The sequence below is a fragment of the Streptococcus infantarius subsp. infantarius ATCC BAA-102 genome (genome assembly GCF_000154985.1).
Taxonomy (GTDB): domain Bacteria; phylum Bacillota; class Bacilli; order Lactobacillales; family Streptococcaceae; genus Streptococcus; species Streptococcus infantarius.
Genome location: NZ_DS572693.1, coordinates 57,672 through 173,014, shown reverse-complemented (window position 1 = coordinate 173,014; position 115,343 = coordinate 57,672). Strand labels below are relative to the sequence as shown.

Annotated in this window: 121 protein-coding genes, 4 pseudogenes and 1 riboswitch (2 of these 126 cut by a window edge); of the genes and pseudogenes, 15 read left to right on the top strand and 110 right to left on the bottom strand. The window is 37.9% G+C overall.

Translation table 11 applies throughout. From position 1 onward, the window contains the following. From STRINF_RS07335 to STRINF_RS07260, 16 genes and pseudogenes are all read right to left on the bottom strand, one after another. Window positions 1-64: pseudogene (locus STRINF_RS07335) on the bottom strand (hypothetical protein); its annotated part reaches 125 nt to the left of the window's first position; the annotation flags it as partial. A gap of 289 nt (window positions 65-353) precedes the next feature. Then, window positions 354-2,231, bottom strand: coding sequence for an ABC transporter ATP-binding protein (locus tag STRINF_RS07330; RefSeq protein ID WP_006532448.1), 1,878 nt, complete (start codon window positions 2,229-2,231; stop codon window positions 354-356). Next, window positions 2,231-3,982, bottom strand: a complete 1,752-nt coding sequence (locus tag STRINF_RS07325) for an ABC transporter ATP-binding protein (RefSeq protein ID WP_006532447.1) — start codon at window positions 3,980-3,982, stop codon at window positions 2,231-2,233. Before STRINF_RS07325 ends, STRINF_RS07330 begins: the two co-directional genes overlap by 1 nt. Then, the gene (locus STRINF_RS07320; RefSeq protein WP_006532446.1) at window positions 3,975-4,421 is read right to left on the bottom strand and encodes a MarR family winged helix-turn-helix transcriptional regulator; all 447 of its coding nucleotides are present in this window, start codon (window positions 4,419-4,421) and stop codon (window positions 3,975-3,977) included. The genes STRINF_RS07325 and STRINF_RS07320 overlap by 8 nt, the downstream gene beginning before the upstream one ends. Window positions 4,422-4,622: 201 nt before the next feature. Beyond that, a complete protein-coding gene (locus STRINF_RS07315) occupies window positions 4,623-6,542 on the bottom strand; it encodes an ABC-F family ATP-binding cassette domain-containing protein (protein ID WP_006532445.1) in 1,920 nt (639 codons plus the stop codon). A 77-nt stretch (window positions 6,543-6,619) separates the two neighbouring features. Then, window positions 6,620-7,333: a matrixin family metalloprotease gene (locus STRINF_RS07310; protein WP_006532444.1), complete on the bottom strand. Its 714-nt coding sequence runs from the start codon at window positions 7,331-7,333 to the stop codon at window positions 6,620-6,622. 147 nt (window positions 7,334-7,480) lie between these two features. Next, window positions 7,481-9,142 (bottom strand): ribonuclease J, encoded by a 1,662-nt coding sequence (locus tag STRINF_RS07305; RefSeq protein ID WP_006532443.1) that lies wholly within the window; start codon window positions 9,140-9,142, stop codon window positions 7,481-7,483. A 199-nt stretch (window positions 9,143-9,341) separates the two neighbouring features. Continuing rightward, window positions 9,342-10,100 (bottom strand): ABC transporter ATP-binding protein, encoded by a 759-nt coding sequence (locus tag STRINF_RS07300; protein WP_006532442.1) that lies wholly within the window; start codon window positions 10,098-10,100, stop codon window positions 9,342-9,344. Further along, a complete protein-coding gene (locus tag STRINF_RS07295; RefSeq protein WP_006532441.1) occupies window positions 10,097-10,966 on the bottom strand; it encodes an ABC transporter permease in 870 nt (289 codons plus the stop codon). The genes STRINF_RS07300 and STRINF_RS07295 overlap by 4 nt, the downstream gene beginning before the upstream one ends. Before the next feature lie 21 nt (window positions 10,967-10,987). After that, window positions 10,988-11,989 (bottom strand): tryptophan ABC transporter substrate-binding protein, encoded by a 1,002-nt coding sequence (gene trpX / locus STRINF_RS07290; protein WP_014334537.1) that lies wholly within the window; start codon window positions 11,987-11,989, stop codon window positions 10,988-10,990. Between the two features lie 348 nt (window positions 11,990-12,337). Beyond that, the gene (locus STRINF_RS07285; RefSeq protein ID WP_006532439.1) at window positions 12,338-13,960 is read right to left on the bottom strand and encodes a zinc-binding metallopeptidase family protein; all 1,623 of its coding nucleotides are present in this window, start codon (window positions 13,958-13,960) and stop codon (window positions 12,338-12,340) included. Continuing rightward, window positions 13,950-14,915, bottom strand: a complete 966-nt coding sequence (locus STRINF_RS07280) for an NAD(P)-dependent oxidoreductase (protein ID WP_006532438.1) — start codon at window positions 14,913-14,915, stop codon at window positions 13,950-13,952. The genes STRINF_RS07285 and STRINF_RS07280 overlap by 11 nt, the downstream gene beginning before the upstream one ends. Continuing rightward, window positions 14,893-15,978, bottom strand: a complete 1,086-nt coding sequence (gene hisC, locus STRINF_RS07275; protein ID WP_006532437.1) for a histidinol-phosphate transaminase — start codon at window positions 15,976-15,978, stop codon at window positions 14,893-14,895. The genes STRINF_RS07280 and hisC overlap by 23 nt, the downstream gene beginning before the upstream one ends. Window positions 15,979-16,041: 63 nt before the next feature. Further along, the gene (locus tag STRINF_RS07270) at window positions 16,042-16,878 is read right to left on the bottom strand and encodes a dimethylarginine dimethylaminohydrolase family protein (RefSeq protein ID WP_006532436.1); all 837 of its coding nucleotides are present in this window, start codon (window positions 16,876-16,878) and stop codon (window positions 16,042-16,044) included. Window positions 16,879-16,890: 12 nt separating this feature from the next. Continuing rightward, window positions 16,891-18,444: an ABC transporter permease subunit gene (locus tag STRINF_RS07265; protein WP_006532435.1), complete on the bottom strand. Its 1,554-nt coding sequence runs from the start codon at window positions 18,442-18,444 to the stop codon at window positions 16,891-16,893. A gap of 20 nt (window positions 18,445-18,464) precedes the next feature. Further along, window positions 18,465-19,187 carry an amino acid ABC transporter ATP-binding protein gene (locus tag STRINF_RS07260; RefSeq protein WP_043878421.1) on the bottom strand — a complete coding sequence of 241 codons (723 nt, stop codon included), beginning with the start codon at window positions 19,185-19,187 and terminating at the stop codon, window positions 18,465-18,467. Between the two features lie 232 nt (window positions 19,188-19,419). On the opposite strand from STRINF_RS07260, the gene STRINF_RS07255 reads away from it, so the two are divergent. Together STRINF_RS07255 and STRINF_RS07250 are read left to right on the top strand one after the other, a co-directional pair. Further along, on the top strand, window positions 19,420-20,280 hold the full coding sequence (locus tag STRINF_RS07255) for a LysR family transcriptional regulator (protein ID WP_043878420.1): 861 nt from the start codon (window positions 19,420-19,422) through the stop codon (window positions 20,278-20,280). Between the two features lie 141 nt (window positions 20,281-20,421). Then, complete coding sequence (locus tag STRINF_RS07250) at window positions 20,422-22,083, top strand: Rqc2 family fibronectin-binding protein (protein WP_006532432.1); 1,662 nt, start codon at window positions 20,422-20,424, stop codon at window positions 22,081-22,083. A 51-nt stretch (window positions 22,084-22,134) separates the two neighbouring features. On the opposite strand, the gene STRINF_RS07245 is transcribed toward STRINF_RS07250, so the two are convergent. The 47 genes and pseudogenes from STRINF_RS07245 to STRINF_RS07035 all read right to left on the bottom strand — a co-directional run bounded on the left by STRINF_RS07245 (window position 22,135) and on the right by STRINF_RS07035 (window position 58,424). After that, on the bottom strand, window positions 22,135-23,538 hold the full coding sequence (locus STRINF_RS07245; RefSeq protein ID WP_006532431.1) for an APC family permease: 1,404 nt from the start codon (window positions 23,536-23,538) through the stop codon (window positions 22,135-22,137). 216 nt (window positions 23,539-23,754) lie between these two features. Continuing rightward, entirely contained in the window at window positions 23,755-24,474 is a 720-nt protein-coding gene (gene budA, locus STRINF_RS07240) for an acetolactate decarboxylase (protein WP_014334531.1), read from the bottom strand. Window positions 24,475-24,547: 73 nt separating this feature from the next. Continuing rightward, on the bottom strand, window positions 24,548-26,221 hold the full coding sequence (gene alsS, locus STRINF_RS07235) for an acetolactate synthase AlsS (protein ID WP_006532429.1): 1,674 nt from the start codon (window positions 26,219-26,221) through the stop codon (window positions 24,548-24,550). Between the two features lie 270 nt (window positions 26,222-26,491). Continuing rightward, the gene (locus STRINF_RS07230) at window positions 26,492-26,668 is read right to left on the bottom strand and encodes a hypothetical protein (RefSeq protein WP_006532428.1); all 177 of its coding nucleotides are present in this window, start codon (window positions 26,666-26,668) and stop codon (window positions 26,492-26,494) included. Then, complete coding sequence (locus STRINF_RS07225) at window positions 26,652-27,887, bottom strand: tetratricopeptide repeat protein (RefSeq protein ID WP_006532427.1); 1,236 nt, start codon at window positions 27,885-27,887, stop codon at window positions 26,652-26,654. The genes STRINF_RS07230 and STRINF_RS07225 overlap by 17 nt, the downstream gene beginning before the upstream one ends. Continuing rightward, a pseudogene (locus tag STRINF_RS07220) lies at window positions 27,877-29,063 on the bottom strand (AI-2E family transporter). Before STRINF_RS07220 ends, STRINF_RS07225 begins: the two are co-directional and overlap by 11 nt. A gap of 34 nt (window positions 29,064-29,097) precedes the next feature. Then, a complete protein-coding gene (locus STRINF_RS07215; protein ID WP_043878401.1) occupies window positions 29,098-29,583 on the bottom strand; it encodes an NUDIX hydrolase in 486 nt (161 codons plus the stop codon). 675 nt (window positions 29,584-30,258) lie between these two features. Then, a complete protein-coding gene (locus tag STRINF_RS10630) occupies window positions 30,259-30,681 on the bottom strand; it encodes a hypothetical protein (protein ID WP_006532422.1) in 423 nt (140 codons plus the stop codon). Continuing rightward, window positions 30,678-31,151, bottom strand: a complete 474-nt coding sequence (locus STRINF_RS07205; RefSeq protein WP_006532421.1) for a Panacea domain-containing protein — start codon at window positions 31,149-31,151, stop codon at window positions 30,678-30,680. The genes STRINF_RS10630 and STRINF_RS07205 overlap by 4 nt, the downstream gene beginning before the upstream one ends. Window positions 31,152-31,397: 246 nt before the next feature. Further along, entirely contained in the window at window positions 31,398-32,243 is an 846-nt protein-coding gene (locus STRINF_RS07200) for a lytic exoenzyme target recognition domain-containing protein (protein ID WP_006532420.1), read from the bottom strand. Next, the gene (locus STRINF_RS07195) at window positions 32,240-32,566 is read right to left on the bottom strand and encodes a phage holin (protein WP_006532419.1); all 327 of its coding nucleotides are present in this window, start codon (window positions 32,564-32,566) and stop codon (window positions 32,240-32,242) included. The genes STRINF_RS07200 and STRINF_RS07195 overlap by 4 nt, the downstream gene beginning before the upstream one ends. Before the next feature lie 35 nt (window positions 32,567-32,601). Next, on the bottom strand, window positions 32,602-32,934 hold the full coding sequence (locus tag STRINF_RS07190) for a hypothetical protein (protein WP_006532418.1): 333 nt from the start codon (window positions 32,932-32,934) through the stop codon (window positions 32,602-32,604). A 15-nt stretch (window positions 32,935-32,949) separates the two neighbouring features. Beyond that, window positions 32,950-33,285, bottom strand: a complete 336-nt coding sequence (locus tag STRINF_RS07185; RefSeq protein WP_006532417.1) for a hypothetical protein — start codon at window positions 33,283-33,285, stop codon at window positions 32,950-32,952. Window positions 33,286-33,314: 29 nt separating this feature from the next. Next, window positions 33,315-38,012: a phage head spike fiber domain-containing protein gene (locus STRINF_RS10360; protein ID WP_006532416.1), complete on the bottom strand. Its 4,698-nt coding sequence runs from the start codon at window positions 38,010-38,012 to the stop codon at window positions 33,315-33,317. Continuing rightward, complete coding sequence (locus STRINF_RS10230; RefSeq protein WP_006532415.1) at window positions 38,012-39,505, bottom strand: distal tail protein Dit; 1,494 nt, start codon at window positions 39,503-39,505, stop codon at window positions 38,012-38,014. Before STRINF_RS10230 ends, STRINF_RS10360 begins: the two co-directional genes overlap by 1 nt. A gap of 3 nt (window positions 39,506-39,508) precedes the next feature. Further along, window positions 39,509-41,872, bottom strand: a complete 2,364-nt coding sequence (locus STRINF_RS10225) for a phage tail protein (protein WP_006532414.1) — start codon at window positions 41,870-41,872, stop codon at window positions 39,509-39,511. Beyond that, a complete protein-coding gene (locus STRINF_RS07165; RefSeq protein WP_006532413.1) occupies window positions 41,862-42,242 on the bottom strand; it encodes a DUF5361 domain-containing protein in 381 nt (126 codons plus the stop codon). The genes STRINF_RS10225 and STRINF_RS07165 overlap by 11 nt, the downstream gene beginning before the upstream one ends. A gap of 11 nt (window positions 42,243-42,253) precedes the next feature. After that, window positions 42,254-42,511: a hypothetical protein gene (locus STRINF_RS07160; RefSeq protein ID WP_006532412.1), complete on the bottom strand. Its 258-nt coding sequence runs from the start codon at window positions 42,509-42,511 to the stop codon at window positions 42,254-42,256. A 3-nt stretch (window positions 42,512-42,514) separates the two neighbouring features. Then, window positions 42,515-43,087, bottom strand: a complete 573-nt coding sequence (locus tag STRINF_RS07155) for a phage tail tube protein (protein WP_006532411.1) — start codon at window positions 43,085-43,087, stop codon at window positions 42,515-42,517. Window positions 43,088-43,101: 14 nt separating this feature from the next. Beyond that, on the bottom strand, window positions 43,102-43,437 hold the full coding sequence (locus STRINF_RS07150) for a hypothetical protein (protein ID WP_006532410.1): 336 nt from the start codon (window positions 43,435-43,437) through the stop codon (window positions 43,102-43,104). Next, window positions 43,434-43,673, bottom strand: coding sequence for a hypothetical protein (locus STRINF_RS07145; protein WP_006532409.1), 240 nt, complete (start codon window positions 43,671-43,673; stop codon window positions 43,434-43,436). The genes STRINF_RS07150 and STRINF_RS07145 overlap by 4 nt, the downstream gene beginning before the upstream one ends. After that, entirely contained in the window at window positions 43,666-44,004 is a 339-nt protein-coding gene (locus tag STRINF_RS07140; protein ID WP_006532408.1) for a hypothetical protein, read from the bottom strand. The genes STRINF_RS07145 and STRINF_RS07140 overlap by 8 nt, the downstream gene beginning before the upstream one ends. After that, window positions 43,997-44,386 carry a phage Gp19/Gp15/Gp42 family protein gene (locus tag STRINF_RS07135; RefSeq protein ID WP_006532407.1) on the bottom strand — a complete coding sequence of 130 codons (390 nt, stop codon included), beginning with the start codon at window positions 44,384-44,386 and terminating at the stop codon, window positions 43,997-43,999. The genes STRINF_RS07140 and STRINF_RS07135 overlap by 8 nt, the downstream gene beginning before the upstream one ends. Before the next feature lie 21 nt (window positions 44,387-44,407). Further along, entirely contained in the window at window positions 44,408-44,530 is a 123-nt protein-coding gene (locus tag STRINF_RS10765; RefSeq protein WP_006532406.1) for a hypothetical protein, read from the bottom strand. Between the two features lie 11 nt (window positions 44,531-44,541). Next, the gene (locus tag STRINF_RS07130; protein ID WP_006532405.1) at window positions 44,542-45,441 is read right to left on the bottom strand and encodes a phage major capsid family protein; all 900 of its coding nucleotides are present in this window, start codon (window positions 45,439-45,441) and stop codon (window positions 44,542-44,544) included. Window positions 45,442-45,446: 5 nt separating this feature from the next. Continuing rightward, a complete protein-coding gene (locus STRINF_RS07125) occupies window positions 45,447-45,902 on the bottom strand; it encodes a capsid assembly scaffolding protein Gp46 family protein (protein ID WP_043878400.1) in 456 nt (151 codons plus the stop codon). A gap of 75 nt (window positions 45,903-45,977) precedes the next feature. Further along, window positions 45,978-47,390 carry a hypothetical protein gene (locus tag STRINF_RS07120; RefSeq protein WP_006532403.1) on the bottom strand — a complete coding sequence of 471 codons (1,413 nt, stop codon included), beginning with the start codon at window positions 47,388-47,390 and terminating at the stop codon, window positions 45,978-45,980. Window positions 47,391-47,513: 123 nt separating this feature from the next. After that, window positions 47,514-47,717, bottom strand: a complete 204-nt coding sequence (locus STRINF_RS07115) for a CPCC family cysteine-rich protein (protein WP_006532402.1) — start codon at window positions 47,715-47,717, stop codon at window positions 47,514-47,516. Continuing rightward, window positions 47,686-48,885, bottom strand: a complete 1,200-nt coding sequence (locus STRINF_RS10625; RefSeq protein WP_006532401.1) for a hypothetical protein — start codon at window positions 48,883-48,885, stop codon at window positions 47,686-47,688. The genes STRINF_RS07115 and STRINF_RS10625 overlap by 32 nt, the downstream gene beginning before the upstream one ends. After that, window positions 48,878-50,140: a phage portal protein gene (locus tag STRINF_RS07105; RefSeq protein ID WP_043878399.1), complete on the bottom strand. Its 1,263-nt coding sequence runs from the start codon at window positions 50,138-50,140 to the stop codon at window positions 48,878-48,880. Before STRINF_RS07105 ends, STRINF_RS10625 begins: the two co-directional genes overlap by 8 nt. Window positions 50,141-50,260: 120 nt before the next feature. Next, complete coding sequence (locus STRINF_RS07100) at window positions 50,261-50,611, bottom strand: HNH endonuclease (protein ID WP_006532399.1); 351 nt, start codon at window positions 50,609-50,611, stop codon at window positions 50,261-50,263. A 109-nt stretch (window positions 50,612-50,720) separates the two neighbouring features. Further along, on the bottom strand, window positions 50,721-51,146 hold the full coding sequence (locus tag STRINF_RS07095) for a DUF1492 domain-containing protein (protein ID WP_006532398.1): 426 nt from the start codon (window positions 51,144-51,146) through the stop codon (window positions 50,721-50,723). Window positions 51,147-51,514: 368 nt separating this feature from the next. Beyond that, complete coding sequence (locus STRINF_RS07090; protein ID WP_223903560.1) at window positions 51,515-51,718, bottom strand: hypothetical protein; 204 nt, start codon at window positions 51,716-51,718, stop codon at window positions 51,515-51,517. 14 nt (window positions 51,719-51,732) lie between these two features. Beyond that, a complete protein-coding gene (locus tag STRINF_RS10220; RefSeq protein ID WP_006532396.1) occupies window positions 51,733-51,909 on the bottom strand; it encodes a hypothetical protein in 177 nt (58 codons plus the stop codon). Continuing rightward, entirely contained in the window at window positions 51,906-52,289 is a 384-nt protein-coding gene (locus tag STRINF_RS07085; protein ID WP_006532395.1) for a RusA family crossover junction endodeoxyribonuclease, read from the bottom strand. The genes STRINF_RS10220 and STRINF_RS07085 overlap by 4 nt, the downstream gene beginning before the upstream one ends. A 214-nt stretch (window positions 52,290-52,503) precedes the next feature. Then, complete coding sequence (locus STRINF_RS07080) at window positions 52,504-52,830, bottom strand: hypothetical protein (RefSeq protein WP_006532394.1); 327 nt, start codon at window positions 52,828-52,830, stop codon at window positions 52,504-52,506. Window positions 52,831-52,833: 3 nt separating this feature from the next. Next, complete coding sequence (locus STRINF_RS07075) at window positions 52,834-53,664, bottom strand: PD-(D/E)XK nuclease-like domain-containing protein (protein ID WP_006532393.1); 831 nt, start codon at window positions 53,662-53,664, stop codon at window positions 52,834-52,836. Next, window positions 53,657-54,595: a recombinase RecT gene (locus tag STRINF_RS07070; protein ID WP_043878398.1), complete on the bottom strand. Its 939-nt coding sequence runs from the start codon at window positions 54,593-54,595 to the stop codon at window positions 53,657-53,659. The genes STRINF_RS07075 and STRINF_RS07070 overlap by 8 nt, the downstream gene beginning before the upstream one ends. Window positions 54,596-54,606: 11 nt before the next feature. After that, window positions 54,607-54,741 carry a hypothetical protein gene (locus STRINF_RS10760; protein ID WP_006532391.1) on the bottom strand — a complete coding sequence of 45 codons (135 nt, stop codon included), beginning with the start codon at window positions 54,739-54,741 and terminating at the stop codon, window positions 54,607-54,609. Further along, window positions 54,741-54,962, bottom strand: a complete 222-nt coding sequence (locus tag STRINF_RS07065; protein WP_006532390.1) for a hypothetical protein — start codon at window positions 54,960-54,962, stop codon at window positions 54,741-54,743. Before STRINF_RS07065 ends, STRINF_RS10760 begins: the two co-directional genes overlap by 1 nt. Next, window positions 54,962-55,216 (bottom strand): hypothetical protein, encoded by a 255-nt coding sequence (locus tag STRINF_RS07060; RefSeq protein ID WP_006532388.1) that lies wholly within the window; start codon window positions 55,214-55,216, stop codon window positions 54,962-54,964. The genes STRINF_RS07065 and STRINF_RS07060 overlap by 1 nt, the downstream gene beginning before the upstream one ends. A gap of 2 nt (window positions 55,217-55,218) precedes the next feature. After that, the gene (locus tag STRINF_RS07055; protein ID WP_006532387.1) at window positions 55,219-56,103 is read right to left on the bottom strand and encodes a phage replisome organizer N-terminal domain-containing protein; all 885 of its coding nucleotides are present in this window, start codon (window positions 56,101-56,103) and stop codon (window positions 55,219-55,221) included. 112 nt (window positions 56,104-56,215) lie between these two features. Then, window positions 56,216-56,392 (bottom strand): hypothetical protein, encoded by a 177-nt coding sequence (locus STRINF_RS10355; RefSeq protein WP_006532386.1) that lies wholly within the window; start codon window positions 56,390-56,392, stop codon window positions 56,216-56,218. 1 nt (window position 56,393) lies between these two features. Next, window positions 56,394-56,699 carry a hypothetical protein gene (locus tag STRINF_RS07050; protein ID WP_006532385.1) on the bottom strand — a complete coding sequence of 102 codons (306 nt, stop codon included), beginning with the start codon at window positions 56,697-56,699 and terminating at the stop codon, window positions 56,394-56,396. 266 nt (window positions 56,700-56,965) lie between these two features. Next, window positions 56,966-57,682, bottom strand: coding sequence for a phage antirepressor KilAC domain-containing protein (locus tag STRINF_RS07045; protein ID WP_006532384.1), 717 nt, complete (start codon window positions 57,680-57,682; stop codon window positions 56,966-56,968). Continuing rightward, a complete protein-coding gene (locus STRINF_RS07040; RefSeq protein WP_006532383.1) occupies window positions 57,679-58,239 on the bottom strand; it encodes an endonuclease NucS domain-containing protein in 561 nt (186 codons plus the stop codon). Before STRINF_RS07040 ends, STRINF_RS07045 begins: the two co-directional genes overlap by 4 nt. After that, window positions 58,236-58,424: a helix-turn-helix domain-containing protein gene (locus STRINF_RS07035; RefSeq protein ID WP_006532382.1), complete on the bottom strand. Its 189-nt coding sequence runs from the start codon at window positions 58,422-58,424 to the stop codon at window positions 58,236-58,238. The genes STRINF_RS07040 and STRINF_RS07035 overlap by 4 nt, the downstream gene beginning before the upstream one ends. 165 nt (window positions 58,425-58,589) lie before the next feature. Here STRINF_RS07035 and STRINF_RS07030 point away from each other — a divergent pair, with 165 nt between their 5' ends. Further along, a complete protein-coding gene (locus tag STRINF_RS07030; RefSeq protein ID WP_043878397.1) occupies window positions 58,590-58,808 on the top strand; it encodes a hypothetical protein in 219 nt (72 codons plus the stop codon). Here the strand turns inward: STRINF_RS07030 and STRINF_RS10755 are convergent. Continuing rightward, on the bottom strand, window positions 58,794-58,925 hold the full coding sequence (locus STRINF_RS10755; protein ID WP_006532380.1) for a hypothetical protein: 132 nt from the start codon (window positions 58,923-58,925) through the stop codon (window positions 58,794-58,796). The two genes, STRINF_RS07030 and STRINF_RS10755, sit on opposite strands and share 15 nt — an antisense overlap. 22 nt (window positions 58,926-58,947) lie before the next feature. After that, entirely contained in the window at window positions 58,948-59,154 is a 207-nt protein-coding gene (locus STRINF_RS07025) for a helix-turn-helix transcriptional regulator (protein WP_006532379.1), read from the bottom strand. Window positions 59,155-59,211: 57 nt separating this feature from the next. On the opposite strand from STRINF_RS07025, the gene STRINF_RS07020 reads away from it, so the two are divergent. Then, the gene (locus STRINF_RS07020) at window positions 59,212-59,916 is read left to right on the top strand and encodes a DUF4145 domain-containing protein (RefSeq protein ID WP_115283795.1); all 705 of its coding nucleotides are present in this window, start codon (window positions 59,212-59,214) and stop codon (window positions 59,914-59,916) included. Here STRINF_RS07020 and STRINF_RS10215 read toward each other — a convergent pair. Both STRINF_RS10215 and STRINF_RS10350 read right to left on the bottom strand, forming a co-directional pair. Beyond that, window positions 59,913-60,068, bottom strand: a complete 156-nt coding sequence (locus STRINF_RS10215; RefSeq protein ID WP_006532377.1) for a hypothetical protein — start codon at window positions 60,066-60,068, stop codon at window positions 59,913-59,915. The two genes, STRINF_RS07020 and STRINF_RS10215, sit on opposite strands and share 4 nt — an antisense overlap. Window positions 60,069-60,074: 6 nt before the next feature. Next, a complete protein-coding gene (locus STRINF_RS10350) occupies window positions 60,075-60,233 on the bottom strand; it encodes a hypothetical protein (protein ID WP_006532376.1) in 159 nt (52 codons plus the stop codon). A gap of 400 nt (window positions 60,234-60,633) precedes the next feature. On the opposite strand from STRINF_RS10350, the gene STRINF_RS07015 reads away from it, so the two are divergent. From STRINF_RS07015 to STRINF_RS06985, 6 genes are all read left to right on the top strand, one after another. Beyond that, window positions 60,634-61,416, top strand: a complete 783-nt coding sequence (locus tag STRINF_RS07015; RefSeq protein ID WP_006532375.1) for a S24 family peptidase — start codon at window positions 60,634-60,636, stop codon at window positions 61,414-61,416. 2 nt (window positions 61,417-61,418) lie between these two features. Continuing rightward, entirely contained in the window at window positions 61,419-61,619 is a 201-nt protein-coding gene (locus STRINF_RS07010; protein ID WP_006532374.1) for a hypothetical protein, read from the top strand. Window positions 61,620-61,902: 283 nt separating this feature from the next. Continuing rightward, entirely contained in the window at window positions 61,903-62,697 is a 795-nt protein-coding gene (locus STRINF_RS07000; protein ID WP_006532372.1) for an FxLYD domain-containing protein, read from the top strand. A 57-nt stretch (window positions 62,698-62,754) separates the two neighbouring features. After that, window positions 62,755-62,874: a hypothetical protein gene (locus tag STRINF_RS06995; RefSeq protein WP_006532371.1), complete on the top strand. Its 120-nt coding sequence runs from the start codon at window positions 62,755-62,757 to the stop codon at window positions 62,872-62,874. A 63-nt stretch (window positions 62,875-62,937) separates the two neighbouring features. Further along, window positions 62,938-63,927, top strand: coding sequence for a DUF3644 domain-containing protein (locus STRINF_RS06990; RefSeq protein ID WP_006532370.1), 990 nt, complete (start codon window positions 62,938-62,940; stop codon window positions 63,925-63,927). A 247-nt stretch (window positions 63,928-64,174) separates the two neighbouring features. Then, on the top strand, window positions 64,175-65,314 hold the full coding sequence (locus tag STRINF_RS06985; RefSeq protein ID WP_006532369.1) for a tyrosine-type recombinase/integrase: 1,140 nt from the start codon (window positions 64,175-64,177) through the stop codon (window positions 65,312-65,314). Between the two features lie 82 nt (window positions 65,315-65,396). On the opposite strand, the gene rfbB is transcribed toward STRINF_RS06985, so the two are convergent. From rfbB to miaA, 16 genes and pseudogenes are all read right to left on the bottom strand, one after another. Further along, window positions 65,397-66,446, bottom strand: a complete 1,050-nt coding sequence (gene rfbB / locus STRINF_RS06980; RefSeq protein ID WP_006532368.1) for a dTDP-glucose 4,6-dehydratase — start codon at window positions 66,444-66,446, stop codon at window positions 65,397-65,399. Between the two features lie 177 nt (window positions 66,447-66,623). Further along, complete coding sequence (locus tag STRINF_RS06975) at window positions 66,624-67,220, bottom strand: dTDP-4-dehydrorhamnose 3,5-epimerase family protein (protein WP_006532367.1); 597 nt, start codon at window positions 67,218-67,220, stop codon at window positions 66,624-66,626. Continuing rightward, a complete protein-coding gene (gene rfbA / locus STRINF_RS06970) occupies window positions 67,220-68,089 on the bottom strand; it encodes a glucose-1-phosphate thymidylyltransferase RfbA (protein ID WP_006532366.1) in 870 nt (289 codons plus the stop codon). Before rfbA ends, STRINF_RS06975 begins: the two co-directional genes overlap by 1 nt. A 132-nt stretch (window positions 68,090-68,221) precedes the next feature. Next, a pseudogene (locus tag STRINF_RS06965) lies at window positions 68,222-69,011 on the bottom strand (Nif3-like dinuclear metal center hexameric protein). Further along, complete coding sequence (locus tag STRINF_RS06960; protein WP_006532363.1) at window positions 68,998-69,684, bottom strand: tRNA (adenine(22)-N(1))-methyltransferase; 687 nt, start codon at window positions 69,682-69,684, stop codon at window positions 68,998-69,000. Before STRINF_RS06960 ends, STRINF_RS06965 begins: the two are co-directional and overlap by 14 nt. Window positions 69,685-69,775: 91 nt before the next feature. Further along, entirely contained in the window at window positions 69,776-70,426 is a 651-nt protein-coding gene (nth, locus tag STRINF_RS06955; protein ID WP_006532362.1) for an endonuclease III, read from the bottom strand. Then, window positions 70,426-71,100, bottom strand: a complete 675-nt coding sequence (locus STRINF_RS06950) for a DnaD domain-containing protein (RefSeq protein WP_006532361.1) — start codon at window positions 71,098-71,100, stop codon at window positions 70,426-70,428. Before STRINF_RS06950 ends, nth begins: the two co-directional genes overlap by 1 nt. Window positions 71,101-71,178: 78 nt before the next feature. Beyond that, window positions 71,179-72,123 carry a homoserine O-acetyltransferase MetA gene (gene metA, locus STRINF_RS06945; protein WP_006532360.1) on the bottom strand — a complete coding sequence of 315 codons (945 nt, stop codon included), beginning with the start codon at window positions 72,121-72,123 and terminating at the stop codon, window positions 71,179-71,181. Between the two features lie 107 nt (window positions 72,124-72,230). Next, on the bottom strand, window positions 72,231-72,749 hold the full coding sequence (locus tag STRINF_RS06940; protein ID WP_004231134.1) for an adenine phosphoribosyltransferase: 519 nt from the start codon (window positions 72,747-72,749) through the stop codon (window positions 72,231-72,233). Window positions 72,750-72,851: 102 nt separating this feature from the next. After that, window positions 72,852-73,829: a choloylglycine hydrolase gene (gene bsh, locus STRINF_RS06935; protein WP_014334522.1), complete on the bottom strand. Its 978-nt coding sequence runs from the start codon at window positions 73,827-73,829 to the stop codon at window positions 72,852-72,854. 171 nt (window positions 73,830-74,000) lie between these two features. Beyond that, window positions 74,001-76,205 (bottom strand): single-stranded-DNA-specific exonuclease RecJ, encoded by a 2,205-nt coding sequence (gene recJ / locus STRINF_RS06930; RefSeq protein WP_006532358.1) that lies wholly within the window; start codon window positions 76,203-76,205, stop codon window positions 74,001-74,003. A 35-nt stretch (window positions 76,206-76,240) separates the two neighbouring features. Continuing rightward, window positions 76,241-76,999: an SDR family NAD(P)-dependent oxidoreductase gene (locus STRINF_RS06925; RefSeq protein ID WP_006532357.1), complete on the bottom strand. Its 759-nt coding sequence runs from the start codon at window positions 76,997-76,999 to the stop codon at window positions 76,241-76,243. Continuing rightward, complete coding sequence (gene rnz / locus STRINF_RS06920; protein WP_006532356.1) at window positions 76,996-77,925, bottom strand: ribonuclease Z; 930 nt, start codon at window positions 77,923-77,925, stop codon at window positions 76,996-76,998. Before rnz ends, STRINF_RS06925 begins: the two co-directional genes overlap by 4 nt. Window positions 77,926-77,965: 40 nt before the next feature. After that, window positions 77,966-78,604, bottom strand: a complete 639-nt coding sequence (locus tag STRINF_RS06915; RefSeq protein ID WP_006532355.1) for a cystathionine beta-lyase — start codon at window positions 78,602-78,604, stop codon at window positions 77,966-77,968. Continuing rightward, a complete protein-coding gene (gene hflX, locus STRINF_RS06910; protein WP_006532354.1) occupies window positions 78,597-79,835 on the bottom strand; it encodes a GTPase HflX in 1,239 nt (412 codons plus the stop codon). The genes STRINF_RS06915 and hflX overlap by 8 nt, the downstream gene beginning before the upstream one ends. A gap of 85 nt (window positions 79,836-79,920) precedes the next feature. Beyond that, window positions 79,921-80,820, bottom strand: coding sequence for a tRNA (adenosine(37)-N6)-dimethylallyltransferase MiaA (gene miaA, locus STRINF_RS06905; protein WP_006532353.1), 900 nt, complete (start codon window positions 80,818-80,820; stop codon window positions 79,921-79,923). 186 nt (window positions 80,821-81,006) lie between these two features. On the opposite strand from miaA, the gene STRINF_RS10000 reads away from it, so the two are divergent. Then, a complete protein-coding gene (locus tag STRINF_RS10000) occupies window positions 81,007-81,183 on the top strand; it encodes a DUF3042 family protein (protein ID WP_006532352.1) in 177 nt (58 codons plus the stop codon). 49 nt (window positions 81,184-81,232) lie between these two features. Here STRINF_RS10000 and STRINF_RS06900 read toward each other — a convergent pair whose 3' ends face one another. Together STRINF_RS06900 and STRINF_RS06895 are read right to left on the bottom strand one after the other, a co-directional pair. After that, window positions 81,233-81,967 carry a PHP domain-containing protein gene (locus STRINF_RS06900; RefSeq protein WP_006532351.1) on the bottom strand — a complete coding sequence of 245 codons (735 nt, stop codon included), beginning with the start codon at window positions 81,965-81,967 and terminating at the stop codon, window positions 81,233-81,235. Window positions 81,968-81,986: 19 nt separating this feature from the next. Further along, a pseudogene (locus tag STRINF_RS06895) lies at window positions 81,987-82,430 on the bottom strand (cytidine deaminase family protein). Between the two features lie 183 nt (window positions 82,431-82,613). Between STRINF_RS06895 and STRINF_RS06890 the strand changes: the two are divergent. Beyond that, complete coding sequence (locus tag STRINF_RS06890; protein WP_006532348.1) at window positions 82,614-83,759, top strand: cobalamin-independent methionine synthase II family protein; 1,146 nt, start codon at window positions 82,614-82,616, stop codon at window positions 83,757-83,759. A gap of 102 nt (window positions 83,760-83,861) precedes the next feature. On the opposite strand, the gene addA is transcribed toward STRINF_RS06890, so the two are convergent. Both addA and rexB read right to left on the bottom strand, forming a co-directional pair. Next, a complete protein-coding gene (addA, locus tag STRINF_RS06885; RefSeq protein WP_006532347.1) occupies window positions 83,862-87,488 on the bottom strand; it encodes a helicase-exonuclease AddAB subunit AddA in 3,627 nt (1,208 codons plus the stop codon). Next, complete coding sequence (gene rexB / locus STRINF_RS06880; RefSeq protein ID WP_006532346.1) at window positions 87,478-90,720, bottom strand: ATP-dependent nuclease subunit B; 3,243 nt, start codon at window positions 90,718-90,720, stop codon at window positions 87,478-87,480. The genes addA and rexB overlap by 11 nt, the downstream gene beginning before the upstream one ends. Window positions 90,721-90,872: 152 nt before the next feature. On the opposite strand from rexB, the gene STRINF_RS06875 reads away from it, so the two are divergent. Further along, window positions 90,873-91,550 (top strand): helix-turn-helix domain-containing protein, encoded by a 678-nt coding sequence (locus STRINF_RS06875; protein WP_006531556.1) that lies wholly within the window; start codon window positions 90,873-90,875, stop codon window positions 91,548-91,550. Next, complete coding sequence (locus tag STRINF_RS06870) at window positions 91,547-92,512, top strand: IS3 family transposase (RefSeq protein WP_006531555.1); 966 nt, start codon at window positions 91,547-91,549, stop codon at window positions 92,510-92,512. Before STRINF_RS06875 ends, STRINF_RS06870 begins: the two co-directional genes overlap by 4 nt. 151 nt (window positions 92,513-92,663) lie before the next feature. Here the strand turns inward: STRINF_RS06870 and pheT are convergent, their stop codons facing one another. From pheT to STRINF_RS06780, 18 genes are all read right to left on the bottom strand, one after another. Then, window positions 92,664-95,069: a phenylalanine--tRNA ligase subunit beta gene (pheT, locus tag STRINF_RS06865; RefSeq protein ID WP_043878417.1), complete on the bottom strand. Its 2,406-nt coding sequence runs from the start codon at window positions 95,067-95,069 to the stop codon at window positions 92,664-92,666. Between the two features lie 69 nt (window positions 95,070-95,138). Further along, the gene (locus STRINF_RS06860; RefSeq protein ID WP_006532344.1) at window positions 95,139-95,663 is read right to left on the bottom strand and encodes a GNAT family N-acetyltransferase; all 525 of its coding nucleotides are present in this window, start codon (window positions 95,661-95,663) and stop codon (window positions 95,139-95,141) included. 32 nt (window positions 95,664-95,695) lie between these two features. Next, a complete protein-coding gene (pheS, locus tag STRINF_RS06855; protein WP_043878396.1) occupies window positions 95,696-96,739 on the bottom strand; it encodes a phenylalanine--tRNA ligase subunit alpha in 1,044 nt (347 codons plus the stop codon). A gap of 291 nt (window positions 96,740-97,030) precedes the next feature. After that, the gene (locus STRINF_RS06850; protein ID WP_006532342.1) at window positions 97,031-97,897 is read right to left on the bottom strand and encodes a DNA/RNA non-specific endonuclease; all 867 of its coding nucleotides are present in this window, start codon (window positions 97,895-97,897) and stop codon (window positions 97,031-97,033) included. 104 nt (window positions 97,898-98,001) lie between these two features. Then, entirely contained in the window at window positions 98,002-98,190 is a 189-nt protein-coding gene (locus STRINF_RS06845) for a DNA-directed RNA polymerase subunit beta (protein WP_006532341.1), read from the bottom strand. A gap of 3 nt (window positions 98,191-98,193) precedes the next feature. Next, window positions 98,194-99,468 (bottom strand): UDP-N-acetylglucosamine 1-carboxyvinyltransferase, encoded by a 1,275-nt coding sequence (murA, locus tag STRINF_RS06840; RefSeq protein ID WP_043878395.1) that lies wholly within the window; start codon window positions 99,466-99,468, stop codon window positions 98,194-98,196. 61 nt (window positions 99,469-99,529) lie between these two features. After that, the gene (locus STRINF_RS06835) at window positions 99,530-99,766 is read right to left on the bottom strand and encodes a DUF1146 family protein (protein ID WP_006532339.1); all 237 of its coding nucleotides are present in this window, start codon (window positions 99,764-99,766) and stop codon (window positions 99,530-99,532) included. Between the two features lie 144 nt (window positions 99,767-99,910). Continuing rightward, the gene (locus STRINF_RS06830; protein ID WP_006532338.1) at window positions 99,911-100,327 is read right to left on the bottom strand and encodes a F0F1 ATP synthase subunit epsilon; all 417 of its coding nucleotides are present in this window, start codon (window positions 100,325-100,327) and stop codon (window positions 99,911-99,913) included. A 12-nt stretch (window positions 100,328-100,339) separates the two neighbouring features. Then, window positions 100,340-101,746, bottom strand: a complete 1,407-nt coding sequence (gene atpD, locus STRINF_RS06825) for a F0F1 ATP synthase subunit beta (protein ID WP_006532337.1) — start codon at window positions 101,744-101,746, stop codon at window positions 100,340-100,342. Between the two features lie 64 nt (window positions 101,747-101,810). Beyond that, window positions 101,811-102,689: a F0F1 ATP synthase subunit gamma gene (locus STRINF_RS06820; RefSeq protein WP_006532336.1), complete on the bottom strand. Its 879-nt coding sequence runs from the start codon at window positions 102,687-102,689 to the stop codon at window positions 101,811-101,813. A gap of 14 nt (window positions 102,690-102,703) precedes the next feature. Next, on the bottom strand, window positions 102,704-104,209 hold the full coding sequence (atpA, locus tag STRINF_RS06815; protein ID WP_006532335.1) for a F0F1 ATP synthase subunit alpha: 1,506 nt from the start codon (window positions 104,207-104,209) through the stop codon (window positions 102,704-102,706). Window positions 104,210-104,224: 15 nt separating this feature from the next. Further along, a complete protein-coding gene (locus tag STRINF_RS06810) occupies window positions 104,225-104,761 on the bottom strand; it encodes a F0F1 ATP synthase subunit delta (protein WP_006532334.1) in 537 nt (178 codons plus the stop codon). Continuing rightward, window positions 104,761-105,258 (bottom strand): F0F1 ATP synthase subunit B, encoded by a 498-nt coding sequence (gene atpF, locus STRINF_RS06805; RefSeq protein ID WP_006532333.1) that lies wholly within the window; start codon window positions 105,256-105,258, stop codon window positions 104,761-104,763. Before atpF ends, STRINF_RS06810 begins: the two co-directional genes overlap by 1 nt. 14 nt (window positions 105,259-105,272) lie before the next feature. Then, the gene (atpB, locus tag STRINF_RS06800) at window positions 105,273-105,992 is read right to left on the bottom strand and encodes a F0F1 ATP synthase subunit A (protein WP_006532332.1); all 720 of its coding nucleotides are present in this window, start codon (window positions 105,990-105,992) and stop codon (window positions 105,273-105,275) included. Window positions 105,993-106,030: 38 nt separating this feature from the next. Further along, a complete protein-coding gene (locus STRINF_RS06795) occupies window positions 106,031-106,234 on the bottom strand; it encodes a F0F1 ATP synthase subunit C (RefSeq protein WP_006532331.1) in 204 nt (67 codons plus the stop codon). A 318-nt stretch (window positions 106,235-106,552) separates the two neighbouring features. Then, window positions 106,553-107,578, bottom strand: coding sequence for a diacylglycerol kinase family lipid kinase (locus STRINF_RS06790; RefSeq protein WP_006532330.1), 1,026 nt, complete (start codon window positions 107,576-107,578; stop codon window positions 106,553-106,555). A gap of 20 nt (window positions 107,579-107,598) precedes the next feature. Further along, complete coding sequence (gene ligA / locus STRINF_RS06785) at window positions 107,599-109,557, bottom strand: NAD-dependent DNA ligase LigA (RefSeq protein ID WP_006532329.1); 1,959 nt, start codon at window positions 109,555-109,557, stop codon at window positions 107,599-107,601. Between the two features lie 109 nt (window positions 109,558-109,666). Continuing rightward, window positions 109,667-110,176 carry a QueT transporter family protein gene (locus STRINF_RS06780; RefSeq protein ID WP_006532328.1) on the bottom strand — a complete coding sequence of 170 codons (510 nt, stop codon included), beginning with the start codon at window positions 110,174-110,176 and terminating at the stop codon, window positions 109,667-109,669. After that, window positions 110,174-110,286, bottom strand: a riboswitch (PreQ1 riboswitch). It overlaps the preceding gene by 3 nt. A 28-nt stretch (window positions 110,287-110,314) precedes the next feature. On the opposite strand from STRINF_RS06780, the gene STRINF_RS06775 reads away from it, so the two are divergent. Beyond that, a complete protein-coding gene (locus tag STRINF_RS06775) occupies window positions 110,315-110,740 on the top strand; it encodes a GtrA family protein (protein WP_006532327.1) in 426 nt (141 codons plus the stop codon). 13 nt (window positions 110,741-110,753) lie between these two features. Here the strand turns inward: STRINF_RS06775 and STRINF_RS06770 are convergent, their stop codons facing one another. The 5 genes from STRINF_RS06770 to STRINF_RS06750 all read right to left on the bottom strand — a co-directional run. Next, a complete protein-coding gene (locus STRINF_RS06770) occupies window positions 110,754-111,674 on the bottom strand; it encodes a YihY/virulence factor BrkB family protein (RefSeq protein WP_006532326.1) in 921 nt (306 codons plus the stop codon). A 1-nt stretch (window position 111,675) separates the two neighbouring features. Further along, window positions 111,676-112,536: a methionyl aminopeptidase gene (locus tag STRINF_RS06765; RefSeq protein ID WP_006532325.1), complete on the bottom strand. Its 861-nt coding sequence runs from the start codon at window positions 112,534-112,536 to the stop codon at window positions 111,676-111,678. Window positions 112,537-112,648: 112 nt separating this feature from the next. After that, window positions 112,649-113,932, bottom strand: a complete 1,284-nt coding sequence (gene spxR, locus STRINF_RS06760; RefSeq protein ID WP_006532324.1) for a CBS-HotDog domain-containing transcription factor SpxR — start codon at window positions 113,930-113,932, stop codon at window positions 112,649-112,651. Beyond that, on the bottom strand, window positions 113,925-114,479 hold the full coding sequence (locus STRINF_RS06755; RefSeq protein ID WP_006532323.1) for a GNAT family N-acetyltransferase: 555 nt from the start codon (window positions 114,477-114,479) through the stop codon (window positions 113,925-113,927). The genes spxR and STRINF_RS06755 overlap by 8 nt, the downstream gene beginning before the upstream one ends. A gap of 75 nt (window positions 114,480-114,554) precedes the next feature. Beyond that, window positions 114,555-115,343: the 3' portion of a UDP-N-acetylglucosamine 1-carboxyvinyltransferase gene (locus tag STRINF_RS06750; protein ID WP_006532322.1), read on the bottom strand. 471 nt of this gene lie beyond the right edge of the window; the window shows 789 of its 1,260 coding nt (coding positions 472-1,260); the start codon falls outside the window, past its right edge; it ends in the stop codon at window positions 114,555-114,557.

The following is a 115,343-nucleotide window of genomic DNA, read 5'->3' as shown; positions in this document are numbered from 1 at the left end:
CAAAAACCATCATTCCACACATCAAACACGTAAATACCATTGCTTCTTTAAAATTACGAGGCATTTTATTCTCCATTCATCTCATTTTTTATCAACCCTCAACCTAGGTCGGCGTACAACAATATGTCCTCCGCTAGGATAGTGCCTGAATGGATTTTTTACTCCAACACTTCTCCAATCAACTCCAGTTTACAGTCAACAGGATTCAGTCTACCTTAAAAAATTTTCTTCGTAAGTGATTTTTGCCATAAAATAAAATTAAACGTTTTACCTGAAAAATCAATCTAAAAAAACTAACAAAAACACCTCCTGCAAAAGGGCTGAGCCATCTTACAAAAAAGTGTTTTAATATGTTATTCACTAATAGCGTTACCTGTGTAGAGTTGGTAGTAACGTCCTTTTTGGGCAATTAATTCGTCGTGATTACCACGTTCGATGATGTGTCCTTGTTCAAGTACCATGATACAATCCGCATTGCGAACCGTTGATAAGCGGTGGGCAATGACAAAGGTTGTACGACCTTTCATAAGAGCATCCATACCTTCTTGAACGTGAACTTCGGTACGTGTATCGATTGATGAAGTTGCTTCGTCAAGAATCAAAGCTGGTGGATTAGCCACAGCCGCACGCGCAATCGCAAGCAATTGACGTTGTCCTTGAGAAAGATTACTTCCGTCACCTGTCAAAACAGTATCGTAACCTTCAGGCAAGCGTTTAATGAAATCATGCGCATTTGCCAATTTTGCGGCATCGATACATTCGTCATCAGTCGCATTTAAACGTCCGTAACGGATGTTATCCATAACTGTACCAGTGAAAAGGTGGGTATCTTGCAATACAATCCCTAAACTACGACGAAGATCTGCTTTTTTAATTTTACGGATATTGATTCCATCGTAATGAATCTTACCTTCTTGGATATCGTAGAAACGGTTAATCAAGTTCGTAATGGTTGTTTTACCAGCACCAGTTGAACCGACAAAGGCAATCTTTTGGCCAGGTTCTGCAAAAAGATTGATGTCATGAAGCACCATCTTATCATCATTGTATCCAAAGGTAACGTCTGTGAAAGTCACGCGACCTTCTTGCTTGTGATAAGTCACTGTACCATCTTCATGTGGATGTTTCCATGCCCATGTACCAGTTGCTTCTTCAACTTCTTGAAGATTTCCATCAGCATCTTCTTTAGCATTAACCAATTCAACATAACCTTCATCAACCTCTATTTCAGCATCAAGCAGTTTAAAGACACGATTGGCACCAGCCATCGCCATAACTACTGAGTTAATTTGTTGGCTGATTTGCGTGATTGGGTTAGTAAATCCACGGTTCAATGCAAGAAAAGAAACCAAAGTTCCCAAAGTCAAACCAGCATAACCATGAAGTGCCAAAGCTGCACCAAGCATAGCACAAAGAACATATGAAATGTGTCCAATGTTAGCAGATACTGGCATCAAGATATTGGCAAAAATATTGGCATTCGTAGCCGAATGACGGAGTTCTTGGTTGAGTTTGCGGAAATCTTCTTTAGCACGTTCTTCGTGGTTAAAGACTTTAACGACTTTTTGACCATCCATCATTTCTTCGATGAAACCATTAACGCGACCGAGGTCATTTTGTTGGTCATGGAAATATTTTGATGATTGCGCAGCGATTTTACGAGCTACATAAAGTAAAACAATAACCATGAAAACTGACAAGGCTGATAATGGCACATTTAGAACTAACATGCTGACAAAAGTTGTCAAAATCGAAAAGCTTGAGTTGACCACTTGCGGTATACTTTGTCCAATCAATTGACGAAGAGTATCAACGTCATTGGTATAAATTGACATGATGTCCCCGTGAGCATGCGTATCAAAGTACTTGATTGGTAAGCTTTCCATGTGCGTAAAGAGGTCAATACGAATACGACGCATTGTTCCTTGTCCCACATAAACCATCAAACGGTTATAAGTGTAAGTACTTGCTACCCCAATAATCCCAATAATGATTAGTTGGAAAATAGCATGCGCTAAACCAGAAAAGTCAGGATTTTTAGCAGCCAAAAGAGGTGTGACATAACTATCAATCAAGGTTTGCATGAACAAACTAAAACGAACCATACAAAGCGCAGCAATCAAAATCAAGACGAAAACAGCCATGAAACGCCATTTATAATTCTTAATCACATAAGCCAAAACACGTTTTAGTGTGGCTTGTTTGTTCACTTCTTTTTTAGGTTGAGACATTAGTTATTACCTCCTTCCTCATCAAAATCACCCCTACCTTGTTGTTGAACCTCATTGATTTCACGGTAGATAGCGTTTGTTTGTAATAATTCATCGTGGCTAGCAAAGCCTGAGATTTTACCATCATCAAGCACCAAAATCTTATCAGCATGTTGCACACTTGAAATACGTTGTGCAATGATAATTTTTGTTGTTCCTGGAATTGTTTCTTCAAATGAACGACGGATATTGGCATCTGTGGCAGTATCCACGGCACTTGTTGAATCATCCAAAATCAAAACTTTTGGTTTTTTAAGCAATGCGCGAGCGATACAAAGACGTTGCTTTTGACCACCAGAGACGTTGCTTCCGCCTTGTTCAATCCATGTATTGTATTTGTCAGGGAAACGTTCGATAAATTCGTCTGCACAAGCTTGGCGACAAGCTTCCATACATTCTTCGTCAGTCGCATTTTCATTTCCCCAACGAAGGTTATCAAGAATAGTTCCTGAGAAAAGGACATTTTTTTGAAGCACTACGGCAACTTGGTCACGAAGAACTTCCAAATCGTATTCGCGAACATCGTGTCCGCCAACTTTAACTGACCCTGCATCCACATCATAAAGACGAGAAATCAAGTTAGCAAATGATGTCTTACCAGAACCAGTACCACCAATAACACCGATGATTTCACCAGATTTGACACTAAGGTCAATGTCAGATAACACTTCTTCTCCACCACCGTGTTTGTATGAAAAATGCACGTGGTTAAATTCAATGTTTCCATTTGGAACTTCCATCAATGGATTTTCAGGATTCACGATATCAGCTTTTTCATTAAGCACTTCTGCAATACGTTCGGCACTGGCTGTACTCATTGAAACCATAACCATAATCATTGACAACATCATAAGAGACATCATCATGGCAAAGATGTAAGACATCAGGGATGTCAATTCACCCGTTGTCAGTGTACCACCAACGATGAATTGTGCTCCAAACCATGATAAACAGATGATACAACCAAAGATGATAAACATCATAACTGGCACGTTGAAAATGATGATTTTTTCTGCTTTAACAAATAAACGGTAAATATTTTCAGCAGCCTTCGTAAATTTTTTATTTTCATATTTTTCACGTACAAATGCTTTAACCACACGAATGGCAGAAATATTTTCCTGAACGCTGGAATTCAAATCATCGTATTTACGGAAAACGTAATTGAAACTTGTCATAGCCTTACGCATGATAAATAGAAGCGATGCTCCTAAAATCAAGACAGCCGCAAGGAAAATCAAACTCAAACGTTGGTCCACCACAAAACACATAATCATACTAACAACGATTGTCAGCGGTGCACGCACAACAATACGAATAATCATTTGATAAGCATTTTGCACATTTGTAACGTCTGTTGTCATACGAGTGACAAGACCAGCTGTACTGTATTTATCAATATTTGAAAAGGCAAAGGTTTGAATATTATCATACATTCCTTCACGCAAATTAGCGGCAAATCCTGCTGAGGCTTGCGCAGCGAATTTACCAGCCAAGAAACCAGTTATTAAACCACATGTGGCAAGAACCAACATCAAGATTCCATACTTCATGGCAACAGCCAAGTTCCCAGCTTGTACCCCTTGGTCAATTAACTTAGCAATGACAAAAGGGATTGACATATCGAAGAAAACCTCTAAAGCTGCACACAAAGGAGCAAGTAAAGATGGTGTCTTATACTCCTTGACTTGAGCTAAAAGAGTTTTAATCATTCTCGTCACCTCTTTCTACAACATTATAATATGCTCGTTCGAGCAAAGAATGAAATGTTTCTTGTTCTTTATCAAAAAAGCCTCTGATAATATCGTCTTCTGATTCCTGCAAATGATCACACACAAGAATAATCAAGTCAAGTCCCTTATCAGAAATGCGCACTTTCTTGATACGCTTGTCCTTGTCATTCTGACCTGTAATAACTAATTCCTTTTGTTCCAAACGCGAGATAATCCCAGCCATGGTTGGTTGCGACACTTCAAATTCTCTCTCTAATTCCTTATAAGTACAACAATCCTTATCATCTTTTAAATACAACAACACCCAAGATTGCATAATGGTGATATTATAAGGCTTTAAGAAATTATTCATGTTTTGTTCCAAACGATGCGCAATTCGCTTAACAAGCCAACCATATGGAGCATTTTTAGGATTCATAGTTACCTCCGACAATAAAAAAGCAAGTCCCTAAAAAACATCCGTCAGAATTTGTAGACTATTTTTTAAAGTTTGCTAAACATTCCATTTTATTCCATTAATTATTATAAAACTTTGAGTCAAAAAGTCAATAGCCTGCTATTGTAATTTTTTTAAAAATCAATAAAAGCCTGTTTTGATTCAAAACAGACTATCTTACATTTACCCCTCAACTTTTTCGCTGAGTTCTTCCCATTCTAACATGAGGGTTTCTTGTTGTTCAGTTAGTTCATCGAGTTCTTTTTGCAAATCAATTAGCTCGCTCGCTTCATTTGTAGCAAGCATGACTTGGTTGATTTCCTCTTCACGCGCTTCAATCTCTTCTAATTGATTTTCAATTTCAGTGATGCGACGTGTGAGTTTGCGAAGTTCTTTTTGATTGGCTTTTTGCGCTTGATAATCATTAGCTGGCACTTTTTCATCGACTACAGTTGTTCTTTCTTGCGCTTCTTCTTCCTTCATGCGAGCCAATTCTTCCAGCTCTGCTTTTTTCTCAAGGTAATAATCATAATCGCCAAGATAAAGGGTTGAGCCTTCTTCGGAGATTTCAAGCACTTTTGTCGCTACACGGTTAATGAAATAACGGTCGTGGCTGACAAATAAAAGCGTGCCGTCAAAATCAATCAAGGCATCTTCCAGAACTTCCTTACTGTCAATATCCAAGTGGTTGGTTGGTTCATCAAGGATAAGGAAATTGTTGTTTTGCATTGACAATTTTGCTAACAAAAGACGAGCTCGTTCGCCACCTGAAAGCATGCTGACTGATTTTTTAACGTCATCACCTGAGAAAAGGAAGGCTCCTAGACGATTTCTGATTTCTACTTCAGGTGTAGTTGAGAAATCATTCCACAACTCATCAAGAACGGTATTGGTACGTGTCAAATTTGATTGCGTTTGGTCATAGTAACCAACCTCGACATTAGCACCGTAAGTTGATGTTCCTTTAATAAATGGAATCTGACCCACAATTGATTTAATCAAAGTTGATTTTCCAATACCATTTGGTCCAACGATGGCAATGGCATCAAATTTCTTGACATCAATGTTGATTGGCTCTGACAAGATTTGATCATCGTAACCAATCGCCGCATCAGTTACTGTTAAAACAACATTTCCTGACACTTTATCAGCATGGAAAGTCATGTTAGCTGATTTTTGTCCAGCTAATGGCTTGTCCAAGCGTTCCATTTTTTCTAATTGTTTGCGGCGGGCTTGAGCACGTTTTGTCGTTGAAGCACGAACAAGGTTACGTTGCACAAAGTCTTCCAACTTAGCAATTTCTTTCGCTTGTTTTTCATAATTTTTGGCTTCGAGCGCTAATTTCTCAGCCTTCAAATCCATAAATTTAGAATAGTTACCAACGTATCGATCAAGCGAATGTTTTGTCAAATCAAGCGTCACTGTTGCAACTTTATCAAGGAAGTAACGGTCGTGACTGACAATAATCAAAGCGCCTTGATAGTTGACTAAGTAATTTTCAAGCCAAGCAATGGTTTCAATGTCCAAGTGGTTGGTTGGTTCGTCAAGTACAAGAAGTTCAGGCTTTTCAAGCAACATTTTAGCAAGAGCCAAGCGCGTATTTTGCCCACCAGACAACTCAGAAATCTTCATTTGCCACATCGATTCATCAAATTTGAACCCATTCAAAATGGCTTTAATTTCTGCCTCGTAAGTGAATCCACCTTTAACACGAAATTCTTCTGATAAACGGTCGTAATCCGACATCAATTTATCAAAAGCATCACCTGTTAGCTCTGCCATTTGCATTTCCATCTTACGAAGACGAGATTCCATGCTACGCACATCATCAAAAACGTGCAACATTTCATCAAAAATGGTATTTTCTGACTCAAAACGGCTATCTTGCGCCAAATATGACAAACTTAAGTCACGTTTTGTATTGATTTCACCTGATGTTGGCGCTTCTTCACCGACTAAAATTTTAAGCAAAGTTGATTTACCAGCACCATTTCGCCCAACAAGCGCAATGCGGTCTTTTTCATCAACTTGAATATTAATATTGTCAAATAAGACATCGCCCGAAAATGAGCGTTCAATTTTGTTTCCTTGTAAAATAATCATATGTCTATTTTAACAAATCCTCACTCGTTAAACTAGGATAATATCAAAAAATCTGCTCAAATGAGCAGATTTCATTACTATTGATTATAAATCGATTGTACTTTTTGGATATCGACATCTTGAATGCCATAGTATGAACCTGACGATTGCATGACTGATTCTTCATTATCGTCGTGGTCAAGCCCAATCGCGTGTCCCAATTCGTGCTCTGCTGTGTAGACAATACGATTATGCGTGTAGCCATAATCATTATCAAGCAAGTAATAGGTATTTAACTTAACGTCCACATGCGTAATCTGATTAGTCAACGCATTAGTCTCTGTTTCAGCTAAACCAGCTGCTTTTGAACTTGCATCTGAATATTCAGTTGCAACAATATCTGCTGAACTCTCATCACTAACAAGTGTAAAGGTAAATGCCCCAGTGGCATTCCAAGCATTAATTGCTTCTTCATAAGCGTTAACTAGCGTCTTATTAGTTGTTTTAATATAAACATTAGCCGAATTGCTAGACCAACGAGCACCAGAATAATGAGTAAAATCATCTGTTGACAAGTCTTTTAAATTATTAGCAATATCATCTTTATTAGCATCAAAGTACGTAACGACACTATTAGCAATATTTGAAATGGAATTTGCTAACTGAGAACTGCTGTTATTGGCGTAATAAAGAAGGCCAAAACATAAAATGGCAATCAGAACAATTGTCTTAATAATTGCCCAGAAAAAATTCCAGATAATATTGATTATAAGGCTGGGAATAAAAAAGATAATCTTAAATAGTGTTCTCATACGTACCCTTTCTTTCTAGAATTCTAAGCATTAACAAATTACCTCGGGCTTTAGTATAACAAGCCCAGCTTAAAAAAACAAGAAAAAATAAACATTTCGGTACACAACAAAAAAGAAGCTAGTAAAAAAACTAGCTTCAAATTATTTTTATCTCACTTCCATAACGACTGGTAAAATCGCTGGGCGGCGTTTGGTTTGGTCAAAGAGGAATTTGGCCACTTCATCGCGGACAGCTCCTTTTAGTTCACCCCAGTCAAAACTATCTTGTTTCAAGTAGTTTTCAACGGTTTGGTTAACCAATTCAGCCGATTCACGAAGAATATCACGGCTCTTCTTAACGTAAACAAATCCGCGTGTGTGAATTTTTGCTTTAGAAATAATTTTCTTCTCGCGTTTATTAACAGTCAAGGCAACGATGAAGATACCATCTTCTGACAAGACTTTACGGTCACGAAGAACGATGTTTCCAACATCACCGATAGCATTACCATCAATCATGACATCGCCTGCTGGTACGCTACCTTCATGGTTAAAACCATTTTTACCAAGAACCATAACATCACCACGTTTAACGATGTAGATGTTTTCAGGGTACATTCCCACTTCTTGTGCCAATTCAGCGTGAGCTGCCAAATTACGGTACTCACCTTGAACTGGGAAAAGGTATTTCGGTTGAAGAAGGTTAAGCATCAACTGCAAATCACGTCCATTGGCATGACCTGAGACATTAAGTGTCTTCGTAATAAGGTTAACCGTACCACCAGCTTTGTAAATAAGGTTTTCAACACGCGCAACCGCTGCTTCTTTTGAAAGACTTGGTGTTGTAACGATGTAAACCAAATCACCATCTTTAATTTGAATATAACGGTGACGTCCAAGTGCCATTTTATGTAGACCATTGATTGGCTCACCCATGCGACCAGCTTCAAGAATAATTAATTCATGGTCTTCGTATTTGTGCATGTCTTTTGGTTTGATGATTAATTTTTCATCAACCAAACGAAGACGCTTCATACGAATCGCTGTGCGAACAATGTTTTCAGCGTCAAAACCAGTCAAGACCACACGACGACCGTATTCAGCAGCTGAGTCAAAGACTTGTTGGATACGCACTAGGTTTGAGGCTACCGCAGCAATGATAACGCGACCTTCAGCGTCAGCAATAGCGCTATCCATTTCAGCAGCAACTTCTGCTTCGCTTGCTGTCATGACCTGGCTTGTAGCATTTGCAGAATCAGAAAGAAGGGCAAGCACTCCTTCACGTCCAATTTCAGTCAAACGTCCCAAGTCAGTGCGGTAATATTTACGCGCAGCTTGGTCAAACTTAAAGTCACCAGTATAGACAATATTTCCTTCATCGGTACCAACTACAATCCCTAAACTTTCAGGAACTGAGTGAGTTGTTTTGAAGAATGAAATCGTCGCATCCGCAAATTCGATTTCAGTTTCAGCGTCGATAACGTGGAAATTATTGAATTTCTTAACGTTGTTATTTTTCTTCACAAAGAGCTTCGCTAACTCAATAGTAAGTGGTGAACCAAAGACTGGCGCTTTAAATTCTTGCAAAATATAAGGCAAAGCTCCGATAGCATCGGCGTGCCCGTGTGTCAAGAAAATCCCTTGCACACGTTTTTTGTTTTCAATTAGGTAATCAAGGTTTGGAATGACTTCATCCACACCAAGTTGCTCATTTTCAGGATACTTCAGTCCAGCATCCAAAACGAAAATTGAGTCATTAACTTCTACCACATAGAGGTTTTTCGCATTTTCACGAACCCCACCTAGGGCAATAATTTTAATATCGCTCATGACGATGTTTTCTCCTCATTTTATTTTTTTATACGTGCAAACCATGTTTGCTTATTTCTTTACTAACGGTCCTTGCCTCCAAAAAGGTTAGCAAGTCGAATTACAGCAATTTAATTGTAACATATTTTCAGAAGATTTTCTTCTTTATGATTTGGAAAAGTCACTCAAGGCACAAAAAAACGCCCGATGGCGTTTCATTTTATTCAAATAATTGATAGTAATCAGCGATTGCCAGTTGGGCTTTTTCATCTTGGTTGAGGTCTTTGATGATTTTCCCATCTTTCATAACAATCAAACGGTTGCCATATTTCAGAGCATCTTCCATGTGGTGTGTAATCATGAGTGCTGTCAAGTGGTCACCCGTTACAAATTCATCTGTTAAATTCATCAAGAATACACTCGTTTTAGGGTCAAGTGCTGCTGTGTGTTCATCGAGTAATAACAACTCTGGACGTTTCAGCGTAGCCATCAAAAGGCTGAGCGCTTGACGTTGACCACCTGACAAAAGACCCGTCGGCGTATCCAAATGTTTTTCAAGACCATTACCAGTTCGTGCAACCAACGCTTGAAATTCATCGGTAAACGCATGAATTTTTCGTGGCAAAAGTCCACGTTTTTCACCACGATATTTGGCAATAAGAAGATTTTCAGCCACTGTCATACGAGGTGCTGTACCCATTTTAGGGTCTTGAAAGACACGCGCAAGGTAATTAGCACGTTTTTCAGCAGGCAGATGCGTCACATCTTTTCCAAGGATTGAAATGCTTCCGCTAGTTAACATCAAAGTCCCAGCAATCACGTTAAAGAGGGTTGATTTACCGGCACCATTACCACCTAAAATCGTCAAAAAATCATGCTCATAAATGGTCAAGCTCACATCATCAAGGATTGTTTTGACCTCATCAAGACCATTATTAACTTGAACTGTTGCATTTTTTAATTCTACAATTTTTTTCATCGTGATAAGGTCACTCCTTTAAAGAATTTATTTTTAAGAACAGGAACCATAAGACAAATAGCTAAGACAATGGCACTGAATAATTTGAGGTAGTTGGTATTGAAACCAAGGGCAATCACACCTGTGATTAAGAATTGGTACAAAATTGACCCAACCACGATAGCAATCAAACGTTCAAGTAGTGTCAAACCAGTTGAGTAAAGCACCTCACCGATAATGATACTTGCAAGACCGATTACAATAACACCAATCCCTTTTGACACATCAGCGTAGCCGTCTTGTTGACTGACAAGAGCCCCTGACAAAGCAATCAAACCATTTGAAATGGTAAGTCCCATAACTTCCATACGGTCAGTATTGATTCCAAAACTCTTTGCCATATCAAGGTTATCACCAGTTGCGATGTAAGCTTGACCAAGTCGTGTATAAAGGAAAAAGATAAGCGCTGAAATCACGATAATCACTGCTAAAAGACCAATGACCAAAAGATTTGTACTATCAGAAAATGGAAGCAAGGCTTGCAAAGGTTTGATGTTAAACAAACCTAGGTTGGCACGTTTCATAACCATAAGCATAACGGAGTTACATGACGTCATTACCAAAATCCCTGCTAAAAGCGTTGGAATTTTTCCTTTAGTATAAAGAAGACCAGTAACAAGACCAGCTAAACAACCCGCAAGCATACCTGCCAAAGTAGCTAACAAAGGGTGTGTCCCGTGATTCATCAAAGTAACAGCCACTGCTCCACCAAGAGGGAAAGACCCTTCAGTCGTCATATCTGGAAAATTAAGAATTCGGAAAGTCAGGTAAATTCCTAAACCAAGAATTCCCCACAAAAGTCCTTGTGAAACTGACGAAATAATCATATGATGTTTTCTCCTTCTCTCCTAATTTTCATCTGCTTTAACAGCTACTGTTGCTTTTGACAACATGCTATCTGGAATTGTAATGCCAAGTTCTTGAGCTTCTTTTAAGTTAAGGGTTGGGGTACCAGTATTAACGATGTTAACTGGGACGTCTGATACTTTTTTACCAGCAAGTAATTTAACAGCAATTTTTGCTGTTTCAACCCCTAAATCATATTGGCTTTGAGCGACTGAAGCGATGCTTCCTTGTTCAACCATGGTGTCCACACATGAATAAACTGGAATCTTAGCAGCGTTTGCTGAGTTAACAACAGTTGAAAAAGCTGAGGCAATGGTATTATCTTGTGGGACAAAAACAGCATCGACTTTACCAGTCATGACAGACATGGTTGTTTTAATTTCATTGGTTGATGGAACAGCGTATTCAATTACATTGATACCAGCTGCTTTAGCGTATTTTTTAAATTCAGCCACTTGAGATACGGAATTATCTTCGCTACTAGCATACAAAACTCCGATTGTTTTAGTGTTTGGTGTAATTTCTTGAATCATCTCAACCGTTTGTTTAATCGGCACTTGGTTAGAAACGCCTGTAACGTTTCCTTCCGGTTTTTTCAAATTCTTAACCAATTTTGCTCCGACTGGGTCTGAAATAGCTCCCATCACAACTGGAATGTCTTTGGTTGCTGAAGCTAGTCCTTGAGCAGCTGGTGTTGCAATCCCAATAACCACGTCATTTTTAGCATGAACCAATTGTTTACTCATGGTTTGGATTTTACTTTGGTCACCTTCGGCATTTAAAACGGTAATCTTAGCATTTGCTTTGTCGTAGCCAGCATCAGCTAAGCCATCTTCAATCCCTCTTTCAATTTCATCAAGAGCATCGTGGGTAACATATTGTAAAATACCGATTTTAATATCTCCATTTTTTGCTGACTCATTTTTAGTCTGGTCATAAATCATTGAACCAGCTACTAAAATGACAAGGGCAATAAGTGTTCCAATAAGTGCCTTATTTTTCATATTTTTCTCCGTTGAACAATCTAATTTATTTAATACCTTATTTTCAATTTGATGAGTCAACTAAAAAGAAAAGCGTCTAGTAATTGCTTACTACACGCTTTTTTATCTTTTAACTAAGATTAGCGCATAGATACTTTTTAGAAGTACTCCAAAAGTCGTATCTATGCAACAACATAAACACAACTTTTACATACGCCAACTTTGCCAACTTGTAAGAGTTTGTGTCATGCTCATATCTTAGCTTCCCCCTGTGTTTTTTAATAATTATAACCTAAATTCTGAAAATTTCAAGTTCTTTTCGAAATTTTCTTATTTTTATTCAAAACACTTATTTGCTATGCTCAAACTTTAGCTTAAATGCTTGATAAAACTTCTAATAACCTTTGGAAGAGTGTGATAAGAATAAGATTTGTAGAGTCTTTCTTTCCAAGTATGAGCTCCAATACCGTAAACGCCCAAGTCGAGAGCTGGAATGTCAAGCTTTCTGATGGTATCAACTGGCAATGGATAAATTGCATCCATCAGAGGAAAATTCGCTTTTAGTTTTTCAATGTCTTCTGGACTTTCTCGCATCGCAAGATAGCTAGAATCACTTAAAAATGGGAAAAATCGTCGTTTCACAAAATGTTCTTCAGGAAATTCTGCCATCATTTTTTCAAGCGCTTGGTCAACATCGCTGTCTTTATCAGTATAATTGTGGGGACAAAACGGCGGTGCTAAAAAGACAATCACTTTTGCTTCATCAGACTGTGTTTTTGCCTCAAGGTAGTCAATTAAATCAAAACCAACTTCTCGTTTGTCAAAATCTCCGATAGTTTCAAAGAACTCCCTAATTAAGGCCTGGCTATCAAAACCTTTTTTCTCCAAAACATCTAGATACTGCGAAAAAGTCATCACAGTAATATCATGCGAAATCTGGCTACGAATATGACTTCTTTCCGAATAAATCTTAAATCGTTCTTTATAATGTCTTGAAACCTCATGGACAGCCTCACGACTAGCTTCCATTAAGGTGTGCAAAATGGTATCTGCACTTTTTTCATATAAGAAAGTATTGAAGTAAAGATTGGCACGCTTGTTTGTTTGGACATTATAAAAATCCTTGCAATCTCGTTGTAAAAGCACAGAACTTGGCAATATATCTTCATTGTCAATTTTTTCAACTAAATCAAGGTTGGTATTGATTTTAAGATTAATCGCACTAGAAATCATTGTGGCATCAATACCCATCAAACAACTGCCAACATGCGTTTCTCTCCTTTTGATGTAAAAACATGTCAGCATTTTCCCAGCAGCGCCCGTGTAAATATATTTCTTCTCATCACCGTCATATGAAGGAGAAATAAAATCCGTATTAACCGCTGCTTGAAACTCATAACCTGCTTGACGAAGACGTAACAGTTCACTTGAGGCCTGGATAGCACCAGTATGGTCATTTTCCTCAACACAATTGGTCATCAAAAGTAAATTGCAAGGAAGTTCATCTGGATGTTCCATGTAATAGAAAAGTGTCGCAATATTGACTGCATCTCCTGATTTCATATCAAGCATTCCGCGGCCAAACAACCAGTCACCAGATTTAGCATGTTCTTGAATAAGTGGGTCTTCGTCATAGTTTTTAAAGAACGCTTGAAGCGCATCTGAATCATTGGCGATGCCTTTTATAGGACCATAATCTTCAACCCCAACAGTATCCATATGAGAATGCAGGATTACTGTCTTTGATACCCCAGCTTTCTTTAGCAGTGCAAAATTATTCTTACGTTTTAAAGAATCATCTTCTAAAACTTGTTGCCAAACACACTCAGGGTGAGCTGTAAAATACGGCGCTGATTGCACCAATTCATAAATGGCATCAGCCAAATTGACTTCTCCTGCTGTACCATTTACTGAAAGAATGGACACCAAATATTTAGCAATGGATTCTATACGTTCTGGCGTGCTCAATTCTTCAATGGTTTCAAATTTCATGATGATACTCCTTCAAAATAGCAACTGCATTTTTAACCGTTTGAACTTGCAAGGTATTCAGACTGTCTTGACTATAAAAGGCAGAATGAGGGGTCAAGATAACATTATCTCGTTTAAGAAATGGATTATCTGAAAGGTCTGGATTTTCACTCTCTAAAACATCCAATCCCGCACCGATTACTTTTCCTTCATCTAACGCTTCAATCAGTGCTACTTCATCCACAAGACTACCACGCGCCACATTGATAAAAATCACTGGTTTTTTCAACTTCTTAAAGAAGTCCCGATTAAAGAAATGCTCATTAGCCGAATTAGCAAACAAATGCAAACTGATGACATCTGCCTCAGCTTGAATGGTTTCAATTGAAACCAATTTGACACCAAGTTGGTCTGCCACTTCCTCAGGAATAAAAGGGTCATAAGCTATCACAGACATTCCAAAACTTTTTGCACGTTTAGCAACTGCCTGTCCGATTCGACCAAGACCGAAAATAGCCAAGGTTTGCGAGGAAAGCCGCTTCACTTCGCCAGCCTTTTGATAACTCCAAAATCCTGCTACTATGAATTTGCGATGTATAAAGAGTTTTTGATTTAAAGCAAGCAGGAGAGCTATCGTATGATTGGCAACATCTTCTGTTGAATAAGCTCTTAAATTGCTAACAGCAACACCCAACTTTTCAGCATAGTCAGTATCAATAGTATTAGTCCCTGTTGCATTAACTGCAATCCCCTTTAAGTCAGGAAATTTTCCCAAAATATCTTCCTTAAGTGGCAGAAAAGCTGTCAAAAGCACGTCCACACCAGACATTCTTTCAATAAACTCATCTTCATTGACATAAGGATAAACAGTAATCTCACTATCGGCAGGTAAAAGTTCCTTTAAAAGGTTAACTTCGATACTCAAATCACGTTCCGCCAAAACATTTGGATAATCAGAAATTAACACTTTTAACATGGTCTTTCTCCTTTAAAATAGTATCTACCTCACTAACTAAATGGTGCATTTCTTGTTTTGTACCAATGGTGATACGAACAAAGTCTTTGACTTCTTCTGTCTCGTAGTGACGAACCAAGATATGGCGTTCACGTAATTTTTCATATAATTCCTCCCCTAAAATCAAACGTGAAGACGCATAGACAAAGTTCGTTTTACTGTTTAAAACTTTAAAACCTAAAATACGAAGAGCAGATGTCAAGTAATCACGATTTTCGATAATTTCCTTGACATGTCTTTCAAAATGAAATTCATCTTCTAAGCTTGCTATCGCCACTTCTTCTTGTAACAAACTCACATTGAATGGATTAACCGCCATTTTTAAATCTTCCATATCTTTGATGAGTTCTTTACAAGCAACCGCGTAACCAATCCGACCGCCAGCTAATTGACGCGATTTTGAAAAAGTACGAACAACAATAACATTTGAAAATTCTTCAACCAACTTAATAGCTGTTTGTGATGCTCCGCCAAAATCAATATAAGCCTCATCAACAATAACCAGTCGCTCTGGATGCGAAGCAACCAATTTCTTGATGGCTGATAAAGGTTTTAAAAATCCTGTTGGTGCATCCGGATTAACAACTAAAACGGCATGTGGAAGATCTTCATAATCTGATAAATCAACGCGTAAATCTTTTGTTAAAGGCACTTCTAATGCTTCATATTCATACGTATCCGCATATCCTTTGTAAAACGGATAAGTCACTTTCGGAAAAGCAAGTTTATCGCCTCGTTCAAAAAATGTTCTAAAGATTAAATCTAAAACATCATCTGCTCCTGTTCCAACAATGATGTTTGTTTTATCCAAAGAATGCAAATTAGCCAATTTTTGACGTAATTTGTGCTGACAAGGATCGTTGTAATAATTTAAATTCTGAACATTTTTCAAAACCTCTAAAACACGAGGGCTAGGCTCTTGTGAACTTTCATTGGCATTTAATTTAAGATAATCATCTCCAAGTTGTTCACCAGGTTTGTAAGCGACAATAGTTTCAAATGATTTAGCTAAAAATGTTGACATAACAAACTTTCTAAATTGTTTTTTACGTGGCAATCCACATCTACAAATGATAATTAAAAGTGATTAATAACGTTCAAGCGGGAAAGTCATGCAATGCACACCACCACCTGCTTTCAATAACTCCGTCATATCGACCTCTATGACTTCCATACCTTCACTGCGAAGTGCTTCGTTAATAAAGGTATTTTGTTTTAAACTCATCACACGATTATCTCCTAAAGCTTCAACGTTATAACCATGCTTAAAAATCATGTCTTGCGTTCCAGAAATAATCTTAATGCCTTTTTCCTTGACCAAGGTAACAAAATCTTCTGGCAATCCAGCTTCATAAGCAATAGCAAGTTTCGGTGCCACTAAGTTAAAGCACATATCCAGATGAAGATAGTCTGGATTTGCCTTAACAGCATAGACCTTGTAACCATATGGTTCTAATTGCTTACGAATTTCATCAACACCTGTGAGATTGGTGCGATCAATCACCCCAATCGCTAATGTCTTCTCATCAATAAATGCAAAATCACCCCCTTCAAAGTAACCTTCAGTAACTTCAGCAATTTTTGGAATGCCAAGCCCCGACATAATGTCTTCGTAATGACGACGTTCCTCAAAACGAATAGGTTTTTTAAAACGCCCTAAGATATATCCTTCCTTAACATCACCTCCAAAATCTCTAGCAAAAACTGCATTTGGCATTTTTTTACCAGAAGTGACCTGGACCACTTCCACGCCATTATCCTGGTAAGCTTTGACCACAGCGCCGTACTCTTGCATCATTTTGTCGTAGTCCAAAGGTTTAGTGTACTGCTCTGAAATCACATTAATCGGCGCCGCACTTACCAGAAAATCTGGTCGGCACATTAACACTTTTCGTAAACGACTGGTTCCATCAATTACTGCCATAAGAATCTCCTCCTACTCATTTTCTCCCGTATTTTTTTGTGCTAAAGCACTATAGGTTTTCATCCATTTATCAAAGCTACCATCTTTTTTATCTTGCTCAATCAATTTATCCACGTAAGCCTTGAGCGATTGATTGCCTTTAGTTAATGCCATAGCTGTCTCAGTTGTCCCTGGTAAATCAATGTCAGCATAAGTCAATTCACTGTTACTTGCGATATATTGGTCAGCTACCGTATCATCTGCAACCACAGCATCCACTTTACCTTGTGCTAAATTCAAAAACGCATCTGGCAAACTTGATAAGGCAACTATCTGCTTAGGTTTGATGTCCTCTTTGACTACATCTTCTTGCGTAGTTGATTTTTGTACTGCAATTGAACTTTGTGCTAAATCAGCAATCGCAGTGTACTGAGGAGCTGAATCTTTACGAACAACAACTTTATTGATTTGCTTAACGTAGTTTTGTGTGAAATCGACCGACTTTTCACGTTCTTTTGTTTTTGTCATCCCGGCAATGGCGATATCAGCATTTCCTGACGTGATAGTTCCTAGAATCGAATCAAAATTCATATTTTTAACCACTAATTTCACCTGCAATTTATTTGCTAATTGCTTGGCAAAAGCTAAGTCAACTCCAACAGCTTTCTTGTGACCTGATGACAAATCGTAAAACTCATAAGGAGCGTAGCCAATGTTAGTTGCAACACCAAGCTGTCCAGAATTCTGAATCTTCTCGATGCTTCCAGCAGCCGTGTTTGTTTCCCTATGATTAAAAGCAAAAGTACCAATTATCATTACTATAAAAGCTGCTGTCACTAGCAAACTCTTCCAGCTAGCTTTAATAGTTTGCACCAGTTCATCCCATTTATCACGCAAAGTTAATTCTTCTGCACTGCGATTCATCTTTCTTTCATAATGTGCAACGATACGTGTGGTTGAAAAAGTAAAAACCAAATAAACAAAACCAACAGCAATCACCGCTTGAAAAGGTTTATAAGAAATCCCCTGAATAGTGCTTGCTGTAAACATCAAATCAGCAACCCCAATTACCGATGCTTGCGAACTTGACTTAATGTTATTCGAAAATTCATTTCCCAAAGTTGGCAAAATATTTTTAAACGCCTGCGGGATAATCACATACCGATAAGCTTGAAATTTATTAAAGCCAATACTTCTAGCTCCTTCAAATTGTCCTGAATCTACCGCTTGAATCCCAGACCGATAAATCTCAGCAACAAAGACCGATTCCCCAACCGTTAAACCCGTTAAGGCTGCAATCAAACGGTCTAAATCAACACCAAAAAGCGTACTTTTAGGAATATTTAGCCCCAGCATGGGCAAACCATAAAAGAAGAGTGACAAAATGACTAGCATCGGCAAACCACGAATCACTTCAATGTAAAGTTTTGTCAATCCACTAATCAAAAGATTGTCACTCATCCTAGCTGCGGTGACAACACCCCCTAAAATCAGGGCTAAAACCATGGAAACCACCGACAAAAAGACTGTCATCAGGGCACCATCTAAAATAAATCCACCATAACTTTCCAGAAACCCACTAAACATAACTCTCTCCTAGACCTAACTTATAAAATTTGCTTCAAAAAACTTGCCACACGTTGATTTGGATAAGAACGATTCACCTCTTCAGGTAGCATGTCTGCGATTAACTCACCATTTTCAAGAAATACAATACGATCTGCCACTTCTTTTGCAAAACCAATCTCGTGTGTCACAATAATCATTGTCGTACCACTTTTAGCAATAGCTTTCATCACCTGCAAAACCTCACCAACCATCTCAGGATCAAGCGCTGAAGTCGGCTCATCAAATAAAATAATGTCAGGTTGCATTGCCAAAGCTCTTGCTATAGCAACACGTTGTTTCTGACCGCCAGACAGATTTTCAGGATAAGCATCTTTCTTATCAAGCAAGCCAACTGCCATCAGCAAGCGAAAAACAATTTCATCCACCTCTTCGCTGCTTTTCCGGTGTAATTTTTCTGGACCAATACCAATATTTTTAGCAATGGTCATGTTATTAAAAAGGTTAAAGTGTTGAAAGACCATATTGACATGTTCTCGTAGCAAATTGTCATTCATATTCATGTCATAAATGTTTTTCCCCATAACCGCAATTTCACCACCGTCAACCTTTTCCAATTTATTAATCGTTCGAATCAAGGTTGATTTTCCACTTCCAGATGGTCCAATCAAAACCACAACCTCACCTTTTTTAACAGACAGATTGATGTTTTTTAGAACTTCTTGCTTACCATAACTTTTTCGAATACCCTTCATTTCGATCATATACTTCGCTGTAAAATCGAAAGTCGCCAACTCCTCTTCCAAAGCAACCATACCGCAGACCTCTTTCTTAATTGATGTCAATATTTTATAATTTTCAGAATTTTATTTCAATAGTTTATGTGAGGTTTTGTGACATATGTATGGATTTTTTCTATTTTTTATGATTTTGGTGATTATGTTCTTTATTTTCGAATCCTTGTTTATAACTTTTATTTATGATAAAATCAGAAATATGAAATCTAGTTATAAATTATCCATTTTTGACTTCAAATTAATCAAAGACATTTATGAAACACAGAGTTTCTCTGAAGCTGCTAAGCTTAATAATATCAGTCAACCAGCTGTTTCTAAGCGTGTAAAAGAAATCAACAGCAATTTATGTGAGGTTTTCTTACGTAAAAATAAAAAAATCTCCCTGACACCTAAGGGAAAAGACATTTATCAATTTGCTAATCAGACATTACTTGCTTTTAACAGCCTACTTGATAATCTGAACTCTACCTTTGAGCAAAGTATCATTCTTGGTTCTGACACTTCTTATCTCAAGACTTATTTGTCAGCCATTCAAAAATATTTGCCAGAAAACCGTAAACTCAATGTCCAAACTTACAGCAATTCCCATCAGATTTTTCAAGCACTTTTGGATGACCAAATTGATCTTGGAATTATGTCAGGTAGCTACACCCAAAAAGGTGTGCTCAAACTTCCACTTCGCTCTGATAAATTGATGATTGTCGGGCAAAGAGAGCTCATCGAAAAATTTGACAAGGGTGAAGAATCACTTTTCTTACTCTATCACATGACCAGCAGCTACCATAATTTCTTAAAAGAATTTATCAAGATTAATCAGCTGCCAACCCAACACCATATTTCGATCGATAACCTCTCACTTATCGAACACGAAGTGCTTAAAGGTACTGGCATTACCATTGTCAGTCAAGACATCGCTGAACGTCTGCTTGAAAATCCAAATATCATTTCAAGCTCTAAAAAACTAAAAGACATTTTCATCAAGACCTATGCCATCGTCAAAATGGAAAATAAACATTACCAAGACCTTCTAACGATTATTCAAAAACTAAAAAAATCGTAAGGGGCAAACTTTCCCATATCGCAGAGTCCAGATTTTGCAAGGGTTATGGTATAATAGAAGAATTGAAAACATGAGATTAGAAAGGAGACGTCGTAAGCTTCTTATCGCTCTCGGTTAGCTAGCATTACGGCAACTTTAATCATGTCATTTGATGGTTTTTTCCTACACCATTTAACCAAAGAATTACAAGACGAGCTTCTCTACGGACGCATTCAAAAAGTTAATCAGCCTTTTGAACACGAGCTTGTTTTAACCATTCGTAATAACCGTAAAAATTATAAAATGTTGCTTTCTGCCCACCCTGTTTTCGGGCGCCTGCAAATTACTAAAACAGACTTTCAAAACCCTCAAACACCTAATACTTTTACCATGATTATGCGTAAATACCTTCAAGGTGCTGTTATTGAAAACATCACACAAATTGAGAATGACCGTGTTTTAGAAATTGCCTTTTCAAATAAGAATGAAATTGGTGACAACATCAAGGTTACCTTGGTTGTTGAAATCATGGGCAAACACAGTAACATCATCTTGATTGATAAGGCTGAAAGTAAGATTATCGAATCTATCAAACATATCGGTTTCTCACAAAACAGCTACCGAACAATCTTGCCTGGTTCAACTTACATTGCACCGCCAAAAACAGATGCTAAAAATCCTTTTACTGTTTCAGATGAAAAATTATTTGAAATCTTACAAACCGAGGATTTGGCACCACGTCATCTTCAAAAACTCTTCCAAGGTTTGGGACGTGATACCGCTGAAAATTTGGCAGCTCAGCTTAGTGATGATAAACTCAAACAGTTCCGTGCTTTCTTTGCTCGACCTGTCCAGCCAAATATGACTGACAAATCATTTGCAGCGGTGCCATTTGATAAGAGTGGTCAAACTTTTGATAGCCTTTCAGAGTTGCTAGATGTTTTCTATCAAGATAAAGCTGAACGCGATCGCGTCAACCAACAATCAAGTGACTTGATTCACCGTGTTCAGACTGAACTCGATAAAAACATCAAAAAACTAGCAAAACAAGAAAAAGAATTGGCAGCTACTGAGAACGCCGAAGAATTCCGCCAAAAAGGCGAACTCTTAACCACTTATCTCTCAATGGTGCCAAACAACCAAGACCAAGTGGAACTTGATAACTACTACACTAATGAAAAAATCACTATTGCTCTTGATAAAAGTTTGACCCCTAACCAAAATGCTCAGCGCTATTTCAAAAAATATCAAAAACTAAAAGAAGCTGTCAAACACTTAACAGGACTCATCGAAGAAACAAAACACACAATCACTTATCTTGAAAGTGTCGAGACAGCTCTAAGCCACGCTTCTATCTCTGATATCGAAGACATTCGTGAAGAATTGGTGGAAACTGGTTTTGTCAAACGCCGCACGCGCGATAAACGTCACAAGCGTAAAAAACCAGAGCAATACCTTGCTTCAGATGGTAAGACAATCATCATGGTCGGACGCAACAACCTACAAAATGATGAAATGACCTTCAAAATGGCTAAAAAAGGAGAACTCTGGTTCCACGCCAAGGACATTCCAGGTAGTCACGTACTCATCAAGGACAATCTTAACCCAAGCGACGAGGTCAAAACTGACGCCGCTGAATTGGCAGCCTATTACTCAAAAGCTCGCCTATCAAATCTTATCCAAGTTGATATGATTGAAGCTAAAAAACTCAACAAACCTACTGGTGCCAAACCTGGTTTTGTCACATACACTGGTCAAAAAACACTTCGCGTTACACCAACCGAAGAAAAAATCAATAGCATGCGCATCGAAAATAAGAAATAAGTTGCTGTTAAGATTGCAAAAAAGCATTGGCTAAAAGCCAATGCTTTTTGTTTATTCTTCAGTTTTATCGATTAATTTTGAGTGACGGTAACCATAAGCAAAGTAAATGATTGTTCCAATCACAAAGGCAATGATAAAGCCAAACCATGTCTCAAGCTTACATTGTGTCATCAAAGCAAAGCAAACCACAATTGATAAAATTGGTAAGAATGGCACCCAAGGTGTTCTGAATTCACCTTCTTTTGGCTCACCAAAATCTTTACGAAGTTTGATAACACCAAAAGCAAGCAAAATAAGATAAGCCAAAGTCACAATATTTACCAATAAAGCTAGGATTTCCAAAGGAAAGACCCCTGAGAAGAACATTGTGACAATCCCGACAAAAATAGTCGCTTTCTTAGGAACTTTACTCTTCGGTGTTAATTCTTGGAATTGCTCAGGCAAAAGCCCATCACAACTGACATTGTAAATCACACGTGACAAGGCAAACATCATAGAAATACATACCGTTACCAGTGTCAAAATCACCACTACAGAGACAATATTACCAACCAGAGGGAAACCAATGCTACGTAGTACAAATGGAACCACTTCAGCCGTGTTCAATTTTGTATAATGAACAGTTCCTGTCAAAACCAAAGTAACCAAGACATACAACAAAGTTGTCAATCCAATTGAAAAGAAGATACCTTGTGGAATTTTCTTTTGAGGTTCTTTGGTTTCATCAGCCGCCATCGAAATAGATTCAAATCCAAGGAAAGCAAAGAACATCAATGATGCACCAGCCATGATACCAACTTTACCACCATAAATTTGACCAAATCCGAACGGTGCAAAATCACTCCAGTTTTGCGTATTGATTGCTGTCAAACCAAGAGCGATAAAGATAATCAAAACGGCTAATTTAAAAATAACCAAAACCGAATTAAATCTTAATACCGTTTGAACCCCTAACACAACAAGGGCAGTCACACAAAGCAATAAGAGAACCGGAACAATATCAATATAAGTTCCTTTAGCAGGATTGAAAGGACCACTCAAGGCAGTCGGCAAACTAATACCGAAAGTTTTCAAGAAAGCCTTTAAATACTCTCCCCAACCAGAGGCTGCCGTTGAAATCGCTCCAGCAAATTCAATCATCATAAACCAACCTGCAATCCAAGCTGGGTACTCTCCAAAAACAGTATACAAATAGCGATACACACCACCTGAATGTGGCAAGCGTGAAGAAAATTCTGCAAAGAATAAAGCTGACATGGTTACACAGATAGCAGCAATAATAATTGAAATAGTAATCGCAGGTCCTGCGTATTGAGAAGCACCTACTCCTGTTATCGTGAAAATCCCAGTCCCAACAATCGAACCTACCCCTAAAAAGATAAGTTCAGCAAGCCCCAGGTGTCTTTGTAGATGACTTGTCTTTTGCGCCATCGGGGTTTTTCGAAAAATATCCATACATTCTCCTGTTATCTATTTGAAATCGTCATACAATTCTTATAATTCTATCAATTCTTGATACAAGATTCACATGCACAACGTCTTTTATTTTAGGATAAATATAAGTAAAAATCAACTCTATATCTCATTTTTATCCGTAAAAAAACACATTACTAAAACAAGATAAACTCGTTTTTAGAAATGTGCCTTTTTCATATGCGGTAACTAGACGATTTATTCGCTCTTTTTGATGTCTTCTTTCAATTCGTCTATGTTAAATTTTGCAAAAAGGTATTTGCGGTCTTGAACTGGGAAACGTTGATCAAGTTGGTCAACAGGTCCTACTTCAACCACACCTTCTGAAATCACAAAATCCATCACATGACCACCAAAGGTTAAATCATCTGAAATAAAGTGTAAATGATAACCAGCAACACTCACACCATGGAACATCTTAGGTGTCCAGATACCCACAATAGTCCCCGTGACATTTTCACGTGAATATTCAGGTTGGCGTGTTGCGACTTCTGCAAATTTTGTATTTGGCGCAGATTTTGGAATCATGCGAACATGCATGTTAGAAAAAGTCCCTTTAATTTTAATCGAACGGAACAAGTTTACCCCATCATAATATGACTCGATACGCTTTTTCAACTCAGCATCTGTCATTTCAAAACGTTGTTTAAAAATCACTTCTGCTTGATGAGGAACAACTGCAGCGTAAGGAACTTTGACATCATCAGAAACCTCAACAATTTCAGGTTTTCCGTTTGAACCGATAGCTTGATAGGCTTTACCGTCTAGAATAATCAACTCCCCATCAATAGAATCGAGTGTCCCGATTCCTAAATCACCATGCTCTAGTAGCTCACCGATGGTTAATGTTCCACCATAAAGACCAGCCATCAAGGCACTTAAGGTATTATATTGAAAAAGTTTAATTGCTTCTGACATACTCTCCTTCACTTTCGTCATTTAAAATTAATTGTCATTAATATTTTATTGCCAAATTCGATAAATTGCAAGCTTAATAAAACTCGTCTGGTAAGATTGTTTCACCAAGTTTAATGTTATCTTTGTAATCGATTGGAATATCGATAAGTACTGGTCCGTTTTCTGCTTCACCAAGGGCTTTTTTGAAGGTTGCTTCAAAACCTTCTTTGCTATCAACACGGTAACCTTTAGCACCGAAGCTTTCTGCGTATTTGACAAAATCAACAGGACCAAAATCAACACCTGAAGAACGACCGTATTTCATCTCTTCTTGGAATTCAACCATGTTGTATTTACCATCATTCCAGATAATGTGAACAATTGGCAAGTTAAGACGAACTGCAGTTTCTAATTCTTGCGCTGAGAAGAGGAAACCACCATCACCAGATACAGAGATAACGGTTGTATTTGGACGAACAAGGGCTGCTGAAATTGCCCAAGGAAGTGCTACACCGAGTGTTTGCATACCATTTGAGAAGAGCAGGTGACGTGCTTCGTATGATTTGAAGTAACGTGCCATCCAGATGTAGTGACTACCAACGTCAACAGTTACAGTCATATCATCTGTGATATTTTCTTGCATAACATCAATCACATCAAGTGGGTGAACCACACCAGGATTTGAGTCACGGTCAAATTTCACATCTCCAACCACATTTTTCTTAAGGTTTTGAAGATAATCTACAGATGTTTTTGGTAGTGTATAGCCATTGACAGCAGGCAATAGCAAATCAATAGTGTCGGCAATATCTCCAATCAATTCGCGTTCAGGTTGGAAATAAGTATCAATTTCAGCTTGAGCGACGTCAATAACAATGATACGTGCTGAGATTTCAGCATTCCAGTTGCGTGCTTCGTATTCAATTGGGTCATAACCAATTGCAATGACAAGGTCAGCTTTTTTAAGCAACATGTCCCCTGGTTGGTTACGGAAAAGTCCTACACGACCAAAGAAAGTGTCTTCTTCAAGTTCACGTGATACGATACCTGCCCCTTGGAAAGTTTCAACAACTGGCAATTTAACAGCTTCAAGCAATTTACGAATTGATTTTGTGACCGCACGTGTTGAAGCACCATTTCCCAAAAGTAAAACTGGCAACTCAGCATTGCGAATCGCTTGAGCAAGATAGTTCACGTCATCAACAGATGCTGAACCAAGTTTAGGGTCAGTCAATGGCTTAATAGCTTTTACAGATACTAAACTATCCGTAACGTCTTGCGGAATTGAGATAAAGCTTGCACCGCGTCGACCTGATTTAGCTACACGGTGGGCATTGGCGATGATTTCAGAAAGTGTATTTGGGTCATGCACTTCAACAGCTGACTTCGTTACTGGTTCCATCATCGCAACGTTTTTCATTGATTGGTGTGAACGTTTCAACAAGTCACAACGTTTTACTTGTCCTGAGATGGCAAGAACTGGGTCACCTTCATCAGTCGCCGTTACAAGCCCAGTTGCTAAGTTTGACACACCAGGACCACTTGTTGTAATTACAACACCTGGATTACCTGTGATACGTCCGATACCTTGCGCCATAAAGGCTGCATTTTGCTCATGACGTGCAACAATCAATTTTGGACCTTTGTCTTCAAGTGTATCGAAAACACGGTCAATTTTTGCGCCCGGAATACCAAAAACGTATTCGACGTCATGGTTAATAAGACTATCTACAACAAGATCAGCCCCATATTGCTTTTGTTCAGTCATTTTATCTCCTATATGTCTTTAGATGACTAATTAAGAACATATTTTAAAGTTCCAATACATCACAATTTCAAGAAAATCTGGCGATAAAATTAGTCAAATCTAAATCACAAATTTTTATTTTTTCACAAATATGAATCAATTATACCATAGTTTTACGAAAAGTTTGTGAAATTTCGCTTGTGAAATTTTTATTTATCTTTCTAAAGTAAGATTGAAAACATTCTTGAAAATTACAAGAAAAAACACGACGAAATTGTCGCGCTTTTTACTCTATTTTTTTCGTCTTGTTCTGACAAAATCATAGATGGTCATCAAGATAAAACCACCAAATACCACAAGAATATTGCGAAGTGGTTCACCACTTTGATCAAAGAATGATAGCAAAACAAAAATGATAATAACCGTTATCAGGTTACTAGCCAAAAGACTCTTAAAATTCATCTTCATTTAAAAATTCCACCATATTGACATCATCTGGAACCATGGTTAAGTAACGTTTAGCCACATCTTTGGCACGATCTGTATAACCAAATTCGCGCAAAATATAAGCATAGTCTTGCAAGAATTCTGGATTATCTGCCAAATTCGTTGCCAAATCATCATAAATCTTGAGGGCTTTTTTATCAGCTTCAAGCGCTTGATAGGCTTTGGCAATGTTCCATTTAGTAAGGACATTATCAATGTTGTCACGATTAAGGGCAACAACATCGTTATAGCGTTCTTCTTCTAAGTACAAGTTAGTCAAACGCATCAAAACATCTTCATCATCAACTGCTACGTCTTTAGCTTTCAAAAGATAGCTTTCGGCTTGTTTTGAATCATGCAACTCATATGAAAATTGAGAAGCTGCTAGCAATAGATTCGTATCAAATTCATTCTTAGCTAAACCTTTTTGAACCAAACGAAGTGCTTCTTCAGTTTTGTTTTCTTCATGAAGAGATTGTGCGTAAACATACTCATACCCTTCAAAGTCAGGATTCATTGTCTCCAATTGTTTGAAGTAAATATTTGCTTTTTGGTATTCAACTTGATCATACAAAATTGTCGCTAATTCAAAGATTGTATTGTCATCGTATTCAATCTCAATAGCTTTTTCAAGAAACTCGATAGCTGCTTCAAATTTTCCGAGACTGGCATAAGCACGACCGATACGTTGATAAGTTGACACACCAGTTAATTCAAGAATATCTCGATTATCTAGTTTAGCGTATTCTTTGATAGCTTGATTGTAATTACCAAGTTCCATTTCGATTTCAGCCAAACCAAAAATAACCAAAGGTTCATCACTAATCTGATTCGCTTGGAGAAGTTTTTCACGCGCAACGTCAGCTAGCCCTTCCATTTCATAGATATCTGCCATAACAAGCAAAGCAGACAAATAAGCATCGCTCTCAGGCGAAATCGCATCAAGATATAAGAAAGCACCTTCGATGTCACCATCTTCTATCGCAATCTGAGCTAGGTTAATATTAACCTCAGGATAATCTTCACGTTCTTGCAAATAAATTTCTTTTGCTTGTGGCAAGAAACCAATGCTCTCAAGATACTCTGCTAATTCCAAAAGAGTCTCAGCATCGTCTTCTTTCAAAGCTCGTTTAAAATATTTATTGGCATGCTCTAAATCTTGACTCTGAATTGAGGCAACCATTTTTTCACTATTTAACATCTTTTGATTCTTCTTCTCCTTCTTCTACAATTAACTCTTCTTCATATAAACCACTGACAGCTTTGTACCAGTCAAAAATTTCTTTAACAACCACCTTGATAGAGGCATAAACCGGAATTCCAAGGAACACTCCCCAAATACCAAACATTGAGCCAGACGTTAGCAAAATAAACATAATGGTAATCGGATGGATGCTTAGCTTGCTTCCCAAAACCAAAGGTGCTACAAAACGCCCTTCAATCGTTTGTTCAACCACGAGGTCACAAGAATCTTAATCAGCATAATTGGTCCTTGAACAATCCCCATAATCACAACTGGAACCATAGCTAAGAAACTACCAAGATATGGAATCATATTAAGGAAGCCTGCAATAATACCAAAAGTTGCCGCATAACGCAAACCAATCATATTAAAGAAGATTGTGAACATGATTCCAACAACAATTGCAACGGTTACTTGACCTTGAACATAACCAGCAAGCTGCTTGTTGATATCTCCAAGAATACGTGACGTTGGACGACGCATTCTAGTCGGAAGTGCCTTAATTAACCCCTCTTTCATCTTATGACTATCTCTTAAGAAATAAAAGAGAATGAACGGTGACATAATGATAGCTAAGGTCACGCGAGCAATGGCGCTAGCAAAGCTTGATGCCCAGTCAATAGCATTCTTAGAAAAGCTTTCCGCATAATCAACAGCTTTATCACTGATATTAGCCAACATATCTTGCAATTCTGACTGATAATTAGCCAACCAAGGACTCTTCAAAAGTTTAGAACTTTCAACGTTGACACTTTTAACATAAGCAGGTAAATTCTCAACAAATGAGGTCAATTGCCCTTCAATCATAGGAATAAAACTTGCTACCGCCCAAATAAGCAGAGCCACAATAATAGCATAAACAATGAAAATTGAAGCCGTTCGGTTAACACCACGTCGTTCAATCAAGCCAACCAAAGGCTTAATCAGGTAGTAAAGAATTGCCGAAATTACCAAAGGAAGCATGATAATGGCTAAAAAAGACAAAACAGGTTTAAATAGAAATGAAATCTTAGTGAACAAATAAAGGATCAAAAAGACAAGAAAAGTGACCATAACTACCACAGTAGCTTGACTGTTTAAAACCCATTTAAAAAACCAAGACTCCGTAAATTTCTTTTCTTGATGACGCTCCATAAAAACTCCTCTCTCCAGACAACTTCAATAAGGACTACTTATCGCCATAAAAAGTAACACTCTTATCTACTAAGCGTTGCTTGTCATCATAAGTAAACTTAGCTGAGAAGAATGGCACATCATCTAAAATCCACTTAAAGATTTCATAGTCACCCTCCCAAGTTGGTTTTGATAACACCTTATCATAAGGAACCCACTCAAGAGTACCCTCACGTGATTCTTCGTCAGAGATTAATTGACCTTCAAAATCTGTCACCTTAAAGACGTAGGTATACCAATCGTGACCAGGCGTAAATTCAGGGAAAGTAATCACACCTTTAAAATCCATTTCCTTAACCTTAAAATGCGTTTCTTCAAAAATTTCACGTTTAGCACATTCATCAGGCGTTTCACCTGCTTCAAGTTTACCACCAACCGAAATCCATTTTCCCTCATGAACATCATTAGGCTTTTTATTACGATGCAAAAGCAAAAGTGCCTCACCGTTATCAATATAACAAATTGTCGCTAACTTCGTCATCTTTCTCTTCTTTCTCATTTTCTTCTATTGTACCAGAAAACCAAACACAATTCTTGAATCAAAGCATAACTTGTAAAATAATTCTAGGTTTTTATAGATATTTTTCAATTAACCCTATCTTAGCTTTACTTTTTTCTCAAAAGATAAAAAAAGCCCCGCAGCAAGCGTGGCTTGATACGATAGGCTTTTTAAATTATTTATCAAGAACTTTTTGTGTTTTAGATGATGATATTTCATTGATATAAAATAGTAGAAAACACTGTAAAATAAGCATTTATAAGATAGAAACTATATTGCTTTTTGAAGGTAAAAACACAAAAGTTTCAAACTTATGCCCCAAATTTGCCCCAAAATTTAAATATTTAAGGCACTGCTGTTATAACCACAATTTAGTGATAGGTCCGTTTTAACGACAACAAAAAAGGACTAGCTCACGCTAGTCCTGAAAAGAAGTCCTGCTGTGTTTAGTTTAACGTGCGCTCGCCTATTCCCCGCCTTAAGCTTTTATGGACAAGGCTTTTTTTATTGCACTAAAAACACCCGAAAAAATCGGGTGCATTTTATAAGATAAAGAAAGTACCTCAAATGAGGTACTTATATTATAACATAAACGTGCATGACTGCCAATTTTGTTGACGTCAACAAAATTAAAACACCCTAGCTTGCGCTAGGGTATTAATGTTTATACAAATCAAATGTTGTATCAATAGCCAATATATAAAATGTCTTATCTATCATCTTTCCAATTACTCTGCCTTGATTTTTTAAGCGAAACACAAAAAATTTATCAGTGCAATAGTCATCTCGTCTCTCCTTGAATTCAAGGGGTATGGTTAATTTTTTTAATGCATGGGAGCTAAGTGTCTCAATTCCTTGCTCCTTCCTAAGAGCCAACACTTGAACCCAGTCCATAGAAGATAAATAATAAATTTTTTCTAGTAAAAGCGTATGGATTAAATTATTATTTTCTAAATTATATTTCTCGTGTTTAGTAATAAATGAAAAATTAAATTGAACATATTCTGGTTTAAAATCTTCAAGTTTATTAGACTTTATTTTTGGTCTTGCTTTTACTTTTTTACTTTTAATTTTTGTCATTCAACTATTTCTTTAACAAAAAAATCTTTGATTAGATTAACATCGATTTCCTGACTTTGAGTTGTTTCTAACCACGGAGCTTCTCCATGCGTTTGATTCATTAACTCTATCGCAGACATATCGCCATATGCATCAACGACTGCATTCAAAATAAGAGCCGCTTCTTGATCGGAGTTTACCTCTTGATAATCTCCTATTTCAGTATCGCTCATCCCGTTACTTGTAGAATCAACTATCTCTCTTGACCCTTTGTATACATCATACACTTCTTGAACAGCTGGCCCATATTTCCAAGCTAGAATTTTTTCCGGGAACAATAATTTATCATATAAGGCTAACGATACACCTTGAGCATAGTACAATAATTTCATTACTTTTAATTGAGTCAAAGCTTCAACATTATCATTAGTTTTCATGTCTGAATAATTTCGAACTTTGAACCAATTGACAATTTTTAATACATCAATCATCGCATTACTCCATAACTAAATATTTAGAAAGGTCTTGAGTTATAGCAACTACATTATGCCATAGTTTCAACCTTATTTCAACTTATAAATACTTATTTTTGTTTCTAAAAACGCAAATTTTCTTTACAAAAACGTAAACTTTTAGTGTTTTTACGTTTTTATTTATATTTATACTGTAAAAAAATACAAAAACGCCCCCAGCAAAAGCCGAGAGCGTGTTAAAGTGTTTACTATTTGATTATAGCATTAATTGTAATAATTGACTAAATCGTCCTTATCTCGACAAGAAAGCCAGACTGTACCGAATTGACCGAACTCGAACTTACGCCAGTACCAACCGCCATAGTATCCACCTTCACCTAAGTCACGAATATGAGCTTCATCGATCTCGAAGCTGAAGTACATACCAGCTTTGAAGTCTTTATCGGCTCCATCTCTAACATTGTTGCCATTTTCATCGACCCAGTTTACCAATGCTACAGGAATACCGTTGTCAGTCCAATCAAACCCAACAGGCGCTAAGTAGTCGCATTTGATTTGATAGATACCGTTAACAAACGCTACGTCATTAGCTAGATAGTAAGCTTTGCTGTCTGGTTTACGACCTCCTGAAACAACCGTGTTAGGCTGTGTAGCTGTTGACCCACTAAAACGCCAAGCTTCAATATAGGCTGGTTTTTCGATTGCATAATATTGGTCCCAATTATGACTTGATACCGCTGTTCCTGCTTGTCCGCCAGTCCAGTAGTCAACGGAAATAAATGTGTTAGCGTCCTCTAGTACTCCGACATGTCCACCAGCTCCGCCAGATTGCGACATATCAGCGCCCCATGACATGAGAATAATGTCACCTCGTTGACCGTTCCAATCTTCGTTTTTAGACACTCGATAAAAGCCGTTATTTGCCAATTGTGAGCCTAGAGTGACCGTTGACGGTAAACCAATGATATTTACTCCTGCTTCTTTAAGAGCCTGAGAAATTGAACCTGAACAGTCCGCTGTGCCGTCTGAGCCGTTTCGACTGCCATACATTGAATAAGTGAGCTTTCCTCGACGACTTTCAAACCAATTGATTAAAACATCTGTATTCATTTATTTTCTCCTTTCCAGTTATCATTCATTTCTTTCACTGCTGCTTCAATAAACATTTCAAGCTGACTGTCAGACAAATAGATATTGTACTGTTCTAGCCCTTTCTTAACTTTCGTTTTAGCAGCATTTAATTTTTGTTCGCCTTTAGCGTCCTCATTTGCAATCTGCTCCACTGCGTTAACAGCATTCTTTGCCACGATTTCAACGATACGCAAAGCTTTTTCACCGCCTTCTTTAAAAAGGTAATCTTTTACGGTTTTAACGATAAATCCAGCTAAACCTGTCAAAATAAGCATAGCTGCTTGTATAATCACATCATTCATGTTCTTCTCCTCTTCTGCGTTTTACTGCGCATAGTTTAAAACATCTGCGTCTTCCTGACCACATCTTCTAGACCATCAACTTTATCTTGCAAGACTGATATATCTTTGCGTGTCTCCAGCGACAAGCTATTAACCGCTTCGGTTAGTCTCGCCATTTGTTGCTGATTTTCGGTAGCAATCCGATTGTTGGAAGCTAACAGCTCCTTGTTGGTTTCTTGAAAGCCCGTTACTAGCTTCTTGATAACCCAAGTCATAGCTGAAACTAACAATAAGATGACAAGGATAATAGCTGTCGCTAAAATCCCGCCAACCTTATCAATCGTCCAAGTTGCCCTCATGGCTTCATGGATAACATCTTGTCCCACCATAAGCTCCTCTGCTTCCTATGCTTCACTAGCATTTGTTTCTGTTGGCTCGCTCCAGATTGGATTACCATCTTCGTCAAATTGCATAATATAGCATTTTGCATCAAGTAAATCTGAAACAGGAATGCTAGTGATTGAACCGCCATATTGTGAAATACCATAGATTTTTTCAAACTCTTTAAGTTGACGTTTGCCATCAACCACAACTGGTTTTTGTTCTTTTGAAATATACATGTAAAAATCATAGCCATTTGAGCGATAGCGGATATATTCACCGTTTTCTCGCATGTATTTGACTGCTGTTGGCAAATCAAAAGGTTGTGTAATTTGAGTAGTATCAAGTAATTCTGTCATTTTGTTTTTCTCCTTTTTATAAAAAATAATTAATAGCTAAATACTAGTGTGCCGCGATAGTTAACGTTAGCTTCTGCGTCCAGAATATGCAGTGTGCCGTCTGAATTAAGCTGGATATTCTTGTCTCGTGGCGTAATCGTCCACGCTTTCGCTGTCATCATGAGCGATTTCTTGGTAAATTCTTGCGGAATACCGCCGATCGTATGCGTTCCCGCACTGTTAAATGTCACGTCGTAGTTAACCAGTACCAGACGTCCTTGAATCATATACTCACATCCGCTAACGCCTGTTGATGTCCAGTTCGTGTAATTAGTTGCTTGAAAGTTCAAATAACCAGACGACGTCATGGTTAAACGTCGTTTAAGCTCGCTGTCAATTTCAAAACGGATTGCGCCGAAGTCTGGATCAGACAGACCATAGTGTAGGACGTTCTCGAGATTATCGTTGTAATCAACGACTAAGAAGCGTAGTTCACCAGATTGTAGAACTGCCAAAGGCATATCTGTTGGCGTTGTTTCGCCGCCGTTCTTCCGCTGAATCGCACCGGACGAAGCCAATCCATGATTGTCCATATATAGACCTTGCTTATGCGCTGGACGGTTGAATGTGCCCCAACTGTCAATTGAGCTACTTGCAGCCTTGTTTTCTTGTAGCAAGAGCGAACCACCTTCAATTTTACCGAGATTTGAGTTGACGGCAGACAGATTGCTGACATTTAATTTCTCTGCTGTAATCGCACCATTGACAATCATGTCACCGCTAACTTTCATTTTCTTGGCAATAATTTGAACGTCTGATTCATTTTGCGCAATCATTGTCGCAAACGTGTTACCGTTTACCGTTTTACCGACTTTTGTCACGAAACCGTTATTATCAAGATTTAAGCTAGCTGTTTTAACCGTCGTCTCGTTCAGCGCATTCAAACCAGATTGAGCTGCATCCGCTTTTGAGACGGCTGTGTTCGCTGTCGCCTGCGCATTGCTTGCTGCAGTCTGTACGCTTGACACGCTTGCAGTGATTGCGTCGGTTGTTTGCTTGATTTCTGACTGCGCAGCGGCTAGCTTGCTGTCGTAGTCTTCTGGTGCAGGTGACCAGTCTGTGGGTACGCTGCCTCTCTCGAGCTTAACACCGTACAACCATACTTCGGATTTAAAAACAGCTGGTTGACGACAAGGAATTAGGCTTTTGAGACCAGATACTGTAGGCAACGTTTTCCATGTAACCCAATATCGTTCCCAGTCCGATTTCAATGTATGACTAATAGAGCCATCGGCTGCTGTAGTAGTTTTACCATCGCTATTAACACCGTGCGCCACACAGCTTGGGAAGAAATGGCTGTATATAGTTCCACTACCTTTAGCCCAAAAAGATAACGTGTATTCAGTGCCAGGAAGAACGGTTAAAGCATTATCAAATTGAATATCGTAGTTATTCGAAGCTGTATTTGTACCGGTAGACGTACTATGATAAACATTAAAATCATCGATAATATCCGTAACTGTCGCAACCTTAGTATTCCAAGTCCAACCCGAAGAGAAGTTAGCAGTACCTCTAACTAAGTTTGTTCCGCCGATACTTGTAGGTATCTTCCCCTCAACACTCGTAATCTTACTGCTCAACTCGTTAGCTTTAGCCGTGATGTTATTTTCTGCAGTCGTAACACGTCCGCTTAGCGAATCAAAATCAGATTGTGAAACCTTGGCTTGCAAGCCAGTATTTAGCGCACTGATTTGGGTCGTGTGTGTGCTGATTCTTTGAGCATTACTGTTCGCGGTAGCTTGCGCGTTATCGGCTTTGCTTGTGGCAGTTGTGATGCCAGATTGTAGTTCTGTCTTAGCACTGTTTAGCTCTGTTTTAGTTGCAAGCAAGGTCATGCCGTCAGCAGTTTGCTGAATTTGGCTAGATAGTGAGTTGATTTGACTTGCTGTGTCTTCGGGTGCTGGAGTGTAACTCAAAGGCACTTTGCCTTCATTCAACATCATGTCATAAATATAAATTTCATCCCCAGCCGTTAGATACCAAAAAAATGGTCTAAAAAAGCTGTTTGATGTAGCTTTAAACGTGCACCAAACTTTTGTCCACGTATTCGCTTTTATGACATTCGTACTGTACACAGGCTGCGTATGTTGATGAAAAATATCATCTCCAACTTTGTCGCTATTACTGTTGAAAACTTGAATATGACCTAAACTATTCATGTTGTAATCTTTATCTTTATTAGTCAAAACCCAGAAACTAAATGTATAATTACGGTCTTTGATAATGTTATAATAATCATCGTTGCTGGTGAAAAAAGCGCCTGCATTACTAGAGCCAAAAACTACCAATTTATATACTTGATGTCCATCCTTCTCAACAACACTAACAGTTGTATCTGTTTTGCCGAAAAGTTTTAGATTTTCAGCATTTACCGCAGTGTTTCGCAATAAGTTAGATGACCCTATTTCAGTTGGTATCTTCCCCTCAACCGAAGACACCGCACTTGTAATTTGACCAGGCACTGCTTCAACCTTTGTCTGCAAACTGCTAATATTACCATTCGCTGTTTGTAGATTGCTTTGCAAGTTAGCTATTGCTTTATCATTGCTAGCTTGATAGTTAGCAAGATTTGTTTTAGTCGTGTCGGCAGTTACTGTAGTTGTAGCTAAATCAGCCTTGACACCGTCCAAACCAGTTTCAAGTGTTGCCGTTTTCTTACTCGTATTCTCTGCAGTCGTCTTAACTTGTGACAATGTTGTTTTAGTGTTAAGCAGGTCATCTTCAACTGTTTTGGTTCGTGCAGTAACGCTAGTAATATTCTTCGTATTACTATCTACTGTCTTACTTAACTCGCTAACAGTCGACTTCGTACCATTTGCGGTTTCTTCGACTGTTGAGACACGTTTGGTTAGTTCACTCTGTGCATTGGCTTGTGCTTGCAGTTGACTAGCTTGTGCTTGCAAGTCCTGCTTCGCTGTGCTCAAGTCATTAGCTACAGTAGCAAGTTGCTGTTTAGCTTCATTGACTGCTGCAAGCGAATCATCTCGCACTTTTTCGATATTTGCTGATAAAGCAGTCAATTCTTGTTTGGCTTTGTCAAGTGCTTCTGTGATGCCTGTCGTGTCAGCATCCAAACCGTCATTCCCGCGAGCACCAATAACAGCAGGCTCTGTGACTAAACTTGTGTCATTCGTATATGTAATGACATCATACGACCACATATAATTTTTGTCTGCTGTGACAGTCGTTGGCTTAGTAGACCAGTTTTGACCGCCTGTTGTGACACCCTCTGACTGGTCGTTAGTCGTGTAATAACGTTTGATTGATTTAATACCAACACCGTCGTCAGAATTGGTGAATGTGATGTATTCACGAGCCACCTCGTTACCGTCTACACTTGCAACTGCCACAACGTTTAGCGTGCCAGTGACTTGGCTAGCGTTGATTGTAACACTTGATATTTCGCTGACAATACTGTTATTGATAAGCCATTTCCAATCTGCATTAACAATCTTGCTATACTTTTCAAGCTTAGCTGTGATTGTGCTTGAGCCTTGACCGTTTTTAAAACTATAACCATTGTCAGTGCTTAAACGGACAATGTAAGGCGCTGCGTCCTCTGCGAGTGCTTCAACCTGTTTTAATAAGCTGTCAGCAATCTGACTGTATTGTCGTTCAAAATTGATAAACGTTGAATCAATGACTTTGCCTTGCAATATGTCGTCTGTCAACTCTGACACACGAGCTTTTAAATAAAGTGGCGGTTCATAATGCACGTCATCAATGAGTGTTTGTGTGTCACCAACATCACTATCAATCGCACCAGTCACTTTATACTCAATTTTGGGCAAACAGATTTTTTGGATTTCTCCATACATGTAGCCCCAAAGTGCTTCTTTGGTTTCGTACTGTGTCTCGCCCAAATCTTTGACAATCCAATTGTCATTTGAGCCTTTGCCGACAGACGGAAAGCGGTCACGAGATTGTGGCGCATAAACTGTCATACCACTTGAATAGTAAAGTAGCTCTTTATTATCGTCATAAATCTTTTTATTAAGACCGTCAATGGTTAAACCGTCTTTACCAGTTGCGCGTACAGCCGTGCGCAAATCCTCAATGCTATCACTGTAATTGATAACCTTAAGCTCTTTACCAACACGGACTGGGCTGCTTGTTTTGTTTGAACCAAGGTTACCTTTCTTATAGACGTTCAATACATGACGTTTCAAAGAATAGTCGTCGTTTAATTCTGTGACGAATTCAAGCTCTGCGTCAAAGCTGTTAGCAATCGAAAATAGACGTGCCAGAATCGTGTCTGTACCCGTCCACTCCAATTTAATTTTCTTATCTGACACTTGATTGATACCGAGCGTTACGGAATGTTCAGGGTCATAATAAGCTAAATATTCAGCGAATGACATTGCCTTATCTGGCTTATGCGCTCCTCGTTCTTCATTGTTCATTTCTAAATGCAATGAGCAAGCTGTGATTTCGACTTCAAAGCCTTGTTTTTCAAACTTCATGATGTTAAGCCAGTAGTCACGAGCTTTATAGCGAAAAGCTAGTTTACAGCCAGAACGAATACTATCAATGTCTTTTGAATTGTACTTAAGTGTTAAAATACTTGCCGAACCTGCCAGAAATCGCTGTATTTCCGCTTTCTTGTATTTAATACCTGCCACGTTATCAAAAAAAGCCACATTGTGGCTATCTGTTGAATCACGGATTGCAATACGTACATTGTTCATTAAATATAAGCCTCCTCAATTGTTGCTTTTGCACTTTCGACTTCGGCAAAGCTAGATACTAATAACTGCACTTTTGTCTTTCCGGGCGGAACTTTAAAATAAGTAGTTCCAAGAATTTCATCATCTAAACGAATTTGATTATTGACTTTGATTTGTCCGTTCTCGCCGTCAATGTCAATTGTTGACCCGCTTGGATAGCGATTAGGCACGTCTTTCCAATAATCAACATGCAATTCTTGAAAAATAAAATCATTTAAATAGTGATGTGTCACTTTTCTATCTGTCGTGTTTCGTCCTGCATACTGTCCGACAAAAAACTGAATCTTTTTCGCTTTGACATTTGCTAAACGAGAATCATAAAACGGATAATAGCCGCCGTACCAAAAGAACTGTACACGGTCTTTCTCTTTGACTAAATCGAACATATTCGAGTTCTTTGCGCGCCCCTCTGAACCGTATGGGTTGGGTGGCAACCAATACGATGGCGTGAATGAAATCGTCTTAACCGTACGACTGCCACCAGAACCGTCACCCATTAAAAAACGAACGTTGGCAGTATTACCAACTGTGTCGTCTTTCTCAATTCCCATGCCAGCTATTAGATGATTGCTTTCATCTAGCACCGTTAAACACCAAGCGCCAGTTTGCCCCATTAGCCCAGTTTCAAACCAAGCTCTAGCCCAAATGTACCATTGAGAGATAGGGTTACTTAGCGTGTATTCCTTAACCGCTCCATACTGATAAGCGCCAGAAGTACCACTTGTTGTAAATGAATTCGGCAACAAACCAAGACGACCGCCGAACGAAGTATCAGCGTTCATTTGAGTTGTTACGATTTTTCTTTGATTTTCGTAACAAACAGTTCCGTCAGTCCAATTGGCAAAATCGCCTTTTTGGTTGCTTAAAACGGTCACGTTTTTTCGTGCGGTGTAACCGTCAGCTTCGTCAACTTTCCCATACTGCATAGCGCCATACTCACTAACAATACCGACGAACCCAGATTCTTTCTTGAGCTTGATTTCATAGTTGACAGTTACTCCTTCGCTTCCTTCGTTGATGATTTCAGCTTCAAGCGTACCTTGTTCGTTTTCAGTGAATTCGAATGTCCGAGTTGATTTTGAGTGAGCTAAGCCGTCGACTATAATAAATGTAATTGTTCCTTTGCCGTTCAGTCTAACTTCATCAAAATCTAAGTTGCCACTAGGAACGGCATAAAAAACACGATTTGGATAAATATTAAATGTTAATTCTTTCGGTTCTTTAACATTTAACACTTGTTGCAAGTAATCATAACCTAGAGAGTTCTCATATTTCACGTAAAAAGGCACTGGAATAGTTTTATGCTTCTTACGCATATAATTAAATTCAGAACCATCCAAAATACTATTTTCGGTGTATTGTGGGTCAAATTCAGCGCCACCCCAAAGGGTGAAGCCGTCTAAGACGGTAATATATTGTGTTAGTTCTACACCGTTAAAAGTTACTTCAATCAATAATTACCACCCCATTCCGTAAATTGCATTTGTGATTGAATCACGTCGATTTTGTTCATCTGTAATCGGTTTTGCTAAAACCTTGGCCATTACTTGATTGTCTGATTCGATTTGAACAATAATAGGCCGATTTGTTAACTTATCAATAATGTTTAGCACTTGACTATTATCATCAAGCGATTGTGTAGCTAACGTATTTGCAACCATTGCTGTTTGCAACTGTGGTGTACCAATAGTATCCATACCAACCGTTAAAACATCATTTTGGAAATTATCAGCGATTGCACCAGTCATACCAGAAACAGTTGATTGAACTGTCTTAAACTGTTCTTTCAATCCTTGGTTCAAACCATTCATAATTGCTTGCCCAGCTGGTTTTAAAAGAACACGGTCATAGCTGATAGGTCCTTTGTGTTCCTTAATCCAATCGGCAATACCACCGACAAAATTTTGAACATTTCCCCAAGCTGCTTTTAACCCTCCAAGAAAACCATTCATGATTGCTGAACCTGCACCTGATAAGTCAATATGAGCTAAACTGTAAAATGTGTTCTTTACACCATTAATGACACCATTGATTGTCCCAGAAACGCTAGAGACAATACCACTAAAACTACTAAAAGCACCGCCTGCTGCACTCATGGCACTAGAAATCACACCTTTAACAGTGTTTATGACATCTCCAATTGCCATCCAAGCTATATTGATGATGTTTTTTACTACTTCTGCTGCACTTCCTGCACCAGAAAAAGCAGTTTTAATCCATGAGATTGCTCCATCAATTATACTAGCAGCTGTTTGTAAAACGTTTTGAATATTTGACCAAGCACTAGACATAATGCCACTTAAGCCTTGTCCTACTGACCCAAGGTTAGCAAACATACCAATTACAAAACCAACACCTTCAGCAATAACGTTTAAAACAGGTGAGCAAGCTTGAAATGCTTGCACTAAAACGTTAAATATTGGTGTTACAATTTCGATAGCAAGTTTTAACCCGTCAAATAAAGCGGTTAAACCAGTCATAATACCACTAAATACACCGCCTAAGAATGAACCTAGAAGTTGAAAAGCTGGTGTTAAAGCACTAGCTAAAATACTAATTAAAGGTTGAGCCGCATTCCACAACGCCACAAAAGATTGAACGACTTTGTCAATGGCTGGTCCTGCTATTGACATAAATTGTTCAAATCCTGCTTGTAAAGCTGGTAAGATAGCCTCAATCAATGATTGAATACCACTAAAATCCATTTGAGTAAATCCATTTACTAACGTTTGAATAACTGGCTGTACCGCGCTGACAACTGATTGAAACAGCGCAGGCAATTGTCCGAATGCTGTTTTTAAACCATCTATAACGGGCTGTACAGTTGTTTGAATTTGAGAGAAACTCGAAGCTAAACCAGAAAAATCGATATTGACACCAAGACCAGAAAACAGATTTTGTAAATTCTGTTGAATTTGAGGTGCTGCTGCTTGAATAAAGGTTCCAATCGCACTTGGTAAACCAGAAAAGACACGTCCAATCATTGGAATAAAGTTACCAAATAAGAATGTTGAAGTTGTATCTGCAAGACCTTGAAGTGAAGGTGTTATATCCAATTCACCGTCTGCAAGATTACCAATAACATCCTGCCACGCTGCTTTCATAGAATTAAACGAACCTTCAAGAGTAGTTGATGCTTCTCTTGCAGTTGTACCTGTAATTCTCAAACTATCTTGTACCGCATGAATTGCTTTAACAGTATCCGCAAAATCTCCAACAGTGTAATGTTCACCAGTCAGTTTTTCGGCGTCTTTCATCAAGCGCTCCATTTCTGATTTAGTACCACCGTAACCTAATTTAAGGTTGTCCAGCATAGCATAGTTACCGCGAGCAAGTGATTGATATGTTTGAGTGATAGAGTCCATATCTGTACCCATTTTGTTCGCGTTGTCGCTCATATCTGTCATTGCCATATTGGCTAGTTCTGCAGCTTTAGCAGTGTCACCACCAAGCGAACTAATCAAACTGGCAGAGAACGATGTGACGTTCTCCATGTAGGCATTTGCAGATAAACCAGCCGTTTTATATGATTGTTGCGCATAGTTCAAAACTGTTTGAGCGGAATCTTTAAAAAGTGTTTGAATACCACCGATTGATTGTTGAAGTGCTCCACCTTCCGAAATTGATGAAGCGATTGCCTTTCCAATTCCAGCTGCAGCAATAATTCCTGTTGCTGCTTTAACTAAGTTTGAACCCAAACTCAAACCTGCAGATTGCCCAGCCGAATTTGCTTCTGGTGATATAGCACCAGTAATTGAACCACTTATACCTTTTGCGGATGGAACGATTTGGACATATGCTTTACCTAATTCAGTTGCCATTGTTCACCTCCAAATCTTTCAAAATTCGTGCTCTAGCATTTTCAAAATCCTCACCAGACTTAAAGACAGATTCTTCACGTTCTTTTGGTTCTTCAGTCAAAATACTTACAAATTCTTTTGGAGCATTACGGCCTTTATGACCGTCCTCAGTATTTTGCCAAGCCAAAATACCTACCCTATCTGCAATACTTGCAAGTAACAATGTTTCTAACGAAACCCTTTGATCAGACATCGCCATTTTGATTCGTGCATTTTCACGTAAACCTACAGAAAAAACAGCCACCAAATCTGCTGGTAGCTGTCTGTAGTTATATATATGGTAAGTTTCCGCCAAGTCGCAAATCAGAGCGTTTTCGTCTATCTTTATCATACTAGCGAGGATTACGAGTTTTTTACTTGAGCATTTTCAAAAATATCTTTGATTTCAGTAACCATTTTTTCAATCGGAACAATTCCGCTTTCATCTCGAATATGGTCTTTCAAAGCTTCTACTTGATCACCAAGTAATAGTTTCAAAAGCTTAGGCATTAATAATTCATTTTCGTCGACTTCAGCAACCAATTCGACAAACTCATAATTTTTTAACTGATTTTCGTCAATTTCAAACTTAAAACCAGAATTTGTTTTCCCTTGAATCATATATTAACCTGCGCTTCCTGTTGTAGATTTTCGAATGATATATTCGTAGTGAGTATTACCGTCGCTGTCTGGATAACATGTCACTGTGGTTTCGTAGCCAACATTATCACTATCACCGTAAGTGATTTCACCAACTTCAGTAACTTTAGCATTTGGCAAAACAATACGTTTTAATGCGTTGTCTGTCAATACTGTTTCAATAACAATCGAGTGTGGATCTAATTCTTTTGAATTAGATTTAATTGTAATACCAGTTTCAAGCGTTCCAGAAACGTTGCTATCACCATAAACCTCTTTTAAGACTTCAACATTCAAAGCCTCAATAAGTGTGTACTTAAACGTATCTTTCTTTTCAGTTTGAACCGTATTGACAGTATCTCCACCCCAAGCCTTAATATCGTCCGTAGAACGTTCATCCGAATTTGTAACACCATCTTCCGAAACATATCCAAGATTTTTAAAAGCTGAATTCAAAGCAGTAGTTGCATCAGTCGGCAACGCTGTTCCTAGTGGAGCACTATAGATACCACCGCCAACTTTGGGTTTAGCGGCTGTTACATTACTTGTTTCACTCATGTATATTATCTCCTTTAACAATAATTAATATCAAATACCGCTTGATAGCGATATTGTTTAGTTTCTGTATCTGTAAAATTATAATCACTATTAAGATGAACACCAGATACATTTTCAATTTTGACAAGATTACTCATCACATCTTTAATCTCTTGATTTAGCAATGCTGCTTCATACAATGAATCAGCGTAGCTTTGGACAGCAACCGTTGCGGAATGCAATTGATTCCTGCTAGTTCCACCAGTTTTTTCTAAAAGTACGAATTTTCCTGTTAGTTTTCGTTCTTTCTCTAAAAGTACTGGTATATTTAAATTATTATCCAGAAATTCTTTTACAACTAATTCAATCATTTGCTCACCGCTTTCAAGAGTGTGTTGTTTTTTAAGTTATCTCTTTTAGCCTTAAAACTACTTGCTGTTACCATTGCATTAGCACGATTTTGACCAACATAACTATCTTGTTCATAACCATCACCGCAACGACTTCTTATAGCACTAGCTTTTTCATTTAAAACTTCCTGCATAGCACTTGATTTCATAAGCTCAGCAACACCCGCACGATTCAGTTGAAATTTAAAATTACTCATATCGTTCCACCGTTACCTTTCTATTCCATTCAAGCGGTATTAAATCAGAAATTCCTTCTAACGGAATACCGACAGTATGCCAAGTTTGCCCAAAGAATATAACTTTCTTATCTGTCCAGTCATTAGTATCATTTTTTGGAATAGCAAGAGTATATTCAATTTTTTTGCCATCAATATTCAACTGATTTTTGATGTCATCTGTCGTTGCAGGTGCCACCAACACGTTTTCAATATTGATTTCACTTTCTTCGATTATCTCTTTCCCAAATGGGTCTTTACCTTTAACTGTTTCACCTAATAGCGTGACTGTAATGCCTTTTAATTTACTCATAAAAGTCAATCACCCCATATCGTTGACGTTTAAGACCTAAACGTTTTAATTCACTTTCCTTGATAAACAATCCGCCTCCAGGAACCAAAAAAGAGCCACTATAGGAATAACCTAGAGCGCTCTCTGTCATTTGTGTCATTGGTTCTTGGTTGGTAGAAGTCATCAAAGTCCGTGCTACTACATCGACAGTTACAGATTTCAAAACACTAGCAAAAGCAACGCTATCCGCTGCCTGCTGGTCTAAATCCTTGCCGACTTTCTCACCTTCAAAACGAAGAGAATCAGAAACAATTTCTAATAGTGCTTCTGCTCTCTCTGCTTCTGCAGGTTTCAAACTGCGCCATAACCTTTCTAGATCATCTTTTGACGCGAAATTACTCATAAGCCACCTCCTAAGAAGCGACTACTCAGTAGCTTCTTTTTCTTCTTTTTTAGGCTTACCGCCTTTTTTGACTGGTTTCCATGCTCCAGACAAGACACTATCTGTTGTGACGACAACACCAGTCTCATTGTGTTTATAATCCATACAACACCTCATTAAGCTTCTTTGACACGAGCGAACGCATCGGCGTCAAGAATACCCCAACCGATAAACGCTTCGGCACGAAGCAAGATTTCATTGTGCGCTTTAAGGTCACGACCTGCACCGTCTGGGTCACCATATTCGATGATTTCCAAAGGAATGTTTTCAGCGTAACCCCATTTGAACATGTTTTGAAAATCTCCAGCAATAACATGATCTTTTTCAGCTGTTCCGCCTGTTGCAACCAAGTTTTTATTGACATCTGAAGCCATTCCATAGAATGAATCTGGGTTTTGACCAAAGCGGAATTCCGGGTATTGAACTACACCGTTTACTTTGATTTTAGCAAGTGATTGACCTGCAAGAGGTGACAATGCAAGACCAGTAACATCATAGTTATTTGCTACCACGGTTTGAACCGCTGTATCAATATTATCATCAATTGTTCCTGCGTCAAATGTAACGACATTGTTTTTAACAAGCCCATCAAACGAGTTAGTATCACGGAATGAAGCATCTGTCAACGATTTAGGTTCTAGACCGTGCAACGCTGCCAAGTCAAACGCAACAGCGATTTTTTTAGCGAAACCATCTGAAAACGCTTGAAGATAATTGATTTGTTTTTCTTCAGTTGCATATTTAAATTCATCTGTAATACGCGCTTGATAAACAAATTTAAGCGGACGAATAATTTTAGATGAAAGCGTAGCTTTCCCTGCACCTTTTTGTTCACCTTCACCAACGATTTGCGCATTACCTTCAAGATTGAAGATAAATTGTTCAGAGCCGTTGAATGGAATAGGTGTTTGTGATGCAAGTTTAGCTAAAACAGAATATCCTTGCACTTTAGACATGAGTTCTGTTACAAGTTCTGGGTTAAATAGTGAATTATTTTTTAATGAATTATCTGCCATGATTTTTATTCTCCTTCAGTTAGATTGCGAGCCAATTCAGCCCAACCATTTTTATCGCCAATAGGCGGTTCTGTTGATTTAAGCGGTGATTTTGGTTCTTTGGCTTTCATAAAACCTGCTAAAAGCTCAGCATCGGTTTTAAGAGCATTCTCATCATTACCTTGTAGACGTCCAGCCATATCAATCGGCAAGCCATATTCTAGAGCTACTCGAGTTCGCATTTTTTCTGTCTCATAACCAGAAATTTTTGCTTCCAGCTCCGCAATATGCTGTTCTTGCTCCGTTTTGCTTTGACCAGATTCTTCAATAGTTGCTTGTAAATCAACGTTTTCTTTTTCCAATTTTTGAACACGTTCTTTCAACTCGTCGTAATCAGAATACTTTTCTTTTTGGCGCGCTAAACGTTCTTTAACAATACGATCAAGTTCTTCTTGTGTTTCAATTGTTGTAAATTCAGACATATCAATGTCTCCTTTCTCCGCATTTCCCGTGCGTTCGGTAATTTTGAGCATAAAAAAAGCACCTTACGGCGCAATTTAATAGCTAACTTTTTGCTTTTTCTTGGGTTTGGTTGTTGCACAAGCCCAATGTGCCAGCAAAGCACTGTCCATAAGACTAATATCCATATCATCGAAGTGTGAACGGTAACCAAAGCCACCATTTGAACCAATATTGCGTTTGTCGCAATTGGTTGCAACCTTAGTAAGCGACGGTTGACTAGCGTGGCAAAGTGTTTGTTGATAAATGGCTTGTTCCCACATCGAATTTGCAACAATAATTTCTTTCACCGTTGGTAAAATTGTGTTTTTAATGTGAAAATCTTTTAATTCATCATTTAAAATCTTTTGACCGCTAGCACCATCTATTACAATTTGTGCAATATCTGCTTGTTTTAAAAAATTGATAATCCAATGATTGCCATTTCTGACAGATTGACAGTCTACTGTTTCAACAAAGATATGTTTATCTTTAGTGCGAACTGCAACGCTAAGAGCAACGTTCGTACCGTCTTGACCATACTTAATACCAACAAATAATTGCCCTTGCAGTTGTGGTAAATCATCGATTTTCAAAGCGTTCCATTCAGTTTCAGAAATAGCTGATTTTTGATTATACGTTGGCCAATAACCAAGACGTTGAACATTGTGGTCAAGCTTATCTTCACCAAGTTCAGCCTCTATTTTACGCTCGTTCAAATGGAATCCCATTGACGGGTTCGAATTGTACCAAGCGTCAATATCATCAATTTCTTTTTCTTCTGATACTGACCATTCTGCCCACCCCAAATACTTCCCGCGTCCGAAAAGGCAAGTTTCACGATATTTTGTAAATACCGTACCACTTGAAACTGGTGTTGGTGGTGTTCCACACATGATTGTCATCGGATTATCACTATCCGTCACGGTGTATTTCAAAGCAGATTCTTGCTCTGTGGTATATTCTTGCGCTTCATCAATTACCAGCAAGTCAAAACCTTCACCAAGACCACCATTAGATGTTCTGGTGCGATATTGAACAACACCTCCCGTTTCGTAAAGTTCGATACGTTCCTGACCTTTGGCACGAATAGAATTAAAAGATTTTCCGTCCTCAAGCCCCATTTTTTCCAGATATCGTTTGACTTTTTCAAAAGATGAATGTGATGTACTTATTCGATGTGCAGTATGCAAGATATTTAGGCCATGGTATAGCCCCCACAATTCAAGCATGTAGATAATCTCTGTCTTACCGTTCCGTCGAGGTATCGAATAACCAAACTTTTGGTGTGTCCAAAGCCCATCTTCTTCAATGCCCATTACGCTTTTTAGAAGATTTTGTTGCCACGGGTAACTTTTTAAGCCCGTTCTTTCGTATATCTCGATAGCTTCATGAGATAAAGATTTGTCAAATGGAAGAATTACCGATTGAGTAGGATTTTGATTGCCAAGTTTTTTCTTTATCTCAGCCATAACTTTTCCTTTCAATCATGTAATTGCATGATAACCCTATCGCTGGGATGTATTATCATTAAACATTTTTACTCCTATTTTTGGGTATAAAAAAAGCACTCTAACCTATTTGTTAGTGTGCCTTTAATAAATTTCTAAACCTTTAGCATAAGCTTCTTTTGCTTCTGCTAGCGTCATTTTATTAGGACCGCCATCGATATTTGTTTCGCCTGTGTTTTGCCAACCACATCTATCACAAATATCGTAGTCTCTGACTTCTGCTCCACAAACTGGGCAGTTAAGCCATAGCTCGCCATCAATTTCCCAAGTCTTTTGAGACTTCACCATCGTAATACTCCTTTCCTTCTTTAGGCCTAAACATAGTCGTAATTCTCTTTGTCTTAGGATTACCTAAGGCATATATATTATTTTTATGATCATATCGAACTCGTCTGAATTCAGTGTCATATCCTAAAACATCTTCAGAGACTGGCTCGGCTAAGAGGCTGGCAGCCGCTTTCTGATATTGTTCTTTAGAAATATTTGTGAATTCATCTCCGTGAGATTTAAAGTGTCCATTGAAAGATTTTTCGCTTGGAAACTTAGCCTCATTCCAAACAACACGGTCTTTTAACTCCTTATAGCTTTCAACGTCATTATACTTCAATTCCTGAAATTTAGCTAGCGAAATAGGCACGAATTTAGAGTCGAGTTTTTTTACAAATTCTAGATATTCAATCCTATCGCTTTTTCTGTTGTTGTCTCGAATATCAATATTCATTTGGCGTCGTTGCTCACGCTTATTTTTACTGTCTGCAGTTACCTTTTTAGACCAAATATTTTTCTTCTTTCCGTCACCTGGTTTGTAGTCAACGGTACACCGACAATTTTGATGCCTTCGATAAACATCTTTAGGAACCTCTGGGTAATTGTAAGTTCCTGCCAAACTTTGACACCATTTGCAGCTATGGCCAATCGTTTTTCTAACAATTTTAGGCTGTAGCCCAGCTTTTGCGTGAAATTCAGCATTTTTCTTAATGCTATCATCGACAATACTTTGCGTAAAATTAACAATCGGGTCACCTAAAAGCCATTTAACATCATCAAATTTATCTTCTCTTGAAAAACGTTCGATAAAACCATTAATCCTATCTTGATTTAATTCAACAGGTTGCGTAGCAATGCTTATTTTTGCTTTTTCATTCAAAATCGTTTGAACTTCTGTTGAATAATCCGCTACAAGCTCGTGATTTCGCTGTAAAACTGGTTCTAGTAAACGTTTTGCGATATTGTAATACAATTTACCGTCTGGTAGTTTTCCAGCTGTTACAGACGTTGTCAGAGCTTTAGAGAGTATCTCGCCAATTTCAATAGCAAAGTTGTTCGCATTTGCGTACGTTGCTTTTTTAGCTTTCAAGGTTTCGAAGGCGTTTTTGATAACTTCGCTCTTACCGAATTCCTGCTCGAACTTATCTTGAACCTCTTTTAAAAGTTCTGGTAATACGTCATCATTCATCGTTATTGTCCTCTACTACTGGAGTAACATTTCCAGAGCCTTTAACACCAGTCAAATCTCGAATTGTTTCGCCATCTACGAAACCAGGAATAGCTTGATTAAGTTTGATAGCTCCGTCGCCAATCAACGTTAATGTGCTTGCGTCAGCTTCAAACAGTGGTTCCCACTTGACAGACGTATTCATGAACTGACTACGCAAATAATGAAATTCATCTTGCAAGCAAATGGCGACATAAGCAACGTTTAACAGACCGCTTCCAAGTGAACGTTGAGCTTTGCGCCCTGCTAAACGTAAATTTTCATGGCTTGCTTTAATTGCTTCAACACTTGATGGATTGTCTGAAACAAATCCAAGATCATCTAAAGTTAACCCCATTTCACCAGCAAAACCAGCGGCAGCTGTTCGCAACTGTTCAGTAAACGGCGACATGCTCGCAGTTGTGAATTGACCAACTACCGGGTGGTCTCCTTCATCATCTTTATCGATTCGCAACAATGATGATACCGTGGCTTTCCAAGTGTCCATAGCCTCTGCATCTGGGTCCATTCCTAAAATGTATTTCTGAGGATATGAATAGAACTCGGCAGTAACATCAGCACGTTCAAGCGTTCGTTTAGCATATCTTTGATAATACATGCCAGCTCGAGTAATTCGACTTCGACCGAATGGTCTAACTGCATCAGGTCGATGGATAATAGGGACTAACAAAGGAATTTTTGTAGGATTTGAAACCCTAAAAGGCGTTTCGTTTTTGGGATAGAACCAAGTTTCTTCATCAGTAAAATACGCCTCTAAAATTGGATTATCATTATCATCACGTTGTAAAACTGCGTAACCCTCTGTCAACAGTCCAGTTATTGGATCTATAACGCCTGTTGCGTTGCTTGCCTCAATGACCTGCAAACGAACACGTTCATCCTCATCTTTTGAAAGATAAACAAAACAGCACGAACCAATCAAAGCAGATAGAACGGTACTGTCGAAAAAGACGTCCGGGTTATTTTGATTAAAAATAGCGTTGACGTTATAATCGTCGTTGGCAAATTCTCTGAAGACTAATCTATCTGCTAAGCTATCAACACCTTTTGCTGACCAACCGAGAACCGCTTGATACTTGCTGATGATGTGCTGCGGTATTGTAAGACCAACTGGTGGGTCATAATGCTTCATGGCATATTGTCTATACCGAATTTTAACCCTTGGGCGTACCGTTGAAAGCTTGCGCTTCAAATAATTCATTCCTTTTAAACTCAATTTTTACTCCTTTCGAATTTGGCGCGAGAAAAAATGTACAGTGACGGCTTGAACCTCGGCCGTGAGAGCGGAGGGGGTCCCATGCCCCCACCTGATTTTTTAAAAACCAAATCAAAAAAATTATTTTGAAACATAGTTTAACCAATTGATGGTTTGAGGCAAATTGCGATTGCCAATCACATTCGTTCCTTTTCCTTTGCTTGGCTCATCGTTGTATAACTTATCTGACTTCTGTCTGTTGCATTGCCAATGCGCAAGCTGTAAGTTATCAATGTCAGATGGATGACCACCTTTCGCAACTGGAATGATGTGGTCAATGACTGGACTGAGTGGATGCGGATACTTCAATGACTTATCCACTGGCTTACCGCAAATACCACAAACGTTTCTAGTCTTTAATATTACTTTCTTATTCTTCTCGAATGCGACGCGGTGGGGACCGTGTCTATCAGGGCGGGTATATTTTGCCATGGGTATGCCTCCAAAAAAGGGGCGGGGTATTTGACTACCTCGTCCCTCAATTCTTGATGATACTATAATAACACTTTGAAACTGCAATGCACTGTCTCATTATGTTTTGTTATGCCTTGATATGACTACTTATGTCAGCATTTTCAAGGTCCTTTTGTGCTGCTTTCTTTAATCTGAAATAAGTACGCTCGCTGATTCCCATTTCGTCCATCACTTCATACATCGACATCTTATCAATATATACAAGACTTAAAATAGTTCTGCTTGCAGTATCTTCCAAACTATCAATCATATCCTGCAATTCTCTGCGCTTTTGAATAGCTTCAACTGTCTTATTATCAATCTCATCAATCGAATCAAGTAATTCAGCGTATACATCATCTTGCTTTCTATTCAATCCACCTTTGACCTTATCAGCAGACCATCGAGGACTTGAGAGCAATGAAGCATTAAGTCTATCTCGTCGTCTGATTAAACTTTGGATGTATAAATCTAAATTTCTTAAATCTTTCAAAATAGTCTTAGCTCTGCTCACTTTCAATCCTCCGATATGATATAATAGTTATAGCATTTTAAATCATATCGAGCTTGCGTGTGCAGGCTCTTTTTTTATTAAAAATGGGCAGGCGCACGACCCACATTGAATTTCATAAGGAAAGCAGCACCTTGCATAATCACAGCCGACTGATAAGCTGTTTTAAAATGAGTTTAACCAACAAAAGAAGTCCTCGTTTCTTTTTTATTTCAGCCTATTTGACAGTTAACCACCCGAAAAGCTAACTAATCGTACTAATTTTTGAATGGTAGTTCAAAGCGTGTAAGAAGGAGTGCTTTAACCACCTCCAATATGAAAAATTATTTTCGGGTTATACCCATGGTCGGAGTCGAACCGACCTGATACCGTTATGGGTTACCACCGTAGCTATCAGCGTGATAGATAATCGTTTGATTGTCTTTTAACCGCTTGATTTCATATTTTTGCTTAGTGTTTTCAAGTTTTAACTCGGTAATTTTATTGTTATAAACAGTTTTTTGCATTCCTAGCTCAATCGTGAAGAAGACGACTGCGACGATGATTGTAAACGATAACAACATACTTAAAAACATGTATCTTTCAGCTTTCAACTTCCCACCTCGTAATATTCTTTTTGGCCGGGCTCTTTACGAGCCTTTTCTAGGTATTTAATGGCTTGTTTTCTTGTTTTAAACTCCGTTTCCTTAAAATCTTTGGCTATGGCGAACCAAGTCGCTGTTTTCATCTTCGGGTTGTATTCTCTAACGATAAATTTTCTTGTCATAATTCCTTTATTTCCAATCTAACCCTATATTTTCCGGGTATTTCGCTTGGTCCACCTCGTTTAAAAGTCATAAACTTAATGACTTCTGAATTGTCATCCGTCCAAATTCCAGCGTCTGTCAGTCCATCAACGAGCGCTTTTATTGTCGGATAAAAATTTGGTGGGTCAAGCCGTCTTTTTGTAGGGGCGTAAATCGTCACTACGAGCCCACAAGGGCGCTTTTTTGAATAAGGGGTACAATTATACCTTTGACCCTCTTTAGCGGCTGTGGCACGTAAATATGCGGTGATTTTGGCATTTTGCGTCCAGTGCGGACGGTCATTGGCGTTTAACATCTGTTTTTGCTTTTTGGTATTCGATAAAATAAATTCAAATTTCATCGCTACTCCTTAAAAATCAAAAGCGGGCACATTTAAGTGTGAGTAAGGCTTGTGCCCGCTGAAATTCTTTACATGTCGTCCTGTTAACCGACACGTACTTTCTAGGTCACTTTTTGAGCCGTTTCCGAGGCTTATTTTTTGCTTTGACGTTCTCCCATAAGGTAGCCTAAGAGGACCCAAAGGAAGGCTGTTCATGCCTCTCTAATAAAATCAATCATTCTGTTTCTCCCTTCGGATTGAAATACCATCCAAGCATTTCTGCTTGATTATCTGTTAAGTATTGCTCAAATTCCTGAAATTGCAAGATTGCCCAGCGCAATCGGTGAAGGTTATCGCCACCTTTTGAACAGAAACCTGAAACGCTGAATCGTAGTTTCAAGCGATAAGCGTAGCCTGTCTTGCCTAAATCATCAATATTGAAAGCTGGTTCTTTTTCGAGTTCGAGATCTAAGACGAATTCCTGACCAAGGTCATGAATGACCTGTAAGTTAGTTCCGTCCGAGTAGATAGTGACGCTATCTGTAACGTGTTCCATTTGCATTTTTTAATCTCCAATCATGTCATTTAAACTTACGAGTTTAGAAAGTTTCTTTTGGGCTTTGCAGTAGTCACAATGACCACATTTTTTAGGTTCTTGCTTGCCTTGAATGACATTCCAAACTTCTTTAACGTTATCTTTGATATAATCAAGACCTTCATCAAGCCAATTTTCATCAACTTTGATAAATTCCTTGTCCGGAACATTTTCTTTTGATACAGCTACGATAAGCGGCCTAAACTCTTGACCTGTCATCTGTTTCAGTAGCTCACGATAGAGAGCAAGTTGGCCATTATAGCCAAAATTTAAGATATTATTGACTGCCGCTGGCACTTTCTTGTGTAGGTCTGAGTTCCACTCTTCGTTGTAAATCGACCTCATGGTCTTCAAGTCAACAAAATAGCCACGAGATAGGTTGATACTGTCAAGCTTGCCTTTGATTGGCACTCCTTCAATTTCACCGGTCACAATCATTTCTTTTTTGACGTCATCACTTGGATACCCGTGATATAGACGATTAAAGTTGTCGTCATCTTTTAAGGCGTTAATCATTTTTTCACCGACAACGAAATCAGCTTTAAGATTTCCTTTATTCTTACCTGTCTTGGCAATGATTTTTGCTTTATTTTCTTCAACAAAAGCGTCGTGAACCTTTTCGGATTCAAAGTAGCTATGTACGTAATTGCCGACCAAAAGAGCGGTCTCATCTCGGTCTTCTATCCATTCGCCGTTATCAACAGCGTAAGCTTTGGCTTGACATTGTATATATTGCTTAAAGCGTGAATTAGACAAGTAGGTTTTATCTTGATAGTAGTTCTCATCTGTTAGCTTAGTCATATAGGTCTCCTAATTGCTCAAATAGCTCTGTTTGCTCTGGTTCATGTAATTCTTCAGGTTCTGAAATTTGAGCCGATTCTGGGGCTTCTGTGAGCTCCTGAGAGGCGTCTTCGTTTGGCGTCACATCTTTAGGCTGTTTTGGATCTTCAGGGACCGCTTCTGTCAATGGTCCGCCGATAAAACTATCAATGCTTTCGCCGTCATCTTGTTCTGGCGTTACATCTTTGACGCCTCGGTCATCATCGTTATCGTATTCGTTCGCTGTAGTTCGATTGACAGCGTCAATAAATAAGTCGTTATCGTCACTTGTGTTAAAGAATTGTTTAGCGGCGCGATTGATGACAGTACGTTTTGCCATTTCTTGCGGGAAATTATTTTGAACAGTTTTGTTTTTTGACTGAGACCACGACTTATCAATTTCTTTTTTGGTCATGATTGTTAAAATCTTTTCACCGTCAAATTTTTCAATGATACAGTAAGCACCGATAATTGGGTTGTCTTGATTAAGCCAATTAGTATCGTGTTTTACCAACACCTTACGACCTTCAACGTTTTTAATTTCAACGTTATCGCCTTCGTAGATAACTTCGGCATAAATGTCTCTAACTTCAGGTAATTGTTTTACAACTTTCATTGTTCCAAAATACGAACGTGTTAGTTTGACTTTGTTCCCGTAAGGAATGAAATAGCATTGAGTTTTAGCTGGACTTAAACCTTGTGTAACCATATCAAGCAAGGCGTTGTAAATGCTGTCTTGCGTACATTTTCCTAACAAATTGCCGCTATTTGAATTCGTCAAAGCATAATAGGCAGAGCTTAGAGCATTACTTACGCTGTAATTTGGCGCTACTAGTAAACCTTCACTCTTCATTTCCTCAATTCGGTTAGCTACATTTGATGTAATTTGTTTTTGCGTTAATTCTGTTGTCATTTTTTTCCTCTTTACCAATCTTCTAGCTGATCATCTTTCCAGCGGTCATAAGCCTCGTCTTCATCACAATGAAATACTTCTTCGTGGTCCTCATACGTACTTAGCCAATTATCGTAATCAAAATCGCCAAATAATCCATGTTGCATTAGCTGACCTTTCTAGCTTCTAGCAAGTAATAGCAAGTCTTAGCGCCATAATCAATGCGAATGCTATTTCCACTCATTGACTTTCTAAAGCGTGGTTCTGAAATAGCTGAATAAGCGTATGCATGATTTTTGAGTGCTTTAATCGCTTGGTGCATATCGTCGAAAAAACCAAGATGTAACTTGCGATAACCGTTGATTACATGTAATAATTCAATCTTCATTACTCTTCGTCCTCATCTGGAAATAATGTATCACCTACTGCCTCTGCTACATCTTTACCATCCAACACATCTTCAAGAATATGTGAGAAATCGTGCATTGTTTCAAAGAATATCAATTTATCTTCTGGCTGTTCAATAATCCCATCATTGTGTAACCCAATTGCTAGCGTTGATGTTCCGTGCATAAACTCTTGTAGTTCTTCGATACGTTTCAAAGTTTTGTGTTGGTTTAAAATTGTTTCTTTCACATTCATAATTAGTCCTCCAACATAGATTTTTTTAGTGCTTCAAGCTGTGCTTGCTCGTCTACTGTCGCTTCATGTTTGTAATCTTCATCGACCCAATCAGGTACGTTGCTTTTGGCTGGTTGATTTGCTTGATAACGATTTGCTTTCTTAGCTTTGAAATCTCGTTGTGCTTGATAAGCTTGCTCTACCGTTTGAATACCGTTCTCAATCCAGTTATCTAGAACACGACTAATATAGTTAAATTTGCGAACATTGTTAGCTACTGCTACTTTTACTGCTTCAAGAAATAACTCTTTTGATACATGTTTGTTAATCAAATAATCGTTCATCGTATCGTATTCAAACTTAACAAGACCTCGACCAAGATTCGCTTCAACTATGTCAACAAATCTTTCTTCTTTTTCTGGTTCTAGTTCTAACTCTTTCTTTAACTCTATATCTTTCTTTATTTCTGTCTCTGTATCTATCTCTATCTCTGGTGGTCGTTTGTCGGACATTTGTCCGGACGTTTGTCTGATTGCTCTGTTTTGAGCTCTTTTAGCTCTTTTTCTGTCGCCTTCACTACTTGATTTTCCGACGAAATTTTGGATATTCGACATATAGATAGCACCGTTGTCTAATATTTCAATTAATTTCAATTGCTGAAAAATTTGAATAGCTTTTTCAACAGTACCAACTTGATGACGTGTAATGGTTGCTAACATTTGAGCATTATAAGGTATCAAATTATTGAACATTAATAGGCCGTCATTTTTTAAGCTCCTAAGATATAGTTTTAAAAGGATATTGCTGTAAATGTAGCCATCTGGCATACTTTCCAAAATGATAGCTTCATCACTCTCAAAGAAATTCTCTTTAAGTTTTAAGTAATAGTATTTTTTATTATCAGCCACCTAATCACCCTCTTCTTCTTTTGCGCCCCAGCACCCGTGCCAGCCATCTGTGTCAAAACCGATTAGCATGATTTCGTCTGTGTCAAAGTATTCATTTTCCATTTAGTACCTCTTAAATCGTATCGTCTGGCAAACCGTGAGCACGGTTGTATGCAATTGCACTCGCTTCCCAACCTGAATAATTAGGTTTGACTGGTTCTTCTTTCTTACGTGCTCGTTTACCGAACACTGTTAATATAGTTACTTCAGCGAACGCTAAAACTGCGACTGCGATAATTAAATGTGTCATGTTAAACTCCTGTTTCTAATTTCATGTTCTTAAGCATTTCAGCTAACGTTTCTTTTTTTGATAAATATCTGTTACGTGATTTCCACTTTACGAAAAGTGCAAAACCTTCATAATTGATGAAAACAATTTTATGCGTTGGATTGTCGACATATTTCCTAAATTCTGGATGCTCACGCATTTCAGCTGCCCATTGTTTCGCAACTGATTTAGTTAAGCCCTCCCAGCGTTGCATGAGATGATCATAGTCGCCCCATTCAGCATCTTCGTTAACACCGACAGCCTTGTAAGTTATTTCGACCTTTGGCATAGCGTGCTCCTTTTTAATGTGGTATAATTTACTTTAGTTTTATTTGTTATGCGACTGATTGCCGTCAGTCGTTTTTTTATGCTCTCAGACTGGCTGGTATGGCCCTAGTAGGCACTTTTCAGCCGATTAAAGAATAAATAGGAGATACTATCGTGTAAATGATTAAAAAATCTATATTGGTAAAGGAAAATCAAACATAGTCAAATTGATATTTATGAGTAATCACCTACTAGAGCCGTATCAACCAGTCTGAGAAGCACGGTTAATTAAGCAATGTTATTCAGTAGCTTATCAGCAAAATACAATTGCCCTTTACCTGTAATTTTAGGTGTCTTGTTAATGCTGATATGACCGTCTGAATGATTGATAGTCGTTTCTTTGATTTCAAACAGACCTAAATCCATTGCTTTTTGTGTTGGCATGTTCCAACTTTTGCCTTTGCGACTGATTAGATAGCCATTTTCTCGCAGCCATGCAAACATACGATTCTGACCAAAATTCAAGCCGTTCTGACGCATGAGCTTAGCAAAGTCACCGACTAAAATAGACGTATGACTTGCGCTGACTGCGTTAGCAAAGATAACTTTAGGTTTTTGCTCTTCAATTGTTGCTTCAAGTTTAATAATTTTACGGTCAGCAATTTTAAGAGCTCGAGCCATGATTTTCTCAGGACTGTTGAAGTCCTTTTCAACTTGAATGAAGTATTCTCTGACTTCGTACCCTTTTGAAGTTTTAGACATCATTGCTAAATGTTCAGCCATGCGAATACTAACAGCGTAATCTTGTAATTTTTTAACTCCGCCATATTGATTTTGCTGTGTAGTTGTAACTACAGAGCTAAAATCTTCGTTCTCTTTAAACATTTTGAAGTTTTGCTCGACCCACTGACTGAAACGAGTTTTAACCTCTAAACTTCTATATAAGTCACGAGCCGAGACAGTAGCACTATCACCTTTGAAATCTATACGAATTAACTCATTCATTTAATCACCTCTTCCATTTTTTTATTTTTCATAACATAATATGTAATATCGTCGTCCATTTTTGAATTGGCGAGTTTCTTCTCGGTAACCCCTATTAAAATTGGATTGATAAATTCTTTTGAATAGGCTAATAATTGAATAGTCGGATTTTTATTATCTGTTTTCAATTCAATAATCACTGGTCTCTTGCTGCTTTTTTCTTCAGCTAAAATGTCAATTCGACCACTTTTTATTACAAATTCACTTTTTACGAATTCAAAATTAGGGAATAGTGTTTCGAAGTTTTGACAGATATAACTCTGCATATCCTTTTCACGATTTTCCCTGCTGTTTTCACATTCTAGAGCGTGAATGAATTCCAAGTCTAAAAAGTCAATGAGATATATTGTTCCTTGAAACTTATTCAGATATTTATCTTTGATAAAAGTTCTTAACCTTTTGATTTGTTGTGAGTTGTAATTGCATTTTTGCTTTTCTCTAGCTGCCCACAAAAACAATTCTTCAAAAGAACTAAACTCTTGTTTTTCATTTAAAGTTACGTTAATTAAATTATTCATGTGTTATCCTTTCTGAATTCGTCTAAACTGACTTCTAAAACGTCAGCGATTTTCACCATTCTACTGAAAGAAAGGTCTCTCTTTCCGATGTTCATCAACGTGTTATAGCTGATACCAGTCTTTTTAGCTAACTCTGTGACTGTCATTCCTCTGTCAATAAGTAACTTGCTTAAAGTTTTTTTCATACTCAATCCCAAAACACAATATATAGTTTTTGATTGTATTGAAAACGCAACATATTGTGTTATTATATCCTTTCTGATATAATTGATTCATGACAAACGATTAAATAGGACCTCTTACCTCCTTATGAAAATCGCAAGTCAAATATTATGGAAAGGAGACTGTTTATGAGCAAACTTAGTCCAAAACCAAGTCGAAAAACATCTTTTAAGAGTTGGAAAGATTTAGATGAAACACTACAAGCTAGCTTTAATTTCCTTAATTCTAAAAGTGCGACAATTTCATTAGATGAATACGAAATGTCAAAATCAGAAATTATCACCGAAGCCTCGAAGCAAGGTTATAAAGTCATTGATAACAATGATGGTTACTTAGTTTTTGAATAATTGATGTGCTAAAGTTGACAAATTATTTTTTAAAACGTTCAACTCATATCTCAACTCAGCAATCTCTTCATGAGGTTGCTTTTTATTTCCGCTATACGGATAACGTTTTGGTTTCATGTTTGCTCCTTTCTTTTTGCGGTTAAACCGCAATATTAGGTAAAAAAATAATATCATCTAAATTCATATTGAATTTATTGGCAATGTGGTAAGCCATGCTGATAGTTGGTTCTGTTTGGCAACGTTCCCAATGACCCCATGTGTCTACTGAAACGCCGACTAATTCAGCAGCTTGTTTTTGATTTAATCCATTCGCTACTCGTAGCATTTTCAACGTCATTTTTTGCATATTCTCACCCCTTTCTAAAATGGTATAATGGAAATAAAAATGATTGGAGAAAAAAGTATGACATATTTTGATCACAGTGAAATAAATCTTTACAATACCATTGAACAATCCAAAGCGTTTACTTGCCCGAATTGCGGAGGCTTTGCTTCACACGAATGGAGAGCTATATCAGTTTTTTTCAATCCATTTAGAAACATAGAAACTCCTTTTATGATTATCGCAAAATGTCAAGCGTGTCAAGAATATTCAATTTGGTTAACCGATAATAAAACAATACATGAGAATGAAGCTATATCAGTTTTAGAAAATAGCGAAAAACTACTTTATCCAATTAAGATTTTAGGAGTACCTTCCCCAAATCAAGATATGCCTGATAATGTCAAAGAAATCTATATTGAAGCAAGTGAAATTCTCGATAAATCCCCACGTTCTTCTGCTGCTCTATCGCGTTTAGCTATTGAAAAACTTGTAGATCACTTAAAAGCCGAGGGGAAAGATTTAAACAATAAAATAGGATATTTAGTTAGGCAAGGGATGCCAATTGAAATCCAACAAATGCTAGATAGCGTCCGCGTAGTCGGAAATAACGCTGTTCACCCTGGGCAAATTGACTTGAAAGATAACAAAGAACTTGCAGCCTCACTTCTAACTTTTGTCAATTTGATTGTTGATAATAGGATTTCACAGCCTAAAAAAATTAAAAGCGTTTATGATTCTTTGCCTGAATCTTACAGAAAAGCTATTGATAGACGAGATAATTAAGAAGCCGGGTCAATTTCAAATACCATTTCATTTTTTTGATTCCAAAATTGTGAAACAACCCTAGCAGGATTTTCTTTTGTTCCGTTTCCTTTTCGATAAGTAATTTTTATTAATTTAACATTTTCTACAGATATTATTCCGTTTATTGCCATCGTTTTTTACCTCACTACTATCCATGCAATCAATCCAATAATCAAGCCTAGCAAAACCAAATTAGGAATTAACCCACCTTTTAATTTGAATTCCACTTCTTGATTTCCGTCTGCTGATTCATTCTTATAATGAATATCACCAAAAAGAAACTTCTTCCATTTCATATTTCTACTCCTTTCTTGTTTTGGAACTATTCGTAACAACACAGCTCTAAAACTTCTTGCGAAGGTACAACTAAATATGTTAAACTATAACCACACCCCCGAAGGGGAGGAAGCTTATGCTTCCTTTATTGAACTACCATTCAATAATGTTTTTGAATCTAAGCTTAAACCAAAGAATCTTGATTTCGACTTCTAGTTCTTTGCGTTTAGGCTTTTTGTTATGTTTAGCCATTAGCTGTACCTCCTGTTTTTGTTAAGGTCTATCTCAACCTTACGAGTTTATTATACTGCGGTTAAACCGCAATGTCAAGAATTTTTTGCGTTTTTTCCGCAATTTTTTTATTTTCTTATTTACTTTTTTGCGTTTTTAACGTAAAATACTAGGCAAGGAGGTAAGCATATGACCCAAAAAAGTGTCAAAAATAAAGAAATTTTTTCAAAAAACCTCGCTTACTATATGAATAAAAAAGGAATTGATAGAAATACCCTTTGTTCTGATTTAGATTTAAAATATACTACTGTTAGAGATTGGTTGAAAGGTATTACCTATCCAAGGATTGGTAAAATAGAACTTTTGGCAAACTACTTCAATGTAAATAAGTCTGATTTAATCGAAGATAAATCTGAAAAAAGTGACATTTCATCTAAAATCAACTTTGACCCTCGCCAAGCGATTTTACTGTCTAACTACAATAAGTTAAACGACAATCGCAAGGATAAGCTTGTACAGGTTTCCGAGAAGCTTTTGGCAGAGGAAGACGGTAGAGCCCTTGATATTTGCGAAAAACGTGCCGAATACGAAACTAGAAAGCGTGTTAGCTTACCCGTTCCCGGTAAGGTTTCAGCCGGTACTGGCTACTGGCAAGAGGACGACTATGACACTATGGTAGATTTCTACGAAGATGAAATCCCAGACGAAAGCGAATATGACACTATCGCGATTGTAGTCGGCCATTCAATGGAGCCTAAAATCAAAAACGGCGATTTTCTTTTTATTAAATTGAAAAATCAAGTTGACCTAAACAAAATCGGCATTTTTAAAGTTGATGGTGAAAACTACGTCAAGAAACTAAAAAGCGACCGCTTAGAGTCACTTAACAAAGAATATGATGATATTCAACTTTCGGAAGAAAACGATGTGCGTACAATCGGCGAAGTTGTTGACGTCTATAGGGAGTGTTAAGAATGAACGAAGAAACTAGACCAATGGAAGTTACCTGCCATGACTTAGATTGTCATTGTAACAGACGTCGTGAATGGATTAAAGTCAACGGTGAATGGCACCCTATTGAATATTCAGTAGCTGACCATAACGAGCCACCGATGACCGAAAAAGAGAAAGAAAACGTTGCTAAAATCATTATCGCCTCTATGGCAAAAGAATAAATAATTGTGCAAATACTGAACCACACTAAAAGCTGAGAATGGAGAAAAAAAGATGGGATTGTTTGCTAAACGCTGTCCATATTGCAGAAGCACCAATATTCAGTTTATGCATCAGGACAGAAAAAATTTCAATGGTTGTGTTGGTTGTATTGGATTTTTAATTTCTTGGCCACTCGTCCTACTTGGACTTATCGGTAAGAACGGAAAAAACAACTGGCACTGTAATAACTGCGGTAGAACCTTTAAAAGTAAATAATTTTTATCAATTATAGGAGAAATAAAAATGAAAAGAATGTTTTTAGTAATATCTTTATTATTTGTTAGTATTATTGTTGCTGGCTGTGGAACAACATCAACCAAAAAAGAAGTGAAATATTATGATAATGATTTTGTTACTGATTTAGGAAAGGCGTTAGATGCCAGATGGACATATACTGATGATAAAGCAAATGCTGACGTTGTAATGACTGAAGAAGGATACGAAACAGCTACTCAGACAGAGCTTGATGTTATTGAAAAATATCAAGATCTTAAATTTAAAGACAGCAAACTTAAAGAAGCTGCTTTAGCTTATATAAATGAACTAAAAAATGGTTTAAAAGTTGCTAAAACGTATGGTTCAGATTCATTTTATGATAATTGGGAAAAACATTATGATTCTAGAACTTCGAAATTAATTACAATCAATGATATCAAAAAAATTGAAGTATCTGAAAAAAACCAAAGTATTTTAGACGAATTGTTAGCATCTGGAAAAGAAGTTCAAACAAAGAACAAAAATGAAGATACAATAAAATCATTTGCTGACTCTCTCACATTTACATTGGATGAAGCGAATTCAGACGAATCTGCTTCATATTATATCTATACTGCTACTGCTGAAAATACTACTCAGTTGAATTTTGAATATTTATCTCTAAATATCAAGTTAATTGATGATCAGGGAACTACCGTTGATACTCAACCAATTTATGAAAATAACTGGGCTGCTAACGAGAAACGAAATCTTGAATTTACAACAGATAAAACTTTTTCAACTATTCAAATTACAGTAAATGATTATAGTTTAGAAGATTAAAGCTATCAACGTACAAATGTTCTTTTTAAGCTAAACAGTTAGAAGGGATATTGATTTATGACTAACCATTTTAGGGAACTTGTTCAAGAACTACTTGAACATATCGATAACAATCCATTAACTGATGAACAATTAGAAAAAATCGAAAAATGGATTGAGGAGAATAGGAAAGAATAAAAATATTATTAAGGTTTTAGGAGAACACATGGATGAAACTAAATATATTTCAGAAAGGATAGCATGGAAAATTTAGCAAAACGATTAGTCGATAAAAGTATTGAAGCTTTTATCATGGGGCTTGAAATCTATAATAAGCCGACTATTAAATATCGGATTGAAGGCTTTAGTTTCTTTATTTGCAACGCTTGGGAGTTGATGTTAAAGGCTCATATCATTAATAATGACAGTGAGGAAGCTATCTACTTTAAGGACAGCAAAGACCGAACTATATCATTGGAAAATGCAGTAGAAACAGTATTTCCAGATAAACATGGATCGTTGAGAAAAAACCTTGTCCAAATTATCGAACTTAGAAACACTAGCACTCACTTTATAACAGAAGATTATGAGCACATCTATGCGCCATTGTTCCAAGCTTGTGTGTCTAATTATATTTCTAAAATGCAAGAATTCCACCAGGAAGATATCACAAAACAAATTGCACAAAATTTCCTGACTTTATCTGTCCGTATCGACCAACTTAATCAGGAAGAAATTAAAGCTAAATATTCCCCAAAAATGGCAGAACGTTTACTAGCTGAACAAGCAAAGATTGAAAGTGAAATTTCTGCTAGTAATTCTGACTATGCTGTCCCAGTAGAAACACGATTCTATATCACTAAGCGAAAACAAGATGCTGATTTAGCAGTTAAGTTAGACAATGGTGCTGAAACAAGTGTCGGCATACTCCGAGAAATTAAAGACCCAAATGCAGTATACCCACTGACTACTAAGGAAGTTATAAAAATTGTTAATAAACGTTTAAGAGCGAAAGGGATTTTGTTAACAAAAATAGTAAGTGGTGAAAAGCAAAAAAGGCCGTTTACAACAAACGACCTACAACTATTTAATGCATTTTACGATATTAAGAAAGATGGACGCTATTGCTACCACTATAAAATCGGTAATCGATATAGCTACGCTCCAGCTTTCTGTGAGTTTATCATTGAAGAGATTGAACGGAACCCTGAAACATTCGTAGAAAACTTGAAAAAGAGGACAAAAAAATAAGATAACCCCAGGCATCTGTGAATTCTCGTCCTTTGACTTACTCCCATTCGGGAACACAACGTTAATCCTTCGCAAGTTATCTTGTTAATTATATTTTAACACATTCACTAAAAAAGTACAATAAAAATCTCTACACTCGCCTTCGCCAAAAATTGAGTGTAGAGACAATGAAAAAGTATAGTAAAAACCTGCATACTGTAGGCCTCTTTACTATACCCATTTTACCATAGAAATGAGGTATTAACAAATGTGGATTGAAAACCATAAAAGTGGAAAAATAAATTTTGTTGAAAGATATAGACACCCATACACTGGGGAGTGGAGAAAAGTTTCAACTTTAATGGACCGCGACACACCAAGATCGCGCAAAGAAGCACAAAGAATCCTTGATAGAAAAATAAAAGAAAAACTAGCCAAACTAACCACTACAGATGCAAAGTTAGTTGATATTATAAACGAATGGTGGAATCATCACAAACCAAGCCTTAAACCTACTTCTCAAAAAACAATTGAGTACAAAGTAAAAGGATTGACGAAAGTGATTGATGAAAAGGTATTACTTTCAAAAGTAACTACTAAATTTTTACAAAACTTAGTCGATGACGTCCCAGGTAGCTTCGATAAGAAAAAACGTATAAAACAAATCTTTAAACAAACTTTTGATTATGCGATCAGTATCGGATATGTTTCGGAAAATCCTGCAACTGGCGTTAAACTTTCGAAACCTCCCAAAACAATTGAAGATTTTGAAAATATAACACAAAAATATCTTGAAAAAGATGAGCTATACAGACTATTAAAAGAAATGAATAGGCATAGTGTTTCAAAAAAGATTGCATTGCTTGCAGAATTTATGGTTTACAATGGATGCCGATTTGGTGAAGCAATTGCATTGCGACCTGAAAATATTAAAGAAGAGTATATAGAAATTCATGGCACCTTAGATTACATGACTAGTGGCTATGAAAATTCTCAAAAACAAACTCCTAAAACAAATTCAAGCTGGCGTGAGACTCTTCTAACAGAGAGGGAACGGGAGATTTTAAATGAAGTTCAACTCTTAAATAAATTAGAAGAAGACACTAGCCAAAGTTGTAAGAAAACAGGTTATATATTCGTTAGCAGGAACGGCATACCCATTCAAGACAACTCATTCAACAAATCAATCCGTGCTGCTAACAATAGACTCTCAAACCCTATCCCTAAACATTTAACAAGTCATATTTTTAGGCATACGCTTGTTAGTTTCCTGGCTGAAAAGGGTGTCCCTTTAAAAGCAATTATGGACAGGGTTGGTCATTCTGATTCAAAAACAACCATTCAAATTTACACCCATATTACCAAAAATATGCGAACTGAAGTTGTCGATATACTCAATTCAATATAATTCATGCCCCAAAAATGCCCCAAAACTATAAAAAAAAGCCAATCGCACAAGCTGTAACCCTTGATACGATAGGCTTTTTAAATTATTTATCAAGAACTTTTTGTGTTTTAGCGTAGTTAGCTTCAACAGCTTCTTTTTCAGCTTTCCACCAATCTTGGTTATCTGTATACCATTTGATTGTTGCTTCAAGTCCTTCTTCAAAGTTAGTATATTTTGGTTCCCAACCAAGTTCTTCACGAAGTTTAGTTGAGTCGATAGCGTAACGAAGATCGTGACCTGCACGGTCTGTTACGTGATCGTAGGCATCTTTTGGTTGACCCATTTTTTCAAGGATAAGTTCAAGAACTTCTTTGTTGTTCTTTTCGCCATCTGCACCGATAAGGTAAGTTTCACCGATACGTCCTTTTGTCAAGATTGCCCAAACACCAGTTGAGTGGTCGTTTGTGTGAATCCAGTCACGAACGTTTTTACCATCACCGTAAAGTTTTGGTTTAATTCCTGACAAGATGTTTGTGATTTGACGAGGAATGAATTTTTCGATGTGTTGGTATGGTCCATAGTTGTTAGAGCAGTTAGAGATAGTTGCTTTAACGCCAAATGAACGTACCCAAGCTTTAACGATCAAATCTGATGCTGCTTTTGTTGATGAGTATGGTGAACTTGGGTTGTATTTAGTTTCAGCAGTAAATTTTTCACCTGGACCTTCACCATGTCCTGGAAGGTCTTCACGAAGTGGAAGGTCTCCGTAAACTTCGTCAGTTGATACGTGGTGGAAACGGATATCGTATTTACGAGCTGCTTCCAAAAGTGTGTATGTACCAACAAAGTTTGTTTGGATAAATGGACTTGGATCTTTCAATGAGTTATCGTTGTGGCTTTCTGCAGCATAGTGAACGATCGCATCAGCTTTTGCAGCTAATTTATCTACCAATTCTGCATCTGCGATATCACCAACAACCAACTCAACACGGTCACCAAGGATTTCTTCTAAGTTTGCACGGTTACCAGCGTATGTTAATTTATCAAGAACAGTAACGTGTACATCTGGGTGATTGTTGTAAACATAGTGTACGAAGTTTGAACCGATGAAACCTGCACCACCGGTTACAATGATATTTTTGTATTCAGACATAATTAAGATACAAAGGGACGTTTCGCTCACGAAAAATCTCATAGAAAAATAGGAAATCTGACGCAGACGACAAGCGTCTAGGAAGATTTATCTTTTTTTCTCAGAGATTTAGTCCCGTGTTCAGTTCCTTAAAACTGAACACTCCTTTCTGATTAAATTTATTAAATATTAAAAGTCTTAGTTCAAATCATCTTTACTTAAAGGTTTAACATCTTTAAGTAGTGGGTGATTTTTATCTGCTTCAGAAACTTCTGCTTCTTCCAAGTTTTCCCATTTGATACCAAGAGTTGGATCTGCATAGTTTACAAAAGCGTATTTTGGTTTAAGTTCAAGTGCCCAGTAGTCGTTAACCAAGTAGCTGTATGATACTTTATCAGACAATACTTGGAAACCGTTAGCGACACCACGCGGGACAAAGATACCTTTTGAAGCATCGATAACTGTTTGGTAAACATGACCAAAGCTGTCACCTTCACGTAAGTCAACCCATGAACCTAGTACTTTACCTTCGTCAGCAACTGAGATGTATTTGTCCCAAGGTTCTGCGTGAAGTCCACGCAAAACGTTTTTATGTGAAAAGCTAACGTTATTTTGTAATTTTCCTTCTGCAAAGAATGATTCTGGAAAACCAAGAGGAAGCATTTTTTCTTTTTGGAAGTTTTCTTTAAACCATCCGCGGTTGTCACCGTGAACAGGAATATCAAATTCAATCATTCCTGGGATGGCTTCGATTTTACGTGCTGCTAATTCTTTACCAAAAAACTGTTCTGTCATTAGTCTTCTCCAATCAAACGGAGCAAGTATTTTCCGTATTCGTTTTTCTTAAGTGGTTGTGCAAGGTTGTAAACATCTTCTTTTGTGATGTAACCCATGCGGTATGCAATTTCTTCCAAGTTCGCTACTTGAAGGTTTTGCATACGTTGCACTGTTTCAATGTATTGAGCTGCTTCAAGAAGGCTTTCGTGTGTTCCTGTATCAAGCCATGCAAAGCCGCGTCCCATAACTTCTACAGAAAGATCGCCACGTTCAAGATAAGCTTTATTTACATCTGTGATTTCAAGTTCACCACGTACACTTGGTTTGATGTTTTTAGCAATTTCTACAACATCGTTATCGTAGAAGTAAAGACCTGTTACAGCGTAGTGTGATTTTGGATGTTCTGGTTTTTCTTCGATTGAGATAGCATTGAAATCTTCGTCGAATTCAACAACACCAAAACGTTCTGGGTCTTTTACTTGGTAACCAAAGACAGTAGCACCTTTTTCTTTGTTTGCTGCTTTTTGAAGCATTTTACTTAGACCTGCTCCATGGTAAATGTTATCTCCCAAAACAAGAGCAACATTGTCATCTCCGATAAATTCTTCACCGATGATAAAGGCTTGTGCCAATCCATCTGGACTTGGTTGTACAGCGTAAGAAAGTGAAATACCAAATTCTGAACCGTCGCCAAGTAGTTCTTCAAAACGATGAATATCTGTTGGTGTTGAGATAATCAAGATATCTCGGATACCTGCCAACATCAATGTTGATAGTGGATAATAAATCATTGGTTTATCATACACTGGCATAAGTTGTTTTGAAGCCGCACGAGTCAAAGGATACAAACGTGTTCCTGAACCTCCTGCAAGAATAATACCTTTCATAGTTAGGTCTCCCTCTTTGTCAATAAATTATCAATTATCAGAACTATTCTATCATTTTTTGCAAATGCTGTCACTAAATTTCCTAATTTTACAAGCTTTTAACGAAAATTACTGACAAATGTCAGTAATTTTTTATAAATGATAAAACGGATTTGTTTCTGCCTCACTGGCAATGAAATCTACTGACCAATGATTGTCATTTTTCCAAGCATTAAATTTTTCAAGTAATTTATCAACCATGAGCACCTCAATATGATGCCCAGGATCAATAGCAAGCATGCCATTTGTAATCATTTCTTGAGCCGTATGATAGTAAATATCACCAGTGATGTAGACTTGCGCCCCTTTTGCCATTGCTTCACGGTAAAAACTTTGACCACTACCACCACAAATAGCTACGCGATTAATGAGCTTATCTTGATTTCCATATGCGACCAAACGAACACTATCTAAGTTGAATTTTTCTTTAACCTTAAGAGCAAATTCTAGAAAAAAATTGCTCCTCAATCGTTCCAACTCGACCAATCCCGTAACCATCAGCCGTAGGACTTAAAATCTCTGTATCGGTAATGTCTAACAGCTCACAGAACCAATCATTTAAACCATCTGGCACAATATCGATATTTGTGTGACTCACGTATACGGCGATATCATGTTTTACCAAGTCAAGGTAAATCTGATTTTGGGGAATCGCCGCAAGGTCTTTTAGCGGACGAAAAATGGGAGCATGCTTAACGATAATCAAGTCAACATTTTTCTCGATTGCTTCTGCCACTGTCGTTTCACGCACATCAAGAGCAATCATGACACGACTAACTTCTTTATCAAGAGTTCCAATTTGGAGACCAGAAATATCTCCTTCCATAGAAAGCTCACGTGGACAGTATGCTTCGTAGCGTTCAATGATTTCACTTGCTTTCATTGATAGCCTCCTTGATAGCTGTCATTTTTTGTGAAATAGCTGCGCGGTCATCGACACGATTTTCTGGAACGTGAGGCAAAGCAATTTCTAATTTTTTCAATTCTCGTTGCCAACGTGCTTTGAAGACAGCTGATTTTTCTTGGTTCAAGAAAGGACCAAAGCGTAAGTCTGTCTCTGACAAAGTCATTTGTCCGTGTTCAACAACCATGATTTCATAAAATTTATCATTTTCTGTCATAATTTCTTCAGTGACAAGTTTGAAGCCATTGTTCATCAACCAAGCACGAAGTTCATCTTCACGATTATTAGGTTGTAAGATAAGACGGTCTACACTTGCTAATTTTTCAACTCCTGCCGCCAAAATATCAGCAATCAAGCCGCCGCCCATACCACAAATCGTAATCGTTGTTACTTGGTCTGATGCTTCAAAGGCTGCCAAACCATCTGCCCAACGCACAACGATTTTATCTGCCAAACCAGCGCCAGCAACATTATGAACTGCTGATTCATATGGACCTTTGACAACTTCACCAGCAATGGCAAAATCAATTTTTCCCTCTTCCATCAAGGCAATCGGTAAATAAGCATGGTCACTTCCGACATCCAGTAAGCGTGCTCCTTGCGGTACAAATTCTGCTACGGCAGCTAGACGCTTAGATAATACTGTTTGCATAATTCTTCCTTCTAAAATATCATTCTTTTTAATTATATCAAAAACAACTTCTCCTTACAAAAGCATAACAAAAGCAACTCAAGTGAGCTGCTTAGTTAGTTTTCGCATTGTCTTTATAATATTTGCAATAAGCTTGAACTGGGCAAATATCACATTTAGGCTTTTTAGCTAAGCAATGATAGCGTCCAAAGAAAATCAAGCGATGATGTGTCAAAATCCAATCTTTCTTTGGAATTTTTTTCATCAAATCTTCTTCGATTTCTTTAACATCAGCATCTGGTGCAGAAATATTCAGGCGCTTAGCAATGCGTGACACATGCGTATCCACAGCAATCGATGGGATACCGTAGACTTCTGCTAACACAACATTAGCTGTTTTTCGTCCAACTCCTGGCAAGGTTTCTAACTCCTTGTGGGTCTTAGGAACTTGCCCGTCGAAGTCTTGTAAAATCACTCTTGCCGTCTTAATAATGTTTCGAGCTTTGTTCTTATAAAGTCCAATGGTTCGCAAACATTCCTCAACATCAACCAAATTTGCCTTAGCCAAATCCTCGATTTCTGGGTAATGTTTCCAAAGATTTGGAGTCACCTTATTCACTGCTTTATCCGTCGTTTGAGCAGACAAAATTACCGCGATAAGCAGTTGAAATGGCGTCTCCCATTCCAACTCGCCACGCGCTTCTGGATACATATCACCAATAATAGCTAAGATTTTCTTTAAACGCTCACGTCCAACTCTCATTAGTCACTCCACAAATCCATTGCAGCCAAAAAGTCATCTGACACATTGACTTTACCTGCTTTTGAATCTTCATGCTCTTTGCGACGTTCCTCAACTTGACGCATAGTTGTAATGCCTTCACGACGCCAATTTCGCAAAATGGCATTGATGTAATTCCAGTTTGTCTTACCGTTAAACACAGCTTCACGAAGCGCTGCGCGCACTAGGTCTGGATCCGTTTTATCCTCACGAATAGTTTTTTGCAAATCTTCCAATTCAAATGGACTTAGCATACGACCTAGCTCACGTTCAAAATCTTCGACAAGTTCTTTCACAGGATTTACATCTTGTTTTTCAGGAACTTGTTTTGGTTCAGATACTAATTTATCCAAAAGGGCTAAAACAGGACTAGGATCAAAAATGACTTCGATTTCACTACCAAGTTCAATAGTCTTCATATCAAGCAAACCTTGAGCAGTCAAATCAGAAATCGAGCGGTTAACTTCTGCCACTGTTTTATTCAGCGCGCTAGCAATTTGACTAGGTGCCAAATCATCCATCTTAGTCGTGTTTTGGAGATAAATAAACTGCCAAATCAAAAAATCATCTGCACGTTTAAAAATGTCTTTGTAATGAAAGAGAAGAGCACTCGGCAATACAAGATTGCCTGATTTATAATTTTCCAAATAATTCATAATATATTCCTAAAAAATCATCACATCTAAAACTGAACCTGACAAAGATAAAGCAAGATTTGACCGACAATCATCTCATCACAAGTAACCGTAAAAAGATGGTTCTTTTTCCAATTGCTCCAACTGATAAGGCGTCTCTTGGTAAACAGCATAATTAATCCAATTACTAAAGAAAGTTGTTGCCGCTAAGTTCCACTTCATCAGAACATCTTGCTCAGGATCGTCATTGACGTAATAATGCACAGGCACATTAGGATTTTTTCCAACTTTAACATCACGCTTGTACTCACGATCCAAAGTTTCACGGTCATATTCCAAATGTCCAAAGCTATAAACTTCGCGCAAATCTTTACTAGCTACGATAGACAAACCAACTGTGGGACCTTCAGCAATTACTTCTAATCGATCAATCTTAGCAACATCTTCATGACGAACTTCTGTATATCTAGAATGCGGCGCCATAAAGCAGTCGTCAAACCCACGGACAATCGGATTGGAAGGTTGTTTGACATTTTGAGAAAAGATGCCTGATAATTTTTCCTCTAGCAAAACCTTCTTAATACCATATTTGTAATAGAGTCCAGCTTGCGCTCCCCAACACAAGTGCAAGGTTGAATAGACATGAGATTTTGCCCAATCAAAGATTTGGCACAATTCATCCCAATAATCCACTTCCTCATAAGCCAAGGTTTCAACTGGAGCACCCGTGATAATCAACCCATCATAATACTTGTGTTTAACATCCGCAAAAGTTTTATAGAAGGTTTCTAAATGCTCAACCGTTGTATTTTTAGACTCATGGCTAGTCATATATAAAAATTCAACATTAATTTGCAAAGGTGTGTTGGCTAGCAAACGCAAGAGTTGTGTCTCTGTCACTTCTTTTGTTGGCATCAAGTTAACGATGAGAAAATCCATCGGTCTAATATCTTGATGCTTTGCGCGTTTATTATCCATGATGAAGACATTCTCTTTGCGCAAAATGTCTAAGGCCGGTAATTCTTTATCAAGTTTTATTGGCATGAAAATATCTCCACTCTATAATATTATATTTAAGTAATATTATAAAAGATGGAGATATAGTTTTCAATTATATAATTTCTTTAGGTAGTTATAGTTTTTAGCTATAATTATCCTGGGAAATTCATTAAGACTTTCGTATCATAACCTTCAAGTGCTTTACGTCCGTTCAATCCGTCCAATTCAACAAGGAAAGCACATCCAGCAACGATACCACCAAGGCGTTCTACCATTTCGATAGTAGCTTTCACAGTACCACCTGTTGCCAAAAGGTCATCAACGATAAGTACACGTTGTCCAGGTTTGATAGCATCAGCATGCATACATAGTGTATCAATGCCATACTCTTTTTCGTAATCAGCTGAGATTACTTCACGTGGTAATTTACCAGGTTTACGAACTGGTGCGAAACCAATTCCAAGTTCAAATGCAACTGGGCATCCTACGATAAATCCGCGTGCCTCTGGACCAACAATCATGTCGATCTTCTTGTCAGTAGCATACTGTACAATTTCGCGAACAGCATAGCTATAAGCATTTCCATCTGCCATCAAAGGAGAAATATCACGGAAAGTGACTCCTTCTTTAGGATAGTTTTCAATTGTAGCGATATAATTTTTTAAATCCATTTTCTTCTTTCTATGGGCTTTTTGCCAAAAAATGTTTTACATTTCATTATAGCATATTTTTTGGAAAAAGGAACAGAATTTAGAAGATAAATTTTATAAAACTCAATTTTGATAATTTACTTGCCAATCTTTAACTAGTGGATAAGTCACTAGCTTACTGTCATCCAAATTTTCTTTATGCATATCTACTGCAGTGATTTGTGAGTTATCATAAGTTGTGTAGTAGTAAATTCCCTTATCAGCATTGATACATGAACTGTAAATAGTATATTCGTATTTACCACTTTCATCCACATAACACAATCCTTTTTGTTGTTCAACGGATTTCAAAATATGGAAAAATTGGTTAACACTGGATGCTTCAGTATCTTCTGCTACCGAATTTAATTTAGTAAATGCCACTTTAACATAGCGTGACATTGATGACAAATCACCAGGCAAACCTAAGCCACCCATTCCTCGACTATAGGTATCTAATTGAATTTCTGTAGAGAAAAGATTGTCGGAAACTTTTGGTGAAAGGTGACGGTAGTTGTTCAAGTTAAACAATTGTTTATCAAAAGTTGGATTATTAGTCAAAACACCAGTTGGATTGTCATAAACCTTAAGACCACTAGCCACAGATTCCAACACAATAGATTCATTGCGATCTGCAATCAACCAGTGCAAAGGACTTGGTTGAAAATCATCACTAAATGCTTCATTTGTGACGTTAAGATTTTGACAAAGTTCTTTAACTTGTGCAACAGAATCACACTGAGATAAAAGCCATGGAATCAATTCAAAGGAAGCAACATTATCTTTACCTTTTGCTACTTCTTTATAGTCAGCATTTTCAGGGAAATTCAACCCTGCCATACCAACTCCTTTTTCATTTACAGCTTCATAAAAAAGCGGATAATCGGCCACCACAGTTGCCATACCAATCATGGCATAGTGGTCCTTATTTTCACCTTTGTGCTTAAACGAGAATGGGTAAGTTCTAGGACAAATGGTCACCGTTTCATTGTAAGAAAAATCCAAATCAAGATTACGTCCGAAGTAACTGTCCTTAGTTGTATAAGTAATCGCAGTACACATAAGAAACCTCCTTATTACAAGAAAATTCATAAGTTATTAAATATTTTTGTAGCGAGTCATCCCTACATAACCATATTATAGTTCTGTCTCAATAGAAAAACAAATATTTAGCAATCGATTACTTTTATTCGACAAGAAAACTATGACAAGCTAAAACTTGTCATAGTTTTCTTAATTATTATCCATTAACCAATCATAAATTTCTTGTGGGGTACCAAGTGCCATGAGTTCTTGGTACTTCACTTCTTGTTTCAGGTTTTGATAAATTTGGCTATCTGAGATGCTACGTTTTTGAGCATCTTTGTTAACAACCATAACACCATCTGTGATGGTTACGAAGTCTAATTCATCAAAGATTTGAATCATTTTCACCAGCAAAATATCTGGGATATTAAGGTATTGACTCAAGTCTTTTAGTTTATAACGAACATCAAATTCAGGGAATTGGTAAATGGTTTTATACAATTTAGCAAATTGTTCGCGAGTTCCATAGCCTGTCAAATAATAGGCACGTTTGATGTGGTTTTTAAAATAAACAGCATCAAATTGTCGCCCAACAAAAAGTGATTTGAGTTCTTCAGCCTTCTCAGGGATGTCCAGAACAACCACTTCACTGGCACTAGTGTCTTCACTCAAAACAGGAACACGTTCAGGAAGGCTGGCATTTTTAGCACGAATATCAATCAACTGAACGCCGTCAACACGCGCATCTTCAAGCATCAACTGAACAGTGGTTTGCCCGTTCCATTTGTTGATTGACAAGGTAACCGCAAGACAGAGATTCTGTGCTTGTTGAAGTTCTTGTACCAAATGACCTTGGTTAAAGGCAACAAGGTCAACTGCCGTGCTTCCTTGAGCAATTTTTAACTTCAAGTGGGCATCATTTTGCCCCATGGTACGTGCTTGTTTAACGGTAAAGTCTTTGATTTCAAAGACTGGCTTAGCATTATCCATCCCAAAAGGTGCAATCTTATCAAGACTTTTAACAGTGTCCAAGTCGATTTCTGACAAGTCTAGCACTTCATCAATGATCAAAGTCTTTTTCTGAGCTAAATTAATATCATTTTCAGCAATGTAATCGCACAAGACCTGTGACAATTGCTCTAAGTTATCAACGGGCAAGGTCATCCCAGCTGCGCCAGCATGTCCACCAAAGGCTTCAAATAAATCACGATGTTCATCAAGCGCATGGAAGATATTGATAGCCTCAGTACTTCTAGCAGAACCTTTTGCCATGCCGTCTTCAATGTTTAAGACAATAACTGGCTGAGCAATATGCTCCAAAATACGACCAGCGACAATCCCAAGAACACCTGGATGCCAGCCTTCTTTTGCTAACACTTGAACAGGCTTATCAAGGTCAACCATGCCCATGGCTTCGTCATAAATCTTTTGAACGATTTCTTTACGTTCTTCATTTTTGGCATTAATCATTTGCGCAATGCTTAGCGCTTCTTCATCATCAAAGCCAGTCAATAACTCAACAGCTGGATTGGGATCATCTAGACGACCAAGAGCATTTAGCTGCGGTGCAATTTTAAACCCAACAGTTTCCTCATTAACATCTGACATGTCAATATCAGATACTTTCATAAGCTCCATGAGACCAATGCGTTCGGTCTGCTTGAGCATTTCAAGGCCAACCTTAACCATGATACGATTTTCATCTGTTAGGCTAACCATATCAGCAATGGTTCCGATAGCAACTAAATCTAGCATTTCTGTAGGAATTGATTCCAACAAGGCACAAGCTATTTTGAAAGCTACACCACATCCTGCTAAATACTTGAACGGATAATCCGCTTCCGGGTGCTCTGGATGTACAATGGCAAATGCGTCTGGAAGCTCTGCTGGTAAGCCATGGTGGTCAGTAACAATGACATCTACTCCTTGACTTTGTGCATAGCTAATAGCTTCATGCCCAGCTACGCCATTGTCCACCGTAATAATCAAAGAAACCTGTTGTTGCTCAATAAAGTATTTATAGACCAATTCATTTGGTCCATAGCCATCAACAAATCGGTTAGGAAGATAGACTTGAACCTCAGCCCCAAGCATTTCCAACGCTTCTTTCATAATGCTAGCGCTAGTCATACCATCGGCATCATAGTCACCATAGATTAGAATCTGTTCGTAATTTTCAATAGCTTGACGAATGCGAGCAACTGCCTTGTCCATATCATGCAACAAATATGGATCATGAAGTTGTGATAAATCATTTGATAAAAATTGAGCTAGTTTTTCGCCATTATCAATGCCTCGACTGAATAGAATTTTGCTGGCTAATGCCGTTATATTTTCTTTTTTTGTCACTTCAAAAAAGCCATCATCTGGCTCTTTTTCAATGTTTTTCCAATTGTATTTACTTGTTATCATTCACTTCTCACTTCTTACGTAGAATTGAAAGGAGGTTATTTGTAGTTAAACACTTTTCGTGCTAAAAAATCAGCAACTTTTGGGAAAAGTGTATAGAATTTATGAGCTACTGCCATTGAAAATGGCATATTCACCTCACGTTTGTTCTTACCTAAAATAGCAACCGTACGTCTGGCAACTTCTTCTGGTTGCAAAACAAAACGTCCAACACTCTTTAAGTATTCTCCAGATGGATCTGCCTTGTCAAAAAAGCTTGTTGCAATCGGTCCAGGATTAATCGTCGTCACATAAACATTGCTATCAGCTAATTCTAAACGCAGAGCATTTGAAAAACCAATCACCGCAAATTTTGTTGCAGAGTAAACTGATGATTTTGCTGAAGCAATCAAACCAGCGATGCTGGCAATATTGACAATATGACCATGCCCAGATTTCTTCATCTTATGCCCAACCAAACGTGAAAAAGTCATCGTCGCAAAGGTGTTGATATCAAACATATCACGGATTTCAGCGGTTGTATAAGCATCAAACTCACTAAAATCACCATAACCAGCGTTATTGATAAAGACATCGATGTGACCATGTTCAGCATATAGTTTTTCAACCATTGCCCCAATCGCTTCATCACTTGACATATCAAGTTTGTAGCAAACTGTGTTAGGACGTTCAGCATAACAGGCTTCAAGTTTTTCTACATTACGTCCTAAGGCAATCACAAAGTCATCAGATGGTAACTGTTTGACAATTTCTTTGGCAAGTCCACCTGTTGCTCCTGTAATAGCAATAATTCTCATAAGCTAATTACTTCCAAATCTTTAACCAAGTGTGTATTTTCAAAAATTTCTTGAGCATCGTTTTCGATTTGTTTGCATTCACGTCCCAAGAAACGAGCACTGATGTGATTAAGCAATAAACATTTAGCTGACGCTTCTTTAGCAATCTGGGCAGCCTGAGTTCCTGTTGAGTGTCCGTGCTTGCGGGCGATTCTCTCATCACCTTTGCCATATGTTGATTCGTGAACCAAGATATCAGCTCCCAAACCAAGACGCACACTAGCATCAGTCTTACGTGTATCACCTAAAACAGTGATAACTTTTCCTTTTTTCGGTGCTGAGATGTAATCTTTGGCAATGATTTTTGTCCCATCTTCTAAGACAACATCTTGACCGCTCTTGATTTTTCCAAATAATGGACCAAATGGCACACCTGCAGCTTTCAACGCTTCTGCATCAAGTGTTCCTTCCAAATCTTTTTGCATCACACGGTAACCAATGCAGAAAATCGTGTGGTCCAATTTTTCAGCATATACCACGAACTTGTCAGTTTCCATTACTTTGCCCAGACTGTTTTCGTCAAATTCATGAAAATGAATACGGTATGGCAAACGAGCACCAGACAAGCGCAAACTGTTCAAAACGTATGAACGAATACCCACAGGACCATAAATATCAAGGTCAGTTTGTTCTTCATTTGCTTGGAAAGCACGACTTGCCAAAAAGCCAGGAAGACCAAAAATGTGATCACCGTGCAAGTGCGTGATAAAAATGCGTTTCACTTTACGAGGACGGATAGTTGTTTCTAAAATCTGACGTTGTGTGCCTTCGCCACAGTCAAACATCCACACCTCATTAATCTCGTCAAGTAACTTTAACACTAAGCTTGACACATTACGTGACTTTGAGGGCTGACCCGCTCCTGTTCCCAAAAATTGTAATTCCATATATACCTATAAAAACCGAAGTTTTTACTTATCCTTCCTATTACGATACTTTTACATAAGCGATAAATTCACGTTGATCAAACGTGTAATAAACTTGCCCTTGGTAATGAGCTAGCAAGTCTGACAATTCATCGCGATTAAAACTTTTTAGCTTAACCATATTTCCTTTTAATTTTGAAACATGGCTGAGCAGACTACTTTCTGGTGTAAGGTCTTCAAGTTCTTGGTCATCAAAAGTCAATTTTGACATTTTGATTTTGCCATCTTCAACATAAATTTTATATTGAGGAAAAACTTGAGCCAATTCAAACAAGACATCTCTTGTCAAAGCTTCATCTTTTTCAGAAAAGACAAGAGCAACCTCTTTATCATTTTCATAAGTGAAACCATATGATTTCCCTGATAAATTCAAACGAATAAAAGGCTTGCGTTCGTCAAAAGATGGCTTATTATTTAACAAGTGCAATTCTTTTGATAGTTCAAAATAATAATCCGTTGCTGCTTGCGGAGATTGTTTTTGATACATTTCTGCAAAATAAGCATTGATAACACTTGGAGGTGGTGTGATGAAACTCAATTTTTGTTCATCTGTTAAATCCTCCAAAACATTTTGCAAATACACTTTATCTAGTGACGTAAAGCCACCATATTTTAAAGCTAAGCTTATATAATCAGTCATAAAATTCTTCTAGTCTCCATTTATTTTTTGGATTAATGTAACCAGTGATATTTTCGTATTCTTCAACAAAATCATAACGATCAAGCAGCGCGATTTTATTTAAATCGTATAGCTTATAGGCTTGATTTTGGTGAACACGAATACTAAATGGTTCAAAAATCTCACGCATTTCATTGATAATCAAACGGCGCAAAAGTGAACGAGCATCTTTATCACGCGCAGAAATACGCACATTTGGAAAAGCTGTCGCTGCAAAGTGCTCCGCCACATCCATCTTGTTATAAACAGCTAAACGCGGAATATCCAACATATCTAGATCTTTTAGCAGATTTAAAACAACTTTTTCGTGTTCCGCATGATTTGGGTCGCTGGCATCAATCACGTGTAGCAACAAATCAACATGACGGTTTTCTTCCAAGGTTGACTTAAAGGCCGCCACCAACTCAGTTGGCAAATTTTGAATAAAACCAACCGTATCTGTAAGCGTCACTTGAAATTGATTTTGCAAGTAAATCTGCTTAGTTGTCGCATCCAAAGTTGCAAATAATTCATCAGCTTCGTATTGTTTATCATTGGTTAGGACATTCATAATGGTTGATTTACCAGCATTTGTATAACCAATGAGTCCAATTTTAAAGACTTGTGATTCTGTACGTTTTTCACGACCAGTTTCACGATTCTTTTCAACCACCTTCAATTGGCGTTCAATATCTGAAATCTGATTACGAATCGAACGGCGGTTCAATTCCAATTGACTTTCACCAGGTCCACGGCTACCAATTCCACCTGCTTGACGGCTTAGCATAACCCCTTGACCGACAAGGCGTGGCAACATGTATTTGAGTTGAGCTAGATGAACTTGCAATTTCCCTTCGTGACTACGAGCACGCATGGCAAAAATATCCAAAATCAGCTGCATGCGGTCAATCACTTTAACCCCAAGTTCTGATTCTAAGTTAACATTTTGACGGGGTGTTAAACGGTCATTAACAATAACAGTGTCAATCTCATCAGCGTCAACAATCGCTTTAATTTCGGCTAATTTTCCTGAGCCAATCAATGATTTACTATCGTATTTTTCGCGTTTTTGGCGATAAGATGAAACCACCTGCGCTCCTGCTGTTTTAGCTAGCGAAGCTAACTCTTCCATAGACATATCAAAATTTTCAGTGTCTGGCAGCTCAACACCTAGTAAAATCACGCGCTCTTGATGTTCGCTTGTTTCAATCATGCACTCACCCCTCTTCTTAATTAATCCGTAAATCTCATTATATCATAAAATTTCTACAAAAAGTGAAAGGGAGCGTTTTACTCCCTTACAATTTCTTATCATTTAAAAAACAATCAACATCACTTGTAACACTAGCTTTAAAATCAGCTTCTGAAACATTGTAAAACTTAACTGCCATACGGTTTCTAAACCATGTTAACTGGCGTTTTGCAAAGCGACGTGTGTTTTGCTTTAATTTTTCAACACAGTTTTCAAGAGAATCTTCTCCAGCAAAATACGGAAAAAGTTCCTTGTAACCAATAGCTCGCGCAGCTTGAACCTCACGATAATTGTCATAAAGCCATTTTGCCTCATCCAAAACACCATTTTCAACCATAAGGTCAACACGGCGATTGATACGGTCATAAAGCACTTGACGGTCATCATTTAAACCAATCAAATAGGCATCATAGTTAGTTTCTTTATTTTGCAAATCTTGTCCAAATTTAGCTAACTCTAAAGCACGAATGGCACGACGGCGGTTGATTTGAGGAATCTCAATCTTCTGCTCTGCTATTTTTTCAAAAAGCTCTTCATCACTTAACAAATCCAATTCTTTTCGGTAAGCGAGGACTTTTTCTTGATCAACCTCACCACCCAAATGATAACCTTCTAGCAAACTTTGAAGATAAAGGCCAGTTCCTCCAACGATAATAGGAAGCTTTCCTCGACTAACGATATCGTCAATCGCAGCCTTAGCTTCAGTCACAAAGTCATAAACAGAATAAGTCTCTTCAACATCACGCACATCTATTAAGTGGTGAGGAGCTGCTGCTTGTTCTTCAGGCGTTGCCTTAGCCGTTCCAATATCCAGCTTACAGTAGACTTGTTGACTATCACCGCTGATAATTTCTCCATTAAATTGCTTGGCGAGTTTGATTCCTAAAGCTGTTTTTCCAACAGCTGTCGGTCCAACCACAGCAAGCAGTTTTATTTTTTTTGACATCTATTTTTTTATCCGTCCTAAGCCTGATTTTTTAGTAAATATAACTTTTTCACTTGAATTTTTAGGCAATTTTCGTTACCATTATTATAACATAAGGTGGTAGGACAAGAAAACAAATCCTACTGCTATAAAAGAGTATAAAGACCTCTTTATACTCCCTGTTCTTATCAGTGAGGAGGAATTATTATGGCTAAAAAATTTGCATTCGCTAAAGGTCTTGCTACTGGTGTTGTAGCCACTGCAGCTACTGTCGCAGGCGCTATTTTCGCAGTTAAGAAAAAAATCATTGAGCCTGAAGAAGAAAAAGCTGCTTTCATTCAAGAAAATCGTAAAAAAGCAGCCCGCAAACGTATTTCTCACTAATTTTTAAACGTTAAAAAGCCCTGAGCCTTATGCTCACGGGCTTTTTGTTTTACAAAATTTCCCAATCTTCAATGCCAAATTCATCAAGTAAATCTTGGATTTTATCAAAAGCTAGACGAAAATGCTCTAACTTATGACCGTCTGAACCGATAGAATACTTGTGGCAACCTAATTCTTTAACCAAGCCTAAAGCATAACGGTAAATAGGTTCTTTTCCATATAGATACATTGATTTACTGTTTAGTTCAAAAGCTAAATCATAATCAATCATCTTTTGGAAAATACGTTTTAATTGTGGCTCGTAAGCTTTTAAGTCATCAACAGTCAAATCAAAAATACGAAAACCATAGTCAAAGTGAGCTAAAATATCAGCCTCCACACGACCAATGGCATATTCTAATTTGTCCAGATACTCTTGAATAATGGTATCCTTATCCATATCAGCCACTTCATCATCAAGGTAATCATTTGTCCCGTTGTGGTGAACTGATAAGAGTTTCAAATCATAGTCCTTATCCGCCAAATAAGCAAGAATATCCGCTTCACGTGGCTGATAATAACCAATTTCAATGCCTTTTTTAATGCGATTGCCGTATTTTTGATTAAGCTTAGCTATTTCACGTGAGTAAGCCTCATAATCTGGCACATCATCTTGCTTGGTATATGGATTTGACAAATCATAATGCTCAGTCGTCACAATATCCCCTGTATAATGGTCTAAATAATCTTCAAACCGAGCATCTGAATCATAAGAAAAATGTGTGTGTAAATGATTATCTCGCATCCTATCCCTCGCTTTGTTATTAATCTTCTAAGTCTTCAACGCCTGCTCCCATGCGCTCTGTCCCCCACCATAAAGGCATCAATTCACCTAAGGTAATGGTTTCACGTTTCTCATAATCAAGCATAAATTCCAAATCTTTATTTTTCGGAGACAATTGCATCAAGAACTAGCGACAAGCTCCGCAAGTCATTCCTGAACCTTCACCATAAGGCGGCTTATCCCAAAATGCAATAATACGTTTGATAGTGGTTTGACCAGATTGTTGAAACATGTTAAAAGCTGCTGCGCGTTCCGCACAAAGATGAAAAACACCAGAAGTCGCTTCAAAACAATAGCCTATAAAAATCTGACCATCTTCTGCTTCAATTGCTGCAACCACATGATTTGAATAGATAAATGGCGTCACATAATGAGGATTATAATCCTTTTTTGCTGCTTGATATAACTTTTCCCAAAGATCCATTCTAAATCTCCTTATAATTATCTGTATTTTCTTAGTATATCAAATTTTCTGTTAATTAGACAGAGATTTTGATTTTTTTAGTTATAGTTTAAAACTATACATAGTCCTAAAAAAATAACTATTTTTCAAAATGGCAAAGCTCCGCTACAATAGGAATCACAAAAAACAAACGAGGTATACGAAATGGAAAAATCAAGATTTCAATTAGTTGGTTCGCTTCTACGACCAGCAGATTTACGCGAATATAAAATCACAATCGAACATCGTGATGATATCACATACCCATTCTACGATGCTTTTGATGGCTATCGTGAAACAGAAAAGGCTGACATCAAAAAAGTTATCGCTAAAGAAAAAGCAAATGGTATTGATGTCTTAACTGATGGTGAATTTTCAAAATCAATGTGGCACCTTGACTTCGTCTGGGGACTAAAAGGGATTGAACGCTACATTGCAGACCACGGTTATACTTTCAAAGACCATGATGGTGGTCACTTCGAAACACGTAAAGACATTGGTATCCGCATCACAGAGCCACTTTCAGGTAAGAACCACCACTTCCTTGATATCTTTAATTTGCTTAAGGAAGAAGCTGGAGACTCAGATACAAAATTGACTATCTGGGGACCTGCTCACGCCTACACAGAATTCACAGTCTTTAATCAATTAGTTGGCGAAGACCAAGTTTACAAAACTAAAGAAGAACTAAAAGCTGGTCTTACAAATGCCTATAAAGAATTCTTGAAAGAATACAAAGAAGCTGGCGGAGAAATCATTCAATTTGACGACTGCCTCTGGGAACTTTTCGACGAAACAAACCCAGCTGGTTTCTTTGCTCAAGGAAATAGCGCTCTTGCTAACCTTGCTGACGAATTCATCGCAGTAAATAACGATGTTGCTGACTATGGTCATGAGCTTGGTTTGCAAGTTTGGACTCACAACTGCCGTGGTAACTACGAAAGTCGTTCTGCTGCTGGTGGTACTTACGAAGCTATCGCAACAAAATTCTTAAAAGACCAACACTATGACCGTTTCTTCCTTGAATGGGATAGCGAAGTGGCTGGTGACCTCAAAGCTCTTGAAAGCTTGAAAGACTCAGATGCTGAAGTTGTTCTTGGACTTCTTTCAAGTAAAACAACTGATCTTGACGATGAAGAACGTGCGCTTAAAATGCTTGAAGAAGCTAGCCAAATCATCCCTAAAGACCGTCTTTTCCTTTCTCACCAATGTGGTTTTGCTTCATGTGATTCAGGAAATGAACTTGCCATCCCACAACAATGGGCTAAAATCAAGCAAGGTCAAGACATCGCCGCTAAATTCTGGAGTTAATCCAATCAACTCGCCTTTATTTTTTCAATATACAATAATACAATATACTATACCAAAAACGGCCGCAAGCTTTATGCTAAACGGACGTTTTTTTAATTACTTTTAAAGTTTAACTACTTCCAGACGCTCTCCACCAAGTAAAACAAGGTATTTATCAACTTGATCAATATGATACGACTTGCTAAGTGCTTCGGCATAAAGTGCCATTTGGCCTTGGTATCGGTCTTTGATTTCCTCGCTGTTTGTGTATTTATCAGTCTTGTAATCTAAAAGAACCAAACGATCCTCTAAAAGAAGATAAGCATCGACAATCCCACGAACAACGAATTTTTCTTTGCTCTCAGGGTCTTCTTTTAGCATGGCAAATGGAGCTTCGCGGTAGATTTTGTCAGTATTTTGCTGAATCAATTGTCCAAGAGTTGAATTTTCAAAGAAATCCAAAACATTTTCTAGACGAATGCGCGCTTTAACCTCATCTTCAGCTGAAACTTGTGCTAGAGCTGTCGAAATATCCTCTAGTGTCACTTTTTGAGACAAGAAAATTCGCTGCATGAGCTCATGCATGGCAGAACCAATCGCTGTTGCTTCGACTTTAGCTTTTTTCGAAAAATCAGGTAAGGCAAAGCTTGGTTTTACGTGGTCAGTCTTAGCCATCACATCAACACCATCAGTATCCATGACAGGCTCATAAAGTTTCTTGACCTGACTAGGTGTTCTTAAGCTTGGTAAGTTAATGGCTGATTGATATTTGGCATTCAACTCTTCAACTGCCTCAAGTCTCTCCAAAGCTTCTGCGATATTTTCAGACTGACGGTTATTTGACAAATCATCAGGTTTAATAGCTGATTTGACTTCGATCTGACCGATTTTTTCTTCTGTCAGGTCTTCATCTGTGACAAATTTGACTTTAAATGGCAAGTTTTTATATGCTTCGTGAATGGCTAACATCCAATCTTGGAAAGTCATGAAAGCCTCTCGTTCTGCAACTGGAAGGTGATTATTTTCAGACTTACCGCTGTATTTATCAACCAATTTTTCAGAACTTCCTTTTCCAACTAGATACAATTTCTTCTCAGCACGGGTCATGGCAACATAGAACAAACGCATTTGTTCAGATAAGGTTGCTAGTCTCAGTTCACGTTTATTAAGCTGATAAGGCAAAGTGTCCATGCTGACTTTAACAGTTGGAAAAACATCCGTATCTAACTCTTCTCGCATGTCAGCCAAATATTTAATTCCTGCTCCATTTTGACGTGACAAGATTAACGGTGACATCATGTCTTGAATACTGAATTTCTTGTCAATATTCAAAATGAAGACATACTTAAATTCAAGTCCCTTACTCTTGTGGATAGTCATCAAATTCACAGTATGTTTTGGAAGAGCCACTTCAACGTCAGCCAAATCATTTTCGCTTTCTAAGACACGATCAATCATGCGAATAAAACGTGATAAGCCTTTAAAGCCGGTCTTTTCAAAATTATTAGCACGAAGGGCAAGGGCGTAAAGATTGGCTTGACGCTGCTCGGCACGGGGAAGATTACCCACGTAATCATAATAGAAACGCTCATTATAAATCTTCCAAATCAAATCATAAAGCGAATGCCATTTGGCAAAATCACGCCACTTGCTAAAGCAAGTCATAAAAACTTTTAATTTTTGACGTAAAGCTGGTGTGACTAGCTCTGCATGTTGCCCTTGATTAGCCAAAGCATGTTCTAGTTTTTGGTAAAGATTAGCTCTAGTCTCATCTTCATTGGTTTGAAGAGCAAGACGAGCAAGGTCATCTTCGTTAAAAGAAAACATTGGTGAACGCATAAGAGCTACCAAAGCATAGTCATTGAGCGGATTATCCAAGGCTCTAAGCGTATCAAGCATCACCATTACTTCAACTGATTTGAGGTAATTTTGCTCACCGCCATCAGTTACCAAAGGAATACCATAATGCTCAAAGGTCTGTAAAATGCCATCATTACGCGTACGTGATGATACTAATAAGGTGATATCTTCAAAGGCAACGCCTTCCTCATTATGCAAACGAATGATTTCTTTAGCTACCAGCTTAACCTCGTTCGGATTGATTTGCTCCTCTTCTGGACTACTTGCAAGTTCACTACTGTCATCAGTGTCGTAAATTAGAACTTGTGTTTTATTTTCTGGATGAGCTTCTTTTTGTGCAGGACTACCTGCCACCAACTGGTGCATGCCATCATACAAAATTTCCCCAACAGACTCGTCCATCAAATGCGTAAAGACGCTATTTGTCGCATCTAGAACTTCTGATTGACTACGGAAGTTTTCTTTTAGCAAAATTAATTTTCCATGTTCTGGATGCTCTTGAAAATCCTTGAATTTTTGGTTAAAAATCTGCGGATCAGCCTGACGAAAACGATAAATCGATTGCTTAATATCCCCCACCATGAAACGATTATGACCATTTGATAATAATTCCAGCATACGTTCTTGCGTGTGGTTATTATCTTGGTACTCATCGACCATGACTTCGTGGTATTTATCTTGGTAGAGCTCACGAATATCTGGATTTTCTTCCAAAATCTGGATAGCAAAATGCGCGATATCTGAAAACTCAAAAGCATTTTCTTGGATTTTAGCTTGCAAATATTGCTCAGAAAAATCCTGCATAAATGCTTGTAAAAGTTCTAACAAAGGCAGACTTTCCGATTGGTATTTGAAGATAGTTTCTAAATGCTTCAATCCAGTCAAACGTTCCTGAAGAGTTTTAAAAACGGGATATTTCACTCCTGCCACAGTCACTGCTGGACCTGACGGAATTAAATCAGCTACGTCAGCAGCCAAACGACCAAGACCATCATGACCATAAAGCGTCTCAAAATGCATGGCCCATTCATGCAAATGCTCAATCATATTCAAGTGTTTTTTATAATTGGCAGTAGGTGTCCCCTTAGCTGTAACCTGCTTATAATCCTCTAAGTCCGTCACATCTTGTAATTGATTAGCTGTTTCATGCATGCAAGCTAGAAAATCCATAACTTCTTGGTCGGGAATGGCGGAAAAATCAGTATAGGTTCTAGCACCTTTCAAGAAAACCTCAGCCAGCCATTTCTTAGGATTATCCGTTGCTTGACTGAAATCATAGATTTTGTAAACAATTCCTCTAAAAGCTGAACTGTCCTTGCGATTACCTGAAAAATTACGAACTAATTTGCGGAAACTATCTTGATTTTGCCCCGTCATGTAATCAGCAAAAAGGTCTGCAAAAACGTCATTCTTGACAAGGTCTTGTTCACTCTTATCCGTCATAATACGAAAAGTAGGTGAAATTCCCAACGTGTAGCCATATTGGTTAACTAATTTTTGCGTAAAGGCATCCATGGTTCCAATATCAGCAGTCTGCAAGGCTAACAACTGTTCGTTAAGATAAGTTTTTAAATCATTATCCGTCGCTTTTTGCAAAGCTTGGCTGATTTTTTTCTCAAGACGTTCCTTTAATTCTCCCGCTGCTTTAACCGTAAAGGTCGAAATAAAGAGCCGGTCAACGGTAATGCCACGCAAAATCTTATCAATAATGCGCTCAACCATAACGAAAGTTTTTCCAGAACCAGCCGACGCTGATACCAAAATATTGTTGCCATAGCTATAAATGGCTTCGATTTGTTCAGGTGTTCGTTTTTGCGCTTTAGATGACTGAGCCTCTTTTTGCTGTAGAGAAGAAATAGCTTCAGCCGTTAAAAATGGTTTAAAGGTCATCTTTTTCCTCCTCTTCTTGCATCAGGCTCAAAAAGCCTTGACGTCTATCTTTTCTTGGTAATTTAAACCACTTACGTGCGTATGGCATGTGACGGTCCGCTTCAAAGCGTGTGATAGCTTTTAATTGGTCACCCTTAACCGTCTTACCATCTTCACTGTAAGGATTAATCAAAAAGTGTCCTTGTTTAATTTGCTCAGCTGCTTGAAGAAATAATTTTTGATTGTAAGCTAGTAAAATATCTAATTCTTCTTGCGTGTAAACAGAATCATTAAGATGATAATTTCCATTTGATAAATAGCCTTTTTCATCTTCTAAGAACAAGCCACGGTAACGCAACTCTTTAGACAAATTCTCCAAAATTTTCTCTGTAGTAGCTACCGATGACAAATCCACTTTTGGCTCTTGCATGTGAAGGTACATGGCTCCAAAAATCTTATCTGACTCACTTTTAATTTTTTTATCGCGAAGAGCTTGCATGTAAGTCACTAATTGTGGGTTGAGACCATTGTAGAATTTTTGAATATCAAAGGTATTGTGACTTGATTTGTAATCAACCACCCCAAGACTTCCATCTGACAAACGGTCCACACGGTCAATAATACCTCGAATACGTACTGCATTTGCAAGCATTAACTCAAAAGGTTCTTCTTCATTTTCCACCTGAATCTGAGCATCCTGACGTAAAATTGTCGCCGTGCTTCTAGCAATATCTTCTAAGACTGTCAATGAGTAGCGGCTTTCCTCGTCTTCTTCATAGACAAATTTGAAAGCATCTTCAGCGTTGGTTGTTTGAATAGCTCGATTTAATTTGTCGTCAAAGGCTTGATCCGAAGCATCTTTCATAACCAATTCAAAGACACGATGAAGGTATGTTCCGTGATTTCTAGCGTCAGGGTGAATGGTTTCAACCTCTTGCAAACCAAGGACATACTGTAAGAAATATTTGTATTGATTGTTGTAGAAAGTTGTCACAGCTGAAGAAGACAAATTAATCGGCTCATCACTTGGAAAATGTGTCTCAATCACTTCGGCAGAAACTGGTTTGGTCTGCATATTATCCTTAATCAGTGGCAATTCAACACCTTCGTTAGCCAGTTTTTTACGAAGATAACGTACAGCTACTGACCAGAAGGTTTGCTCTTCTTTGCTAAGCTCGCGGTCTTCTTCAATAGCCAAGCGATTAACCTCAATCACACGAGATAAGAACGCTTTGTAATTTCCAATGTCTTCAGCATCTGTCGACAAACGATTTCGTCCCTTAACCAAAACAGGCACACCAAAGCTAGCTAATTCCGCAAGATAAGAAGATTCCTTATCTTCTGACTCATTAGCAATTTGTGGCAAACTGAGCACCAGTTCTTCCGTCGCTGAATTAAACAGTGACAAGGCAGCAAAATGATTTTTCTTAATATTTTCACGACTAATCACATCAAAACGTTGATTGTCAGCTGTTGTTTCATTGACCTTGGCACGTTCTTCATCTGAAATCAAGCTACGATTTTGCGCAATTTTTGGGAAATGCGACTGCGTCATACCAAGTGCAAAGACAAATTTATTGGTATGTGGCTCAACCAAATCATAAGATTTTACAGAAACCACATCAACACTTGCTGGCACTACGCGGTACTGGGCAGCCAACATACCGCTTCTTAAAAGAGCTAAAAATTCATCCAAAGACAATTTTTCTTGTCCAAAAATCGTTTGAAATTGCTCGAGAATGCCAGTAAATGTTCGCCAAACTTGCTCGTGCTTTTCTTGTTCATTTTCTGAGAAAGTGGCTACCGTACGCTCTAAATTCTCAGGTAGAGAAATCGCACGTAAGAAAGTCATCAATTTTTCAAGTAAACTTGAGCCAAGCTGCTTTTGTGCCTTAAATAAAGTTAGCAAAGGCGCCATAATTTGCTCGCGCATACCATTAATATAAGCTAAGTGTTCTTCACCCTTGTAAGCAATCGTGAACTCCTTGGCAAATTTACTTTGTCCCTTGATATCCGCATAAATCAAATATTGCTCAAAAAGGTCTAAATCATCTTGAGTGAAGGAACCATATAGCCCTGTTTTCAAAAGATTAACAACATCTTCCATACGAAAACGATAACGTTTCACACGCTCCAAGGAATCAATAAAATGCACCAAAGGATGGTCACTCATCGACTCTGCCTTCCCAAAATAATAGGGAATTTCATATTTATCAAAAATTTTGCCGATTTGCAGACGATAGCTATCCACATCACCCAAAAGTACCAAAATATCCTTATAACGATAGCCTTGGTGAAGCTTATGACGAATAGCCTTTGCTACATGCTCAACTTCTTCTTTTTGATTAATAACATCCCAGATGGCATAATGTTCCTTATCATCATGCGTTAAAGTGATGTCTGATGTTGTAAAGTCGTGCTTCGCTTCAAAGAGTTTTGACAATTTAGCAAATGCTTCTTGAGATTTTTGAGAACTCTCGACATACTCTGGCTGTGTTTGAAATTTAGCAGCCAAAGAACGCAAAAAATCCAAACTTGCCTGATAGACATTCCCAGTTGAAAATGTAGCCTTATAAGCCTTTTGACTACTGTAAGTTCCGATAATCACTTGAGCACATTTTTCCTCTAAAAGGCTGACTAAGTCTTCCTCTTCTGCTGAAAAACGAGTAAAGCCATCGATAACCAAAACAACATTTTCAAGTGCATCATCCAAATGACCCGATGCTACCTGCTTAGTAAAAAATGCAATTTTTGACTGATTGTCATACTGATTGGCTAACAAAATATCATTAACTGCCAAAAAGATTTTCACCAAATCTTCTTGCTTCTCAGCTGAATGCAATTCTTTCAAATCAAGCACGGTCATGTTAGCCGTTTTTAATTCCTTATACAAATCAACCAATTGCTTGATAAAATTCGTATCTTGTTTTAGACGTCCGAAAACTTTCAAATCCGTATCAGAAAAATGAGACAGCGCACGATAAAAAATCATGGCTAAGCCATTATCATCAATCGTTTCTTTGGTCTGAGGTTCATTTAAGACAAAATAGCGCGCCATTTGAGCAAAACGTGTAATGGTAATGGCAAAAGACGCTTGGTCAGGTAAAAGTTCCAGAACTGCCCTTTCTTTTTCAAAAGACAAAGAGTTTGGAGCGATGTAGAAAACACGCTTACCAGCTTTAGCCTCTTCCATCGCTTTTCTTGCCAAAATTTCAGTCATATCAAACTGAATATCTGTATATAATAATTTCATAATAATCCTTCGTCATGTCACTAGATAATCCTATTATACCAAATTTTGCTATCGGTTTGGCTTTTTGATAAACAAGAAACCACCACTACTTTGATATGATACCTCTTAAGTAGACAAGGTAAATACCTAAAATCTACTTAAGAGGTATTTTTATGTCTAGAAGAGAAAGATTCACCCCATACGAGAAAGAACAAGCTTGTCTCGATTATATTAATGGTAATAGTTCCAGATCTGAGATATGTAATTGTCTCCATATTTCCACAAGAACGATTCAAGATTGGGCTGCCATCTATAAAAAATATGGGATTTTAGGATTTACAAAGAAAACAAAAAACCGTTCCTATTCAAAAGAATTTAAAATGGAACTTGTAGAAAAATGTATTAGTGGTGAGGCTTCATCTATTGATTTAGGTCATCAGTATGATATTTCTTCAGGACTTTTAAGAAAGTGGATTAGGATGTATAATGCCAATATAGAACTTAAGGATTACAATCCAAAACGGGAGGTCTATATGGCAAAAGCAAGACGTAAAACCACTATTGATGAACGCAAAGAGATTGTCAACTATTGTATTGAACACAATCGCAATTATAAGGAAACGGCGTCACTTTATGATGTTTCTTATAGCCAAGTGTATTCGTGGGTGAAAAAGTATGACAGTGATGGTGAAGAAGGTTTAGTTGACAAAAGGGGTCATCACAAACTAGATGATGAGGTTGATGAATTAGAACGTTTACGAAGAGAAAATGTGCGCTTAAAACGTCAGTTAGAAGAAAAGGATATGGCTGTTGAACTCTTAAAAAAAGTGAAAGAATTCGGAAGGATGTGAGGCTAGGCAAACAGCGCCACGAATCAAAATACTTAGCGATTGAAGACTTCAACACCAATAAAGGTTGGGGCATTAGCTGGATGTGTCATCAGCTCGGCATTACGAGGTCTGCATTTTATAAATGGAAACATAGAATAGTTCCAGAACAAGAACAATTAAACAGCGAAATTGCGGAGTTAATTAAAGAATATGACGAACGTTTTTCACATATCTTGGGATACCGAAGAATGACCGATTGGATCAATCATTTCAATCATACGAACTATTCAAAAAAGAGAATTCACCGAATTATGAAAAAGCTCGATATTCACGCCGTTATCCGTAAGAAAAAGAAAAAATACAAGACTGTTAAACCTGAAGAAACTGCAGAAAATAAGTTGGCAAGAAACTTCTATACAACTGCTCCGAACAAAAAATGGGTAACAGATGTTACAGAGTTTAAGATTCCTAACTCCCATAAGAAACTCTATCTTAGTGCCATACTTGATTTATATGACCGCTATCCTATTGCTTTTGTCATAAGTGGCCGAAATGACAATCGGCTAGTCTTCAAAACATTTGACAAAGCCATTGAAAAGAATCCCGCAGCGAAGCCTATATTTCACAGCGATAGAGGGTTCCAATATACCAATAAGAACTTTCAAAAAAAGCTGAAAGATACTGATATGATTCAATCCATGTCAAGAGTAGGCCATTGTATTGATAACGGACCAATAGAAGGTTTTTGGGGAATTATAAAATCGGAAATGTATCAGATGTATGAGATTTCAGATGAGGCCTCCCTCCGATATGCCATCAAAGACTATATCCGATTTTACTGTCAAGAGCGTCCACAAAGTAGGTATGACTGTAAAACGCCTCTAGAAGTAAGAAACGTTGCCTTATCATCAGAACATCCTTTGTCATACCCAATCGCTAAGAATAACAAAATTGAAAAGTACAAGTCTAAGTGGTCTGCATAAAAAAACAGCCGTACATTTATTTTGTACGACTGACCATCAAAAACAGACACTTTTTTAGATATTTAACCTATCTACTTGACAGGGGGCATATCACTTTCGTAGAGGTGGTTTATCTATATTAACCAAAATAGCCTAATATTGTATCAAATGATTAACGAACTTCTGCTCCTAGTTGTTCAACAAGGACTTTAGTGATTTTATCCATGTATTTAGTAACTTCTTCATCAGTCAAGTTATCGTTTGGATTTTGGAATGTAAGGCTGTAAGCCATTGACTTCATACCTTCAGCAATATTTGCACCAGCATAGACGTCAAAGAGCTTGATATCAGTTAAACGTTTCACTTTAGCTGATTCAATAGCAGCAACGATTTCTTTGTGAGTAGTAGTTGCTGGCAATAGCAAAGCAATATCACGAGAAACTGCTGGGAATTTAGTGATTTCAACAAACGCTTTATCAGCTTGAAGAGCAGCTTCGATGATATCCAAGTTCAATTCAGCTACGTAAGTTTCTGGAACGTTGTAGTTTTTAGCTGTTTGTGGGTGAATTTGACCAACAAAACCAACCAACTGACCATCCAAGTAGATGCTTGCTGTACGACCTGGGTGCATGCTTTCAAGACCTTTTTCGGCAACGTATTCAACTGTCAAATCAAGTTTGTTAAAGATAGCTTCAACGATACCTTTTGCATAGAAGAAATCAACTGGAGTTGCTTTTGTTTGGAAGTCTTTTTCAGCAACTAAACCAGAGATAGCAAAGGCAAATGTGCTGATTTCGTTTGGTAATTCTTCTTTTGGATTACCTTTTTGTTCAAAGATTTTACCAATTTCATAAATAGCCAAGTTACTGTTTTTACGAGCAACGTTGTAAGCAATGGTATCAAGCATACCAGAAACAACATTTTGACGAAGAACTGAACGTTCTACTGACATTGGCCACATCAATTCAGTCAAGTTGCTTGGTTGCAATGTGAATTCAGTTGCTTTTTCAGGTGTTGTCAAAGCATATGAGACGATTTCAGTCAATCCAGAACCTTCAGCAATTGAACGCATTTTACGACGCAGTTTTTGTGTCGCTGTCAATTCACCTGCAGTACCAGCAGCTTGTGGAAGTGTTGTTGGAAGCTTTTCGTAACCGTAAATACGAGCAATTTCTTCAACCAAGTCAGCTTGGATAGCAATATCCCAACGACGACGTGGTACTGAAACTGTGAATTTATCAGCATTTCCTGACAAACCAAAACCAAGTTTTGCAAAGACATCTTCGATATCAGCAAAAGTCAATTCTGTTCCCAAACGAACGTTAACATAGTCAAGTGTTGTTGATACTTCAACATCTTCAGTTGGAACTGAACCAACTTTCACACGACCAGAAAGAACTTCACCTTCAGCTAATTCTGTAAGCATTGCTGCTGCAAAATCAAGCGCTTCATCAACAGTAGCGTAGTTGATTCCTTTTTCAAAACGAGCTGAGCTTTCAGAACGAAGGTTCAAACGAGATCCAGTACGACGGATAGCTGTACCATCAAAGACAGCAGCTTCAAGAACAACGTTTTTAGAAGCGTTGTCGATTTCAGTAGCTTGACCACCCATCACACCAGCAAGAGCAACTGGTTTGTCAGCAACTGTGATAACAAGGTCTTCTTCTGTCAATTCACGTTCTTCACCATCAAGAGTGACCAATTTTTCACCAGCACGTGCATTGCGAGCGACGATTTTATTGTCTTCAAATTTATTCAAATCAAAAGCATGCATTGGTTGACCGAAGTACAATAGCACGTAGTTTGTCACGTCGACAACATTGTTGATTGGACGAATACCAGCGTTCATCAAAAGGTTTTGCAACCATTGTGGACTTGATTTAACAGTCACGTTTTCAACGACACGTGCTTTGTAAGTCAAGACTTTGTCAGACTCGATAGCAACATCGATAACGTCTTTTGCAGCTTTAGAAACTTCTTTAAGTTCTTTTTCTGGGAAGTGAACTTCTTTTCCGTAGATAGCAGCTACTTCATGTGCAACCCCACGCATTGAAAGGGCATCTGCACGGTTTGGTGTGATTGACAACTCAACAATTTCATCATCCAAATCAAGGTATGGGAAAATGCTGTCACCTGGTTTAGCATCTTCAGGCAAGATTTGAATACCGTCTGAAAATTCTTTTGGAATGATTGATTCTGGCAAACCAAGTTCTTGGAGTGAGCAAATCATACCAAGTGATTCCATACCACGGATTTTACCTTTTTTAATTTTGTAGTTATCAGCAATACGTGCACCTGGTACAGCTACGATAACCTTGATACCTGCAGTAACGTTTGGAGCACCACAAACGATTTGGCGCAATTCATCATCACCAGTATCTACTTGGCAAAGGTGCAAGTGTGTTTCAGGAATATCTTCACAAGAAACAACATGACCAACAACCAATTTTGTCAATCCTTCAGATGGTGATGAAACTCCTTCAACCTCAATCCCTGTTGTTGACATTTTTTCAGAAAGCTCATGTGTTGTAACATCAACATCAACAAGCTCTTTTAACCATTTATAACTTACTAACATAATATGTGTTAAAAGCTTTTCGCAGTCAAAATACATTTGACAGGTAAGCTTCTTTATCCCTTTCTACTCTTATTCTTTTAAGGCTTTTCGCATAAGCCAATCTGTGTCTACTTTATCGCCAACTTTAAATGAGTGCTCTGAAAATTTTTCAAATCCGTATTTACGGTAGAAACCTTGAGCTTTGATATTGCCTTCCCAGACACCTAACCAAGCCCAATCAAATTCGCCTACCTTAGCCATATCAAGCGCCAGCTCAAATAATTTCTTACCTAAGCCAAGTCCCTGACATTCACTAAGAATGTAAATACGTTGGATTTCAAAGGCATTTTTTAGTTCATGCTCTGTCTGTGCTGCGCCCCAGTTCACTTTCATAAAGCCAACCTCGCGCCCATCAACTTTGACAAATCGAACATCAGATTCTACATCTGTCACATCTTTTTCAAGTTGCGCTAAAGTATAATTCTCATTGAAAAATTCTTGAAGTTCTTCTTCGGTGTTATCAAAACCAAATGTTTCACGAAAAGTATCGATGCTCAATTTTTGTAACATATCTAACTTATCCAAGGTCACTTTTTCAACTTTGATTTCTGCCATGATGACCTCCAATTCTTTTTCTTGCTAATTAATTATTTAAATTGATCTGAGAAACGGACATCGCCTTGATAGAAGCCACGGATATCATTGATACCGTAACGAAGCATCGCAATACGTTCTTGACCAAGACCAAAAGCAAATCCAGAATATTTTTCTGAGTCAACGCCAGACATTTCAAGAACGCGAGGGTGTACCATACCAGCACCAAGGATTTCAATCCAACCAGTTTTCTTACATACGTTACAACCTTTACCACCACATTTGAAGCATGATACGTCAACTTCTACTGATGGTTCAGTGAATGGGAAGTATGAAGGACGAAGACGGATTTTACGATCTTCACCAAACATTTTCTTGATAATCATTTCAAGAGTTCCTTTAAGCTCACCCATAGAAATGTTTTCACCAACAACAAGACCTTCGATTTGATGGAATTGGTGACTATGTGTCGCATCATCTGTATCACGACGGAACACACGTCCTGGTGAGATCATTTTCAATGGACCTTTAGAAAAGTCGTGTTTATCAAGTGTGCGAGCTTGAACTGGACTTGTGTGAGTACGAAGCAGGATTTCTTCAGTGATGTAGAAAGTATCTTGCATGTCACGAGCTGGGTGATCTTTTGGCAAGTTCATGCGTTCAAAGTTGTAGTAATCTGATTCAACTTCATAACCATCGACAACTTGGAATCCCATACCAAGGAAAATATCTTCAATTTCTTCACTTGTTTGTGTCAAAACGTGACGGTTACCAAGGTTTACTTGACGTCCTGGAAGAGTCACATCCAAGCTTTCTGATTCCAATTGTGCTTTGATTTTAGCAGCTTCAACGATTTTAGCTTGTTCTTCAAAAGCTTTTGTCAAAACGTCACGTACTTCGTTAACTTGTTTTCCGACAACTGGACGCATTTCTTTAGAAAGATCTTTCAAACCTTTCAACAATTCTGTCAATGATCCTTTTTTACCAAGAACTTGCACACGTAATTCTTGAAGTTCTTTTGCATTGTTTCCACGCATTTCAGCCAATTTAGCTTGCGTAGATGATTTTAATTCTTCTAACTGCGCTTGTAAATCCATTAAAATTCCTTCCTTGGGGCAACCCCTAATGTTTTTAAACGAAAAAAGCGTGCCACACTCCAATAGCGGAGCGTTGACACGCGGTACCATCCGTTTTTTATCTGACTAGCAGACCTTAATTCATCGTCTTTAACATGAGTGAATTCGCCAAACTTTCATCTAGGAAGCTTCCAGTCACGACTTCCATTCCCTGTTAAACTGCCATAAGGTTACTATTCTCATAAGACACTATTCAATTTACACCCCATTCTAGCAAATTTTTTGCCATTTGACAAGGTTGAATATAGCAGCTTAATTCACACTAACCTGACCTGAATAATAATCAAAGCTTAAACCACTTTGCACATTCGGAATGAAAACATTAAACTCTAAACTACCATCAGATGATTTTGCTTCCAAATGTGTCCCGCTAGCAAGAATATTATCGCCATCATAAATCAAGGTCACGCGGTAACGAACACGTTTATTCTGATCAAGCGCTCTTCTGACCTGACCCTCGTAGTAATTTTGACCCGTTGAGTCTTCTGAACTAGCTTCATTTGCCCAGGCTGTCTGAGTGGCTACATTTTCAGGGTTGCTTGTTGAAGCATCAAAGCCTTTTAAGCCACCAACTAAAGCATAGCCGAGCAAGTGCCCACGGTCCACGGCGTGACTGTATGTTCCAGAAAGATTTTGCACTTGGTGCCAGCCCGCTGGTGTCCATGAAGTTGAGCCATTTCCAGTTTCCTCACGGCTTCTATATTGACGTGTCGACTTACTCAACAAAGCATTTGCGACCGTTGGAATAGTCTGACCTTGCACAATTTTTGTTTTGTTATTGGCATAAGGTTTACTGGCTACTCTTGCATTCAAATCGGTTTTATTTCCGTTAACCAAATAAGCTCCCGCACCGTTCCATTCTAAATTTGAACCAAGCTGAGCCTTAACATTATCTGTCAAAACTGTTTCAGCCAATTCTTGACTTGGTGTTGCTTGATTAGCAGAAGACTGATTTGACACAATCTTTGAATATGATTCTCCCGTAATCAAGGAAATAACTTGATTAACAGGATCACTTGAATCTGAAGTTGTCAGCCAACCCGCACCAATACTAACCAATAAAACTAATAAAGAAATAAATGATTTTGTCTGTTTAGACAGTTTTGATTTCTTTGCCATAAAATCCTTTCACTAAAAAAGTGGAACATCGTGCTTTATCAAAATCATAAAGTCGATTATCCCACTTCTACATTTTCGTCAAGCTGCTCTAAAATACAAATAGCTTATTGACCTGTAAATTTGCCAATAATTGCTTGCCATTTATCAAGCAATAAAATTGAGAGTGGATCTTTACCGTCACCAATGACACCATATCCAATCATCAATCCAACTGCTAAAAATAAACAAGCCAAAAGAGCAACCACTAGAACTAATCCTAACTGTTTTGCTACGTATTTCCAGCCACTTGTCATTTTTTAAGCCTCACTTACACGTTTAATATTTGCACCGAGTTTAGCCAATTTTTCATGGAATTTGTAATATCCACGGTCTAGGTGATTCAAGCGACCAACTGTTGTTGTTCCTTTTGCCACCATCCCTGTTAAAACAAGGGCTGCACTAGCACGAAGGTCAGTTGACATAACTGGAGCACCTTGAAGCTCTAGCCCACCATGAATCATAGCTGTATCGCGCATGATTTCTGACTGCAAGCCCATACGGCGCATTTCTTCCAAATGTTGGAAACGATTCTCAAAGACCGTTTCAATCATTGTTGATTCGCCATTGACAACTGCCATCAAAGCTGTAAATTGCGCTTGCATATCAGTTGGGAAACCTGGGTGAGGAAGTGTTTTAACCGTTACAGGTTTCAATTTTGCTGTATCAGCAATAACACGAATCCCTTCAGGTTCATCAATAACGGTCACACCCATCTCAATCAATTTTGAAATCAAAGGACGATTGTGTTCCCAGATAGCATCCTTAACAAGAACATTACCTGATGTCATAGCTGCCGCTACCATGAAAGTTCCAGCTTCAATACGGTCTTGAACCACATCGTGTTCAGCACCATGAAGGCTATCAACACCAGTAATGGTCAAAGTCTCTGTACCAGCACCTTTAACGATAGCACCCATTTTATTAAGCAACATAGCCAAATCAACGATTTCAGGCTCACGTGCTACATTTTCAATAACTGTCACACCTTCTGCCAAAGTTGCTGCCATCATCAAGTTTTGTGTTGCACCAACTGATGGGAAATCCATGTAAATTGTTGTCCCTTTAAGTTTCCCATCGACAGTCGCTGTGATATCACCACCAGCTTGTGTGATTTTTGCCCCCATAGCTTCCAAACCTTTAAGGTGAAGGTCAATTGGACGACTACCAATCGTGCAGCCACCAGGCATTGATACTTTTGCATGACCTTTACGCGCTAAAATTGGTCCTAAAACAACGATTGAAGCACGCATTTTGCTAACATATTCATATGGGGCAATATCCAAAATATCTCCTGAGGCATCCACTTCAATGGTGTTCTTTGCTTCATCAAAATCAACTTGAATATCTAAACCACGGACAACATTATTCATCGTAAAGACATCTGAAAGGATTGGGACATTTGTTAAAACTGTCTTTCCTTCCTTCGGTAAAATTGTCGCTGCAAGAAGAGGAAGAACCGCATTCTTTGCTCCTTCAATGATTACTTCTCCTTCTAGGCGTGTATTACCGCCTTCAATAATAATTTTATCCAAAATGAACTCCATTCTTATATTATAATATCAAAATTATATCATAGTTTAGCGATTATTGCTTTTATTGAAAACCAAAGAAGAAAGTCTGACTAACTGTAATGATTTCTAAAATAAAATGGCTTACCATATAACCAAGTGCAATACTAACCAAAAGAATAAATACCTTAAGGCGACCGATATTCTCAGACGTATTTTTAATCAATTTTGACCAATCAAATAAATTTCGAAGAATTTGATGTGTCATTGCAATAAAAACAAGGTGACTAATCAAAGTCACTGAACTATTTAAAATTTCCATAGAACTATTATATCAGATTTCATTTTCGACAACAAAAAACTTCACTAGTCTAAAATTTCTTCACCAAACTATCATCAAAAATCCATCAAAATAACTAGTTCCAAAAACAAAAAAGCCTGAGATAAAATCTCAGACTTTTTATGTTTATTTGTTACCAACACTGATACGGTTCAAAGCACGGAGAAGTGCAACTTGTGCACGACGTACTTCGTCGATATCGTGAGTACTTTGAGCTTGTTCCAATTTACGTTCTGCACGAAGTTTAGCACGTTCTGCACGGCTAACATCGATATCGCGTTCACGTTCTGCAGAATCTGCAACAATTGTCACAAGATTGTCTTTAATCTCAATAATACCACCGTTGATAGCTACCCAATCCACGTGATTATCATCATCTGTACGACGGATTTTCATTTCGTGAACGGTTAGCGGAGCAATGAGGTTAATGTGTTCTGGCAAAATCCCCATCTCACCATCCGGTGTTTTTACTGAAATAAAATTAGCATGGTGATCATAGCGAATACCATCTGGTGTTACTACCTGAACAGTCATAAATGTCATGGTATCACCTCATTAGTAATTCATTTTCTTAGCTTTTTCAACTACATCCTCGATTGGACCTACGTTACGGAAAGCATCTTCTGGAAGATCATCGTATTTACCTTCCAAGATTTCTTTAAAGCCACGAACAGTTTCAGCAACTGGTACGTATGAACCAGGCATACCTGTAAATTGTTCAGCAACGTTGAAGTTTTGTGACAAGAAGAATTGGATACGACGAGCACGTCCAACCAATGTTTTTTCTTCGTCTGACAGTTCATCCATACCAAGGATGGCAATGATATCTTGCAATTCACGGTAACGTTGAAGAACACGTTGAACTTCTGTTGCTACTTCATAGTGTTCTTGACCAACAATTTCTGGTGCAAGGGCACGTGAACTTGAAGCAAGAGGGTCAACGGCTGGGTAGATCCCCATTTGAGTCAACTTACGTTCAAGGTTAGTTGTTGAATCCAAGTGAGCGAATGCTGTTGCTGGCGCTGGGTCAGTATAGTCATCGGCTGGCACATAGATGGCTTGGATTGATGTAACAGAACCTTTTTTAGTTGATGTGATACGTTCTTGCAATTGACCCATTTCAGTTGCCAATGTTGGTTGGTAACCAACGGCTGATGGCATACGACCAAGAAGGGCTGATACTTCAGAACCTGCTTGAGTGAAACGGAAGATGTTATCGATGAAGAGAAGCACGTCTTGTCCTTCAACATCACGGAAGTATTCAGCGATAGTCAAACCAGTAAGGGCAACACGCATACGTGCTCCAGGTGGTTCATTCATTTGACCAAAGACCATGGCTGTTTTTTCGATAACGCCGGATTCTTTCATTTCCCAGTAAAGGTCATTACCTTCACGTGTACGTTCCCCAACACCGGTAAATACTGAGATACCACCGTGTTCTTGGGCAATGTTGTGAATCAATTCTTGGATAAGAACGGTTTTACCAACACCGGCACCACCGAAAAGTCCAACTTTACCACCTTTAAGGTAAGGGGCAAGAAGGTCAATAACTTTGATACCTGTTTCAAGGATTTCTGATGATGTTGATAATTCATCAAAAGCTGGTGCTTTTTTGTGAATTGTTTCGCGTGGTGCATCTTCTGCAAATGGTTCGTCAAGGTCAATTGTATCCCCGAGAACGTTAAACACACGACCCAAAGTTTCTTTACCAACTGGTACACTGATTGGACGACCAGTATCAAAAACTTCTAATCCACGTGTAAGCCCATCAGTTGATTCCATAGCGATAGTACGTACAAGACCGTCTCCAAGTTCAAGAGCAACTTCGAGCACGATTTTTTGAGATTTATCGCCATTTTTATAAACAATCAATGCATTATTAATCTCAGGTAGTTTGTCACCAGCAGCAAACGCAACGTCGACAACTGGACCTACAACCTGAGCAATTTTGCCTGAGCTCATGTTTTTCTCCTTTTAGATTTTTTAGGGATTTTCTCCCTTTTTATGAGGCTAAGAAGCACTCACATTATTCTAGTGCGTTAGCACCTGCTACAATTTCAGTAATTTCTTGCGTAATAGCAGCTTGACGCGCACGGTTGTACTGAATAGTAAAATCGTTAATAACGTTTTTGGCATTATCAGTAGCTGTCTGCATAGCTGTCATACCAGCTGCATGTTCAGCGGTTTTCGCATCAACAATGGCACCATAAATGAGACTTTCAGTATATTGTGGTAAGAGTTGTTCCAAAATCAATTCACGACTTGGTTCTAACTCAAAACCAGTTGTCCCTTCTTCTGCCGCTTCATCAGCATCTAATTCTGCAATTGGAAGCATTTGTTGGACACGAACTTGACTTGTCAAGCTGTTCACATGGTGATTGTAACATACATATAATTCATCAAACAATTCGTTTTTATACATTTCAACAGATTTTGAAATGATATTGCCGACTTGTTCAAATGATGGCTGATCTTCCAAACCACGCAATTCAAATACAACATTCATACCACGAGCTTTAAAGAAATCAGCACCAATACCACCAATAGCAATGATGGCATAACTATCGTCCTTAGCATGATATTCTTGAATAAGATCCATCATAGCTTTCAAGATTTTAGAATTATACCCACCAACAAGTCCTTTATCAGATGTAATCACAATGTAACCTGTCTTTTTAACTGGACGTGCGGCTAACATTGGATTTTTTGAACCATTAATAAGTTCTGATTTCAATAAATCCGTAGTAATTTGGCGAATTTTTGAAGCATAGATTTGGAAATCTTGTGCTGCTTGCTCAGATTTAGTCAATTTTGCAGCTGATACCATTTGCATAGCTCCAGTGATATGACTTGTTTTCTGAGTTGAAATAATTTTTTCTTTGATTTCATTAAGAGAGCCTGCCATATGCTACCTCCCTCTTATTTGAATTCTGACTGATCTTTAAAGGCTTTAATAGCTGCATCTAAGACAGATTCTTCTGGTAAATCTTTGGTTGTACGGATAGTTTCAAAGATTGATTCGTAATGTGCATCAAAGTAATCATACAAAGATTCTTCAAATGCTAAAATGTCATTAACTGGCACATCATCCAAGAAACCATGAGTAAGTGCATAAAGAATCACAACTTGTTTTTCAACAGGAAGTGGTTTGTGAACAGGTTGTTTAAGCACTTCAACTGTACGACGTCCACGATTAAGTTTAGCTTGTGTTGCTGCATCCAAATCAGAACCGAATTGTGTAAAGGCTTCAAGCTCACGGTAAGAAGCCAAGTCAAGACGAAGGGTACCAGCAACTTTCTTCATTGCTTTGATTTGTGCTGAACCACCAACACGTGACACTGAAGAACCAGCATCAATCGCAGGACGAATACCCGAGTTAAAAAGATTTTCTTGCAAGAAGATTTGTCCGTCAGTGATAGAAATCACATTTGTTGCGATGTAAGCTGAAATATCACCAGCTTGTGTTTCAATAAACGGAAGTGCTGTAATAGAACCACCACCAAGAGCATCAGAAACTTTCGCAGAACGTTCAAGCAAGCGGCTGTGAAGATAAAAGACATCACCTGGGTAAGCTTCACGTCCTGGTGGACGACGAAGAAGAAGTGACAGTTCACGGTAAGCTACTGCTTGTTTTGATAGATCATCATAAACGATCAATACATGTTTTCCGTTATACATAAATTCTTCTGCCATTGCTACACCAGCATAAGGAGCGATGTAAAGTAATGGAGAAGGTTGTGAAGCTGAGGCTGTCACAACGATTGTATAATCAAGAGCACCGTACTTACGAAGTGTTTCAACTTGTGTACGAACAGTTGATTCTTTTTGACCAATAGCAACATAGATACAAATCATATCTTGTCCTTTTTGGTTCAAAATTGCATCAATCGCAACAGATGTTTTACCTGTTTGACGGTCACCGATGATTAACTCACGTTGACCACGTCCAATTGGAACCAAAGCATCAATCGCTTTAAGACCAGTTTGGAGTGGTTCAGAAACTGATTTACGTTGCATAACGCCTGGTGCAGGTGTTTCAACTGGACGTGTAGCAGTTGTCTTGATATCACCAAGACCATCCACTGGTTGACCAAGTGGGTTAACAACACGACCGATAAGAGCTTCACCTACTGGTACTTCCATGATTTTACCAGTACGTTTTACTTCATCACCTTCACGAATTGTAGAGAAATCTCCAAGAATGATGATACCAACGTCATTTGACTCAAGGTTTTGAGCCATACCGAAAGCACCATTTGAAAATTCAAGAAGTTCTCCACTCATAGCATTATCAAGTCCACGAGCACGAGCGATACCATCACCGATATAAGTGACAACACCAGTTTCTGTGACGTCAAAATTTGGCTGGAAGTTTTCAATTTGCTTTCTAATTAAAGCGCTAATTTCTTGTGCATTAATTGCCAAAAGTCACACCACTTTCTATTTCAAATTCATTTTAAATTCTTGCAATTGACGATGAATACTTGTGTCAATTACTTTATTGTTAACATTGATGACAAAACCTCCAAGGATTGATTCGTCAATGTTTTCAACGAGTTTTCCAGCTTTAACACCGAATTTTTCAGCAACTAAAGCTAGGATACGATCTTTTTGTTCATCAGTTAAAACTACTGCGGTTCTCACAACAATATCGTGTTGATTTGTAGCAATAACAAAATCTTTTTGAACACCTTCTAAGATGGCTTTCAAGAACGCTTCTCGTTCATTTTGTAAAATTACCTCAAGAAAATTGTTCATGTAAACTGAACTAGACTCTTGAAGCAACCTAACAAGTTTTACTTTTTCATCACGTGAAACGACTAAACTTGACAAGAAGTCAGCTAAGTTTGTCTCTTCAAAAACAGACAACAAAGCTTCTGTTTCTGATTGGAGTTCAGCTAAACTGTCTTTTTCAATAGCAATTTCTACGAGACTTTTCGCATATTGCTCAACAAGAGCTTGTGTCTTTTTATCCATTAGGCATCTCCTAGCTTGTCAAGATAGCTATCAATGAGATTGCTTTGAGCTTCTTTGTCAAGATTAGCTGTCATGATTTTTTCTGCCAAAAGGACAGTCAAATCAGCGACATCACCTTTAACACTTGAAAGAGCTTCTGCTTTACTTTGTTCTATATCTTGATTAGCTTTAGCTTTCAAGCGGCTAGCTTCTTCGCGTGCTTCAGCGAGAATTTTAACCTCTTGAATTTTACCAGTTTCTTTGGCATCATCAATAATTTGAGTTGCCTCAGTACGAGCGCCAGCTAACTCTTCTTGGCGTTTAGCAGCAAGAGCTTCTGCTTCTTTACGCGCTGCTTCTGCACCATCAACATCATTAGCAATTTTTTCTTCACGAGCGGTAAAGATCCCTGTCAATTGTTCCCAAGCAAAAAGTTTGATGAGAACCAACAAAAGGATCACTGAACCAGCAGTAATAATAATATTACCAATACTTGTACTATTGATTAGTGTTTCCATTGATTATTCCTTTCTTAAGATTCATCCTCATCTTCTGGGAGTTTTTCTGAGATATATTTAGATGACAAAATAGTGAATACGTACGCTTGAATGCATCCGATAAAGGCTGAGAAAGCAACCCAAGCCAAGTTAAGGACAAAGGCAAATGGAGCAAAAATCAAGCTTTTTGTACCAAATCCTACAATCAAAGCAGTAACAACTTCACCAGCATAAATGTTACCAAATAAACGTAGAGCAAGTGACAAAACGTTAGCAAATTGCTCTAAGATGTTCATTGGAAGCATCATTGGGAAAGGACTCAAGTAATCTTTCAAATATGCTTTGACACCTTTCTTTCGAACACCTTCAACATGGACAACAATCGCGACGATTAAAGACAAAGTAAAATCGACCATGAAAGTTGATGTTGGAGATGTCCAAAAGTTATAATCTTCAGACTCCAATTTAACTAGCAAACCAAGGTTGTTAGCAATCAGAATGAAAAAGAAGAATGTGAACATCAACAAGCTGTACTTAGGAGTGTATTCTCCAAGATTAGGTTTAATCGTATTTTGTACGAACTCGTAGACATACTCAATGAAATTTTGTTTTCCTTTAGGTTTTAAAGTCATTTTTCGAGTTGCCCAAAAAATGATACCGAAGGAAATAATCACCGTCAAGAGAGACATCGCTAAAATGGTTAAGTCAAACTCAATACCAAAGACATGCGCTGTTGGATTTACGGATGTTTCCAACTTTATCCCTCCTTCTTTTTAAAAGTTCTTAGTTAGAATTATCCAACGAAGAATGTACATGCAAGAAGGACGAAGAATGTACCTTCGATGAAGGCTATTCCAAGGAACATAAGTGTTTGCAATTTACTGAACATTTCAGGTTGACGTGCTGCAGATTTTGCAATGTTGGCAACGAGGATACCTTCACCAATACTAACTCCTAGTACGGCAAGACCAAGTGCTAAGATTTTTAAATTCAACATGATATGAATCTCCTTTTAAAATTTTTTACTTCGTTATTTTAGTCCTATTTTAAGGAATTGTCAACGAAATCACCGTTTTCGGAAACGTTTTCTCAAACTATACTTAACCTTTGTTTAGTTTTTGAACAATAATAAAAGGAAAACGGTCAAATCCGCTTTCCTCTAGGCTTTATGAGCCTTATTTACTAACATTTTATGATAGATTTTCTATACAAATGATGTTGGAAAACACGTTTTTGGACATAATATCTAGAAACTGCTTTCATAGTTAATTTTACATATGATTTTGAAAACACTTTCTACTATTTAAAGTGTGAATTATTTGTCCATTGACTCATCTAAGTCTTCAACTTCATGAGCAAATTTTTGAGCAATGGCTTCTAGCGCTAAATCTTCTTGATCCCAAACTAAGGCATCATCTGAAATTTCATCCGTGTTAGCAAAGAAAGTAATATGATTTTTAAGATTACGAAGCACGATTGGCGCGTCACCACCGTACTCACCATCCAAATTAATCATCATTTTCTTGTCTGATAGAGGTTCAATTTCCAAGAAGTCTGTCTTGATGTACTCAATGCGCTTATCACCGATATGTTTACCACCATCAAGAACTAGTCGAATCAAATGTAAAATCTCAATCAAGTTAGCTGTTTTCACTAAAATCAAAGTGAACTTACCATCATCAAGTTTAGCATCTGGAGCGATTTGTTCAAAGCCACCTACTGAATTAGTGATGGCTGCAAAAATCATTGACACATCACCTTCAAAGACACCTTTTTCATGTTTGATGCGAACTGGAACCGTACGAATTCCTGGTAGAAGCTCAACCCCTTTTGCCAAATAAGCTAGGTAACCAAACATGGTTTTCAACTGACTTGGCACACTGTAAGTCAATTCTGTGAATGAACCTGCAGCAGCGATATTGATAAAATACGTATCCTCACGCGCTTGACCAATATCCATGTGAATCAGTTGGTTTTTACCAATAATTTTTGCAGCTTCAACGGGATTTCCACGAGGAATCTTAAGGGCACGCGCAAAGTCATTTGTCGTACCTGTTGGAATAATTGCCATTTTTGGTCGTTTTTCTAGCGGAGCAATTCCGTTAACAACCTCATTAATCGTTCCATCACCACCTGCAGCAATGACTAAATCGAAGCCAGCCTTTGCTGCTCTCTCAGCTTCATTGCGAGCTGAATTTTCTTCGGGTGTTGTTTGAAAGGCAGAAGTTTCATAACCAAAGCCTTCTAAAATATCTAGAACTTCGGCAACATTTTTCTTCATAATTTCCTGGCCAGAGGTCGGATTATAGATTAAACGTGCTCGTTTTTGTTTTTTGACCATTTTATATTACCTCAAAAAGATTATAAACTTTCTAACCAAGCTTCATCACGAACGTCAATTCCAAGAGCTTGGGCTTTTGTCAATTTTGATCCAGCATCTGCTCCTGCAACGACAATATCTGTCTTTTTAGAAACACTGCCTGTAACCTTAGCTCCTAAATCCTGCAACTTTTCTTTAGCTTCATTTCGCGTTAAGCGTTGGAGTTTTCCAGTTAGAACCACTGTCAAACCAGCTAATTGAGCATCTTTGGAAACTTTCTTTCCAAGATAAGCAAAATTAACACCAGCATTTTTCAATTCTGCCAAAAGTTCTTCGGCTTCTTTTTTTGCAAAATAGCTGCGCAGTGACTTAGCAATAACTGTTCCAAGACCATCAATATTCGCAATAGCTTCTTCGTCTGCTGCCACAAGGTTTTCGATACTTTCAAAAACTTCTAGGAGCTGACGACTTGCTTTAGCACCAACATGACGGATTCCTAAACCAAATAATAATTTTTCTGCTGAATTAGCTTTTGATGCTTGGATAGCATTGTAAAGTTTTTCAGCTGATTTTTCTTTAAAGCCATCAAGCGTCAGTAAATCTTCGACACTTAGTCGATAAATATCTGCAACGTCATGAACCAAATCCGCTGTAAAGAGTTTCTTAACGATTGAGGGTCCAAGACCAGTAATATTCATGGCATCTCGACTGGCAAAATGCGTTAAGCGCTCTTGGATCTGGCTTGGGCAAAGTGGGTTAATACAGCGAAGCGCCACTTCATCCTCATAGTGAATCAGCTCACTGCCACATGACGGACACGTCTCAGGAATTGGCATTGGGACTTGCTTATTACGCTTACTTTCAACCACGTGAAGTACAGCTGGAATAATATCTCCCGCCTTGTAGACAATAACGGTATCTCCGATTCGGATATCTTTTTCAGCAATATAATCCACATTGTGCAAAGTCGCACGACTAACAGTTGTTCCTGCAAGTTGAACAGGCGTTAAATTAGCTGTTGGGGTAACAACACCTGTACGTCCAACCGTCCAATCTACTGACAAAATCTCAGCTTCTTTTTCTTCAGCTGGGAATTTATAAGCAATCGCCCAACGTGGTGCCTTAACTGTAAATCCAAGTTCTTCTTGCATAGCAAGGCTATTAACCTTAATAACGATACCGTCAATATCATACGGAAGGCTATCACGCTCTGCAGCCACTTCTTGAATAAATGCCCAGATATCTTCCATTGAAGATGTTGTAATACGTCTTGGATTAACTGAAAAACCATAACGAGACAATTCTTCTAAAACGTCATTTTGTGTGGTCATACTTGTTGAAGCCACTTCTTGGTAAAAGAAGGTTGCTAGATTACGTTTTGCAACGACTGCAGTATTCAACTGACGAAGGGTACCAGCTGCGGCATTACGAGGATTGGCAAATTCTGACTGACCACTTTCACGACGTTCTTCGTTAATCTTATCAAAAGATTCTCTTGGCAAATAAGCTTCGCCTCGAACCGTGATTGTCAAAGGCTCTTCCAATTTGTGCGGAATATCTTTGATGCGTTTGACATTTTCAGTGATATTTTCACCGATTGAACCATCACCACGTGTCGCACCGACTTGAAGTACACCGTCTACGTAGACTAATGATACTGAAAGTCCATCAATCTTAAGTTCAGCCATGTAAGATGCATTTGGAAATTCTGCCTTGACGCGACGATCAAAATCATCTAATTCCTCACGTGAAAAAGCATCTTGTAAACTATACAGTGGTGTTTCATGTTGATATTTTTCAAAGCCATCTAAAATAAGACCCCCAACTGCTTGTGTCGGACTATCCGGCAAAATCAAGTCTGGATTAGCCTTTTCAAGCTCTACCAATTCACGATAGAGCTTGTCATACTCACTATCAGAGACCGTTGGTTGGTCTTGTGTATAATACTCTTTTCGATACTGGTTGAGTTCATCAACCAATTTTTGAATACGTTCTTTCATATATACTATTTTAACACATCTAAAGAAAAATACTCTTTAAAACTTATCATTTTTTGAAGATATTATATAGAAAAAAAGAACTTCCACTTTTGGAAATTCTTTTGGTATATCAAGCAGTCAATTCAATACGACTGGCTAATTTATCCATGACAAGTGAGCCGATTAGAAGTGATGCAAGTTCTCCCACAGCTGATGTAAACCATGTCATCAAGAAAGGTGCGTTAGCGACAATATGCAACTCTGTAGCAATGGTAAACATTGAAGCCGCAAATAATAGTGAGAAATAAAAGAATGCTTTGTTAAATAAACCATTAAAGAGATATTGATCTTTATAGCGGTCAAACAAGGTTACACCTAGCATCAAGAAAACAAAAGTCTGGCTACCACCGACAAAGACATCGATGAGACCAAAACTATATAAATTAGCAATCATACAACCTGCTGTTAAGCCGATAATATATTTACGATTATAAAAAGCCAAAAATACTAACATTTCAGATACTCGGAACTGATAAGCACCGTAAGAAATCGCATTTAAAGGCGGTGTGATTGTTAAAACAACATAAAGTGCTGCAACAATGGCAACTCGAACAAAATCACGCATAGTGAATTTTTCCATTTTCTTCTCCTTTGACGTTTGAAAGCTTAGGTTTCAACGTTTGTAATATGCTTGGCGAAAGGGAACTAAGCACCAAGGGTCGTCAAGACAACGCTTAAAAGTATAGCACATTTTTCTAAAATTTGATATAGTAGACCTATGAAAAAATTAATCACAAGCGAAGTTTTTAAGTATCTCTTTTTTGGTGTTCTAACAACTCTTGTCTACATGGGAACACGTTTAGTTATCTTTTCACTGACAAGTTCTGCAACTTTCTCAGCTGTTATTGCTAATATTGTTGCTATTTTATTTGCCTTCTTTACCAATGATTATTTTGTTTTCAATCAAGTTCGTAAAGGTTGGTTTGAGCGTTTAGTCAAATTCACCATTGCACGTTTGTCAACACTCATTTTAGATTTAGCTTTGGCATTCTTCTTGGTCACAAAATTCCCGCATATCATCGGACAATTTGTAAATGACAATCTTTCAATGGTTAATGCTATTGAAACTCTCTTTTCTCAAGTCTTAATCATTGTGCTGAATTATGCTCTTAGCAAGCTGTTAGTTTTCAAAGACAAAAAATAACACCCAGAAGGTGTTATTTTTTTTTGCCTCGTTGTGCCAAAAGTGACAACAAATCGCCTCGTCTACTTTCCATTTTTCCTTGACGCAGTTCTTGATAAGTAGCGTTAAAAATAGCTCCTAAAATCAAGATATGGGCAAGAAAGATAAACCATAACATTAATACAAAAATCACAACTGATCCAAATGTTTTAATGTCAACCATTCGTTCAAAGGTTCTTAGAATATAACTACTAAACAAGTTATTCAAGAACACAATGACGACTGAGGTAAAAATGGTTCCAGGTAAGATGTAGCGAAAACGTCGAATTCTGACATTAGGCAGAATAAAATACAGTAACATCAATCCGATAACAATGGTCAAGACAGTCACCGGCTGTGCTAGATTCAAAATCACGGTAGCCATCGTGTCACTTAAATCATAGTATGAATTGATCACTTGCAAAATAGCTTTTGAAAAAGTCGAAAAGATTAAGACGAAAGTCAGTAAGAAAAGAATCAAGAGACTTCCAATTACTCCCACTAATCGACCAATCACAAAATCTCTGTGTTGCGCTACGCCGTAGGCTTTATTAATTGCTTTTTGAAGAGAGGTCAACGATTTAGACATAGTCCAAAATGCTGTTAAAGTGGCAACTCCCAAAATACTACCTGAAGGTTTTGAGAAAATATCAATCGTAATAGCCGACACCGATGGGTAAAGGTTAGTTGGCAAATTTTTCTTCATAAATGCCAACAAAATATTAACATCAATGTTCAGATAAGGGAAAATATTAGCTGCAATGACAATCAGCGGAAAGGCTGTCAGCAATAAATAATAAGCAACAGCAATTGCTGATAAATCAATCTCAGCACTGCGATAGTGTTTTAAATAAACTTGCAGCGGTTGCCACTCTAATTTAGACCATAATTTGTCTAAGAATTGCTTTCGCTTCATCTTAGTAAGTTCTTTCTTCTCCTTGGCTTGTTAGAATAACAGGACCGTCTTTTGTGATAACAAATTGATGTTCGTATTGACATGATAGCCCACCATCAAGGGTTTTGTGAGCCCAGCCAGTTTTCATGTCAGTATCGATTTCCCATGTTCCTGTATTAATCATTGGTTCAACAGTCAATACCATACCTTCGCGCAAACGAAGTCCACGACCTGCTTTACCATAGTGAGGGACCATTGGTTCTTCGTGCATTGTAGGACCAACACCGTGACCTACCAAATCACGAACGACACCGTAGCCGCGGCTTTCAGCATATTCTTGAATCGCTGCACCAATATCACCGATACGGTTACCAACAACAGCTTTTTCAATACCAATATAAAGGCATTCTTTTGTGACGTCCATAAGGTCTTTAACTTCTTTTGAAACCTCACCAACCGCATATGCCCAGCATGAGTCGGCCACACCACCAGAATATGATTGCGTGTATTTTTTAACTTGTTCAACGTTATCAAAGTTTAGTTTTGATACGTCAACCACTGACTTATCAAGTGGTTCACTCATAACCATATCAACTTTTAGCAAGTCACCTTCTTTTAGGATGTAGTGACGTGGAAAAGCGTGAGCCACTTCATCATTAAGACCACAACATGTAGCATATGGGTAATCCATGATTGAACCATCAACACCAATTTGAAGCGGAAGAACATTTTCTTCTTTACAACGGCGACGAACATATTCTTCAACTTCCCACATGTCAACACCTGGTTTAATAACATCACGTAAACCGATGTGGATAGAAGCAAGGAAATCTCCTGCGCGATCCATTGCTTCGATTTCACGAGCTGATTTTAATGTAATCATATTATCTATCTCCTATAATAAACTCTAAAAAGAATCAGTACTTTTAATTATACACTGATAGTCACCAAACTGTCAAAAAGGTAACGTTCTAGTCACTTTTTGATAGAAAAAATTAATTTATTTTTGTCGTTACTAAGGCTTTGGCGACAATTTGATCATCTAAAAGAATTTCAAAATCAATCACCGAGCTACGACGTTTTTCCGTAATAATGCGTGGTTGAATGACCAAGCGATCATCAATCTGAACAACTTGCACGAAATAAAGCATCAATTGTTCAATAATAATATTCTTTTGATGTTTTTTAGTTAAAACACGAACACTGATTTCCTTAATAAATTCTGTCAGAACACCCTGCGCAAAATTTCCTGCATTGTCAATCATCGCTGGTTCGACGATAAATTGGTAAACACCATCTTCTTGCTTCAAATTAGACAGCATCTGATCACTGTAAGTGTAAGGACTTGAATGCTGTAGGTTCTGTAGATTTTCGACAGCCTGACGGCGTGTAATCACTCCAAGTAAAGTCAAATCTTCAGCCACAACTGGTAGCATATTAAGATCTTCAAAAATCATTTTTTGACTAATATTAGCCAGACTCGCTTGCGGTTTAGCGACAATCAAATTGCGAGACATGATACTTTTGATATCAACGTTATTTTCCTTATCAACAACGTCAAACATACTGACAACACCGACAACAAGATTTTTACTATTAACAACTGGAAAACGGACATTCTTGGTTTGCTTAATCAAGGTGTTAAAATCACGCACGGTGTCACCTTCGTGCAAAAATCCGTATTCTGCTTTGACTTGATAAACTTGCTCAACCGTTGTCAAATCTGTCTTAATGCGTAGATTAGACAAAGCATGGTTAATCATCGTGGCAACCGTAAACGTATCGTAATTAGTCACCATAACTGGAATGCCAAGCTCATCAGCTAGACGAATAACAGCTTCTGAGACAGAAAATCCTCCAGTCACCAAAATGGCATTATGTTTTTCAAGCGCCAGCAATTGGATGTTTTCACGGTCCCCAACAATCAAAAGCCCACCTTTAACCAAATAACGCAAGATATTTTCTTGGGTCATAGCCCCAATCGAAAACTTGCTAAACTCTCGGCTAAGCCCTGCTTTTCCTGCTAAAACCTCTGAATCACTGATACGAGCAATTTCTGAATAAGTCAATCGCTCAATGCGAACGGCAGGTTTCTTTTCGATACGAACCGTTCCACTTCGAGGTCTTGTCTCTACGATACCACGATTTTCGGCTTCTTTGATAGCACGATAAGCGGTCCCATCACTAACATTTAAATGATTAGAAATACTTCGCACACTCACGCGCTTACCAACCGCCAAATTCTCCAGATACTCTAATATTTTCTGATGTTTACTCATAACGATAGTCACCTTTACTCAACTGATAATCAACATAATCGCGCATTTTTCGGCTATAGCGGTCACTTCCCTTGAATTGACGCTTCAAACGAAAACCTGATTTTTGCGCTACTCGCTGACTGGCTATATTTTCTGCATGAGCAATCACATGTAAATTTTGCAGACCTAACTCTTGAAAACTCAAAAAAGCAAGTGTTTTTAAGCTCTCTGTCATTAACCCCTTGCCCCAGAAAGTTTGGTTCATAAAATAACCAATTTCTGTTGTCATACGATTATGGTCAAGTTTTTCAAAACGAATACAACCAATCATTTTACGAGTTTTTTTGTCTTCAATCGCCCAAACACCGAGCGGTTCCTTCATAAAATAATGAACCATGAGAAAATCACTTTCCTCACGTGTGGCATGACTTGGAAAAATAAAACGAAGATTATCAGGATTGCTACAAATCTCAAAAAAATCCTGACTATCCTTGTATGTAAAAGGACGTAAATACATGCGTTCTGTTTCAAAAGAGGCATAACGTCCTAAAAGCGTCCAAATATCCATGTCCTTATTATAACACACGACTTTAAAATTTGGTTTAGCAGAATTCAAACAAAAAAGAAGCCCTAAGGCTCCTTCTTATTCTTCGATTAATTTAATATCAGCACCTAAGGCTGTCAATTTTTCGATAATATTTGAGTAACCACGTAAAATAAATTCAACGTTGGTAATTTCTGTTTGACCTTCTGCCATCAAACCAGCTGTCACAAGAGCTGCACCAGCACGCAAGTCTGACGCTTTAACAGGTGCTCCTGTCAATTTATTAGGTCCTTGATAAGCAATACGTCCGCCAACAATTGAAATATCCGCACCCATTCTCACCAATTCAGCGACGTGGTTAGTACGTTTTTCATAGATGGTATCCAAAATCGTACCACGACCTTCTGCTACTAACAACAATGGTGTGATTGGTTGTTGCAAATCAGTTGCAAAACCAGGATATGGTGATGTTTTTACTGATACAGCTTTTAGAGTTGACTGTTTTTCAACAAAAACAGCATCTTCTTCAACCGTCATACGAACACCCATTTCTTCGAGTTTTGCAATATAACTCTCTAAGTGTTCATAAAGGACGTTAGTGATACGAACACCTTCACCGATTGCTGCTGCTATAGCAATATAAGTACCTGCTTCAATACGGTCAGGAATCACTTGATGACGTGTTCCATGAAGGCTTTCAACCCCTTCAATAGTGATAACATCAGTACCTGCACCACGTACGTGAGCCCCCATATTGTTCAACAATGTCGCAACATCAATAATTTCTGGTTCACGAGCGACATTTTCGATGATAGTACGACCTTTAGCTTTTGTCGCAGCAAGCATAGTGTTGATTGTTGCACCAACACTAACAGTATCCATGTAGAT

Excerpts from the sequence above, each read along its gene's own strand:
- STRINF_RS07315 (WP_006532445.1), bottom strand. The coding sequence starts at position 6,542 with ATGATTATTTTACAAGGAAACAAAATTGAACGCTCATTTTCGGGCGAT.
- STRINF_RS06925 (WP_006532357.1), bottom strand. The coding sequence starts at position 76,999 with ATGAGAATTATTGCTATTACAGGAGCAACAGGTGGACTTGCCAAAGAA.
- STRINF_RS06755 (WP_006532323.1), bottom strand. The coding sequence starts at position 114,479 with ATGGATATTTGGACGCTTTTAGGACGTTATGCCTCTTTTGAAACAGAA.
- STRINF_RS06900 (WP_006532351.1), bottom strand. The coding sequence starts at position 81,967 with ATGCGAGATAATCATTTACACACACATTTTTCTTATGATTCAGATGCT.
- budA (WP_014334531.1), bottom strand. The coding sequence starts at position 24,474 with ATGTCAGAAGCAATTAAACTTTTTCAATATAATACCTTAAGTGCCTTG.
- STRINF_RS07045 (WP_006532384.1), bottom strand. The coding sequence starts at position 57,682 with ATGAATGAGTTAATTCGTATAGATTTCAAAGGTGATAGTGCTACTGTC.
- STRINF_RS07270 (WP_006532436.1), bottom strand. The coding sequence starts at position 16,878 with ATGGCAGTAATTGATGGAACCAGTCGTTTACGAAAAGTGTTAATGTGC.
- STRINF_RS07190 (WP_006532418.1), bottom strand. The coding sequence starts at position 32,934 with ATGGTGGGACAAGATGTTATCCATGAAGCCATGAGGGCAACTTGGACG.
- STRINF_RS07135 (WP_006532407.1), bottom strand. The coding sequence starts at position 44,386 with ATGAGTAATTTCGCGTCAAAAGATGATCTAGAAAGGTTATGGCGCAGT.
- STRINF_RS06765 (WP_006532325.1), bottom strand. The coding sequence starts at position 112,536 with ATGATTACATTAAAATCAGCTCGTGAAATCGAAGCAATGGATCGCGCA.
- STRINF_RS07310 (WP_006532444.1), bottom strand. The coding sequence starts at position 7,333 with ATGAGAACACTATTTAAGATTATCTTTTTTATTCCCAGCCTTATAATC.
- STRINF_RS07260 (WP_043878421.1), bottom strand. The coding sequence starts at position 19,187 with ATGATCGAAATGAAGGGTATTCGAAAAAGTTATGGTAAGCAAGAAGTT.
- STRINF_RS07285 (WP_006532439.1), bottom strand. The coding sequence starts at position 13,960 with ATGAAATTTGAAACCATTGAAGAATTGAGCACGCCAGAACGTATAGAA.
- recJ (WP_006532358.1), bottom strand. The coding sequence starts at position 76,205 with ATGATAACAAGTAAATACAATTGGAAAAACATTGAAAAAGAGCCAGAT.
- alsS (WP_006532429.1), bottom strand. The coding sequence starts at position 26,221 with ATGACTGAACAAAAGCAATATGGGGCTGATCTTGTTGTAGATAGTCTT.
- STRINF_RS07060 (WP_006532388.1), bottom strand. The coding sequence starts at position 55,216 with ATGAATGTGAAAGAAACAATTTTAAACCAACACAAAACTTTGAAACGT.
- STRINF_RS06960 (WP_006532363.1), bottom strand. The coding sequence starts at position 69,684 with ATGCAAACAGTATTATCTAAGCGTCTAGCTGCCGTAGCAGAATTTGTA.
- STRINF_RS10350 (WP_006532376.1), bottom strand. The coding sequence starts at position 60,233 with ATGAAATGGAAGAAGTTTCTTTTTGGTGATATTCATTATAAGAATGAA.
- STRINF_RS07280 (WP_006532438.1), bottom strand. The coding sequence starts at position 14,915 with ATGTTAAAAGTGTTAATTTCTGATTATCCAAATGTTTTGGCGGAACGT.
- STRINF_RS07120 (WP_006532403.1), bottom strand. The coding sequence starts at position 47,390 with ATGGCTGAGATAAAGAAAAAACTTGGCAATCAAAATCCTACTCAATCG.
- STRINF_RS07200 (WP_006532420.1), bottom strand. The coding sequence starts at position 32,243 with ATGAATACAGATGTTTTAATCAATTGGTTTGAAAGTCGTCGAGGAAAG.
- pheS (WP_043878396.1), bottom strand. The coding sequence starts at position 96,739 with ATGGATTTACAAGCGCAGTTAGAAGAATTAAAATCATCTACGCAAGCT.
- STRINF_RS06790 (WP_006532330.1), bottom strand. The coding sequence starts at position 107,578 with ATGGTCAAAAAACAAAAACGAGCACGTTTAATCTATAATCCGACCTCT.
- trpX (WP_014334537.1), bottom strand. The coding sequence starts at position 11,989 with ATGAAAAATAAGGCACTTATTGGAACACTTATTGCCCTTGTCATTTTA.
- STRINF_RS07100 (WP_006532399.1), bottom strand. The coding sequence starts at position 50,611 with ATGGCAAAATATACCCGCCCTGATAGACACGGTCCCCACCGCGTCGCA.
- STRINF_RS06780 (WP_006532328.1), bottom strand. The coding sequence starts at position 110,176 with ATGGAAAAATTCACTATGCGTGATTTTGTTCGAGTTGCCATTGTTGCA.
- rexB (WP_006532346.1), bottom strand. The coding sequence starts at position 90,720 with ATGAAATTATTATATACAGATATTCAGTTTGATATGACTGAAATTTTG.
- STRINF_RS07330 (WP_006532448.1), bottom strand. The coding sequence starts at position 2,231 with ATGTCTCAACCTAAAAAAGAAGTGAACAAACAAGCCACACTAAAACGT.
- STRINF_RS07080 (WP_006532394.1), bottom strand. The coding sequence starts at position 52,830 with ATGCAAATGGAACACGTTACAGATAGCGTCACTATCTACTCGGACGGA.
- rfbA (WP_006532366.1), bottom strand. The coding sequence starts at position 68,089 with ATGAAAGGTATTATTCTTGCAGGAGGTTCAGGAACACGTTTGTATCCT.
- STRINF_RS07255 (WP_043878420.1), top strand. The coding sequence starts at position 19,420 with ATGAAATCTAGTTATAAATTATCCATTTTTGACTTCAAATTAATCAAA.
- STRINF_RS07020 (WP_115283795.1), top strand. The coding sequence starts at position 59,212 with ATGACATATTTTGATCACAGTGAAATAAATCTTTACAATACCATTGAA.
- STRINF_RS06860 (WP_006532344.1), bottom strand. The coding sequence starts at position 95,663 with ATGGCAGAAATCAAAGTTGAAAAAGTGACCTTGGATAAGTTAGATATG.
- STRINF_RS06990 (WP_006532370.1), top strand. The coding sequence starts at position 62,938 with ATGGAAAATTTAGCAAAACGATTAGTCGATAAAAGTATTGAAGCTTTT.
- STRINF_RS07300 (WP_006532442.1), bottom strand. The coding sequence starts at position 10,100 with ATGAAAAAAATTGTAGAATTAAAAAATGCAACAGTTCAAGTTAATAAT.
- STRINF_RS07065 (WP_006532390.1), bottom strand. The coding sequence starts at position 54,962 with ATGAAGATTGAATTATTACATGTAATCAACGGTTATCGCAAGTTACAT.
- STRINF_RS10765 (WP_006532406.1), bottom strand. The coding sequence starts at position 44,530 with ATGGATTATAAACACAATGAGACTGGTGTTGTCGTCACAACAGATAGT.
- STRINF_RS10355 (WP_006532386.1), bottom strand. The coding sequence starts at position 56,392 with ATGACACATTTAATTATCGCAGTCGCAGTTTTAGCGTTCGCTGAAGTA.
- STRINF_RS07140 (WP_006532408.1), bottom strand. The coding sequence starts at position 44,004 with ATGAGTAAATTAAAAGGCATTACAGTCACGCTATTAGGTGAAACAGTT.
- STRINF_RS10000 (WP_006532352.1), top strand. The coding sequence starts at position 81,007 with ATGGCTAAAAAATTTGCATTCGCTAAAGGTCTTGCTACTGGTGTTGTA.
- STRINF_RS10360 (WP_006532416.1), bottom strand. The coding sequence starts at position 38,012 with ATGAACAATGTACGTATTGCAATCCGTGATTCAACAGATAGCCACAAT.
- STRINF_RS07000 (WP_006532372.1), top strand. The coding sequence starts at position 61,903 with ATGAAAAGAATGTTTTTAGTAATATCTTTATTATTTGTTAGTATTATT.
- STRINF_RS07015 (WP_006532375.1), top strand. The coding sequence starts at position 60,634 with ATGACCCAAAAAAGTGTCAAAAATAAAGAAATTTTTTCAAAAAACCTC.
- STRINF_RS06875 (WP_006531556.1), top strand. The coding sequence starts at position 90,873 with ATGTCTAGAAGAGAAAGATTCACCCCATACGAGAAAGAACAAGCTTGT.
- STRINF_RS10225 (WP_006532414.1), bottom strand. The coding sequence starts at position 41,872 with ATGGCAACTGAATTAGGTAAAGCATATGTCCAAATCGTTCCATCCGCA.
- STRINF_RS07195 (WP_006532419.1), bottom strand. The coding sequence starts at position 32,566 with ATGAATGATGTGATTATACAAGCAGCTATGCTTATTTTGACAGGTTTA.
- STRINF_RS06950 (WP_006532361.1), bottom strand. The coding sequence starts at position 71,100 with ATGAATTATTTGGAAAATTATAAATCAGGCAATCTTGTATTGCCGAGT.
- STRINF_RS10220 (WP_006532396.1), bottom strand. The coding sequence starts at position 51,909 with ATGACAAGAAAATTTATCGTTAGAGAATACAACCCGAAGATGAAAACA.
- spxR (WP_006532324.1), bottom strand. The coding sequence starts at position 113,932 with ATGAGTAAACATCAGAAAATATTAGAGTATCTGGAGAATTTGGCGGTT.
- STRINF_RS07265 (WP_006532435.1), bottom strand. The coding sequence starts at position 18,444 with ATGTTTAGTGGGTTTCTGGAAAGTTATGGTGGATTTATTTTAGATGGT.
- STRINF_RS06975 (WP_006532367.1), bottom strand. The coding sequence starts at position 67,220 with ATGACAGAACAGTTTTTTGGTAAAGAATTAGCAGCACGTAAAATCGAA.
- STRINF_RS10755 (WP_006532380.1), bottom strand. The coding sequence starts at position 58,925 with ATGAAACCAAAACGTTATCCGTATAGCGGAAATAAAAAGCAACCTCAT.
- STRINF_RS07130 (WP_006532405.1), bottom strand. The coding sequence starts at position 45,441 with ATGGCAGATAATTCATTAAAAAATAATTCACTATTTAACCCAGAACTT.
- STRINF_RS07090 (WP_223903560.1), bottom strand. The coding sequence starts at position 51,718 with ATGTTTTTAAGTATGTTGTTATCGTTTACAATCATCGTCGCAGTCGTC.
- STRINF_RS07150 (WP_006532410.1), bottom strand. The coding sequence starts at position 43,437 with ATGATTGAATTAGTTGTAAAAGAATTTCTGGATAATAATTTAAATATA.
- STRINF_RS07325 (WP_006532447.1), bottom strand. The coding sequence starts at position 3,982 with ATGATTAAAACTCTTTTAGCTCAAGTCAAGGAGTATAAGACACCATCT.
- bsh (WP_014334522.1), bottom strand. The coding sequence starts at position 73,829 with ATGTGTACTGCGATTACTTATACAACTAAGGACAGTTACTTCGGACGT.
- rfbB (WP_006532368.1), bottom strand. The coding sequence starts at position 66,446 with ATGTCTGAATACAAAAATATCATTGTAACCGGTGGTGCAGGTTTCATC.
- atpD (WP_006532337.1), bottom strand. The coding sequence starts at position 101,746 with ATGAGCTCAGGCAAAATTGCTCAGGTTGTAGGTCCAGTTGTCGACGTT.
- STRINF_RS07035 (WP_006532382.1), bottom strand. The coding sequence starts at position 58,424 with ATGAAAAAAACTTTAAGCAAGTTACTTATTGACAGAGGAATGACAGTC.
- atpF (WP_006532333.1), bottom strand. The coding sequence starts at position 105,258 with ATGGAAACACTAATCAATAGTACAAGTATTGGTAATATTATTATTACT.
- STRINF_RS07245 (WP_006532431.1), bottom strand. The coding sequence starts at position 23,538 with ATGGATATTTTTCGAAAAACCCCGATGGCGCAAAAGACAAGTCATCTA.
- STRINF_RS07025 (WP_006532379.1), bottom strand. The coding sequence starts at position 59,154 with ATGCAAAAAATGACGTTGAAAATGCTACGAGTAGCGAATGGATTAAAT.
- STRINF_RS07250 (WP_006532432.1), top strand. The coding sequence starts at position 20,422 with ATGTCATTTGATGGTTTTTTCCTACACCATTTAACCAAAGAATTACAA.
- STRINF_RS07155 (WP_006532411.1), bottom strand. The coding sequence starts at position 43,087 with ATGAGTGAAACAAGTAATGTAACAGCCGCTAAACCCAAAGTTGGCGGT.
- metA (WP_006532360.1), bottom strand. The coding sequence starts at position 72,123 with ATGCCAATAAAACTTGATAAAGAATTACCGGCCTTAGACATTTTGCGC.
- STRINF_RS07050 (WP_006532385.1), bottom strand. The coding sequence starts at position 56,699 with ATGCCAAAGGTCGAAATAACTTACAAGGCTGTCGGTGTTAACGAAGAT.
- ligA (WP_006532329.1), bottom strand. The coding sequence starts at position 109,557 with ATGAAAGAACGTATTCAAAAATTGGTTGATGAACTCAACCAGTATCGA.
- miaA (WP_006532353.1), bottom strand. The coding sequence starts at position 80,820 with ATGTCAAAAAAAATAAAACTGCTTGCTGTGGTTGGACCGACAGCTGTT.
- STRINF_RS06985 (WP_006532369.1), top strand. The coding sequence starts at position 64,175 with ATGTGGATTGAAAACCATAAAAGTGGAAAAATAAATTTTGTTGAAAGA.
- STRINF_RS06820 (WP_006532336.1), bottom strand. The coding sequence starts at position 102,689 with ATGGCAGGCTCTCTTAATGAAATCAAAGAAAAAATTATTTCAACTCAG.
- STRINF_RS07165 (WP_006532413.1), bottom strand. The coding sequence starts at position 42,242 with ATGATAAAGATAGACGAAAACGCTCTGATTTGCGACTTGGCGGAAACT.
- STRINF_RS06915 (WP_006532355.1), bottom strand. The coding sequence starts at position 78,604 with ATGACTGATTATATAAGCTTAGCTTTAAAATATGGTGGCTTTACGTCA.
- STRINF_RS10760 (WP_006532391.1), bottom strand. The coding sequence starts at position 54,741 with ATGCAACATGGATTATTTGGCGATTTTGATTACGATAATTGGCTAAGT.
- STRINF_RS06835 (WP_006532339.1), bottom strand. The coding sequence starts at position 99,766 with ATGGAAATTTTAAATAGTTCAGTGACTTTGATTAGTCACCTTGTTTTT.
- STRINF_RS06775 (WP_006532327.1), top strand. The coding sequence starts at position 110,315 with ATGAAAAAATTAATCACAAGCGAAGTTTTTAAGTATCTCTTTTTTGGT.
- STRINF_RS07205 (WP_006532421.1), bottom strand. The coding sequence starts at position 31,151 with ATGATTGATGTATTAAAAATTGTCAATTGGTTCAAAGTTCGAAATTAT.
- STRINF_RS06995 (WP_006532371.1), top strand. The coding sequence starts at position 62,755 with ATGACTAACCATTTTAGGGAACTTGTTCAAGAACTACTTGAACATATC.
- STRINF_RS10625 (WP_006532401.1), bottom strand. The coding sequence starts at position 48,885 with ATGAATGATGACGTATTACCAGAACTTTTAAAAGAGGTTCAAGATAAG.
- STRINF_RS07160 (WP_006532412.1), bottom strand. The coding sequence starts at position 42,511 with ATGATTCAAGGGAAAACAAATTCTGGTTTTAAGTTTGAAATTGACGAA.
- nth (WP_006532362.1), bottom strand. The coding sequence starts at position 70,426 with ATGAGAGTTGGACGTGAGCGTTTAAAGAAAATCTTAGCTATTATTGGT.
- STRINF_RS10215 (WP_006532377.1), bottom strand. The coding sequence starts at position 60,068 with ATGGCAATAAACGGAATAATATCTGTAGAAAATGTTAAATTAATAAAA.
- STRINF_RS07070 (WP_043878398.1), bottom strand. The coding sequence starts at position 54,595 with ATGACAACAGAATTAACGCAAAAACAAATTACATCAAATGTAGCTAAC.
- STRINF_RS07305 (WP_006532443.1), bottom strand. The coding sequence starts at position 9,142 with ATGAGCGATATTAAAATTATTGCCCTAGGTGGGGTTCGTGAAAATGCG.
- pheT (WP_043878417.1), bottom strand. The coding sequence starts at position 95,069 with ATGTTAGTAAGTTATAAATGGTTAAAAGAGCTTGTTGATGTTGATGTT.
- STRINF_RS07215 (WP_043878401.1), bottom strand. The coding sequence starts at position 29,583 with ATGACGAAGTTAGCGACAATTTGTTATATTGATAACGGTGAGGCACTT.
- STRINF_RS06940 (WP_004231134.1), bottom strand. The coding sequence starts at position 72,749 with ATGGATTTAAAAAATTATATCGCTACAATTGAAAACTATCCTAAAGAA.
- STRINF_RS07125 (WP_043878400.1), bottom strand. The coding sequence starts at position 45,902 with ATGTCTGAATTTACAACAATTGAAACACAAGAAGAACTTGATCGTATT.
- STRINF_RS06845 (WP_006532341.1), bottom strand. The coding sequence starts at position 98,190 with ATGACAAGTGGCTGGAAATACGTAGCAAAACAGTTAGGATTAGTTCTA.
- STRINF_RS07085 (WP_006532395.1), bottom strand. The coding sequence starts at position 52,289 with ATGAAATTTGAATTTATTTTATCGAATACCAAAAAGCAAAAACAGATG.
- STRINF_RS07295 (WP_006532441.1), bottom strand. The coding sequence starts at position 10,966 with ATGATTATTTCGTCAGTTTCACAAGGACTTTTGTGGGGAATTCTTGGT.
- hisC (WP_006532437.1), bottom strand. The coding sequence starts at position 15,978 with ATGTCAACATTTTTAGCTAAATCATTTGAAACTATTGTCGCTTACAAA.
- STRINF_RS07010 (WP_006532374.1), top strand. The coding sequence starts at position 61,419 with ATGAACGAAGAAACTAGACCAATGGAAGTTACCTGCCATGACTTAGAT.
- STRINF_RS07225 (WP_006532427.1), bottom strand. The coding sequence starts at position 27,887 with ATGTTAAATAGTGAAAAAATGGTTGCCTCAATTCAGAGTCAAGATTTA.
- STRINF_RS07115 (WP_006532402.1), bottom strand. The coding sequence starts at position 47,717 with ATGGTGAAGTCTCAAAAGACTTGGGAAATTGATGGCGAGCTATGGCTT.
- STRINF_RS06810 (WP_006532334.1), bottom strand. The coding sequence starts at position 104,761 with ATGGATAAAAAGACACAAGCTCTTGTTGAGCAATATGCGAAAAGTCTC.
- STRINF_RS06795 (WP_006532331.1), bottom strand. The coding sequence starts at position 106,234 with ATGTTGAATTTAAAAATCTTAGCACTTGGTCTTGCCGTACTAGGAGTT.
- STRINF_RS07230 (WP_006532428.1), bottom strand. The coding sequence starts at position 26,668 with ATGAAGATGAATTTTAAGAGTCTTTTGGCTAGTAACCTGATAACGGTT.
- STRINF_RS06830 (WP_006532338.1), bottom strand. The coding sequence starts at position 100,327 with ATGACATTTATGACTGTTCAGGTAGTAACACCAGATGGTATTCGCTAT.
- STRINF_RS06770 (WP_006532326.1), bottom strand. The coding sequence starts at position 111,674 with ATGAAGCGAAAGCAATTCTTAGACAAATTATGGTCTAAATTAGAGTGG.
- hflX (WP_006532354.1), bottom strand. The coding sequence starts at position 79,835 with ATGATTGAAACAAGCGAACATCAAGAGCGCGTGATTTTACTAGGTGTT.
- STRINF_RS07040 (WP_006532383.1), bottom strand. The coding sequence starts at position 58,239 with ATGAATAATTTAATTAACGTAACTTTAAATGAAAAACAAGAGTTTAGT.
- STRINF_RS07075 (WP_006532393.1), bottom strand. The coding sequence starts at position 53,664 with ATGACTAAGCTAACAGATGAGAACTACTATCAAGATAAAACCTACTTG.
- STRINF_RS07185 (WP_006532417.1), bottom strand. The coding sequence starts at position 33,285 with ATGACAGAATTACTTGATACTACTCAAATTACACAACCTTTTGATTTG.
- STRINF_RS07320 (WP_006532446.1), bottom strand. The coding sequence starts at position 4,421 with ATGAATCCTAAAAATGCTCCATATGGTTGGCTTGTTAAGCGAATTGCG.
- STRINF_RS06890 (WP_006532348.1), top strand. The coding sequence starts at position 82,614 with ATGGAAAAATCAAGATTTCAATTAGTTGGTTCGCTTCTACGACCAGCA.
- STRINF_RS07030 (WP_043878397.1), top strand. The coding sequence starts at position 58,590 with ATGAGCAAACTTAGTCCAAAACCAAGTCGAAAAACATCTTTTAAGAGT.
- STRINF_RS06850 (WP_006532342.1), bottom strand. The coding sequence starts at position 97,897 with ATGGCAAAGAAATCAAAACTGTCTAAACAGACAAAATCATTTATTTCT.
- STRINF_RS10630 (WP_006532422.1), bottom strand. The coding sequence starts at position 30,681 with ATGACAAAAATTAAAAGTAAAAAAGTAAAAGCAAGACCAAAAATAAAG.
- addA (WP_006532347.1), bottom strand. The coding sequence starts at position 87,488 with ATGACCTTTAAACCATTTTTAACGGCTGAAGCTATTTCTTCTCTACAG.
- rnz (WP_006532356.1), bottom strand. The coding sequence starts at position 77,925 with ATGGAATTACAATTTTTGGGAACAGGAGCGGGTCAGCCCTCAAAGTCA.
- STRINF_RS07145 (WP_006532409.1), bottom strand. The coding sequence starts at position 43,673 with ATGAGTAATTTTAAATTTCAACTGAATCGTGCGGGTGTTGCTGAGCTT.